This is a genomic window from Bailinhaonella thermotolerans, from assembly GCF_003594875.1.
GTDB classification, from domain to species: Bacteria; Actinomycetota; Actinomycetes; order Streptosporangiales; family Streptosporangiaceae; genus Bailinhaonella; species Bailinhaonella thermotolerans.
In genome coordinates, this window is sequence record NZ_QZEY01000021.1 from 1 (window position 1) to 113175 (window position 113175).

At 73.8% G+C, this 113175-nt stretch carries 109 protein-coding genes, 1 pseudogene and 1 riboswitch (1 of these 111 only partly in view); of the genes and pseudogenes, 48 read left to right on the forward strand and 62 right to left on the reverse strand.

Annotation, left to right across the window (positions count from 1 at the left end; all coding sequences use genetic code 11):
* Positions 1–201: 201 nt before the first annotated feature.
* The gene (locus tag D5H75_RS34490) at positions 202–939 is read right to left on the reverse strand and encodes a GntR family transcriptional regulator (protein WP_119930797.1); all 738 of its coding nucleotides are present in this window, start codon (positions 937–939) and stop codon (positions 202–204) included.
* Positions 940–1403: 464 nt separating this feature from the next.
* Positions 1404–1805, reverse strand: coding sequence for a hypothetical protein (locus D5H75_RS34500; RefSeq protein ID WP_119930799.1), 402 nt, complete (start codon positions 1803–1805; stop codon positions 1404–1406).
* A 304-nt stretch (positions 1806–2109) separates the two neighbouring features.
* On the opposite strand from D5H75_RS34500, the gene D5H75_RS34505 reads away from it, so the two are divergent.
* Complete coding sequence (locus tag D5H75_RS34505; RefSeq protein WP_119930919.1) at positions 2110–3324, forward strand: helix-turn-helix domain-containing protein; 1215 nt, start codon at positions 2110–2112, stop codon at positions 3322–3324.
* A 43-nt stretch (positions 3325–3367) separates the two neighbouring features.
* Positions 3368–3838, forward strand: a complete 471-nt coding sequence (locus D5H75_RS34510) for an NUDIX domain-containing protein (protein ID WP_119930800.1) — start codon at positions 3368–3370, stop codon at positions 3836–3838.
* Positions 3839–5052: 1214 nt separating this feature from the next.
* Here D5H75_RS34510 and D5H75_RS42225 read toward each other — a convergent pair.
* Positions 5053–5220 carry a hypothetical protein gene (locus D5H75_RS42225; protein ID WP_202638789.1) on the reverse strand — a complete coding sequence of 56 codons (168 nt, stop codon included), beginning with the start codon at positions 5218–5220 and terminating at the stop codon, positions 5053–5055.
* Positions 5221–5296: 76 nt separating this feature from the next.
* Between D5H75_RS42225 and D5H75_RS34515 the strand changes: the two genes are divergently transcribed.
* On the forward strand, positions 5297–6133 hold the full coding sequence (locus D5H75_RS34515) for an isocitrate lyase/PEP mutase family protein (RefSeq protein ID WP_119930801.1): 837 nt from the start codon (positions 5297–5299) through the stop codon (positions 6131–6133).
* A gap of 42 nt (positions 6134–6175) precedes the next feature.
* Here the strand turns inward: D5H75_RS34515 and D5H75_RS34520 are convergent, their stop codons facing one another.
* The 5 genes from D5H75_RS34520 to D5H75_RS34540 form a co-directional block, all read right to left on the reverse strand.
* Positions 6176–6613, reverse strand: a complete 438-nt coding sequence (locus tag D5H75_RS34520; RefSeq protein ID WP_119930802.1) for a hypothetical protein — start codon at positions 6611–6613, stop codon at positions 6176–6178.
* A 12-nt stretch (positions 6614–6625) separates the two neighbouring features.
* A complete protein-coding gene (locus tag D5H75_RS34525; protein ID WP_119930803.1) occupies positions 6626–7792 on the reverse strand; it encodes a DUF6745 domain-containing protein in 1167 nt (388 codons plus the stop codon).
* Between the two features lie 123 nt (positions 7793–7915).
* Positions 7916–8347 (reverse strand): STAS domain-containing protein, encoded by a 432-nt coding sequence (locus tag D5H75_RS34530; protein ID WP_202638790.1) that lies wholly within the window; start codon positions 8345–8347, stop codon positions 7916–7918.
* A 381-nt stretch (positions 8348–8728) separates the two neighbouring features.
* The gene (locus D5H75_RS44370; RefSeq protein WP_119930805.1) at positions 8729–10288 is read right to left on the reverse strand and encodes a M28 family metallopeptidase; all 1560 of its coding nucleotides are present in this window, start codon (positions 10286–10288) and stop codon (positions 8729–8731) included.
* A 352-nt stretch (positions 10289–10640) separates the two neighbouring features.
* Entirely contained in the window at positions 10641–10832 is a 192-nt protein-coding gene (locus tag D5H75_RS34540) for a hypothetical protein (RefSeq protein ID WP_119930806.1), read from the reverse strand.
* Positions 10833–11125: 293 nt separating this feature from the next.
* Here D5H75_RS34540 and D5H75_RS34545 point away from each other — a divergent pair, with 293 nt between their 5' ends.
* The 3 genes from D5H75_RS34545 to D5H75_RS34555 are packed head-to-tail and all read left to right on the forward strand — an operon-like array spanning position 11126 to position 13359.
* Positions 11126–11518 carry a GntR family transcriptional regulator gene (locus tag D5H75_RS34545; protein WP_119930807.1) on the forward strand — a complete coding sequence of 131 codons (393 nt, stop codon included), beginning with the start codon at positions 11126–11128 and terminating at the stop codon, positions 11516–11518.
* Positions 11515–12387: an ABC transporter ATP-binding protein gene (locus D5H75_RS34550; protein WP_119930808.1), complete on the forward strand. Its 873-nt coding sequence runs from the start codon at positions 11515–11517 to the stop codon at positions 12385–12387. Before D5H75_RS34545 ends, D5H75_RS34550 begins: the two co-directional genes overlap by 4 nt.
* Before the next feature lie 12 nt (positions 12388–12399).
* Entirely contained in the window at positions 12400–13359 is a 960-nt protein-coding gene (locus tag D5H75_RS34555; protein WP_119930809.1) for an ABC transporter permease, read from the forward strand.
* 148 nt (positions 13360–13507) lie between these two features.
* Here D5H75_RS34555 and D5H75_RS34560 read toward each other — a convergent pair whose 3' ends face one another.
* Complete coding sequence (locus tag D5H75_RS34560) at positions 13508–14383, reverse strand: universal stress protein (protein ID WP_242454681.1); 876 nt, start codon at positions 14381–14383, stop codon at positions 13508–13510.
* 116 nt (positions 14384–14499) lie between these two features.
* Here D5H75_RS34560 and D5H75_RS41015 point away from each other — a divergent pair, with 116 nt between their 5' ends.
* Positions 14500–15102, forward strand: a complete 603-nt coding sequence (locus tag D5H75_RS41015; protein ID WP_147425376.1) for a hypothetical protein — start codon at positions 14500–14502, stop codon at positions 15100–15102.
* A 15-nt stretch (positions 15103–15117) separates the two neighbouring features.
* Here D5H75_RS41015 and D5H75_RS34570 read toward each other — a convergent pair whose 3' ends face one another.
* Both D5H75_RS34570 and D5H75_RS34575 read right to left on the reverse strand, forming a co-directional pair.
* Positions 15118–16407 carry an erythromycin esterase family protein gene (locus D5H75_RS34570; protein ID WP_202638791.1) on the reverse strand — a complete coding sequence of 430 codons (1290 nt, stop codon included), beginning with the start codon at positions 16405–16407 and terminating at the stop codon, positions 15118–15120.
* Positions 16404–16715: a hypothetical protein gene (locus D5H75_RS34575; RefSeq protein ID WP_147425377.1), complete on the reverse strand. Its 312-nt coding sequence runs from the start codon at positions 16713–16715 to the stop codon at positions 16404–16406. The genes D5H75_RS34570 and D5H75_RS34575 overlap by 4 nt, the downstream gene beginning before the upstream one ends.
* 53 nt (positions 16716–16768) lie before the next feature.
* On the opposite strand from D5H75_RS34575, the gene D5H75_RS34580 reads away from it, so the two are divergent.
* The 3 genes from D5H75_RS34580 (at position 16769) to D5H75_RS34590 (ending at position 19979) form a co-directional block, all read left to right on the forward strand.
* Positions 16769–18010, forward strand: a complete 1242-nt coding sequence (locus D5H75_RS34580) for an alpha-amylase family glycosyl hydrolase (RefSeq protein ID WP_119930921.1) — start codon at positions 16769–16771, stop codon at positions 18008–18010.
* 148 nt (positions 18011–18158) lie between these two features.
* Positions 18159–18851: a CBS domain-containing protein gene (locus tag D5H75_RS34585; protein ID WP_119930813.1), complete on the forward strand. Its 693-nt coding sequence runs from the start codon at positions 18159–18161 to the stop codon at positions 18849–18851.
* 93 nt (positions 18852–18944) lie between these two features.
* Entirely contained in the window at positions 18945–19979 is a 1035-nt protein-coding gene (locus D5H75_RS34590) for an alpha/beta hydrolase (protein WP_242454682.1), read from the forward strand.
* Between the two features lie 480 nt (positions 19980–20459).
* On the opposite strand, the gene D5H75_RS34595 is transcribed toward D5H75_RS34590, so the two are convergent.
* Entirely contained in the window at positions 20460–20873 is a 414-nt protein-coding gene (locus D5H75_RS34595; protein ID WP_147425378.1) for a hypothetical protein, read from the reverse strand.
* 112 nt (positions 20874–20985) lie between these two features.
* Here D5H75_RS34595 and D5H75_RS34600 point away from each other — a divergent pair, with 112 nt between their 5' ends.
* Positions 20986–21375, forward strand: a complete 390-nt coding sequence (locus D5H75_RS34600; protein WP_119930816.1) for a YkvA family protein — start codon at positions 20986–20988, stop codon at positions 21373–21375.
* Between the two features lie 50 nt (positions 21376–21425).
* Positions 21426–21680 (forward strand): hypothetical protein, encoded by a 255-nt coding sequence (locus tag D5H75_RS34605; RefSeq protein WP_119930817.1) that lies wholly within the window; start codon positions 21426–21428, stop codon positions 21678–21680.
* A gap of 144 nt (positions 21681–21824) precedes the next feature.
* Here D5H75_RS34605 and D5H75_RS34610 read toward each other — a convergent pair whose 3' ends face one another.
* A complete protein-coding gene (locus D5H75_RS34610; protein ID WP_119930818.1) occupies positions 21825–22475 on the reverse strand; it encodes a phosphoribosyltransferase in 651 nt (216 codons plus the stop codon).
* The gene (locus D5H75_RS34615) at positions 22472–23137 is read right to left on the reverse strand and encodes a dienelactone hydrolase family protein (protein WP_119930819.1); all 666 of its coding nucleotides are present in this window, start codon (positions 23135–23137) and stop codon (positions 22472–22474) included. The genes D5H75_RS34610 and D5H75_RS34615 overlap by 4 nt, the downstream gene beginning before the upstream one ends.
* Positions 23138–23275: 138 nt before the next feature.
* On the opposite strand from D5H75_RS34615, the gene D5H75_RS34620 reads away from it, so the two are divergent.
* Positions 23276–23695, forward strand: coding sequence for a CBS domain-containing protein (locus tag D5H75_RS34620; RefSeq protein ID WP_119930820.1), 420 nt, complete (start codon positions 23276–23278; stop codon positions 23693–23695).
* An 863-nt stretch (positions 23696–24558) separates the two neighbouring features.
* Here D5H75_RS34620 and D5H75_RS34625 read toward each other — a convergent pair.
* Positions 24559–24969 carry a DUF2267 domain-containing protein gene (locus tag D5H75_RS34625; RefSeq protein WP_119930821.1) on the reverse strand — a complete coding sequence of 137 codons (411 nt, stop codon included), beginning with the start codon at positions 24967–24969 and terminating at the stop codon, positions 24559–24561.
* 12 nt (positions 24970–24981) lie between these two features.
* Positions 24982–25167, reverse strand: a complete 186-nt coding sequence (locus tag D5H75_RS34630) for a hypothetical protein (protein WP_119930822.1) — start codon at positions 25165–25167, stop codon at positions 24982–24984.
* 171 nt (positions 25168–25338) lie between these two features.
* Here D5H75_RS34630 and D5H75_RS34635 point away from each other — a divergent pair, with 171 nt between their 5' ends.
* From D5H75_RS34635 to D5H75_RS34645, 3 genes are all read left to right on the forward strand, one after another.
* Positions 25339–25557, forward strand: a complete 219-nt coding sequence (locus D5H75_RS34635) for a hypothetical protein (protein WP_119930823.1) — start codon at positions 25339–25341, stop codon at positions 25555–25557.
* Positions 25558–25803: 246 nt separating this feature from the next.
* Positions 25804–26154, forward strand: coding sequence for a DUF2795 domain-containing protein (locus D5H75_RS34640; RefSeq protein WP_119930824.1), 351 nt, complete (start codon positions 25804–25806; stop codon positions 26152–26154).
* Complete coding sequence (locus tag D5H75_RS34645; RefSeq protein WP_119930825.1) at positions 26155–26832, forward strand: hypothetical protein; 678 nt, start codon at positions 26155–26157, stop codon at positions 26830–26832.
* A gap of 49 nt (positions 26833–26881) precedes the next feature.
* On the opposite strand, the gene D5H75_RS34650 is transcribed toward D5H75_RS34645, so the two are convergent.
* A complete protein-coding gene (locus D5H75_RS34650) occupies positions 26882–27424 on the reverse strand; it encodes a GNAT family N-acetyltransferase (RefSeq protein WP_202638792.1) in 543 nt (180 codons plus the stop codon).
* A gap of 124 nt (positions 27425–27548) precedes the next feature.
* Here D5H75_RS34650 and D5H75_RS34655 point away from each other — a divergent pair, with 124 nt between their 5' ends.
* Positions 27549–28187: a GOLPH3/VPS74 family protein gene (locus D5H75_RS34655; protein WP_119930827.1), complete on the forward strand. Its 639-nt coding sequence runs from the start codon at positions 27549–27551 to the stop codon at positions 28185–28187.
* 22 nt (positions 28188–28209) lie between these two features.
* Here the strand turns inward: D5H75_RS34655 and D5H75_RS34660 are convergent, their stop codons facing one another.
* Positions 28210–28983, reverse strand: coding sequence for an SDR family NAD(P)-dependent oxidoreductase (locus tag D5H75_RS34660; protein WP_119930828.1), 774 nt, complete (start codon positions 28981–28983; stop codon positions 28210–28212).
* A 175-nt stretch (positions 28984–29158) separates the two neighbouring features.
* Between D5H75_RS34660 and D5H75_RS34665 the strand changes: the two genes are divergently transcribed.
* The 5 genes from D5H75_RS34665 to D5H75_RS34685 all read left to right on the forward strand — a co-directional run bounded on the left by D5H75_RS34665 (position 29159) and on the right by D5H75_RS34685 (position 33766).
* Positions 29159–30589: an aldehyde dehydrogenase family protein gene (locus D5H75_RS34665; protein ID WP_242454683.1), complete on the forward strand. Its 1431-nt coding sequence runs from the start codon at positions 29159–29161 to the stop codon at positions 30587–30589.
* Between the two features lie 151 nt (positions 30590–30740).
* Complete coding sequence (locus D5H75_RS34670) at positions 30741–31574, forward strand: undecaprenyl-diphosphate phosphatase (protein ID WP_119930830.1); 834 nt, start codon at positions 30741–30743, stop codon at positions 31572–31574.
* 128 nt (positions 31575–31702) lie between these two features.
* A complete protein-coding gene (locus D5H75_RS34675; protein ID WP_119930831.1) occupies positions 31703–32629 on the forward strand; it encodes an NADP-dependent oxidoreductase in 927 nt (308 codons plus the stop codon).
* Between the two features lie 15 nt (positions 32630–32644).
* Positions 32645–33295, forward strand: a complete 651-nt coding sequence (locus D5H75_RS34680) for an NAD(P)H-binding protein (protein ID WP_119930832.1) — start codon at positions 32645–32647, stop codon at positions 33293–33295.
* A gap of 57 nt (positions 33296–33352) precedes the next feature.
* A complete protein-coding gene (locus D5H75_RS34685) occupies positions 33353–33766 on the forward strand; it encodes a DUF2795 domain-containing protein (protein WP_119930833.1) in 414 nt (137 codons plus the stop codon).
* 105 nt (positions 33767–33871) lie between these two features.
* Here the strand turns inward: D5H75_RS34685 and D5H75_RS34690 are convergent, their stop codons facing one another.
* The 5 genes from D5H75_RS34690 to D5H75_RS34710 form a co-directional block, all read right to left on the reverse strand.
* Positions 33872–34945 (reverse strand): baeRF2 domain-containing protein, encoded by a 1074-nt coding sequence (locus D5H75_RS34690; RefSeq protein WP_119930834.1) that lies wholly within the window; start codon positions 34943–34945, stop codon positions 33872–33874.
* Between the two features lie 89 nt (positions 34946–35034).
* Positions 35035–37662 carry a lysylphosphatidylglycerol synthase transmembrane domain-containing protein gene (locus D5H75_RS34695; protein ID WP_242454684.1) on the reverse strand — a complete coding sequence of 876 codons (2628 nt, stop codon included), beginning with the start codon at positions 37660–37662 and terminating at the stop codon, positions 35035–35037.
* A 53-nt stretch (positions 37663–37715) separates the two neighbouring features.
* Positions 37716–38711 (reverse strand): ribonucleotide-diphosphate reductase subunit beta, encoded by a 996-nt coding sequence (locus D5H75_RS34700; protein ID WP_119930835.1) that lies wholly within the window; start codon positions 38709–38711, stop codon positions 37716–37718.
* Positions 38712–38937: 226 nt separating this feature from the next.
* Positions 38938–41160 carry a ribonucleoside-diphosphate reductase subunit alpha gene (locus D5H75_RS34705; protein ID WP_119930836.1) on the reverse strand — a complete coding sequence of 741 codons (2223 nt, stop codon included), beginning with the start codon at positions 41158–41160 and terminating at the stop codon, positions 38938–38940.
* 82 nt (positions 41161–41242) lie between these two features.
* Positions 41243–41493, reverse strand: a riboswitch (cobalamin riboswitch).
* 65 nt (positions 41494–41558) lie between these two features.
* Complete coding sequence (locus D5H75_RS34710; RefSeq protein ID WP_119930837.1) at positions 41559–42806, reverse strand: cytochrome P450; 1248 nt, start codon at positions 42804–42806, stop codon at positions 41559–41561.
* A 310-nt stretch (positions 42807–43116) separates the two neighbouring features.
* On the opposite strand from D5H75_RS34710, the gene D5H75_RS34715 reads away from it, so the two are divergent.
* The gene (locus tag D5H75_RS34715; protein ID WP_119930838.1) at positions 43117–43620 is read left to right on the forward strand and encodes a DinB family protein; all 504 of its coding nucleotides are present in this window, start codon (positions 43117–43119) and stop codon (positions 43618–43620) included.
* Here D5H75_RS34715 and D5H75_RS34720 read toward each other — a convergent pair.
* Positions 43617–44195 (reverse strand): MarR family winged helix-turn-helix transcriptional regulator, encoded by a 579-nt coding sequence (locus tag D5H75_RS34720; RefSeq protein ID WP_119930839.1) that lies wholly within the window; start codon positions 44193–44195, stop codon positions 43617–43619. The two genes, D5H75_RS34715 and D5H75_RS34720, sit on opposite strands and share 4 nt — an antisense overlap.
* A gap of 84 nt (positions 44196–44279) precedes the next feature.
* Between D5H75_RS34720 and D5H75_RS34725 the strand changes: the two genes are divergently transcribed.
* Complete coding sequence (locus D5H75_RS34725; protein ID WP_119930840.1) at positions 44280–45845, forward strand: MDR family MFS transporter; 1566 nt, start codon at positions 44280–44282, stop codon at positions 45843–45845.
* Positions 45846–45906: 61 nt separating this feature from the next.
* Here the strand turns inward: D5H75_RS34725 and D5H75_RS34730 are convergent, their stop codons facing one another.
* The gene (locus D5H75_RS34730; RefSeq protein WP_242454685.1) at positions 45907–46902 is read right to left on the reverse strand and encodes a hypothetical protein; all 996 of its coding nucleotides are present in this window, start codon (positions 46900–46902) and stop codon (positions 45907–45909) included.
* An 8-nt stretch (positions 46903–46910) separates the two neighbouring features.
* Positions 46911–49460: an aminopeptidase N gene (gene pepN, locus D5H75_RS34735; RefSeq protein ID WP_119930841.1), complete on the reverse strand. Its 2550-nt coding sequence runs from the start codon at positions 49458–49460 to the stop codon at positions 46911–46913.
* A 210-nt stretch (positions 49461–49670) separates the two neighbouring features.
* Here pepN and D5H75_RS34740 point away from each other — a divergent pair, with 210 nt between their 5' ends.
* Positions 49671–50291, forward strand: coding sequence for a mycothiol-dependent nitroreductase Rv2466c family protein (locus D5H75_RS34740; RefSeq protein WP_119930842.1), 621 nt, complete (start codon positions 49671–49673; stop codon positions 50289–50291).
* A 31-nt stretch (positions 50292–50322) separates the two neighbouring features.
* Here D5H75_RS34740 and D5H75_RS34745 read toward each other — a convergent pair whose 3' ends face one another.
* A complete protein-coding gene (locus D5H75_RS34745) occupies positions 50323–51678 on the reverse strand; it encodes an MFS transporter (protein WP_119930843.1) in 1356 nt (451 codons plus the stop codon).
* 210 nt (positions 51679–51888) lie between these two features.
* Positions 51889–52383, reverse strand: coding sequence for a peptide deformylase (def, locus tag D5H75_RS34750; protein WP_242454686.1), 495 nt, complete (start codon positions 52381–52383; stop codon positions 51889–51891).
* Positions 52384–52479: 96 nt separating this feature from the next.
* On the opposite strand from def, the gene D5H75_RS34755 reads away from it, so the two are divergent.
* Positions 52480–52947, forward strand: coding sequence for a ribose-5-phosphate isomerase (locus D5H75_RS34755; RefSeq protein WP_119930845.1), 468 nt, complete (start codon positions 52480–52482; stop codon positions 52945–52947).
* Positions 52948–53028: 81 nt separating this feature from the next.
* Here D5H75_RS34755 and D5H75_RS42230 read toward each other — a convergent pair whose 3' ends face one another.
* Positions 53029–53196 (reverse strand): hypothetical protein, encoded by a 168-nt coding sequence (locus D5H75_RS42230; protein WP_202638793.1) that lies wholly within the window; start codon positions 53194–53196, stop codon positions 53029–53031.
* 253 nt (positions 53197–53449) lie between these two features.
* Positions 53450–54676: a GNAT family N-acetyltransferase gene (locus D5H75_RS34760; protein WP_119930846.1), complete on the reverse strand. Its 1227-nt coding sequence runs from the start codon at positions 54674–54676 to the stop codon at positions 53450–53452.
* 118 nt (positions 54677–54794) lie between these two features.
* Here D5H75_RS34760 and D5H75_RS34765 point away from each other — a divergent pair, with 118 nt between their 5' ends.
* The gene (locus tag D5H75_RS34765) at positions 54795–55916 is read left to right on the forward strand and encodes a PP2C family protein-serine/threonine phosphatase (RefSeq protein ID WP_119930847.1); all 1122 of its coding nucleotides are present in this window, start codon (positions 54795–54797) and stop codon (positions 55914–55916) included.
* A gap of 284 nt (positions 55917–56200) precedes the next feature.
* On the forward strand, positions 56201–57508 hold the full coding sequence (locus D5H75_RS34770; RefSeq protein WP_119930848.1) for a M50 family metallopeptidase: 1308 nt from the start codon (positions 56201–56203) through the stop codon (positions 57506–57508).
* Positions 57509–57568: 60 nt separating this feature from the next.
* Here the strand turns inward: D5H75_RS34770 and D5H75_RS34775 are convergent, their stop codons facing one another.
* The 3 genes from D5H75_RS34775 to D5H75_RS34785 form a co-directional block, all read right to left on the reverse strand.
* Positions 57569–57919 carry a DUF5130 family protein gene (locus D5H75_RS34775; RefSeq protein ID WP_119930849.1) on the reverse strand — a complete coding sequence of 117 codons (351 nt, stop codon included), beginning with the start codon at positions 57917–57919 and terminating at the stop codon, positions 57569–57571.
* A gap of 21 nt (positions 57920–57940) precedes the next feature.
* Positions 57941–58261, reverse strand: a complete 321-nt coding sequence (locus D5H75_RS34780; protein ID WP_147425379.1) for a hypothetical protein — start codon at positions 58259–58261, stop codon at positions 57941–57943.
* A gap of 150 nt (positions 58262–58411) precedes the next feature.
* On the reverse strand, positions 58412–59836 hold the full coding sequence (locus D5H75_RS34785) for an amidase (protein ID WP_202638794.1): 1425 nt from the start codon (positions 59834–59836) through the stop codon (positions 58412–58414).
* 154 nt (positions 59837–59990) lie between these two features.
* On the opposite strand from D5H75_RS34785, the gene D5H75_RS34790 reads away from it, so the two are divergent.
* From D5H75_RS34790 to D5H75_RS34810, 6 genes and pseudogenes are all read left to right on the forward strand, one after another.
* A complete protein-coding gene (locus tag D5H75_RS34790; RefSeq protein WP_242454687.1) occupies positions 59991–60806 on the forward strand; it encodes a nuclease-related domain-containing protein in 816 nt (271 codons plus the stop codon).
* 340 nt (positions 60807–61146) lie between these two features.
* On the forward strand, positions 61147–62985 hold the full coding sequence (gene ilvD, locus D5H75_RS34795; RefSeq protein WP_119930853.1) for a dihydroxy-acid dehydratase: 1839 nt from the start codon (positions 61147–61149) through the stop codon (positions 62983–62985).
* Positions 62986–63355: 370 nt separating this feature from the next.
* Positions 63356–64843, forward strand: a complete 1488-nt coding sequence (locus tag D5H75_RS34800) for a cellulose binding domain-containing protein (protein ID WP_202638795.1) — start codon at positions 63356–63358, stop codon at positions 64841–64843.
* Between the two features lie 85 nt (positions 64844–64928).
* Positions 64929–65387 (forward strand): annotated as a pseudogene (locus D5H75_RS44765) (lytic polysaccharide monooxygenase auxiliary activity family 9 protein); the annotation flags it as partial.
* Positions 65379–65603 carry a carbohydrate-binding protein gene (locus D5H75_RS44770; RefSeq protein WP_479688602.1) on the forward strand — a complete coding sequence of 75 codons (225 nt, stop codon included), beginning with the start codon at positions 65379–65381 and terminating at the stop codon, positions 65601–65603. The pseudogene D5H75_RS44765 and the gene D5H75_RS44770, both read left to right, overlap by 9 nt.
* Before the next feature lie 144 nt (positions 65604–65747).
* Positions 65748–66158, forward strand: a complete 411-nt coding sequence (locus D5H75_RS34810) for a DUF6234 family protein (RefSeq protein ID WP_119930854.1) — start codon at positions 65748–65750, stop codon at positions 66156–66158.
* Positions 66159–66163: 5 nt separating this feature from the next.
* On the opposite strand, the gene D5H75_RS34815 is transcribed toward D5H75_RS34810, so the two are convergent.
* Positions 66164–66370: an FmdB family zinc ribbon protein gene (locus tag D5H75_RS34815; RefSeq protein WP_119930855.1), complete on the reverse strand. Its 207-nt coding sequence runs from the start codon at positions 66368–66370 to the stop codon at positions 66164–66166.
* Positions 66371–66389: 19 nt separating this feature from the next.
* Positions 66390–67343: a GlxA family transcriptional regulator gene (locus tag D5H75_RS34820; RefSeq protein WP_119930856.1), complete on the reverse strand. Its 954-nt coding sequence runs from the start codon at positions 67341–67343 to the stop codon at positions 66390–66392.
* 72 nt (positions 67344–67415) lie between these two features.
* Here D5H75_RS34820 and D5H75_RS34825 point away from each other — a divergent pair, with 72 nt between their 5' ends.
* Positions 67416–68684 (forward strand): APC family permease, encoded by a 1269-nt coding sequence (locus tag D5H75_RS34825; RefSeq protein ID WP_119930857.1) that lies wholly within the window; start codon positions 67416–67418, stop codon positions 68682–68684.
* 35 nt (positions 68685–68719) lie between these two features.
* Here the strand turns inward: D5H75_RS34825 and D5H75_RS34830 are convergent, their stop codons facing one another.
* A complete protein-coding gene (locus D5H75_RS34830; RefSeq protein ID WP_119930858.1) occupies positions 68720–69232 on the reverse strand; it encodes an HNH endonuclease in 513 nt (170 codons plus the stop codon).
* Positions 69233–69578: 346 nt separating this feature from the next.
* Here D5H75_RS34830 and D5H75_RS34835 point away from each other — a divergent pair, with 346 nt between their 5' ends.
* The 4 genes from D5H75_RS34835 (at position 69579) to D5H75_RS34850 (ending at position 75597) form a co-directional block, all read left to right on the forward strand.
* Positions 69579–70331 (forward strand): hypothetical protein, encoded by a 753-nt coding sequence (locus D5H75_RS34835; protein ID WP_119930859.1) that lies wholly within the window; start codon positions 69579–69581, stop codon positions 70329–70331.
* A 102-nt stretch (positions 70332–70433) separates the two neighbouring features.
* Positions 70434–71369 (forward strand): hypothetical protein, encoded by a 936-nt coding sequence (locus tag D5H75_RS34840; protein ID WP_119930860.1) that lies wholly within the window; start codon positions 70434–70436, stop codon positions 71367–71369.
* 37 nt (positions 71370–71406) lie between these two features.
* A complete protein-coding gene (locus tag D5H75_RS34845) occupies positions 71407–73479 on the forward strand; it encodes a prolyl oligopeptidase family serine peptidase (protein ID WP_119930861.1) in 2073 nt (690 codons plus the stop codon).
* Between the two features lie 132 nt (positions 73480–73611).
* A complete protein-coding gene (locus D5H75_RS34850) occupies positions 73612–75597 on the forward strand; it encodes a metallophosphoesterase (RefSeq protein WP_202638796.1) in 1986 nt (661 codons plus the stop codon).
* Positions 75598–75842: 245 nt separating this feature from the next.
* Here the strand turns inward: D5H75_RS34850 and purU are convergent, their stop codons facing one another.
* Both purU and D5H75_RS44705 read right to left on the reverse strand, forming a co-directional pair.
* On the reverse strand, positions 75843–76673 hold the full coding sequence (purU, locus tag D5H75_RS34855; RefSeq protein WP_119930863.1) for a formyltetrahydrofolate deformylase: 831 nt from the start codon (positions 76671–76673) through the stop codon (positions 75843–75845).
* Complete coding sequence (locus D5H75_RS44705; RefSeq protein ID WP_119930926.1) at positions 76670–77188, reverse strand: glycine cleavage T C-terminal barrel domain-containing protein; 519 nt, start codon at positions 77186–77188, stop codon at positions 76670–76672. Before D5H75_RS44705 ends, purU begins: the two co-directional genes overlap by 4 nt.
* Between D5H75_RS44705 and D5H75_RS34865 the strand changes: the two genes are divergently transcribed.
* A complete protein-coding gene (locus D5H75_RS34865; protein ID WP_119930864.1) occupies positions 77097–77543 on the forward strand; it encodes an NUDIX hydrolase in 447 nt (148 codons plus the stop codon). The genes D5H75_RS44705 and D5H75_RS34865 overlap by 92 nt on opposite strands.
* Before the next feature lie 243 nt (positions 77544–77786).
* Here the strand turns inward: D5H75_RS34865 and D5H75_RS34870 are convergent, their stop codons facing one another.
* Together D5H75_RS34870 and D5H75_RS34875 are read right to left on the reverse strand one after the other, a co-directional pair.
* Positions 77787–78284 (reverse strand): GNAT family N-acetyltransferase, encoded by a 498-nt coding sequence (locus D5H75_RS34870; protein ID WP_119930865.1) that lies wholly within the window; start codon positions 78282–78284, stop codon positions 77787–77789.
* The gene (locus D5H75_RS34875; RefSeq protein ID WP_147425380.1) at positions 78281–79351 is read right to left on the reverse strand and encodes an NsdA family TPR-like regulatory protein; all 1071 of its coding nucleotides are present in this window, start codon (positions 79349–79351) and stop codon (positions 78281–78283) included. The genes D5H75_RS34870 and D5H75_RS34875 overlap by 4 nt, the downstream gene beginning before the upstream one ends.
* A gap of 84 nt (positions 79352–79435) precedes the next feature.
* Between D5H75_RS34875 and D5H75_RS34880 the strand changes: the two genes are divergently transcribed.
* The 6 genes from D5H75_RS34880 (at position 79436) to D5H75_RS34905 (ending at position 85117) form a co-directional block, all read left to right on the forward strand.
* Entirely contained in the window at positions 79436–79813 is a 378-nt protein-coding gene (locus D5H75_RS34880) for a hypothetical protein (RefSeq protein WP_147425381.1), read from the forward strand.
* Positions 79814–80171: 358 nt separating this feature from the next.
* On the forward strand, positions 80172–80429 hold the full coding sequence (locus tag D5H75_RS34885) for a hypothetical protein (RefSeq protein WP_119930868.1): 258 nt from the start codon (positions 80172–80174) through the stop codon (positions 80427–80429).
* Positions 80430–80959: 530 nt separating this feature from the next.
* Positions 80960–81943: a mechanosensitive ion channel family protein gene (locus D5H75_RS34890; protein WP_242454689.1), complete on the forward strand. Its 984-nt coding sequence runs from the start codon at positions 80960–80962 to the stop codon at positions 81941–81943.
* Positions 81944–82462: 519 nt separating this feature from the next.
* Complete coding sequence (locus D5H75_RS34895; RefSeq protein WP_119930869.1) at positions 82463–82837, forward strand: globin; 375 nt, start codon at positions 82463–82465, stop codon at positions 82835–82837.
* A 12-nt stretch (positions 82838–82849) separates the two neighbouring features.
* Positions 82850–84400, forward strand: coding sequence for a glycoside hydrolase family 13 protein (locus D5H75_RS34900; protein WP_119930870.1), 1551 nt, complete (start codon positions 82850–82852; stop codon positions 84398–84400).
* Positions 84401–84583: 183 nt separating this feature from the next.
* Complete coding sequence (locus D5H75_RS34905; protein WP_147425382.1) at positions 84584–85117, forward strand: DUF6461 domain-containing protein; 534 nt, start codon at positions 84584–84586, stop codon at positions 85115–85117.
* A gap of 16 nt (positions 85118–85133) precedes the next feature.
* Here the strand turns inward: D5H75_RS34905 and D5H75_RS34910 are convergent, their stop codons facing one another.
* From D5H75_RS34910 to ettA, 3 genes are all read right to left on the reverse strand, one after another.
* On the reverse strand, positions 85134–86063 hold the full coding sequence (locus tag D5H75_RS34910) for a sodium:calcium antiporter (protein WP_119930872.1): 930 nt from the start codon (positions 86061–86063) through the stop codon (positions 85134–85136).
* A gap of 201 nt (positions 86064–86264) precedes the next feature.
* Positions 86265–86687 carry an acyl-CoA thioesterase gene (locus tag D5H75_RS34915; RefSeq protein ID WP_119930873.1) on the reverse strand — a complete coding sequence of 141 codons (423 nt, stop codon included), beginning with the start codon at positions 86685–86687 and terminating at the stop codon, positions 86265–86267.
* The gene (gene ettA / locus D5H75_RS34920) at positions 86680–88344 is read right to left on the reverse strand and encodes an energy-dependent translational throttle protein EttA (protein WP_119930874.1); all 1665 of its coding nucleotides are present in this window, start codon (positions 88342–88344) and stop codon (positions 86680–86682) included. The genes D5H75_RS34915 and ettA overlap by 8 nt, the downstream gene beginning before the upstream one ends.
* 433 nt (positions 88345–88777) lie before the next feature.
* Between ettA and D5H75_RS34925 the strand changes: the two genes are divergently transcribed.
* On the forward strand, positions 88778–89182 hold the full coding sequence (locus D5H75_RS34925) for a hypothetical protein (RefSeq protein ID WP_147425383.1): 405 nt from the start codon (positions 88778–88780) through the stop codon (positions 89180–89182).
* A gap of 149 nt (positions 89183–89331) precedes the next feature.
* Here the strand turns inward: D5H75_RS34925 and D5H75_RS44375 are convergent, their stop codons facing one another.
* The 7 genes from D5H75_RS44375 to cobC form a co-directional block, all read right to left on the reverse strand.
* Positions 89332–90966: a sensor domain-containing diguanylate cyclase gene (locus D5H75_RS44375; RefSeq protein ID WP_277949995.1), complete on the reverse strand. Its 1635-nt coding sequence runs from the start codon at positions 90964–90966 to the stop codon at positions 89332–89334.
* Positions 90967–92242: 1276 nt separating this feature from the next.
* The gene (locus D5H75_RS42235; protein ID WP_202638798.1) at positions 92243–92857 is read right to left on the reverse strand and encodes a single-stranded DNA-binding protein; all 615 of its coding nucleotides are present in this window, start codon (positions 92855–92857) and stop codon (positions 92243–92245) included.
* A gap of 231 nt (positions 92858–93088) precedes the next feature.
* Complete coding sequence (locus tag D5H75_RS34940; RefSeq protein ID WP_119930876.1) at positions 93089–94723, reverse strand: GTPase; 1635 nt, start codon at positions 94721–94723, stop codon at positions 93089–93091.
* Complete coding sequence (locus D5H75_RS42240; RefSeq protein ID WP_242454690.1) at positions 94720–98637, reverse strand: GTPase; 3918 nt, start codon at positions 98635–98637, stop codon at positions 94720–94722. Before D5H75_RS42240 ends, D5H75_RS34940 begins: the two co-directional genes overlap by 4 nt.
* Positions 98634–99866: a uroporphyrinogen-III C-methyltransferase gene (cobA, locus tag D5H75_RS34950; protein ID WP_119930929.1), complete on the reverse strand. Its 1233-nt coding sequence runs from the start codon at positions 99864–99866 to the stop codon at positions 98634–98636. The genes D5H75_RS42240 and cobA overlap by 4 nt, the downstream gene beginning before the upstream one ends.
* A gap of 82 nt (positions 99867–99948) precedes the next feature.
* Positions 99949–101043: a nicotinate-nucleotide--dimethylbenzimidazole phosphoribosyltransferase gene (gene cobT, locus D5H75_RS34955; RefSeq protein WP_119930877.1), complete on the reverse strand. Its 1095-nt coding sequence runs from the start codon at positions 101041–101043 to the stop codon at positions 99949–99951.
* Positions 101040–102104, reverse strand: coding sequence for an Rv2231c family histidinol phosphate aminotransferase CobC (cobC, locus tag D5H75_RS34960; protein WP_202638799.1), 1065 nt, complete (start codon positions 102102–102104; stop codon positions 101040–101042). The genes cobT and cobC overlap by 4 nt, the downstream gene beginning before the upstream one ends.
* A gap of 78 nt (positions 102105–102182) precedes the next feature.
* On the opposite strand from cobC, the gene D5H75_RS34965 reads away from it, so the two are divergent.
* Positions 102183–103196, forward strand: a complete 1014-nt coding sequence (locus tag D5H75_RS34965) for a hypothetical protein (protein ID WP_147425384.1) — start codon at positions 102183–102185, stop codon at positions 103194–103196.
* A 66-nt stretch (positions 103197–103262) separates the two neighbouring features.
* Here D5H75_RS34965 and D5H75_RS34970 read toward each other — a convergent pair whose 3' ends face one another.
* The 12 genes in view from D5H75_RS34970 to cobO are tightly spaced (each overlapping or abutting the next) and all read right to left on the reverse strand, a layout consistent with a single transcriptional unit that may run on beyond the window.
* Positions 103263–104183: a sirohydrochlorin chelatase gene (locus tag D5H75_RS34970; RefSeq protein ID WP_119930880.1), complete on the reverse strand. Its 921-nt coding sequence runs from the start codon at positions 104181–104183 to the stop codon at positions 103263–103265.
* The gene (locus D5H75_RS34975) at positions 104180–104794 is read right to left on the reverse strand and encodes a precorrin-8X methylmutase (RefSeq protein ID WP_242454691.1); all 615 of its coding nucleotides are present in this window, start codon (positions 104792–104794) and stop codon (positions 104180–104182) included. Before D5H75_RS34975 ends, D5H75_RS34970 begins: the two co-directional genes overlap by 4 nt.
* On the reverse strand, positions 104791–104985 hold the full coding sequence (locus tag D5H75_RS34980; RefSeq protein ID WP_119930881.1) for a 4Fe-4S binding protein: 195 nt from the start codon (positions 104983–104985) through the stop codon (positions 104791–104793). Before D5H75_RS34980 ends, D5H75_RS34975 begins: the two co-directional genes overlap by 4 nt.
* Positions 104976–106706, reverse strand: a complete 1731-nt coding sequence (gene cobJ, locus D5H75_RS34985; protein WP_119930882.1) for a precorrin-3B C(17)-methyltransferase — start codon at positions 106704–106706, stop codon at positions 104976–104978. Before cobJ ends, D5H75_RS34980 begins: the two co-directional genes overlap by 10 nt.
* Complete coding sequence (gene cbiE, locus D5H75_RS34990; RefSeq protein WP_119930932.1) at positions 106703–107941, reverse strand: precorrin-6y C5,15-methyltransferase (decarboxylating) subunit CbiE; 1239 nt, start codon at positions 107939–107941, stop codon at positions 106703–106705. Before cbiE ends, cobJ begins: the two co-directional genes overlap by 4 nt.
* Positions 107941–109137, reverse strand: coding sequence for a cobalt-precorrin-5B (C(1))-methyltransferase (locus tag D5H75_RS34995; RefSeq protein WP_242454692.1), 1197 nt, complete (start codon positions 109135–109137; stop codon positions 107941–107943). The genes cbiE and D5H75_RS34995 overlap by 1 nt, the downstream gene beginning before the upstream one ends.
* The gene (gene cobM, locus D5H75_RS35000; protein ID WP_202638800.1) at positions 109134–109964 is read right to left on the reverse strand and encodes a precorrin-4 C(11)-methyltransferase; all 831 of its coding nucleotides are present in this window, start codon (positions 109962–109964) and stop codon (positions 109134–109136) included. Before cobM ends, D5H75_RS34995 begins: the two co-directional genes overlap by 4 nt.
* Complete coding sequence (gene cobI, locus D5H75_RS35005; RefSeq protein WP_119930883.1) at positions 109961–110689, reverse strand: precorrin-2 C(20)-methyltransferase; 729 nt, start codon at positions 110687–110689, stop codon at positions 109961–109963. Before cobI ends, cobM begins: the two co-directional genes overlap by 4 nt.
* Positions 110686–111264 (reverse strand): GNAT family N-acetyltransferase, encoded by a 579-nt coding sequence (locus D5H75_RS35010; RefSeq protein ID WP_119930884.1) that lies wholly within the window; start codon positions 111262–111264, stop codon positions 110686–110688. The genes cobI and D5H75_RS35010 overlap by 4 nt, the downstream gene beginning before the upstream one ends.
* Positions 111261–111407 carry a hypothetical protein gene (locus tag D5H75_RS42245; RefSeq protein WP_202638801.1) on the reverse strand — a complete coding sequence of 49 codons (147 nt, stop codon included), beginning with the start codon at positions 111405–111407 and terminating at the stop codon, positions 111261–111263. The genes D5H75_RS35010 and D5H75_RS42245 overlap by 4 nt, the downstream gene beginning before the upstream one ends.
* The gene (locus D5H75_RS35015; RefSeq protein WP_119930934.1) at positions 111404–112753 is read right to left on the reverse strand and encodes a cobyrinic acid a,c-diamide synthase CobB; all 1350 of its coding nucleotides are present in this window, start codon (positions 112751–112753) and stop codon (positions 111404–111406) included. Before D5H75_RS35015 ends, D5H75_RS42245 begins: the two co-directional genes overlap by 4 nt.
* A protein-coding gene (cobO, locus tag D5H75_RS35020) for a cob(I)yrinic acid a,c-diamide adenosyltransferase (RefSeq protein WP_119930885.1) crosses the window boundary here: on the reverse strand, positions 112750–113175 show its 3' portion. It continues 177 nt past the right edge of the window; only the last 426 of its 603 coding nucleotides appear in the window; its start codon lies off the right edge, out of view; it ends in the stop codon at positions 112750–112752. The genes D5H75_RS35015 and cobO overlap by 4 nt, the downstream gene beginning before the upstream one ends.

The following is a 113175-nucleotide window of genomic DNA, read 5'->3' on the forward strand; positions in this document are numbered from 1 at the left end:
CTCGACCTGCCCTACCGCGTAGCACCCGTGCGGGAACACCTGCCCGAAGTGCACCGGGATCGCTCCTCGCAGCGCCATGACCACCTCCTCTTGACAGGTTTGGTATTCGATCTACCTCAACCTGACCTATCAGGTTGTGACCTGAAGGTAGATCGACTGACCTGACATGTCAAGTAGGCGATAGGGAGAAATCTGTCCTATCTATGCCAGCGGGTAGACGTCCCGGAGTTCATGCCGATCGCCAGGCAGTACGGCGTCCACCAGTTGGCGAGGTCTGCCCTCCGGATCGATCCCGGACACAAGGAGGTTGAGCACAGGCGCGCCCGGGTCAACCTGAAGCACGGAAGCCTCTTCCGCCGTCGCTCCTCGGGCCAAGGTCCGCTCGATCGCATAGTCAAGTCGCAACCGTTTCCGCCCATAGAGATGTCGGCGAATACCTTCATCCAGCGGTTCCGGCGACGCCAGCTTGGTGCCGGCAACGAGGTCGAGTGGAAACCAGGCGGACACCAACTCGATGGGTCCGTCCTCGTCACCGACGACGTACCTTCGGACGAACGCCTTGGTCCCGGTCGGGAGCTCCAAAAGAGCGGCCACGCGGGCCGGTGCCACCACGATGCCGGCCTGAAGCAACTCAGCTCGGGAATCCGCCTCCGCGACGTCCAGTAGACGTCGCCCCGGGTGAGGGTCGGCTTCAATGCCAAGGGAAGGAGTCTTCCCCCGAACAAAGGAGCCCCGCCCGGTCTGTGTCTCGATGAGGCCCTCTTGACGGAGCAAGCGCAGCGCCTCGATCACGGTCGGTCGAGAGACGTCGAACTCCGCGACAAGTTGGTGCTGAGACGGCAGCATCGTGCCCGGAGGATAGACCCCGTCCCGGATCCGTGCCCGGAGCGTCTTGAGCACCTTCTCGTACTTAAGTGCGTCCTCCGGCTTTGCTGGCATTACAACCATCCTGACCGTCTAAAGGTGACCTATCAGGCCGAGCGTAACATCTGGTTAGGCTTTTGACCTCGCCGAATCTCCTGGGCGGGCAGGACCGCAGGAACCTCGACAGCCCAGCCCGAGCTACCGGGCCTCTCCCGTGAGAAGCCGCATCCACCACAGTTCACCGACATCCCGTGTCCAGCCTCCCGTGTAGAGCACCTGGGGAGGGTCCGACTGAACGATCTTCCGTATCCCATAGGAGCCACCCATGGAGATGAACTCGTAGTAGGTCGCGGCACAGCAGCAGGTGTAGCGCACGACGCGCGTACGGTCTCTGGGCACGGGGTCCCAGTGGAGCGGGCGGTATCTCGCCTGCCGGGGCCCGAGATGTGGCGCGAGATCGGTGCAGGCGTAGTCGGTGTCGTAGCCGTCCAACAAGCGCGCCATGATGCGCTCGCCGGAGTCGCCCTCTCGTCTCCGCGTCATGACGTCTCATGTCTGTCGCGCCCGTTGATGAGTCCGGCGATCAACGGTGAGAGCGGGTGGTCGCGACGTAGTTCGGTGTAGCGCAAAGCGACTCGGCGCGCAGCCGTCGCCGGCGCACCAACGTGGTTGTAGGCCCAGACGTAGCGGTTCTGTGCGGTGAGGCGGCCCGTCCACCAGCGGTAGTAGTGGATGCCGTCCGTCCAGACGACCAGCTCAACCCAGACTGACACCGTCGCCATCCCCGGGATCGCATGGGTGTCCGCCGCGATTCCGAGCGATTCGAGTTCCCGGCACAGACGACGCGCCGCGATGAGCGCAGCGTCCCCCGTTTCACGCTCGCCGCGGGAAGTCGCGCCCGGCACGTGGACGAACCCACGCGAGACATCACCATCCATCACGCCGCGCTCAGTCCCGACCCGGCGCAATCGAAGCAGTCAACCCGAGACAAGGCGTGCATCCGCCCGTCGAGTGCCCGCACGCCATACGCCTGGCGCACCCGCGCGTATCGCCAGCCTTTTCCTCTGCACGTAGGGCAGGCAGGCGTCCGGTCCTCTCTGTCTCGCCGTGAGTTCACCGCTGTCCTCCACCGGATGGACGGATCCCTGTCCAGTCGGGACACTAGGTCGCAGTGGCGGCTGCACCCCGGAAAGATTTTCCGGGGTCTACGCGAGATCCAGGCGAGGCTGTGTAGGCATGCGCGGGATGACGGACCACCTGACCATCGGAGAGCGAATCGCCTGGTACCGGCGGCGCCGAGGGATGTCACAAGAAGTGCTCGCCGGACTCGTCGGCCGAACGACGGACTGGTTGAGCAAGGTCGAGAACGACCGCATCGAACTAGACCGGCTGTCCGTGATCAAGTCCTTGGCCGTCGCGCTCGACGTCGCTCTCGGTGACCTGCTCGCGGAGCCGTCCCTGCTCGACTGGACCCCCGACAGCGGAGACCGCACCGTTCCCGCTCTGCGGGCGGCCATCACCGACTACCGGCAACTCGCCCCGATGCTCGCCCTCGCCCAGGCCGATGACCCACCCAGCCTGCCCGAGCTACGCCGGGAGATCGCCGACATCTGGAACGCCTACCAGGCGTCCCGATACGGTCTGGTCGTACGCAGACTCCCCGCCCTCCTGGCCGAGGCTCAGCACGCCGCCATCGCGCACGAAGGAGACCAGCGTGACCAAGCCCACGCCTTGCTCGGGCAGGTCTACCACGCCGCCGCCACGATCCTCGTGAAGATCGGGGAGGCCGACCTCGCCTGGGTCGCCGCCGAACGCGGGCTCAACTTCGCCCAGAACTCCCGCGACCTGATCGTCACCACCTCCCTGTTCCGTTCAGTGGCCCATGCCCTACTGTCCACCGGCCGCTACGAAGCCGCCGTCCAACTCACGGATGACGCCGCCGGCCTCCTGGACAAGGAACTCCCGCACGCGTCACCCGAGTTGCTGTCGGTCCATGGCACCTTGTTCCTGGCCGGTTCCATGGCCGCGGCCCGCGCCGAAGACCGTGCAACGACCCAGGCATTCCTGGCCGAGGCCGAGGAATCCGCTCGCAGGCTCGGGGCCGACGCCAACCACGTCTGGACCGCGTTCGGCCCGACCAACGTCACCATCCATCGCGTCGCCACCGCCATCGAACTGGGCGACCTGCAAATCGCTTTGGACAAAGGACCCGACCTCGACACTCGGACCCTCCCCATCGAGCGCCGGGTACGGCACAGCATCGCCGTCGCGCAGGCGTTCAGCCTCAGAAACCGCACCGATGACGCACTCGACGCCCTGCTCCAGGCCGAGCACCTCGCCCCCGAGCAGGTACGCCACCACTACCTCAGCCGGCAGTTGGTCCTGACCTGGATACGCCGACAGCGAGGCAAGCCAAGCCACCGCCTCATCGACCTCGCCCGCCGAATACGCGTCGTCTGAACGCCGCCGACGCCGGCCCCCGCGTCCGGCTAAGGTCGGGATCATGAGCGACCCCGGTACTCCGCCCATGACGCGTGCCCGTGCCGCAGCGGGCGCGCTCTTCTTCGATGAGCACGGCCATGTCCTGCTGGTCCAGCCCAACTACAAGGACCACCGAGACATCCCCGGCGGGTACATCGAGCCGGGCGAAACCCCGTTCCAAGCATGTGTCCGCGAGGTCCACGAAGAACTGGGCATCCAGCCGCCCATAGGCGAACTCCTGGTCGTGGACTGGGCACCCCACCCCCAGGAAGGCGACAAAGTCCTGTTCGTCTTCGACGGCGGCACCCTCTCCCCCACCCACCGCCGCCAGATCACCCTAGGTGCCGAACTCGACGGCTACGCCTTCCACGCCCCCGAAGAACTGCCGGCCCTACTCATCGAACGCCTCGCCAACCGCGTAGCAGCCGCCCTCACCGCCCGCCGCCAAGGCCGCACAATCTACCTCGAACACGGCAACGAACTGCCGAATTGACCTTTTAGACATCAAGGGCGGCGGCGCAAGCGCCGCCGCGCGGCCCTCGCCCGGCCGCACGCTGCGCGTGCGGCCTGGGGGCCGTTCTCGCGCGCGGCCAGCTCGGGCCGCGGTGATTTTGAACAATTCGCAACCATGCTCGCTCACCATGGCTAGGCTCAAGACTGGCGCTTCCCAACACGTGTGCCCTGTGTTCGGTTCCTCGGGGGATCGAACAAACCGACTCCTGTGGCTGATCCCCAAGGTCGAACGTCACAGGACAAACGAAAGGGGCTCATATGGATAAAGAGCGGAAGCTACCGTTGTGGCGACAGTATTGCCCTGAACGGAAGGAGATGGTGGCACTCGGGATCCGTGCGATCCTGATCATCATCGACTTCTTTAAGGGACGGTGAGGGGCCCGAAGATCCGCTAGAGCACCGGACCCCTCGTATGCGTCGCCGGGACAGCCCAACCTGCCAGGGTTGGGCTGTTCCATTTCTGCGTGATGCACACTGATGCGTCATGATGCATCAGAGTGAATCAGTCCTACCGTAGGACACTGCCAGTAGAACCGCCAGCAAAACCGCCAGCCGCGCCGCAAGCGAACGACGAATCGAAGATGCCTCCGGCGGGGGCACTCCGGCTCCGAGATGATCAACTTTGCTAGCTCTGAGGTCTCTGGGGCCTGATCGTCCCGTCGTCGGCGTCCCAGGCGGGAGCCGAGCGGGCCAGGGGGCAGGGGTCAAGGTCGTTCGTCCAGCCGGGCGCTCCACCTTGACCCCTGCCCCCTGGCCCGCTCCCCTGCGGGTGGGACGACGGCGACGGGAAGATCAGGCGGGGGAGAGAGCGCGCGTGGCGCGCGGAGACGTGCCCGTTGCGTGCCCGATCGGGCGGGGAACAGCGGGGAATCACGGGGAGTCGCGGATAGAGCGATCAAGGGGCTGAACTGCGCGTCCCAAGGTCATCCCCCGGATTGTCGAGATCTTCCAAGCTGGCTATGCGGGTTCGATTCCCGTCACCCGCTCCGCACGAGCGAGGCCCAGGCCGTCCGGTGATCCGGAGCCCGGGCCTCGATCCTTTCCCGGCGTCTGCCGCCCGTCGCCCCTTGCGCGTGCCTTTCAGGTCCTTGGTGTGCCCCTCATGTCCTGGGCGTGCACGCGTGCGCGCTCCCGCCGCCCCTCCGCCTCCGCCGGGACCTCGCCGGACAGAACTCGCCGGTCAGAACTCCCCGGTCAGAAGCGGAGGAAGCGCCAGTGTTCGGCGAGGTGGCCGCGGGAGGTGAGGTAGAGCCACTGGGCGGAGATCATGTGGCGGGGGTGGTCCTGGGCGATGGAGAGCGTGAGGGACGTGGCGGCGAGGAGGGTGAGGACGGGGGCGCTCCCGCGCCAGGCGATCTTCATGGGGAGATCGTAGGGGAGGTCGAGAATGTCTGGAATGCGCTGGTAGGCGGGGCCTGGGGCTGGTGGGATGGGGGGCATGAATTCGCAGATCGAGAAGGCCCGGGCGTTCCGGGCGTTGCATGTCCCGGGGACGCCCTTGGCGCTGGCCAACGCGTGGGACGCCGGGAGCGCCGCGGTGATCGCGGCGTCGGGGGCGGCGGCCGTCGCCACGACCAGCGCGGGAGTGGCCTGGAGCCTCGGCGCCGGGGACGGCGGGCGCCTGACCCGCGAGGCGGCCGTGGGCGCCGTCCAGCGGATCTGCGCCGTCGTGGGCGTGCCGGTCACGGCCGACATCGAGGACGGGTACGGCGAGGACGCGGACGCCGTCGCGGTGACCGTGCGCGAGGTGATCGCGGCCGGGGCGGTCGGGGTCAACATCGAGGACGGCGACCTGCGCGGGCCCGGCCCGCTGCGGCACTCCGCCGAGCAGGCCGCCCGCATCGCCGCGGCCAGGAAGGCGGCCGACGAGACCGGGGTCCCGCTGTTCGTCAACGCGCGGATCGACACGTACCTGCGGGGCACCGGCGAGGCGAGCACGCGGCTCGGCGAGACGGTGGGGCGGGCGCGGGCCTACCTGGACGCCGGGGCCGACGGGATCTTCGTGCCGGGCCTGATCGACCTGGACGCCATCGCGGTGCTCGTCGCCGAGACGGCCGCGCCGGTGAACGTGATGGTCTGGCCCGGCGCCCCGGACGTCGCGGCGCTCGCGGGCGCCGGGGTCGCCAGGATCAGCCTGGGCTCCGGGGTCGCGCAGGCGGCGTACGGCCTGGCCCGCCTGGCCGCCGGGGAACTGGCCGAGGCCGGGACGTACGGCGCGGTCGCGGGCGGGGTGGACTACGGCGAGATGAACGGGCTGGTGAACCCCGCCGGATAGGACCTCGCGGGGGAGGCCCCGGGAGAGGCCTCCCCCGCCCGATCAGTCGGCCACGAGGCGCTGCCGGCGCAGCAGGTGGTCGTGTTCGCGCTGGCGGCGGATCACGTGGGTCCCGGGCGCGATGCCGGTGGCCCCGTGCTCGGGGTGGATCAGGTACGCCGGGGCGGTGCACCTGAGCGCGCCCAGGGCCAGGCCCGTCCGGTCCTCCACCTGGTTGGTCCAGCGGCAGGTCCCGGGGTCGGCGACCAGGGTGTGCGGGTTGCCGCCGGCTCCTCCGCGGAGGAGTTCGAGACCGGCGGCGGGCACCTCGGTCCAGCGGTCGCGGACGGTGACGTGGCGGGCGACGACGTCCAGCCGGACGACCAGGAGGTCGCCCTGGGCCTGGAGCCCGTCGACGACGGGCACGGCCATCTCGCGCTCCAGGTGTTCGAGCACGGCCAGGCCGGTGCGGCGGGAGAGTTCGGCGAGTGTGACGGTCATGGTCTCCTCCTTTCAGGTGCGGCGGGCGAGGCGGGCGTACTGGGGCGCGGTCAGGCCGTAGGTCCAGCCGGCCGCGGCCACGGGGTCGTCGAAGCGGGCGGGCACGCGCAGGCCGTACCGCCGCCGGGTCCCGTCGCGTTCGAGCGACCCGTTGACGGCGAGCAGCAGCCGGGCGGGCGCCTCGCGCGCGAACGACGGCAGGTCGTACAGGCGCAGTTCCGCCCCGGGGTTGCCGGGGTCCGGGGCCCGCCCGACCGGGCGCAGGCCCGCGGCGCGGATGTACTCGTCCCAGCCGATCCGCTCGACCGCGCACCGCCGCACCTCGACGTTGGGCTCGCGGGCGATGCGCTCGGGCGTCGGGTCGGTCAGCACCCACTCCGGCACGCGCGTGCCGTGCCAGGAGTACAGCGACCAGCCGTCGGCGTACCGCACGGCGGGCCCGTCCGCGCGGTGCAGCCGCAGCTCTCCGCGCTCGAACCCGGGGAACTCCTCTGTGTGCGCCTCGACGGGCCGCTCGGAGATCACGCAGACCTCCTCGCGGGGCCACCACCAGCCGCAGGAGCGCGCGAGAGCGGCCCACAGGTCCAGCAGTTCGTCGTCGGCCGGCCCGAACGACCTGCCGGTCACGCGCCGCCAGGCGTCATAGGCGGCGAACCAGCCCGCCTCGTGCTGCCCGTGCCAGGCCAGGGCGGCCGGCGACTCCCCCGCCTCGGCCACGAGCGCCGCGCGGAGCGGGAACAGCAGCGAGTCCCCCAGCGAGACGCCGAGCGGATTCCCCACCTCCCGGTCGACGAGGTCCCACGCCGGCGGCCCGCCGGAGCCGATCCGGTGGCCCCACGGGTCCCAGACGTACGCCGGAGGCGGTCCGAAGATCCGCCGCTGGAGGCGTCTTCGCAGGCCGGAGCGGAGGTTCGCGATGCGGTACGGCACCGGCCAGTCCGCCTGCCGGGCCGGGACGCGGACGCCGCGCACGAGCGGGGCGGGCGGGGCGAGCGCCATCGCGGCGGAGGGGGATTCGGCCCACACGAAGCGCGGAGGGCGGTGGCCGATCAGGTCGTAGATCCGGGTGACGGCGGCTTCGGCGGCCACCCGGTCGGCGGGGAGGGCGCACAGCCCCCAGCCCAGCCATTCGTCGCGGATTCCGGCGATCTCTCGTCGCCGGTCGGTGAGCGCGGTCACCGGATGGCGGACGCGTGGTCCTTTCGAACGATCATGGGCTCGATGGTGACATCCACCCGCCCGATCCGCAATACCCCGCCTCGATCGCCGTCCCCCGCTCCCCGGCGTACGGCTGCGCCGGGGTCAGGCCGTGCCCGACGAGGGCATGTGCGGGTCGCGCCGGGAGCCGGCGTCGCCGCCGAGGGGGAAGGTCAGGTCCACGACGGCGGCCTCGACCGAGGGGTGCCGGGGGAAGCGGGAGTCCAGGGCCGTGATGCGCAGGAGGGCGCTGAGGTTGGTCCGCACCCCGGCGAGGGCGAGGGCGCCGCCGCGCGACTCGATGAGCTTGCGGGCCCGGATGAGCTGCCCGAGGCCGACCGAGTCGCAGAAGGTGAGCTGGGACACGTCGAGGATCACCCGGGGCGTGCCCGGCCGGAGCAGGATCTGGTCCAGGGCGACGCCGAAGATGGACGCGCTCGCGACGTCGAGCTCGCCGATCGTCGCGAGGACGCTGTAGAGGGCTCCGGACTGCGCCACGACGCGCAGGTTCTGGGCCTGGTAATGAGTCTCGTCCATCCGGGGGTCCTTGGGGTGCCGGAAATGCCGCCTCCCAAGTTTTCCCCACCCGCGCCCTTTCCGACGCGTGAACGCGCCCATCGCCCCCCATCGGGACCGAGAAAGGCGAGCTGGGAGCCGCCTGGGATCGCGGAACGCGGTGGAGTACGAGGATTCCGGAAACTGGTGGCGGGAATTCCGCCGTGACCGTTTCACAGCGCTTTCCGATGGTCCTGCGGGCGGCGCTCTTCCCGGGAACGGGAACGCGCCCGGCCGTACGGCCGGGCGCGCCCGCGTGCGTCGGAACCGCGTCACCGAGAGTGGCTCGGCGTGGCTCGGAACCGCGTGTCCGGAACCCGGTGGTTCGGAACCTCGCCACCGGTGACCGCGGTGCGGCGGCCTCTACCGGTCGGCGCGGCCGTGGTCGTGGTCGTCGTGGCCGTCCGCCGCGGCGGCCTTGGCCTTGACCGCGGCCCGGGCGTCCGGTCCGGGCAGGTCGCGGCTGAAGGCGTACAGCGCCGCCGAGTGCAGGATCGCGCCGGTGTTGAGCAGCAGCGCCTTGTCGCTGATGTTCTTGATCGTGTCGCAGGCCTGGTGGTAGCAGGGGTCGAGCGCGACCCCGGCCTGGCCGCCGAACTTCGCCGCCTGCTCGGGCGTCTTGATCTCCTCGGCGCCGGTGAACAGGCCGCCCGCCGGGATGCCGACCGCGATGAACGGGCCGTAGTCGGAGCGGCCGGTGAAGTCCGTGCCGACGCTGTCGGTGCCGGCGGCGTCGAAGTACTTCTCGAAGTTCTTCTCGATCTCGTCGGACCCGGGCGGGCCGGCGGGCGCGCCGACCTGGTCGGAGTCGTCACCGTCGTACACGCCGAGGATGTAGTTCGGCGAGCCGATCATGTCGAAGTTCAGGTAGAGCTTGATCTTGGCGCGCTCGGCCTCGGACAGGGCGCCGACGTAGTGCTCGGAGCCGAGCAGGCCCAGCTCCTCCGCGCCCCAGAAGGCGAAGCGCAGCTTGTTGCGCGGCGGCAGCTTGCCCATGGCGATCGCGGTCTCCAGCAGGCCGGCGCTGCCCGAGCCGTTGTCGTTGATGCCGGGGCCGGCCAGGACCGAGTCGAGGTGGGCGCCGAGCATGACGACCTTGTTCGCGTCGCCGCGCTTGGACTCGGCGATCACGTTGTGCGTCGTGCGCACCTCGCTCGTGGTCTGGACGCGCAGGTGGACGCGGGTGCCGGCCGGGGTGTTCAGGTCCTCGCCGACGGCGAAGCTGGCGCCGACGACCGGGATCCGGACGGTGGGCGCGCCCAGCGTGCCGGTGAGGGTGTCGGTGCGGCCGGGCTGGCCCTCGTTGAAGATGATGACGCCGGCCGCGCCGGCGGCCTGGGCGTTCTCGGCCTTCACCTGGAAGGTGCAGGTGCCGCGCTGGATCAGGGCGATGTTGCCGGGGGTGAAGCCGGCGAAGTCGCTCGCCTCGCAGCCGGAGGTGGAGCCCGGCGCCGGGGGCGGGGGCAGCACCAGGTCGACGCCCTGGACGGTGGCGGTGACATCGCCGGACCCGGAGTAGGTCATCGTGGCGAAGTCGCCGATCGAGCTCCCGTCAGGGGGCGTCGGGCGGTAGGTCTTGGGCTCCGGGGAGACCTGCTCCATGGCGGCGGTGGACAGTTCCTGGAAGAACGGGAACTGGAACGCCTGGAGGGTGACGTCGTACCCCGCCCGCTTGAGCTGCGCGGCGACGTAGTCACGGGACGCGTCGTATCCGGGGGTGCCCGCGGCGCGGTTCCCGCCGTTGGCCTCGGCGATCTTCTGGAAGGCCTCCAGGTGCCGCTTCACCGGCTGGGTGCGGACCTGCTGGGCGAGTGCCGCGGGGTCGGGATCGGCGCTCACCGGCAGAGCCGTCGAGAGGGGGAGGGACAGGGCCGACGCCAGGATGGCGGCGCGGACCGCGCCCTTTCGGAGTTGAGAGCGCATTGCTACTCCATCGCACTGAATGTGTACAAGATCCCCCGAACGCGCGCCTTTGGACACTATTACAGCCAAACCCCGCACGCATAGGGCCGGAGTAATACCCACCGTCCACATTCGTCCCTGCGCACACCCGAAATCCCGGCGCCCACTTCCCCACCGCGTTCGAGTCCGCCAGGCCCCCTCCACACGCCGGAGGCCCCGCCCTCCGCCGAGTGCGGCGGCGGGGGGCGGGGCCTTCCCAGGGCGTACGGCGAGGGCGGGGCCTAGCGTCGTGCGGCTTTCATCCCAGGTGTTCGGTACGGCGGAGCGAGCCGTCGCGCGAGCCGTACCGGAAGGAGCGGGACGGCCGGCGGGCTCAGCGGCCGGTGGGGCCGGCGGGCGCGGTGCCCGCGGTCACGGCGCGGTCGGCGGTGCCGGCCCGGGCCGTGTCGTAGCGCTCGTCCCCGCGCTCCCCCGCGAGGCGCGAGATGAGCTGCGGGTCCGCGAAGGCGCACGCCAGCATGACCAGCATGCCCGCGATGAGCGCGATGACTGCGATGACGTTCATGTCTGAGGGTCCCTCCCTGTCGGCTGCATTCAGCTTCGCCGACGGTCTTCGCCCGGCACCTCGCCTGAACGAACGGTTCCGGCGGTCGCCGGTCGGCCGAATGGCCGAGTTCCTCCCTCCGCCGCAGGTTCTACCCACTCCTCCTCCCTAGGAACTCCTCCTGCTTCCCTCCCCACGGCCCGCTTTCGTCCCGCCCGTCCCCTTCGGCGCACATCGTCTCCCGTCGCCCCTTGACACCCGGCCCCGCATCATCGCACCCTTTCCCTAATGAATTAGTGAAAGGGTGTTGAAGGTTGATCGATTTCCGCCTCGACCCCCGGTCCGGCGTCGCCACCTACCGGCAACTCGTCGACCAGGTCAAACACGCGCTCCGGCTGGGCCTGCTGCGCCCCGGCGACCGCCTGCCCACGGCGAAGGAGGTGGTCGCGAAGCTGACGATCAACCCCAACACCGTGCTGAAGGCGTACCGGGAGCTGGAACGGGAGGGACTGGCCACCGGCCGCCCCGGCCTGGGCACGTTCATCACCGGCGAGCCCGCCCTGGGCGGCACCCTCGCCGACCACGCGCGGCTGCACGCGGAGCTGTCGGAGTGGGTGCGCCGGGCCCGCGCGGCCGGCCTCGGCAGGGAGGACGTGGAGGCGCTGGTCTCGTCGGCGGTGTTCGAGTCGTTCCGGGAGACGGCGTGATCCCGGCGCTGGAGGCGACCGGCCTGGGCCGCCGGTACGGCCGGGCCTGGGCCCTGCGGGACTGCTCGCTCTCGGTCCCCGCCGGGCGGGTCGCGGCGCTGGTGGGGCCGAACGGCGCGGGCAAGACCACGCTGCTGCACCTGGCCGTCGGGCTGCTCTCGCCCACCGCCGGGTCCGTCCGGGTGTTCGGCGAGACCGGGCGGCGGGACCGGGTGGCGTTCCTGGCCCAGGACAAGCCGCTGTACGACGGGTTCACGGTGGCCGAGACGCTGCGGTTCGGGCGCGGCCTGAACCCGTCCTGGGACGACGGCTTCGCCCGCGAGCGGCTGGCGGCGCTGGGCATCCCGCTCCGCGGGAAGACCGGCGCGCTGTCGGGCGGGCAGCGGGCCCAGGTCGCCCTGACCGTGGCGCTGGCCAAGCGGCCCCGGCTGCTCGTGCTGGACGAGCCGCTGGCGAACCTGGACCCGCTGGCCCGGCACGCCGTGATGCGGGGCCTGATGGAGGCGGTCGCCGAGACCGGGCTGAGCGTGCTGCTCTCCTCGCACGTGGTCTCGGACCTGGAGCACACCTGCGACTGGCTGGTCGTGCTCAACGGCGGGCGCGTCCAGGTCAGCGGCGCCGTGGACGACCTGCTGGAGGGGCACCGGCTGCTGACCGGCCCGGCGGAGGAGGCGGACGCCGTCGCCGCGCGGCTGCCCGTCGTCGCCCGGGACCGCGCCGGGCGGCGGGAGACCCTCCTCGCCCGCGCCGGCGACCCGGTGCTCGGACCGGCCTGGGCGAGCGCCCCCGTCTCCCTCGACGACCTGGTCATGGCCTACCTGCGGGAGCCGGAGGCGGCGGCGCTGCCCCGCCCGGCCCTCGCCCGCTGAGAGGAATCCCCCGTGTTCTGGCTCACCTGGCGGCAGCACCGCGCCCAGATGCTGGTGACCGCCTCATTCCTGCTGGCCCTCGGCGCGCTGCTGCTCGGCTCCGCGATCGAGGCCGCCGTGTACGCCGCGGCCCACGCCCCGCCCGGCTGCCCCGGCCCGTCGGTGGCCTGCGCCGAGGTCGGCGCCGGGCTCTCCGCGAGGTACCAGGCGGTGTACTCCCTCTACGGATGGATGCCGCTGCTGGCCCCCGCGCTGATCGGGGCGTTCTGGGGCGCGCCGCTCCTCGGCCGGGAGTACGAACGCGGCACGCACCTGCTGGCCTGGACGCAGTCGGTGTCGCCCGCGCGCTGGCTGGCGGTCAAGCTCGGCGTGCTCGGCGGCGCGGTGGCCCTGGGCGGGCTCGCACTGTCGGCGATGGCCACCGCCTGGCGGGCCTCCTTCCCCGACTCCGTCGCGGGCACCTGGTTCGGCAACCTCGGGGTGTTCAACATGGTCGGGGTGGTCCCGGCGGCCTGGTGGGCGTTCGCGTTCGCGACCGGGGCGGCCGCGGGCGCGTTCCTGCGGCGGACGCTGCCGGCGATGGCGGTCACGGTCGCCGTGGTCGCGGCGGCGGTGTTCGGGCTGTTCTCGCTCAGTGACCACTACGCCGAGCCGGCGCGCACCGTGACCACGGACCGCGCGGCGGTGTTCGCGCGGGACTCCCGGCTGCTGCGGGAGGCGTGGGTCGCCCCCTCGGGCGCGGAGACCGAGGCGGTGCCGATGACCGTCTGCCCGTCGCCGCCCGACGCGGGCCGGTCGGGGCGCAACGCCGAGGCGCGCGAGCGGTGCCTGTTCCAGGCGGGGTACCGGCTGGCGGTCTACCACCACCCGCCGGAGCGCTTCTGGCGGTTCCAGTGGATCGAGGCGGGCATCCTCCTGGCGGCGTCCGCCGTGCTCGGGGCCGCCGCCGTGGCCCGCACCCTGCGCCGCTGACGACCCGCCGGGCGTCCCGCCGTACGGCCCGCCCGTGTGGCCCGGCCGTACGGCGGGCGGGGCCTAGGCCGTACGGCGGGGGCTCGGCCGTACGGCGGGGGCTCGGCCGTACGGCGGGGCTCGGCCGTGCGGCGGGCGGGGTGGCGGGTCAGTCGCCGGGACCGCGGACCACCACGACCGGGCAGCGGGCGTGGTGGAGCACGCCGTGGGTGACCGAGCCGAGGAGCATGCGCTCGAACCCGCCCCGGCCCCGCGAGCCCATGATCACCAGATCGGCCGCGGCGCTCGCCTCGACCAGGGCGTCCACGGGATGGGCCTGCACGACGTGCTCGACCAGCTCGACCTCGGGGTACTCCTCGGCGAATCCCGCGCGGGACTCCGACAGGATCCGCTGCTCCTCGCCCTCGGCGTCGGGCTCGGTGTACATCAGCGGCATGATGTCCGGCGGCGCGCCGGCGACGAAGCGGGTCCAGGCGTGGACCGCGCGCAGCCGGGCGCCCCGGATGGACGCCTCCTCGTAGGCCAGGCGGAGCGCGTTGAGCGAGTGGGGCGAGCCGTCCACGCCGACGACGATCTCGTTGTGGACGCGCGGCTGGGTCTCGCGGACGACGACGACCGGGCAGGCGGCGTGACCGGCCAGGCTCAGGGCCGTGGAGCCGAGGAGCAGCGAGCCGAAGCCGCCCGCGCCGTGGCTGCCCACGACGAGCACGTCGGCCCCCTCGGCCTGGTCCAGCAGCGTGGGGCGGGGGTCGCCGCCGACCAGCTCGGTGGTCACCCCCGGCCCGTCCAGGCCCTGGCGCTCCAGGTGGGCGGCGGCGTCCTTGAGCACCGACCGGCCGCAGTCGCGCATGTAGACGCCCACCTCGCCGCGCGGCGCGTCCTCCGGCATCGAGTACGCCCAGGCCGGCATCACGTGGACCAGCCGGACCGGCAGGTCGCGCAGGGCCCCCTCGCGCGCCGCCCAGTCCGCGGCGGTCAGGCCCGCCTCCGAGCCGTCCACGCCGACGACGATTCCGCCGCTCACCTTGCGATCCCCCCTGCCGAAATCGGAGATATGGTCCATACCCCTGCGATCGCTCAGCAATCGGTCCCACCTCCGGTAGCGTGGGCCGGACGTTTCGCATCCGGAGGCCGCACCCCGTGACCAGCCAGAACCCCCACGACCACCCCGAGCCCCCGCAGGACCCCAAGACCGTCCCGCTGCCCGGCGACGCCGGCGCGTACGGCGCCGCGCCCCAGGACACGCCGAACGCGGGGCCGTACGACCTGCCCGGCCAGGGCCACGCCCAGGCGGGCGGCGGGTACGGCCACGACCAGGCCGCGGGGGGCTACGGATACGGCCCGGGCCACCCGCCGCCGGGACCGGGGTACGGCGCCCCCGGGTACGGCGCCCCCGGATACGGCACTCCCGGATACGGCACTCCCGGGTACGGCGCCCCGGGTTACGGTTATCCGCCGCCGCCCCCGGCGAACCAGGGGGTGCGCACGCACGCCATCGTGGCCGTGGTGATCTCGGCGCTCACGGCGCTGTCGTGCTACGTCTCGCTCGGCGGCATCCCCGCGCTGATCCTGTCGATCATCGCCCTGACCGGCGTGGAGTACCAGCCGGACCGGTCGCGCCGGCTGCTCAAGTGGGCCTGGATCAGCATCGGGATCAACGTCGCGCTGCTGATCGGCCTGGTCGTCTGGCTCATCGTGTACGGCGCCAGCGGCGGGTTCGACACGCCCCCCGACTACAACTAGCGCCGCGGCCCGGCCTCAGGTGGCCGACGGGTAGGTCTCCCACTCGGGGCTGAGGCGCGGCTCGGCGTGCAGCGGCCGCAGCGCCTCGGTCTCGGGGAGCCACAGGAAGGCGTCGTAACGCCTGCCCGGCACCGTCGGCACGTAGTTGCCCAGGTGCTCCAGCTCCGGGTGGTAGACGACGCCGATGGCGCGGTGCGCGAGCGGCGTGTCGTACCACTCGGCGCGGTCGCCCCGGGGCGGCGTGATGAACAGCGACCGCGGCGGCACGTGGTCGCGCAGCATGGCCTCCAGGGACGCGGGCCGGGCGGGCGGCACGCGCATGACCTCGGCCCGCGCTCCCCAGCGGTCCCCGGCGACCACCGTGCCCCGGTCGGTGCCGAAGCCCACCAGGACCACGTCGCGGTCGCCGTGGCGTTCGCGCGCGAGCTGCCCGAGGTTGGTCATCCCCGCGGCGGTCATGTCCGTGGCGCGGGCGTCGCCCACGTGGGTGTTGTGCGCCCAGACCACGGCCTTGGCGCCCGGCCCCCGGAACTCCAGCAGCCGGTCGAGCGTGTCGGCCATGTGGGTGTCGCGGATGTTCCAGGATTCCGGGCCGCCGTGGACCATCGTGCGGTAGTAGTGCTCGGCGTTCGCGGCCACCTCGGCGTTCTGCCAGGCGGCGAACTCCTCCGCCGACGAGGGCGCGGCCAGCGCCTCCTCCCGGACCTCGCGGAGCAGCGCGACCACCTCGGCCTCGCAGGACTCGCCCACCCAGCGGCGGGCCACGCCGTACTCCTGCGGGTCCCGGCCGTACGGCTCGAAGCAGTCGAGCGCCCGCAGCGCGGTGGGCAGTTCCCCGGGCCGGTGGCGCTCCAGGTGGTCGCGCACGGCGGCCAGCGACTCCCACAGGCTGTAGACGTCCAGCCCGTGGAAGCCGCAGCGCGCCGCGGGGTCGCGGTCCAGGTTCCACCGGCGCAGCCAGCGGGTGAACCCGACGACCTCCTCGTTCGCCCACATGAACGTGGGCCAGCGGGCGAAGGCGTTCAGCGCCTCCTTGGGGTCCTCGGGCGCGCCCGGCCGGCCGGTGACCGAGGCGTTCACGGCCTCGCAGTCGGGCCAGTCGCCCTCGACCCCGACGATCGTGAACCCCTTCTCGGAGATGAGACGGCTGGTCAGCGCCGCGCGCCACGAGTAGAACTCGTGGGTGCCGTGGCTCGCCTCGCCGATCAGGACGAGCCGGGCGTCGCCGACGCGCGCCAGCAGCGGGTCGAGGTCGCCGGGTTCGCGCAGGGGGCGGGCGTCGGCGCGGATCTCGCCGTCGTTCACTCCCGTTCCTCCAGCGGGTTCGGGTCGTAGGGCTCGTACGGGTCACGGCTGTTGTAGACGGTGTCGTCGAGCTCGTCGTCGGGGACCCTGCCGTCCGCGGGCTGCCCGGGCGAGCCGGGCTGGCCGCCGCCGGTGGTGCCGGACGAGCCGATGATCCCGGCCGTGTCCTGGTCGGCGCGTTCGCGCGATATCCGCCGCGGCGCCCGGACGCCGGGGGTGCGGTCCCGGAACCTGGGATCGTCCCGGGAGTCGGTCGCCATCTCCTCCGCGAGCTCGCGGGGGCTCTTCCTGCGTCTCTCGCTTGCCATGCGCCACGCCGTACCCACGAATGCCATGACCACTCGCGGGTAAGGTGGCGCGCGTGATCGTGTGGCCGGAGAGCGCCGTGTGGTGGCAGGTCTACCCGCTCGGCTTCACCGGCGCGCCCGCCTCCGCCTCCCCGGGGGAGCCCGTGGCCCACCGGCTGCGCGGGCTGGAGCCGTGGCTGGACTACCTGGCCGGGCTGGGGTGCACGGGGCTGGCGCTGGGGCCCGTCTTCGCGTCGGAGACCCATGGGTACGACACCGTGGACCACTTCCGGATCGACCCGCGGCTGGGCGACGAGGGCGACTTCGACCGCCTCGTGGCGGCGCTGCGCGAGCGGGGCCTGCGGCTGCTGCTGGACGGGGTGTTCAACCACGTCGGGCGCGGCTTCCCGGTCTTCCGGCGGGCGCTCGAAGGGGACCCGGAGGCGGCACGGTGGTTCCGGCGCACCGGGGACGACCCCGCGGGCGGCTACGCGACCTTCGAGGGGCACCACGCGCTGGTCGCGCTGAACCACGCCGAGCCCGCGGTCGCCGCGCACGTCGAGGCCGTCCTCTCGCACTGGCTGGACCGGGGCGCGGACGGGTGGCGGCTCGACGCGGCGTACGCCGTCCCGCCGGGGTTCTGGCGGCGCGTGCTGCCGCCGGTCCGGGCGCGGCACCCGGGGGCGTGGTTCGCCGGGGAGATGATCCACGGGGACTACGCGTCGTACGTCGCCGAGAGCGGGCTGGACTCGGTCACGCAGTACGAGCTGTGGAAGGCGATCTGGAGTTCGCTCAACGACCGGAACCTGTTCGAGCTGGCGTGGGCGCTGGACCGGCACGACGCGTTCGCGGAGAAGTTCCTGCCGCTGACGTTCGTCGGCAACCACGACGTGACCCGGATCGCGACCCGGCTGGACGACCCGCGCCACCTGGGGCACGCGCTGGCGATCCTGTTCACCGTGGCCGGGACCCCGGCGGTGTACTACGGGGACGAGCGGGCGATGGAGGGCGTGAAGGAGGACCGGCCCGGCGGCGACGACGCGATCCGGCCGCCGTTCCCCGCCGTCCCGTTCGCGGGGAGCCCTCCGGAGGCGCACACCCTGCACCGCGAGCTGATCGCGCTGCGGCGCGCGAATCCGTGGCTGGCGCGCGCCCGCACCGAGGTCCTGCACCTGACCAACGAGGCCATGGCGTACGCCTCGGCCGCCGGGGACCGCCGCCTGACGGTGCTGCTGAACACCGCGGACACGCCGTATGCCTTCCCGGGCGGGCTGGGGACCGTCGCCGCGCACTCGTGGTCGGTCGTCCCCGGCTGATCGGGCGGTCTCCGGGGCCCTCGGGCGGCCGGCGCCGATCGGCGGCGCGGGCCGGGCGGGGCGGGGTCCGGCGGGGCGGGGTCCGGCGGCGCGGGCCGGGCGGTCCGACCGGCGGGTTCGCGGCGGGCGGCCGGGGTAGGGCGACCGCATGGTTCAGGTCATCGATCACGAGGGTGTGCGCGAGCTGGCCGGGACGCGGGGGGCCGCGCTCGTCGAGGTGCTGCCGCGCGCGGAGTACGACTGGGCGCACCTGCCCGGGGCCGTGAACATCCCGCTGGGCGAGCTGGACGCCGCCGCGGCCGACCGGCTCGACCGGTCGCGGCCCGTCGTCGTCTACTGCCACGACCTGCTGTGCGACATGAGCCCGCGCGGCGCGGCCCGGCTGCGCGCCCTCGGGTTCGGCGAGGTGTACGACTACCGGCTGAGCAAGATGGACTGGCTCGCCGCCGGCCTGCCGTACGAGGGGCACGCGAGGCTCGTGGCCGGGGTGGCGCGGCGGGACCCGGTGGTGGCCTCGCCCGGCGACCCGCTGGACGAGGTGGCCTCGCGGGCCCTGGAGGACGCGGCCGGGGTCGCGGTCGTGGTGGACGGCGAGGGCGTGGTGCAGGGGCTCGTCGGCGAGGAGGAGGTCGCCGGGGCCCGGCCGGGGGCGACCGCCGGGGACGTCATGCGGCTCGGCGTGCTGACCGTGCGGCCCAGCGAGGAGCTGGACTCCGCGCTGCGGCGGATGGAGCGCAAGGGGCTGAAGGAGCTGGTGGTGTCGGGCGTGGACGGCCGCCTCACCGGGATCCTCGTGGCCGGGGCGGTCAGATCGCCCGGCTGGGAGTCCGACAACCCCTAGCCGCGCTTGTCACGGGTGTGACAAGCGGGACGCGGAAATGTAGCCGTTCGCCCGGAGCCCTCGCGCCGCCCTCTCCGCTAGCGTTCACGGATCGTGACGCGCCTCGGAGGGACGATGACCTCGCGCCGGTTGGTGATCGTGCTCGCGGCGGGCTGCGCCGTGTCCGCCGCGGCCGGGACGGCCCCCGCCCTGGCGGGGACGGGAGCGGGCCCGGCGGCCCGGGTGGTGGCCGAACGCCGGATCGACGCCCGGACCCTGGACCTGACCGTCTCCTCCCCCGCCGTGGGACAGCGCGTCAAGGTGCGGCTGATCACGCCCAGGGGCTGGTCGCGCACGGCGAAGCGGACCTGGCCCGTGCTGTACGCCCTGCACGGCGGGCGCGACGGGTACCAGTCGTGGACCCGCAGCACCGACATCGAGCGGCTGGCGGCGCGGTACGACGTCATGGTCGTCATGCCGGACGCCGGCTACAACGCGTCGTACACGAACTGGTTCAACTACGGCAGGCGCGGCAAGCCCCGCTGGGAGACCTTCCACACGGGCGAGCTGCGCCGCCTGGTCGAGAGCCGGTACCGGGGCGGGACCCGCCGCGCGGTGATGGGCCTGTCCTCCGGCGGCTACGGCGCGCTCTCCTACTCCGCCAGGAACCCCGGCATGTTCCGCTACGCCGCCTCCTTCAGCGGCCCGGCGCGGATCAGCCAGCGCCGCATGCAGACCTCGGCCCTGGCGACGGTGTTCGCCTCCGGCAACGGGGTCGACCCGCTGCGCATCTGGGGCGTCCCCGGCGTGCACGACGCCAACTGGCGCGCGCACGACCCGTACGAGCGCGCGGCCGGCCTGCGCGGGACCCGCGTCCACCTGTCCTCGGGCACGACCGGCAAGCGCGGCCCGCTCGACCGGGACCTCACGCCGGAGCAGGAGCTCGTGAGCCGCTTCGTCGGCGGCGACCAGGAGAGGCTGATCGGCCGGTCGAACATGGACCTGGCCCGCAGGCTGCGCTCGCTGGGCGTCCGGGTCACGACCCACTTCTACGGCGACGGCTGGCACCAGTGGCGCTACTGGCAGCGCGAGATGCACAGCATCTGGCCCGCCATGATGTCCGCGATCGGCGCCCGCCGCACCGGCTGACCCCGCCCCCTCCGGCTCCCTGCCGCTCCCCCGCCGCGTGCCGTACGGCCGGCGCGTGCCGTACGGCACGCGCGTGCCGTACGGCTGTCGCATGCGTACGGCCGGGCCGCCGGGTGCCGCAGGGGCGAGTGCCGTACGGGCGCGTGCGGCACGGGCGAATGCCGTACGGGCACGGACGTAGCAGGGCGCGGCTTTCGCCGGGCGGGGACGATTGCCGCGCGGTTCCGGTTTTAGCCGAGGGCGCGGAAAACCGCACTTTCCGGGGTACTCCCGCTAATCAGGAAAGCAGTCCTGAGGAGTGACCGGAAAGGCATGCCGCGCCCGGGAACGCGAGTAAGCACATGCGTACGCCGGAAACGAGTCCGGACGGCCGCCGAAGGGCCGGGAATCGCATTCGGGGCGCGGCCCGGCGCAGGGGCCCGGAATGGCGTTCGGATCAGGGGCCGCCGCGATCGGGATCGCCTCGCCGCGGCCGGGGCGTCACTCCTCCGTCAGGCAATCCGTCTTGCCGACGATGGAGATGTTGGGAATGCCGTCCTGGGGCGTGATGGTAAAGGTGATCTTGGGCTCCTTCTTGACCACCACCAGGGACTTGCCGTTCTTCGGCGCGTCCTCGTACCCGAGGTTCTTGAGCTCGTCCGCGATGCGGGACGGCGGGATGCGGGACATGTTCTTGCCCAGGGTCCCGACGACCTTGTAGATCTGCCGGCGCTTCACCCCGTCGCATCCCTCGCGCTCGGTTCCGCCGGACACGTCCTTGTCCCCGATGATCGTGAGCCTGCTGATTTTCGCCCCGTCCTCGTTGAGGACTTCGGCGGCCTCACCCAGGGTGGCGCCATTGGCACAGGCGCTGACGAGCAAAAGGAGGCACACGGAGGTGGTGATACGTCGCACGCGAGGCCCTCTACTGATCTTCGGTTTTACTGGAGATCCCGATCACCGGGAATTAGCGACATAGGTTATATAGGCCATGGAGCCCTTCGTAAGGGGGTGCGAGTATCAGTTCATGCGCGATTGGGTGATCGCTCTCGGCGCCGGCGCGGCCGTGCTCCTTCTCGGGTGGGCCGGGCTGTGGATCGCCGCCCGCCGGCTGCCCCCGGGGCTCGCGCGCGACCTCGCCGCGTTCGTCCCCGACTGCGTGACCGCCGTACGGCGGCTGCGCCGCGATCCGCGGGTCCCGCGCCGGGCCCGGATCGCCGTGCTGCTCGCCGCCGCGTGGGTGGTGTCGCCGATCGACCTGATCCCCGAGTTCATCCCGGTGATCGGCCCGCTGGACGACCTCGTCGTGGTCGCCCTGGCCCTGCGGTACGCCGCGCGGCGGGTCCCCCGCGAGGTGCTGGCCGCGGCCTGGCCCGGGGAGACGCGGCTGCTCGACCGGCTGATCGGGCGCGTTTGACCTCCGTACGGCGGGGCAGCGCACCGGTGAACCGGGAGGGGTGGCGAATCGTGGCGACGATTTCGGCGGAGGACGTGCGGCGGCTGCTGGAGTCCGGCGAGCCCGAGCCGACGCTGGTGCTGCTGGAGGGCAGGGCCCAGGTGGTGGCGCGGCGGGACCTGGAGGCGGAGCCGTACCGCGGCGCGCTGGTGGTGGCGAGCCGGGACGACGTGGCGGCGGGCTGGGACCCGGCGGAGGTGTCCGACGACGAGCTGAACCAGCTCGCCCAGCGGCTCGACACCGCGGTCAGCGACCTGGGCGGCTGAGTCCGGCGTCCGCGCCGCGCGGGGCCTCCGGCCAAGGCCGGAGCGGCCCGGCCGAGGGTGGCGGGGCCGGGAGCGGCCGGGCGCGCCCGGCGCGGACGGCCGGCGGGAACCGGCACGACGGCCGGCGGGAACCGGCGCGGGCGGTCAGCGGGAACCGGCGGCGGTGTCCCGCTCGCGGAGGAACGCGAGCACGTCGTCGTCGGTGAGCTGGGCGAAGTCCTCGTACCACCGGCCCACGGCCAGGAAGTCCGCCGGCCGGTCCAGGCAGACGACCTCGTCGGCGTCTCCGGCCAGCGCCGCCGCGCCCTCGATCGAGCAGACCGGGGCGGCGAAGACCAGCCGCGACGGCCCCAGCGGGCGCAGCGCGCCCAACGCGGCGCGGGCGGTCACCCCGGTCGCCAGGCCGTCGTCCGACAGGATCACGTCACGCCCGCGCACCGGCTCCTCGGCACGCCCCGCCCGGTAGACCTCGACGCGGCGGCGGGCCTCGGCGCGCTCGCGCGAGCAGGTCTTGGCGAGGTCGGTCTCGTCGAGGTCGAGCGCGTCGAGCGACCGCCCGTCGTACACCGGCGGGCCCTCGGCGGTCACCGCGCCCACCCCGAACTCCGGCTGGCCCGGAGCTCCGATCTTGCGGGCCACGGCGACGTCGAACGGGGCGCCCAGCACCCGGGCGATCTCCCGGGCGATCGGCACGCCGCCGCGCGCCAGCCCCAGCACCAGCGGGTCGGCCCACTCCATCCGGGCCAGCGCCTCCCCCAGCAGCCGCCCGGCCTCGGCCCGGTCGCGGAACATCATCGCGCCCCTCCCAGGTGACGGGTGAACCAGTCCCCCGCCAGCTCCGCCACGCGGTCCAGCGCGCCCGGCTCCTCGAACAGATGGGTCGCCCCCTCGACGATCTCCAGGTGGTGCGGGGCGCGCAGCTCGCGGGCCGCCTCGGCGTTCATCGCGATCACCGGCTCGTCGCGGCCTCCCACGATGAGCAGCGTGGGGGCCTGGACCAGCGACAGCGCCTCGGAGGCCAGGTCCGGCCGGCCGCCCCGCGACACCACCGCGCGGACCTCCGCGGGCCGCCCGGCCGCCGCCAGCAGCGCGCCCGCCGCCCCCGTGCTCGCGCCGAACAGCCCGATCGGCAGGTCCGCCGTCAGCGGCTGCCGCCCGAGCCAGTCCACGGCGGTCATCAGCCGGTCTCCCAGCATGGCCACGTCGAACCGCATCTCCGCGGTCTGCGCGTCCACCTCCTCCTCGGCCGCCGTGAGCAGGTCGAGGAGGAGCGTCCCGAGGCCCCGGTTCCGCAGCGCGCGGGCCACCGCCTGGTTGCGGGGGCTGAGCCGGGAGCTGCCGCTGCCGTGGGCGAACAGGACGATGCCGGAGGCCCCCTCGGGGACCGCCAGGTCGCCGTCGAGGCCGGCCTCCCCGATCGGGGTCCGCACGGGCAGGAGCACGGATTCGCTGGCCACGTCATCATCTCCCCGCGGACGCACACGGGCCGGTCGGAACGCTGGTCAGGTGCCCTGCGCCGGTCCCGCCAAACCTGTTTGCCGGGGCCAGGGTGGGTAGTGGGGCAAAGTAGGACGAATGCGAAAGGGAGGCATGCCATGGCTCAGAGAGTGGCCGACGTCATGACCGGGAACCCCGCGACCATCGAGGCCGGCGGCCGAATCGCGGACGCCGCCGCGCTCATGCGCAACAACGACACGGGCGCGGTGATCGTCACCGACAACGGGCGCGTCTCGGGCATCGTCACCGACCGGGACATCGCCGTGCGCGCGGTCGCGGACGAGAAGGGCCCCGACACACCGGTACGAGACGTGTGCAGCGGCGGCGACGTCGCGACGGTGGGCCCGGACACGAGCATCGACCAGGCGGCCCGGCTCATGCGCCAGAAGGCGGTACGCCGCCTCCCGGTCGTCGAGAAGGACCGCGCCGTGGGCGTCGTCAGCATCGGCGACCTGGCCATGGAGAAGGACCCGAACTCGGCCCTCGCCGACATCTCCTCCGCCGAGGGCAACCGCTGACCCACCCCCCAGGAAGGCCGGGCGGCATCCCCGCCCGGCCTTCCCCATGCCCCCGGCCGCCGCCCCCTCGCCGTGCCAGGACGCGACAGGCGCCAGGACGCGACAGCCGTACGGCCAGGGGCGACGGCCCCGGCGACGTGGGACGCCCGCCCGGCAAGGCCGCCCCCGCCGACCCTGCCGGCACGGCGAGACCACCCCTCGCCCCCCACCGGCCGACCGCGAGCCCGCCTCCCCCTCGCCGTGATCATGCAGTTTTACGCACACCCTGTGCGTAAAACTGCATGATCACGGCGAAGGGAGGCCCCCGGCGGCAGGGACCCGCGGCACGGGACCCGCGGCACGGGACCCGCGGAGGAGGCCGGCCCGGGACAGGGCGCCACCCGCGAGCGGCCGCCCGCTCCTCTCCCACCGGCGAACGCGAGGCCCCGCCAGGGGGAGCCCGCGACGGGGACCCCATCGAGCAGGTGGGCGCAGGGACAGGCCGCCGCCCCGCAGAGGTGCCCGGCGTAGGCGACCGGCGTAGGCGGCCGGCGGAGGCGACCCGGGAGAAGGCGGCTGGAAGAGGCCGCTCAGGAGGAAGAGGTCACTCTCCGGCGGAACGAGGTCACTCTCGGGAGGAAGAGACCGCTCAGGAGAAGGCGCCCGGCGGAGGAGGCCCCGACGGGGAAGAGTGGGCGCATGGGCGGGCCGCCAACCGGAAGAGGCACGCGGGAGAGGGCGGCCCGGAGAAGGGCGCCTCGGAGAGGGCCGGGGTACTGCATGTGGGAGGGCGTTCGCGCCGGCCGGCGGGGCTGGGGCCGGGCATGGGGGAACGCCGGCGGGGGCCCGGCGTTCGGGTGGCAGGCCGTGGGCCGGCGCGGGCGTCAGTCCAGGCGGCCCTGGCTGCCGGAGTCGACGAAGCCCCGGATGTCCGGCGGGAGGCTGTCGCGGACCTTCTCCATGATGTGGCCCTGGGTCGCCTCGTCGACGACCTCCAGGACGGCGCGGGCGACGTGGGCGGCCTTGGGCTCGTCCACGCCGGCGCGGTCGGCGACCCGGTCCACGAACTCCTGCCGGTCGAAGTGCTCGCCCGTCCCCTGGCCGCCGAGCACCTCGGTCCTGCGCAGGTGCTCGCCGATCTCGTGCGGCAACTGCGAGGCCAGGTTGTCGGCCAGGCCCTCGGGGATGCGCTCCCCCACCGTCTCCAGGGTCGCGCGGGTGGCGCGCTCGGCGTCCCCGCGGCTCGCCAGGTGCGCTCGCGACTGCACCTGCCCGATGAACTCGTCGTGCTGCATGTGATCCTCCTGCTACCGCTCGCCCTTGGGTCCCCGGCCGCGCTCGCTCTGCCGCTCCGGGGCGTACTTCGGGTCGCGCTGGAGGCGGCGGTTCGCCTCGCGATCCGCCTCCTCGTCGGCGGCCGCACCGGTGTTCTCCAGGCGTTTGCGCAGATGCGCGCGCTTGATGTCATAGCCGTGGCTACCGGGACGCGGCATTTCCCCTCCTAGGTATGTCCGTATGTGGGTGCACTGCCCCGTTTCGTCCGGACATGCTGCGAGGTAAGCCTGTCCTTCCCCTGAGGTGACATCTGGTTTCGGCCGGATCGGTCCGGGCAGTGCGACCAGTCCGGAAATAGTCAGACATTCCGCACTGGAGAGGGGACCGGCATGGTCAACCCGCAGCAGCCAGAGATGCGCAGGTCCGGACGCGGCCAGACGACCCAGGAGGGCGTCGAGGCCAACAGCCCCCGCAGCAAGGTCGGCAAGGGGACCGCGAAGAGCCTGGGCAAGGGCCGCGGCCACCCCCACGGCACCGACCGCATGAACAAGGGCGGCGGCAAGGGCGGCGGCGTCCCGCCGGACCAGCGCCCGCCCCACCCCGCCTGAGGCCCCAGCCGTACGGCCGGCGCCCGCCGCGCCCCCACGTGCCGGGGCGGTACGGCGGGCCGCCGGGCCGTACCCGCAGACGCGGCGGCACGCGGGGACAGGACCGCACACGGGGACGGGACCGCACACGGGGACGGGACCGCACACGGGGACGGGACGGCGCGGGGACGGGGCGACACGCGAGGACGGGGACGACAGGCGGGGACGCGTTTATAAGCGCAGGTCATCGAGGGTATGGGGGCTGGCATGAAGTTGAATGATCCCGACGAGATCGGCGAGGTCCTGCACGACTTCGACTTTCCCGCGGACAAGGAACAGCTCGTCGACCACGCGCGGCGGGTCGCGCCGGGGAGCGACGTGGCCCGGGCGCTGGCGGCGCTGCCGCTCGGGTCGTACGACAACCTGGCCGAGGTCGTGCGCAGCGTGCCGCAGGACCCGGCGCCGAACCGGAACGCCGCCCAGCGGACGGCCCAGAAGCGGGAGCACCCGCGCGGCGGGATCGCCGAGTCCGAGCGGCCGGTGCCCCCCTCGCCGATCGAGCAGGCGATGCGGCAGGACGTGCGGCGGTCCACGGGCGGCCGCCCGCGGGAGACGTAGATGGCGCACGATCCCGGGCTGGACGAGCTGCGGCTGGTGGTGGACGCCCTCTTCGACGGCCGCGAGCACGCGCACAGCCGTGAGCTCTACGTGCGGGCGTCGGACGACGACCGGCTGCCCTCCGGCGTGCTGGCGCTGCTCCACGACATCCCGACCGGGGAGTACTCCCGCGCGGACCTGATCCAGGAGATCGACGAGGTGGTGCGCAGGCACGGCCATCCGGAGGGCTTCCACCCCGACCCGCCGGGCCCGGTGCGCCGCCCGGCCGGCGCGGAGCCCCCGGACGAGACCGGCCCGCCGGAGCCGGCCGCCCAGGCGTCCCGCACCGGCCCGCCGGCACAAGACCGGTCAGCGCAAGACCGGCCAGCGCAAGACCGGCCAGCGCAGGGCCCGCCGGCGCGGACCGGCCCGGCGGCGGCCGGGGCGCCGGGCGGGACGACGCCGCTGGAGGAGACGCCCGAGGTCGAGCGCGCGGTCGAGGACGACACGACCGTGGACAACCCGAGGCTGCGCCCGCCCGCCGGGCCCGACGGCGAGCCGGACTTCCGCGAGCCGCCCCCCGCCGGCGAGTCCACCCTGGGCTACCAGCGCCCGGACCGCCTCCACGAGGGCCCGCCCCTGACCGGCGAGGGCGTCCGGGAGCCGTGGCCGGGCCGCGAGCCCTGGCCCGGCGAGTAGAGCAGCGGCGGAGCACCGGAGTGGCGGGGAGCGGCGGCGGGCGGAGACGCTAGGCGGCGCCCGGAGCGGTCCCCCGGACCGCGCCCGCGGCGCCGCGGACGTAGACGATGTGCGGGCCGCCGTAGTGGAGGCCGCGGCCCGCCTCCGCGAACCCCAGCCGCTCGGCCACCCTGCGTGACCGGACGTTCTCCTCGTGCACGAGCGCGACCACCTCGGGGACGCGCAGTGTGCCGAACGCGTGCCCGAGCACGGCGTCCAGGGCCTCGGTGGCCAGGCCCCGCCCCTGGTACGACGGCATCAGGTACCACCCGACCTCGGGCCGCCCGTCCCCCAGCTCCTTGCTCGGCGCCAGGTCCCCGTGCCCGGCGAACTCCCCGGTCTCGCGGTCCTCCCAGGCGTACGATCCCATGCCCTCGGGGTAGTCGGCCGTCAGCAGCTCGTCCACGTGCTGGGCGACGAGCTCGCGCGTGACGGGGAAGGGCAGGAAGCGGGCCGCCTCGGGGTCGGAGAGCAGTTCGTACAGCGGCTCCTCGTCGCCGGCGCGCAGGGGGCGCAGCCGCAACCGGGCCGTGAGCAGTTCGGGAACGTTCACCTTCCGCACGCTAACCGGTGGCGCGTCCCGCGATCGACCCGATTTCCCGCCGCCGGCCCGCCCTGTCCTCCGGCCGAGAAAAGTGATATCACTATGATAGGCACCCACCGAGGAGGACAGCCGAGTGCACGCCCCCGAGACCCTTCCCGAGCGGCTCTACCTGCTCGCGTACGACCCCGAGCGCGGCCGGCTCACCGCCCGCTCCCAGCTCGGCATGGTGGTCCGCGCCGCCGCCCTGGCCGAACTCCGCATCCAGGGCCTCCTCCAGGACCGCGACGACCGCCCGGCCGCCGCCCACGGGGCCCGTTCCGACGACCCGCTGCTCGCCGAGATCCTCCGCCAGATCTCCGAGTCCCGCCCCCGCCGCTGGCACCACTGGGTGGGCAAGAACGCGACCCGGGCCTCCCGCCTGGTCCGCGAGCGCCTGGCCGAGACCGGCTGGATCCAGACCGAGCGGCGCGCGGTGCTGGGGATCTTCCCCTACACCCGCGTCTCGGTCAGCGACCCCCGCCCGGTGCGGGACCTCACCGACGCGGTGCGCCACGCGGTGACGACGGCGCGCCCCACCACCCGGCGGGACGAGCGCGAGGCCGCCACCGTGGCCCTCTGCGTCACCGGGGACCTCAAGCGCGTGCTCGACCGCCGCGCCCGCCGCGCCCACAAGGACCGCATCGCCAAGATCGTCGCGCAGGCCGGCCCGGTCCCGCCCGCCCTGCGCAAGGCCATCCGGGACTCCCAGGCCGCCGCAGCCTCCGCCGGCTGAGCCGGCTGAGCCGGGCGGCCCGTCAGCGCGCCTCCGGGTCGTGGGCGAGGACGGTGCGCCCGCCGTCCACCGGGAGGGTCGCGCCGGTGACGAAGGAGGCGTCGGCGGAGAGGAGGTACGCCACGGCGGCGGCCACCTCCCCGGCCCGCGCCACGCGCCCCAGCGGGTGGAGGCGGGCCATCTGACGCTCCACGGACACCGCCGCCTCCTCGTCCAGCCCGCCGAGGAAGTCCCGGTAGCGCTCGGTCTCCACCGAGCCCGGGGCCACGGCGTTCACCCGGACGCCCCGCGGGCCGTACTCCACGGCGAGCGCTCGCGTCAGCCCCTCGATGGCCGCCTTGGCCGTGACGTACGGCAGGCAGCCGGGCACCGCCTGCCGCGCCTGGTGGGACGAGACGTTGACGATCGCGCCCGCCGTGCCGGCCGCCAGGAACCTGCGCACGGCCGCCGAGCAGCCGGTCAGCACCGGCCCGAGGTTCATCGTGACGAGGTCGAGCACCTGCGACGGCGGGGTGTCGTGCAGCGAGGCGTCCCGGAACCGCGCCGCGTTGTTCACCCACCCGGCCAGTTCCCCCATCCGCTCGGCCGCGTCGGCCGCCCGCTCCGCGACCCCGGCGTCCCCGGCATCCCCGATCTCGGCGCGCACCCTGTCCCGCCCGGGGTGGCCGCCCATCCACTCGACGGCGGCGGGGTCGGCCTCCACGACCACCACCGAACCCCCGTCCCGCAGCAGCCGCTCCACGATCGCGCGCCCGATCCCCCGTCCCCCGCCGGTCACCACGAAAGCCGAACCCATGCGCACCCCTTCGGTCACTCCGGTAGCTCCCTTCCAGTCTGTCCCGCCGGTTCCCCCTCGCGTCGCCCTCGTCGTGATCTCGCGATCGCACGAGGTCCGGCCGGGAGGAGGGACTAGGCGGGAGCGGGGCGGGTACTGCTGGCGGGAACGTTTCGGTGGCGAAGGAGGGGTTTCGTTGCGGGCCAGGGATCGATGGGTGTTCGTGGACGGGGCTTGGCGGGCCTGCAAGGGGGGCGGGACCCGGGTCGTCGAGGATCCCTCGGGGGCGGGGGCCGTCGGGGAGGCGCCGCTCGGGGACGAGAAGGACGTGCACGACGCGGTGGAGGCCGCCCGCGCCGCGTTCCCCGCGTGGGCGCGCACGGCTCCCGCCGAGCGCGGGGCGGCGCTGCGCGCGATGGCGGCGCGGGTGCGGGAGCGGGCCGATGAACTGGCCCGGCTCGTCACGCGGGAGATGGGCAAGCCGTACGGCGACGCGCTGGGCGGGGTCGAGGCGGGGGCCGGGACGCTGGAGCAGTACGCCGAGCTGGGGCCGGTGCACCGGGGGCGGAGCCTGCAGGGGGCCTGGGACGCCGCCGACCTGATGGTGCTGGAGCCGCGCGGCGTCGTCGGGGTGATCACCCCGTGGAACGACCCGGTGGCGATCGCCTGCGGTCTCGCCGGGGCGGCGCTGGTCACCGGGAACACCGTGGTGCACAAGCCGTCCGAGCGGACGCCGCACACCGGGGCGCTGCTGGTGGAGATCGTCGCCGGGGAGCTCCCGCCGGGGGTCCTGAACCTGGTCACCGGGGACGGGCGGGCCGGGGAGGCGCTGGCCGGGCACGAGGACCTGGACGTCATCGCGCACGTGGGCTCCACGGCGGCCGGGCGGCGGATCGCCGCGGCCGCCGCGCGGACCGGGGCCAAGGCCCTGCTGGAGAACGGGGGCAAGGACCCGCTGATCGTGGACGCGGGCGTGGACCCGGAGTGGGCGGCCGAGCAGGCCGCGATCGGGTGCTTCGCCAACGCCGGGCAGATCTGCACGTCGGTGGAGCGGATCTACGTCCACGAGGACGTGGCCGGGCCGTTCACCGAGGCGCTGGTACGGCGGGCCCGCGCGCTGCGGCGGGGACCGGGGCTCGGGGAGGGCGTCGAGCTGGGACCGCTCGTGGACCGGGCGCAGCGCGACGCCGTGCACCGGCACGTGACCGGCGCGGTGAGCGCGGGGGCGCGGCTGCTGACCGGGGGCGAGATCCCCGAGGGGGACGGCGCGTTCTACCCGGCGACCGTGCTGACGGACTGCTCCGACGAGATGGAGCTCATGAGCGAGGAGACGTTCGGCCCGGTCGCGCCGATCCGGGTCGTCCGGTCCTTCGACGAGGCGCTGGCCGCCGCCGCGCGGTCGCCGTACGGGCTGGCGGCGGTGGTGCTCACGCCGTCGATGGCGAACGCGCAGCGGGCCTGGCGGGAGCTGCCGGTCGGCACCGTGAAGGTCAACGCGGTGTTCGGCGGGGCGCCGGGCGGGGCGGCCGAGCCGCTGCGCGGGAGCGGGCGAGGGTTCGGCTACGGGCCGGAACTGCTGGACGAGATGACCCACACGAAGGTGGTGCATCTGTCCCCACCCCGGTGAACCCGGCCATAGCCACCTCCGCGACCCGGTAGCGTTTACCGGGCCCTCGCGGGCCGAGTGCCGACCAGACCGGGCCCGAGGCGTCGGGCCCGGGACAGCCGGGCCCCGGGACGGATCGGGGCCGGCACCAGACCGGGTTCAAGGAGGTGGCGTGAGCGAGATCGGTGTGTGGGAAGCCGTCATTCTCGGGATCGTGGAGGGAGTGACCGAGTTCCTGCCCGTCTCCTCGACAGGCCATCTCAAGATCGCCGAGGGGTTGATGGGCATCCCCGTGGACAGCCGCTCGGTGATCGCGTTCACCGCCGTCATCCAGGTCGGGGCCATCGCCGCCGTGCTGGTGTACTTCTTCTCCGACATCGTGCGGCTCGTGTCGGCCTGGTTCCGCGGGCTCCTCAACCGCGAGGAGCGGGGCCGGGACTACCAGTTCGCCTGGTGGGTGATCTACGCCACGATCCCGCTGGTGGCCGTGGGCTTCCTGCTCAAGAGCCTGATCACCGGACCGCTCAGCTCGCTGTGGGTGGTCGCGGCCTCGCTGATCATCGGCAGTGGCCTGATGTGGTCGGCCGAGCGCGCGGCCACGCTCAAGCGCGGCGAGGGCGACATCGGCCTGCGCGACGCCCTGATCGTCGGCTCCTCCCAGATCCTGGCGCTGCTCTTCCCGGGCTTCTCGCGGTCGGGCGCGACCATGTCGACCGGCCTGTTCCTGGGGCTGGACCGGGTGGCGGCCACCCGCCTGTCGTTCTTCCTGTCGATCCCCGGCCTCACCGGCGCCGGGATCTACGAGCTCAAGGACGCCATCGGCGGCACGATCGGGCTGCTCCCGCTCATCGTGGGCACGGTCGTGTCCTTCGTGGTCGCCTACGCCTCGGTCGCCTGGCTGCTGCGCTTCGTGTCCAAGCACTCCTTCCACGGCTTCGCCGTCTACCGCGTGGTCGTCGGCGTCGCGCTCTACGGCCTCCTCGCCTTCGGCGTGCTCCAGGCCTGACCCGGGCGCCGCGCCGGGCCGGCTCCGCGGGCGGCGGGACGTTTCCGCAGGTCGCGATGCCGTCAAGGGTCCGCGGTGAGGGCTTTGCGGAAGGACTGAATCACCGGTTTCGGGCAATACCGGAGACCATGAGAGCGATCGTCATGGACCGGTACGGCGGGCCCGAGGTGCTGCGGATGGCCGACGAGCCCGAGCCCCGGGTCGGCCCCGACTCGGTGCTGGTGCGGGTACGCGCGGCCGGGGTGAACCCGGTGGACTGGAAGGCCCGTGAGGGATACCTGGACCCCGCGCTGGACGTGCAGTTCCCCGTGATCCCCGGCTGGGACATGGCCGGGGTCGTGGAGCGCGCGGGCGCGGCCGTCACCGAGTACGCGCCCGGCGACGAGGTGATCGGGTACGTCCGCAAGGACTGGCTGAGCCGCGGCACCTACGCCGAGTACGTCGCCGCGCCCATCCGCACCCTGGCCCGCAAGCCGCCCCGCCTGTCCTGGGCCGAGGCCGCGAGCCTGCCGCTGGCCGGGCTCACCGCCTACCAGTCGCTGGTGTCGGCGCTGCGCGTCGGCCGCGACGACGTCCTGCTCGTCCACGCGGCGGCCGGTGGCGTGGGCGCGTTCGCCGTACAGCTCGCGCGGGCCCTGGGGGCGCGCGTGATCGGCACGGCCAGCGTGCAGAACCACGACTTCCTGCGCGGCCTGGGCGCCGATCCGGTGGAGTACGGCGAGGGCCTGGCGGACCGGGTCCGCGCCCTCGCGCCCGAGGGGGTCACCGCGATCCTGGACCTGATCGGCGGGGACGCCCTCGCGGTCACGCCGCACGTGCTCGCCCCGGGCGGGCGCGTCGCCTCGATCGTGGACGCGTCCGTGCGGGAGCTGGGCGGCCGCTACGTCTACGTGCGGCCCGACGCCGACGACCTGGACGCGCTGGCCCGGCTGGTCCAGCAGGGCGAGGTGAACGTGCACGTGGCGCGGACGTTCCCGCTGGAGGACGCCGCCGAGGCGCAGCTCCTGAACGCGGGCGGGCACACGCGCGGCAAGATAGTCCTGGAGATCGGCTGAGGACGGGAGGACGCCGTGCGGGTGGTCATCGCGGGCGGGCACGGGAAGATCGCGCTGCGGCTGGAGCGCCTGCTCGCCGCGCGGGGCGACGAGCCCGTGGGGATCGTCCGGAACCCCGGTCATCTGGCCGACCTGTCCCGGGGCGTCGTGTGCGACCTGGAGTCGGCGACGACGGCCGAGGTGGCGGCGCTGCTGGAGGGCGCCGGCGCGGTGGTGTTCGCGGCCGGGGCGGGCCCGGGCAGCGGCGTCCCGCGCAAGGACACCGTGGACCGGGGCGCGTCCGTGCTGCTGGCCGACGCCTGCGAGCTGGCCGGGGTGCGCCGGTTCGTGCAGGTCTCCGCGATGGGCGTGGACGGGCCCCCGCGCGAGGGGACGGACGAGGTCTTCGCCGCCTACCTGCGCGCCAAGGCCGCCGCCGAGGAGGACCTGCGCTCGCGCGACCTGGACTGGACGATCCTGCGCCCGGGCCGCCTCACCGACGCGCCCGGCACCGGCCGGGTCGCGCTCGCCCCGCCACCGCTCGGCCGGGGCGAGGTGACGCGCGACGACGTGGCCGCGGTCCTCCTCGCGCTGCTCGACGAGCCCGCGACGAGCGGGCTGACGCTCGACCTGCTCAACGGCGACACGCCGGTGTCCCGGGCGGTCAGGGACGTCCTTCCAGGCTGATCCAGGTTTGTCCCGGTCAGGTGGGGTACGCGAGTTCCTGATGAGGAGGGATGCAACATGGATCGTGGGAACGGCAAGCACGGCCCTCGCCTGGACGACAACATGAAGCAGGACACCGAGGGACTCGTCCGCGGCGGTCACAGCACCCACGCCGAGGAGTGGAAGGATCCGGAGCCCATGGACGACTCCGGTGAACGCGGCTTCGGCGCCCCCAACCGCCCGCCGGGCCACGAGCCCGGCTCGCCTCCGGGGATGAGCCGCGACGACGTGGAGCGCCGCAGCAACGTGGCCCGGTACCTCGGCCGCGCGGACTTCCCCGCCGACAAGGAGGGCCTGCTGCGCCATCTGGAGGAGCACAACGCCCCCGACAACATCGCCGCCGCCGTGCGCAAGCTCCCCGACGGCACCTACCACCAGATCAGCGAGGTCGCCGACGCCCTGGGCATCCACCAGGAGAAGCGCCGGACCTGACCCCGCCGACCCGGCGAACACCGAGGAGGCCCGGCGATCCGCCGGGCCTCCTCGCCATGTCGGGCGCGCGTCAGGTCACTGGGCGTCAGGTCACCGGGCGTCAGGTCACTGGGCGGCGTGGATGACGAAGCGGAGGAAGACGCCGACGCCGTCGCGGAAGCGCCGCTCGGACTCCGGGACGAACTCCAGGGAGGCGTCCGAGGCCACCACGGCGCGGACCAGGGCGTCGCCCGCGGGGACCGCCTGCGGGTTCGTGAAGCCCAGCGTGCGGGCCTCCTCCTCGGTCGCGGCGATCATCTGGCCCTCGTCGCCGATCCACAGTTCGCCCTCGGGCTCGCCGTTCACCAGGAGCGTGTCCACCTGGCCGCGCTGGAGGGCGGCGGCGACCGGCTGGAAGCCCTCCACCGGGTGCTTGCCGAACCCGTCCAGGCGTTCGCGCAGGCGCCGCTCGGCCCAGGCGCGGACCGTCTCCTCCACGGCGTTCTCCCACACCGACAGGTCGGCCCCGGCGGCGCGGCTGCCCTCGTAGACCTCGACCGTGCGGTCGAACCACTTGGGCCCCAGGCCCTCCAGCACCATGCGGCGGGCCTGCACGTCGCCGCCGAGCACGATCAGCTCCGCGCCGGCCTTCTCCGCCTCCCGCTCGGCCGTGTGCGCGGCCAGTTCGGCGTTGTTGGCCCAGGTGTTCTCCGTGCTGCGGCCGTAGGCCGACTGCGACCAGCCGCCCTGGCCCGACTGGTGCACCGGCCACTTCTGCCCGTCCACCGTCAGCGGGTTCCGGCCGGTCGCGGCGATGTCGGCCCCCTCGCGGTCCACCAGCACGCGCACGTGGGGCAGCCGCTCGCGGCGCTCCATGAGCAGCGGCATCACCCGGGGCGCGCGGCCGACGTGCTCGATCGGGCGGACGGGGGGCGCGGGCAGGGCCTCGCTGTAGACGACCTTCCCGTCCGCCGCGAACAGCGCGCGGCCGGGGGCCGCCTCCCCGGGATCGGTGACGATCTCCTCCATCGTGCCGAGCAGCGGGCCGTCCACGCCCTGCCGTGCGAGCTCCTCCTTGGCGGCCCGCCACCGCAGCGGAACCTCCTGGATCGCGCGCGCGGTCGCCCGTCCGGTGTCGAGGTAGACCGAGACGTAGGGCGCGGGCCGCTCGTAGATCGGCGCGAGAAAACGAAGATCCATGGTCACTCCCCCCTCAGGAGCGCGCCCTACCCGCATACGGGCAGCTCAACCCCGGCGCCGGGGCGTGGGAGGTGGCGTGGACCGGGCCCTCAGATGGCCTCGCGGCGCTGGAGCCAGGTGAAGCAGGCCCAGCCCGGCAGGACGGGCAGCCAGAACGTCAGGAGGCGGTACAGCAGGACGGCCGAGGTGGCCACGCCCGGACTGACCCCGGCGAGCTGCAGGCCGCCGACCAGCGCGAACTCGACCGCGCCCAGGCCGCCGGGGGTGGGGGCGGCCGAGCCCAGGGCGTTGCCCGTGAGGAAGACGACGGCCACGGCCGCGAAGTCCGGATCGCCGCCGAACGCCCGCACGCAGGCGTCCAGGCAGATCACGAAGGCCACGGTGAGCAGCAGCGTCCCGCCGAACCCCTCGGCGATCTTGGCCGGGGACTGGAGCACGTCCAGCAGCCGGGGCACGACCCCGGAGAACATCGAGGTCAGCCGCTTGGCGACGAACCGGCGCAGCGGCGGCACGACCACCACCACGAGCACCAGCACCGCCGCGATCAGCAGGCCCGCGATCAAGGGCCGGGTCGGCAGGGACGACTCCCTGCTGGCCGTCCCGGTGATGTAGCCGAACCCGAACAGCAGCAGGATGTGGAACGCGAGCCCGGTGAGCTGGGAGGCCCCCACGCTGGTCACGGCGAGCCCGGACGGCACCCCCGCGCGCATCAGGAACCGCGTGTTGATCGCCACCAGGCCCACCGCCGCCGGCGCGACCAGCTTCACGAACGACCCGGCGAGCTGCGCCATCACCGTACGGCCCAGCGGCAGCCGCTCCGGCACGAACCCGCGCAGCATGAACGCGGCGGCCACGTAGCTCACCACGGCGGCGACGAGCGCGATGGCGGTCCACCACCAGTTGGCGGCGGCGAGCGTGCTCCCCAGGTTCACGTGGCTGAGCTGCGACAGCAGGACGTACGCGCCGAAGGCTCCGGCGATGATGCTGATCAGCGTGCGCGGGCGGAACCGCTCCAGGCGCACCGGCTGCTCGGGCGTGCGCTCGGTGGCCGGGCGCAGCGCGAGGATCTGCTCCCGGATGCGGGAGAGCAGGTCCTTGTTCTTGCGCAGCCCCGCGCGGGTCGTGCGGGCGAGGGCGATCGACTGGAGCAGCGGCACGGCGGCCGCGAGGGTGTCCGGGCCGAGCACGTCGGCCGCCGCGCGCACCGCCCGCTCGGGCCCGACCCGCAGCGCCAGCTCGGTGAGGAGCTGCGCGATGTCGATGAGCAGCAGCAGGTCCCCCGCCGCGATCTCCCCCGCCCGCAGGTCCACCAGGCAGACCCGGCTCCCGTCCGGCGGGCCCTCCGCGTCCCCCGCGTCCCCCGCGTCGCGCGCGCTCGCCACGGGGCCGCTCACGGACAGCGCCGAGCCGTCCCCGTTCACGGCGTTCACGGCGCCCGCGCCCTCCGGGGCGCCCGGCCGGAGCCCCTCCGAGACCGCCGGCACGCCGGGCCGGTGCGCGCCGCGGGCGCCGCCGTACCCCTCGACGAGGATGCTCTCGGCGACCAGCCTGCGGTGCGCCAGCCGGGGCGCCTGGAGCCGCTGGACCTCCGTCCAGATGCGGCGCTGCAGGTCGTCGCTGATCTCCTCGTCGGGGATCTCGCTCAGCGGCGTCCCCCCGACGTGCTCGTACGCCAGCACGGCGGCGTCGGTGCCCACCTCGGTGGTGGCGAGCAGGCGCGGCGTGCGCACCCCGGCGGCCACCGCGGCGTACGCCATCAGCGCCTCGCGCTCCAGCTCGCGCCGCAGGGAGCGCACGGTCCGCCGCTGGGTCTCCGCGTTGAGCCGGATGCGCCGCCACAGCCGGTAGAGCAGCCCGGCCACCTGCTGGTCGCGGTCCAGCACCTCGACGTCGGCGAACCGCCCGTCGTCCAGCCGTACGGCGTAGCGCCGGGTCCCGTCGGGCCCGTCCTCGACCCGCCGCGCGCCCACGGCGTGCACGCCGACGCGCTTGAGGGCGGCCATGACCGCGCTGCCCGGGGGCCGGGTGTTGGGGCTGCCCACGGCGTACAGGACGGCGTAGCCGACGGCGCGGGCGAAGACGTAGGTGGCGATGAGGGCGACGAGCGTGGCGCGCCCGGCGGCGAGCTGGGTGAGGGCGACGAAGCCGATGGCCGCCCACATCACGATCTGCCAGCGCGGTCTGCGGTGCATGCGCACCGCGGTCACGTAGGCGATGATCGAGGCCAGGAAGCTGTTGATCGGCTCGGAGAACCCGCCGGGGACCGGCTGGGTCAGCAGCCGCTGCAGGCTGTTCGCGGTGGACGAGGCGAGCCACTCGTCCGCGGCGTACGACAGCAGGAGCCCGGCCATCGCGGCCAGGATGCCGCCGGTGAGGCGTAATCCGTCGCGTTGCAGCATGCGCTCGACCGCGAACGCGATCGGCACCACGAGCAGCGCGATGCCCGAGACGAAGCTGAGCATGTCGATGAGCGCGGGCGGGGCGGCGTTCTGCCCCTCCTTCACACCCGTCACGACGTCACTCTGCAGCCCGGAGAAGGTGTTGCCGGCGATCCAGGCCAGCAGGAGCACCAGGACGAGCCCGAGCACGCTGAGCAGGAAGCGCAGCGCGTCGGAGGGGCGGCGCAGCCGGCGCGGGAGCGAGGGCTCGACGACGAGGACGGCCCGCTCGTCCGGGCCGCCCTCAGCCGTCTCCTCGTTCTCTCGTTTCACCCTCATCGCCAGCGTGATACTGGCATGTCCACCGCCACGATGACCAACGGCGCGCGGCGTCAGAACGTTTCGTCGAAAGCCACGTTTCCCTCGACCGCCACCTGATAGGCCGATACCCGTCGTTCGAAGAAGTTCGCCAGTTCCTGGACATCTTGCAGTTCCATGAACGGGAACGGATTGGCCGAGCCGTACCTGATCGGCAGGCCGAGACGGCGAAGCCGCTGGTCAGCGACGTACTCAAGGTAGAGGCGCATGTCCTGGGCGCTCATTCCCGGCAGCCCGTCGCCACAGAGGTCATGGGCGAACGCCAGCTCGGCCGCGACCGCCTCCTCCATCATGCGGGTCACGCGCGTGGCCATTTCGTCATCGAAAAGAGATGGTTCCTCCGCGCGTGCGACATCCACCACACTGAACGCGAACTCCATGTGCATGGATTCGTCGCGGAAGACCCAGTTGGTCCCCGTGGCGAGGCCGTCGAGCAGCCCGCGCGAGCGCAGCCAGTACACGTAGGCGAACGCGCCGTAGAAGAACAGCCCCTCGATGCAGGCGGCGAAGCAGATCAGGTTGAGCAGGAACGCCTTGCGGTCCTCGCGCGTGCGCAGCTCGTCCAGGTCGCCGAGCGAGTCGATCCAGCGGAAGCAGAACTCGGCCTTGTCCCGGATGGAGGGGATGTGCTCGACCGCCGCGAACGCCTTGGCCCGCTCGTCGTGGTCGGGCAGGTAGGTGTCCAGCAGCGTCAGGTAGAACTGCACGTGGACGGCCTCCTCGAAGAGCTGCCGGCTCAGGTACAGCCGCGCCTCGGGGGCGTTGACGTGCTTGTAGAGGTTGAGCACCAGATTGTTGGCCACGATCGAGTCGCCGGTGGCGAAGAACGCCACGAGCCGGTTGATCAGGTGCCGCTCCTGGTCGGTCATCGCCGTCAGGTCCGCCAGGTCCGAGTGCAGGTCCACCTCCTCCACCGTCCAGGTGTTCCGGATCGCGGCCCGGTACCGCTCGTAGAAGTCGGGGTACCGCATCGGGCGCAGCGTCAGGTTCATTCCGGGGTCGAGCAGCAAGATCGATGTCCTTTCGTGGTCACGGGAACCCCCAGGCCGCTCCGGGCGCGCCCCCTCGCCGTGATCAGGCGGTTTCGGGCACGGGTGTGCGCGACACGCCTGGCGGGGGCGGGGAGAGGGCCCCGGGGCCGGGGCGGAGGGGAAGAGAGGGAGAGGGGCGCCCGCCCGCCCCGCCGTGCGCCCGGGGAATGCGCGCGGAGGGACGGGCGGCGCCAGGTCCGCCGGCCTACTGGCAGGCTTCGCAGATCTCGGGGTTCTCCAGGGAGCACGCCACGGCGTCGGTGACGGTGAACTCCGGGGACTCCGCAGCTCGCGGGGACTGCGCCGCCTGGGCCGCCGGCTCCGGCCGTACGGCGGGGGCGGCTGCGGCCACGGTGGTCTGGGCGATGCGGGTGGCCGGGCGGGACCTCAGGTAGTAGGTGGTCTTGAGGCCGGCCTTCCAGGCGTAGGCGTACATCGAGGAGAGCTTGCCGATGGTCGGCGTGGCCATGAACAGGTTGAGCGACTGCCCCTGGTCGACGTACGGCTGGCGCGCGGCGGCCAGGTCGATCAGCGCCTTCTGCGGCAGCTCCCACGCCGTCCGGTAGAGCGTCTTCAGCTCCGCGGGGATCGCCGCGATGTGCTGGATCGAGCCCTCGCCGCGCTTGATCTCGTCCCGGATCTCCGGGGTCCACAGGCCGCGCTCGCGCAGGTCGCGCACGAGGTAGCGGTTGACCTGGAGGAACTCCCCGGACAGGGTCTCGCGCTTGAACAGGTTGGACACCTGCGGCTCGATGCACTCGTAGCAGCCGGCGATCGAGGCGATGGTCGCGGTGGGGGCGATCGCCACGATCAGCGAGTTCCGCAGCCCCGTCCGCGCGATCCTCGCCCGCAGCGCGTCCCACTCGGGGCCCTGGCCGGCCGAGTCGTAGTGGTCGACGTGCAGCACCCCGTCCGCGGCCCGCGTCTGGTCGTACGACGGGTGGGCGCCGAACCGCTCGGCCAGGTCGGCCGACTCGGTGAACGCGGCGAGCGCGATCTCCTCGGCGATCCGCGTGGACAGCGTCAGGGCCTCGGGCGAGTCGAACGGCAGCCGGAGCGCGAAGAACACGTCCGCCAGGCCCATCACGCCGAGCCCGACCGGCCGCCACCGGGTGTTCGCCGCGGCGGCCTCCGGCGTCGGGTACATCCCCAGGTCGATCGTGCGGTCCAGGAACCGCACCGCCGTGCGGACGGTCGCGCGCAGCCGGGCGAAGTCCACCCCGCCCGGGCCCAGGTGGGCGGCCAGGTTGACCGAGCCGAGGTTGCACACGGCGGTCTCGCCGTCGCTGGTGACCTCCAGGATCTCGGTGCACAGGTTGGACAGGTGGATCACGTTCTCCGGCCGCGCCGTCTGGTTGGAGGTGCGGTTGGCGGCGTCCTTGAAGGTCATCCAGCCGTTGCCGGTCTGCGCGAGCGTGCGCATCATGCGCCCGTAGAGCTGCCGGGCCGGCACGGTGCGGACGGCCAGCCCGTCCTTCTCCGCGCGGCGGTACGCCTCGGTGAACTCCTCGCCCCACAGGTCCGTCAGCTCGGGCGTCACCTTGGGGTCGAACAGGGACCAGTCCTCGTCGGCCTCGACCCGGCGCATGAACTCGTCGGGGATCCAGTTGGCGAGGTTCAGGTTGTGGGTCCGGCGGGCCTCCTCGCCGGTGTTGTCGCGCAGCTCCAGGAACTCCTCGACGTCGGCGTGCCAGGGCTCCAGGTAGACGCAGGCCGCGCCCTTGCGCCGCCCGCCCTGGTTCACCGCGGCCACGCTCGCGTCCAGGGTGCGCAGCCAGGGCACGATGCCGTTGGAGTGGCCGTTGGTGCCCCGGATGAGGCTGCCGCGGCTGCGCACACGGGTCCAGGAGATCCCGATGCCCCCGGCGTACTTGCTGAGGCGGGCCACCTGGCCGTACCGCTCGTAGATGCCCTCCAGCTCGTCGCGGGGCGAGTCGAGCAGGAAGCAGGAGGAGAGCTGGGGCCGGACCGCGCCGGCGTTGAAGAGCGTGGGCGAGCTGGGCAGGTACGCCAGGCCGGACATGAGCGCGTACAGCTCGGCGGCCTCCGCGGGGCTCTCCGACAGGCCGCAGGCGACGCGGAGCAGGAAGTGCTGGGGCCGTTCCAGGACCTTGCGGGTGACCGGGTGGCGCAGCAGGTACCGGTCGTAGACCGTGCGCAGGCCGAAGTACTCGAACCGGTCGTCGGCCGCGTCGTCGATCATCGCGTCGAGCGTCCCGGCGTGCTCGGCCACGAACTCGGCCGTGCGGTCGGCGAGCAGGCCCTGCTCGTGCGCGATCCGCACCGAGTCCGAGAACCGCTCGACGCCCTGCCCCGCGGCCTCCTCGGCGATCTCCTCGGCCAGCAGGCGCGCGGCGACCTTGGAGTTCTCCGGGTCGGCGAACACCCCGGCGGCGGCGTTCTCGATCATCAGGCGGCGGTCGGTCATGTGCTACTCCCCACGTCATCACGGGCCGCGGGGGAATCAGCGCATGCTGACGCCCGCCCGCGAACCCTCCCTCGAAGCCCTGGACACGCATTCGTCGCAGGCAGGTCTTCGGACTCGCGGGCGCGACGGAGTCCGCGCAGGCTCGCGCGCACCCGTCCCCTACTGGCCGTCGCTTCCCAGGCTCGCGCCCGCCCGGAGGCGCGCGTCGTCGCCCAGTGCTCGATGACGGCGGTCGTTCCCGCTCACCGCTGCGGGGCAGTCCCGGATTCGCACCGGGTTCCCTCTTGCCTCGCCCCTCTGGCGGAGGAGCGAACCAACGACGCGGAGAACACTACATCTAGTGCGCCAGAACGCAACCCACCCCCAGACCTAGGGCGTGTCGCCACTCTGCGTTTCCGTCAGCCACGGAACGTGTACGGCTGGCGCCATACGCCGTTGTCGAAATTGGAGATCAACGGCTCGGGTTCGGCGGTCGCCCGGATACCGGGAAGGCGCGTGAACAACTCGCGGAGCATGACGGCCATTTCCCGCCTCGCCAGGTGAGCGCCCAGGCAGTGGTGGGGGCTGGGACCGCCGAAGCCCACGTGCGGATTGGGCCGCCGCGTGATGTCGAAAACGTCCGGATCGGCGAACACCGACTCGTCCCGGTTGGCCGAGACGTAGAGCAGGGAAACCCGGTCCCCGGCGCGCAAAGGGTGGCCGCGCAGTTCCAGATCGCGGGTGACGCGCCGGCGGAACTGCATGACCGGGGACGAGAACCGGACGATCTCCTCGACCGCCGGGCCGATTCTCGCGTCGAAGTCGGACAGCAGCAGCTCGCGCTGCTCCGGGTGGTCGGTGAACAGTTTCAGGGCGTGCGCCAGCGCGTTCCGCGTCGTCTCGTTCCCGGCGACCAGCAGGAGGGTGAAGAACGAGCCGAGTTCCCTCCCGGAGAGCCGTTCGCCGTCCACGTCCGCGTTCACCAGCGCCGAGACGAGATCGTCCCCGGGCCTATCCCGCCGCTCCTCCCCCAGGCGCGCGACCATGCGCTGAAGTGCGAGGAGGGCGCGCGCGTTGCGGGCCGCCAGGCGCACGGCGCGGACCAGGTCGGCGCGGACGCCGGTGTATTCGGTGGACGCGTCGGCGTGCGCGTGAACGCGCGGGCGCTCGCGCTCCGGAATTCCCATGAGATGACAGATCACCTGAATCGGGAAACGCGCGGCGACCTGGGAGACGAAATCGCCAGGCCCGGCCGCGCGGACCTCGTCCACGATCGCGGCGGCGGTTTCGGCGAGGTGCGCGTCGAGCCGGGCGAGCGTTTTCGGGCTGAACGCGCGGGAGACGATTCGGCGCAGCCGGGCGTGCCGCGGATCGTCCAGGTTGACCATCGAGTCGCCGAAGACCCGGCGGGTCCAGGGCGGCGGCTCGGGGCTGGTCACGGCGGGCTCGCTGCTGAACGAGGCGGCGTCGCGGCTCGCCTCCACCACGTCCGCGTGCCGGACGAGCGCGTGGAAGCCCCTCCCCGGCCGCAGGAACGGCACCCGGCGCTCGGGGAAGAAGACGGGCCGGTCCAGGTCGCGCAGCGCCCGGAACGCCTCCAGCCGCTCGTGTGGGGGCCGCCGCCAGAACGCGAGGTCCGCCAGGTCGATCCCGTCGAGGTCCGCCACTCCCCGATTGTGCGGCCCGCCCCGCCGATCGGCCAGGGCCGTCCCGCGCCCGGCCGCGAACCGGCCGCCCTGCGCGTCCGCCCCGGCACCCGATCCGCGGCGTTCCGCCCCCTTGCCGTGCCCGTGCCCGGCCGCGTCCGCCCCGGCACCCGATCCGCGCCGGGCGTCGCGCCGTACGGCCGGGCGTCGCGCCGTACGGCCGGGCGTCGCGCCGTACGGCCGGGCGTCGCGCCGTACGGGCAGGACGGGCTCGCCGCACGGGCGGGCGGCTCACTGGCACGACCGGGGCGGAGCGGGCAGGATGGGGCAGATGACCACCGAGATCAACGATCCACAGTTCGTCGCCGGCGAGCGCACGGCGCTGCGCCAGTGGCTCGACTACCACCGCGCCGTGCTGGCGCGCAAGTGCGAGGGGCTGACCGACGAGCAGCTCCGCCTCCGCGCGGTCGAGCCGTCCTCGCTGTCCCTGCTCGGCCTCGTGCGGCACATGGCGCTCGTGGAGACGAGCTGGTTCCAGAACAGGTTCGCCGGCGGGGACGTGCCGCTGCCCTACATCTCGGACGGCAACCCCGACGGCGAGTTCGACGACGTGGACGGCGCCGACGTGGTGGAGGCGTTCACGCGGTGGCGGGAGGCGTGCGACAGGTCCCGTGAGATCGAGGCCGCCGCCAAGTCCCTGGACGAGACGGGCGTCGTGCGCGGAGAGTCCGTGGACCTGCGCTGGATCATGATCCACATGATCGAGGAGTACGCCCGGCACAACGGGCACGCCGACTTCCTGCGCGAGCGCATCGACGGCAGGACCGGCGACTAGGCCGTGCCCTCCCCGGCGCGGTCCTCCCCCGCGCGCTCCTCCGCGGCGCGGCCCTCCGCCGCGCGGTGCTCCCGCGTCACCTCGTCGACGACCTTCCCGATCTTGGTGTAGTCGGGCGGGTTCTTCGCGCTCGCGTCCGCGAACCGGGCGAACAGGCGCGCGAACTCCGCCCGCTCCCCCTCGTCCCAGTCGGCCATCAGCCGCTGAAGGTGCTCACGGCGCAGCTTGACCAGGCGTTCGATCACCTTGGCGCCCAGCTCGGTCTCCACCAGGCGCACCCGGCGGGCGTCCACCCGCGAGGGCTCGCGCTCGACGAAGCCGGCGGCGATGGCCTCGTGCACGAGCCGGCTGGCGGTCGAGGGGTCCACGTCCAGCCGCTCGGCCACCGCCCCGACCGTGATCTCCTCCGGCGACGTCTCGGCCAGCGCCCGCACGGCGTACGTCACGGTGATGTGCGAGAGGTGGACCGGGCGCTGCGCGTCCCCGGCCCTGGCCCTGGTGGGCTTGGCCCACATCCTGCGCAACCGGAACAGCGCCGCGTCGATCTGGGCGGCGATCCGGTTCTCGTCCTGCATGGGGCCAGCCTACCAGTCGATATGTGTGCAATACATATGTAAGATACAGGTAAAAATCGCGCCGCTCCGCCCTGAGGGGGACCCGTGACCCAGCCGCCGACCGCCGCCGAGGCTCCACCGGCCAGAGAGGAGGAGCTGAGCCACCGCCAGGTGCTCGTCATCCTGTCCGGCCTGCTCCTGGGCATGCTGCTCGCCGCGCTCGACCAGACCATCGTCTCCACGGCCCTGGTCAAGATCGTCGGCGACCTCGGCGGCCTCGACCAGATCTCCTGGGTCGTCACCGCCTACCTGCTGGCCTCGACCGTCGTCACACCGATCTACGGCAAGCTGGGCGACCTGCTCGGACGGCGGCCGGTCTACATCTTCGTGATCGCGCTGTTCCTGCTCGGCTCGGTGCTGTGCGGGTTCGCCGCGAACATGACCCAGCTCATCGCGTTCCGCGCCGTCCAGGGACTGGGCGGCGGCGGGCTCATGGTCGTCGCCATGACGATCGTCGCCGACGTGGTCAGCCCCCGCGACCGGGGCCGCTACCAGGGCTACTTCGGGGCCGTCTTCGCGATCTCGTCCATCGCCGGGCCGCTCATCGGCGGCTTCCTCACCGACCACGCCTCGTGGAAGTGGATCTTCTGGATCAACCTGCCGCTCGGCCTGGCCGCGCTCGCCGTCGTGGTGGTCGCGCTGAGGCTGCCCAAGCGCCCCCGCGCCGCGGTCCGGATCGACTGGCCCGGCGCGGTCCTGCTCAGCGGTTCGATCACCTGCGTCGTGCTCGTCACGAGCTGGGGCGGCACCCCCGACCACCCGTGGGGCTCCCCCACGATCATCTGGCTCTCGGTCGCCGCGGTCGTCCTGGGCGCCGCCTTCGCGGCCGTCGAGCTGCGCGCCGCCGAGCCGCTGCTGCCGCTGCGGCTGTTCCGCGACCGCACGTTCTCGCTGTCGTCCGGGATCAGCTTCGTGACCGGCTTCGCGATGTTCGGCGGGATCTCGTTCATCCCGGTGTTCCTGCAGCTCGTCTCGGGCGCCAGCGCCACCAACTCGGGCCTGCTGCTGCTGCCGTTCATGGCCGGCGTGCTGACCGCCTCGATGGGGTCGGGCCGGCTCATCACCCGCACCGGCCGCTACAAGGTCTTCCCGGTCCTCGGCACCGCGATCGCGAGCGGCGGCATGGCGCTGCTGGGCACCATGGACGTGGGCACGACCAAGCTCGTCTCCGGCCTCTACATGGTGGTGCTCGGCGTCGGCATCGGCCTGGTCATGCAGGTCACCGTGCTCGCCGTGCAGAACACCGCGCCGCTGCGGGACCTGGGCGTGGCGACCTCCACGGTGACCTTCACGCGCTTCCTCGGCGCGTCCGTCGGCGTCGCCGTCTTCGGCGCGATCTTCAACAACCGGCTCGCGGCCGACCTCGCCGAACGGATCCCCGGGTCCGCCGCCGGCGCGGTGCCGTCGGGGGGCCGGCTGACCCGCGAGGCGATCGACGGGCTCCCCGCCCCGCTGCGCGACGGCGTCCTCTCGGCGCTGGCCGACTCCCTCACCACGGTCTACCTGTGGGCCGTCCCGCCCCTGCTGGTCTCCTTCGCCCTGGCCCTCCTCCTGCGCGAGGTCCCCCTCCGCGACCACGGCGGCCTCACCGCCCCCCGCCCCGCCGAATAGCCCGTACGGCACGGCGCCCGCCGCGGCGCCGTACGCCGGGGCGGGCCGGCCGCGCGGTGAGCTAGGCGGGCAGGGCCGCGGCGATGTGGCCGGCGACGTCGGCCAGGAGCGTGGAGGGCACGATCGGGGTCGCCGCCACGGCGGAGACCAGCGCGGGCAGCCCGGGCAGCGGGTAGGAGTCCTCGGTCGCGGCGGCCCGGCCGACGCGGGTGCGGGACAGGACCTCGCGGGTGTGGGCCCAGGCCTCCAGCACCTCCTCCGGGGAGGGCACGCCGAAGCCGTGCCCGACCGGGGCGGCGTGGCGGAGCCGTACCAGCGCGCTGTCGCCGAAGGACAGGGCCACCCGGCACCGCTCGCCCAGCGAGGCGCGGGAGTCGCCGAGCCAGGCCACGGCCGCGCAGGGGCGGCGGCACACCCCCGCGCAGACCGCGAGCGCGTGCGCGACGTGGCTGTGCTGCCGGTCGAGGTAGGCCCGCCAGCCCGGCGGGGGCTCGGCCGCGACCCGCAGGGTGCGCTCGGCCGCCGACTGCTGGCTGCGGTTGTGGGCGCACTCGCGGTCGCCCACGGCGCCGAAACGGCTGCCCGGGCCGGCGAACCCGGCCGGCCAGCGCGCCGGGTCGCCCGCGTGGCCGAGCACGGTCTCCCAGGCCAGCAGGGGGAGGTACTCGGCGGCGATGTGCAGCGCGGAGATCACCGCGCTCATCTCACGCCGCCGCCACCGCGCCTCGATCACCTCCAGCAGCAGCGCGTAGACCGGCCGCAGGGAGGCGAGCGCGCCCCGGGGCCGCTCGCGGGCGGTCTGCGGCACGTGGCAGGCCGCCGCGCGGGCCACCAGGTCGCGCGGGACCGCCGAGGCCCGGGGCACGGCGGCCCCGAAGTCCTCGGCGTCCAGGTCGAGCAGGCGCTGCCCGAACACGCACAGCGCCCGCACCCGGTCGTCGTCCACGAGCTCGGCCAGGTCCCCGAAAGCGTACCTGCGGGCGAGGGCGGCCAGGATGGCCCCGCACCCGGGGCCGTCCGCCCGGCCGCCCGCCGGACCTCCGGCTAAGTCGCTCACCGGGCCGCTCACAGTGCGACGCTGCGGTCCTTCTCCTGCGCCCGCAGAGCCCGGCGGATGCCGTCGGAGCCCTCCAGCAGCAGGCGGCGCAGCGCGGCGGACGGGGCCGCCTGGGCGATGTACGACTCGGTCATCTCGATCGTGTCGGTGGAGATGCGCAGCGCCGGGTAGAGGCCGACCGCGAAGTTCTGCGCGGTGTCGGAGGTCCAGCCGGTCCAGACCTCGCCGACGGTCTCGAAGAACTTGGCGGCGTACGGCTCCAGCAGGTCCCGGTGGGCCGGGTCCATGAAGCCGCCGACCGTGGACCGGAAGGTCGCGCCGGTCAGCTCGCCCTTGGTGGTGAGCTTGCGCCACGTCTCGGCCTTGGCCTCGGCCGTGGGGATCGCCGCGCGGCAGGAGGCGGCGGACCGCTCGCCGCTGGCGGTGCGGTCGCGCTCCAGCTCGGCGTCGATCTCGGCCTCACCCGCCCTGCCGCCGGACACGAGCCCGTGCAGGAGGGTCCAGCGCAGGTCGGCGTCCACGGTCAGGCCCGGAAGCGTCCGGGAGCCGTCGAGCAGGCCCGCCAGGAACGCCAGGTCGTCGTCCGAGGAGGCGACCGCCGCGAAGGCGTTGACGAACGCGAGCTGGTGGTCGGAGCCGGGCTCGGCCTCCTCGACCAGCGAGCGCAGCGCGGTGGCCAGCTCGGCCAGGCCGGTCTCCCGCCAGGCCGGGTCGGCGTACTGCTGGACGGCCAGGCGGGCCTGGCGCAGCACGGTCTGCAGCACCGTGATGTCCTTGACCGAGCCGATGCCCGAGGTGACGAGCCGGACGTAGTCGCGGGTGGCCATCTCGGCGTCGCGGGCCATGTCCCAGGCCGCCGACCAGCACAGCGCGCGCGGCAGCGACTCGGTGAACTCGGCGATGCCGCCGGAGACGAGCGTCTGGAGCGAGCGCTCGTCGAGCCGGACCTTGGCGTAGGTGAGGTCGTCGTCGTTGATCAGCACGAGGTCCGGCTGCCGCTGGCCGGCCAGCTCCTCCACGCTCGTCCGCGCGCCGATGACGTCCAGCTCGACGCGGGAGCGCCGCACGAGGCCGGCGTCGGTGCGGTCGTAGAGGCCGATCGCGACGCGGTGCGAGCGGAGCGTGGGGTACTCGGCCGGGGCCTCCTGCAGGACCGCGAACGAGGTGAAGTTCCCCTCGGCGTCCACCTCGAAGTCCGGGCGCAGCGTGTTGACCCAGGAGGTCTCCAGCCACTCCTTGGACCAGGCCGACAGGTCGCGGCCGGAGGTCTCCTCCAGCGCCGTGAGCAGGTCGCCGAGCGAGGTGTTCTGCCAGGCGTGCCGGTCGAAGTAGTCGCGGACCCCGGCGAGGAAGTTCTCCAGGCCGACGTACGCGACGAGCTGCTTCAGGACGGAGGCGCCCTTGGCGTACGTGATGCCGTCGAAGTTGACCTCGACCGCCTTGATGTCGGGGATGTCGGCGGCGATCGGGTGGGTGGACGGGAGCTGGTCCTGCCGGTAGGCCCAGGCCTTCTCGACGTTGGCGAAGGTGGTCCACGCGCCCTGGCCCCAGCGGGTGGCCTCGGCCTGGCACAGCACGGACATGTACGTCGCGAACGACTCGTTCAGCCACAGGTCGTCCCACCAGCGCATGGTGACCAGGTCGCCGAACCACATGTGGGCCATCTCGTGCAGGATGGTCTCCGCGCGGCGCTCCACCACGGCGTCGGTCACGCGCGAGCGGAAGACGTAGTCCTCCAGGAACGTCACGCACCCGGCGTTCTCCATCGCGCCCGCGTTGAACTCCGGCACGAAGAGCTGGTCGTACTTCCCGAACGGGTAGCGCCGCCCGAAGACCCGGTGGAAGAAGTCGAAGCCCTGGCGGGTGACCTCGAAGATGTTGTCGGCGTCGAGGTGCTCGGCCAGCGACCTGCGGCAGTAGACGCCCAGCGGGATGCCGTCGTGCTCGGAGGTCACCTTGTGGTACGGCCCGGCGCACAGCGCGGTGATGTAGGTGGAGATGCGCGGCGTGGCCGGGAAGTGCCAGCGCGCCACGCCCTCGCGGACCGGCTCGCGCTCGACGTCCGGAGCGGAGTTGGAGACCGCCTCCCAGTGGTCGGGGGCGACCACGGTCAGCTCGAACTCCGCCTTCAGGTCGGGCTGGTCGAAGCAGGGGTACATCCGGTGGGCGTCGGCGGTCTCGAACTGGCTGTGCAGGTAGACCTCGCCGTCGACCGGGTCCACGAACCGGTGCAGGCCCTCGCCCGTGCGCATGTAGGAGGCCGCGCCGGCGACGCGCAGCTCGTTCGTCTCCTCCAGCGGCCCCACCGGGAGCCGGCCGGTCGCGCGGTCGTAGGAGGCCGGGTCGAGCGCGACGCCGTTCAGCGTCACCTCGCGCACCTGGGCGTCGGCGAACTCCACGAACGTGTGGGCGCCCGGCTCGTGGCAGGTGAACCGGATGAGCGTCACGCAGTCGAACGTCTCGTCACCGGTGGTCAGGTCGAGCTCCACCGCGTAGGAGTCGACGTTCAGCAGCCGGGCACGTTCCCGGGCCTCGTCGCGCGTCAGGTTGCCAGCCACATCAAGCTCCTCGTCGAACAGTCGTGGTCCTCCGATCCTCCCACGCGGCGCCGGCGATCGCCGTCAGCCCCCGCGCGCGCCTCGCCACAAGATCGTCCAAAGGCCGCGAGAGGATGGGAAAGGATCTCGGGGGTGAGTCGGGAACAAGTCTGTCCTGCTCCCGGTTTCCGATCGTTCGACATGTCGAGAAATCTTTGACAGGGAGCCGTCGTGGCAGATCGTACGCCAGTTGACTTCTGGTTCGACCCCTTTTGCCCGTGGGCCTGGCTGACCTCGCGCTGGCTGATCGAGGTCGCGGCCGTCCGCGACATCGAGCCCCGGTGGCACGTGATGAGCCTGTACTTCCTCAACAAGGACCGCGACATCCCCGGCTGGTACCGCGAGCTCGTCAACCAGTCGATCGGGCCGGTCCGCGTCGTCGCCGCCGCCGAGGCCGCGCACGGGCCGCAGGTGCTCGGCCGCCTCTACACCGAGATGGGCGAGCGGTTCCACGTCCAGGGCCGCCGCAAGGACGGCGGCCCGATCGAGCCGATCGTGGCCGAGGCCCTGGAGGCGGCGGGGCTGGACGCCGGGCTCGTCGCGGCGATGGGCGACGAGGGGTACGACGAGGCCGTCCGGCGCTCCCACGACGACGCGATGTCCCGGGTCGGCGAGGACGTCGGCACGCCGGTGATCTCCGTGAACGGGGCGTCCTTCTTCGGCCCGGTCGTCACCCCCGCCCCCAAGGGCGAGGCCGCCGGGCGGCTGTGGGACGGGGTGGTCCTGGTCGCGGGCACCGACGGCTTCTTCGAGCTCAAGCGCACCCGGGACCGCGACCCGATCTTCGACTGACATCCCGGTCCGGGGGGGCGGGACCGTGCGGTCACTTCGCCTCGGAGGCCGCCCCGGTCCCGCCCCGCGCCGCCGGCCCGCCCGCCGCCCCCGGCCCGGCGCCGGGGCGGGGGCCGGAGCCGGGCTCGGGCTCGGGCCCGGGCACGTCGCGCAGCAGCCGGATCGGGGAGGTCACCAGGATCGCGAACGGCACCGCGAACAGCACCGCGGCGAGCACGAGGGCCGTCCGCGTGCCGAAGGCCGTCGCGATCCCCCCGAACGCGACGGCCACGAACGGCCGCGGCCCCTGGGCGACCCACCGGGAGATCGAGGTCACCCGGCCCAGCAGGCGCGGCGGGCACAGGAGCTGCCGCAGCGTACGGCTCGCGCCGACGTAGGTGAACTCGCCGAACAGCGCGACCAGGTACCCCGCGGTGACGACGACCTGCCCGCCCACGCCCGGCCCGACGAGCAGGGTCGGCAGCAGGTCCAGCACGTAGAAGGGGGCGGCGGCCAGCAGCACGGCCGGCATCCCGAACCGCCGCCCGAGTCCCCCGAGGTCGAACCCGCCGGCGATCACGCCGAGCGCCGAGAGCCCCTGGCTGAGCCCCACGACGTACGCGGGCCAGCGCAGCTCCTCCACGACGTGCACGACCCAGATCGACCAGGACGCGGCGATGCCGGCGTTCACGAACGCGTCGGCGAGGAACAGCGGCCGCAGCAGCCGGTGGCGGAAGACCACGCGCAGCCCCTCGGCGATCTCGGCGCGGAACCCGGCGGCCCGCTCGCGCGCCCGCCCGGGCGGCCGGCCCGCGGCGGGCGGGGGCTCCCGGTGCCTGATGGCGCCGAGGAAGCCCGCGGCGAGCAGGTAGGAGACCGCGTCCACGCCGACGGTCCAGGCCGCGCCGATCCAGGCGACCAGGGCGCCGGCCGCGCTCTGCCCGGCGACGTAGGCGAACCCGTCCGAGGCGCCGAGCTTGCCGTTGGCGTCCGCGAGCCGTTCGCGGGGCACCAGGGACGGCAGGTAGCTCCCGTACGCGGTGTCGAAGAAGACGCCCAGCAGCGCCACGGTGAAGGCCGCGGCGAGGAGGTGGGAGAACGTGAGCGCCCCGAACGCCCCGGCGATCGGGACGGTGGAGAGCGCGAGCCCCTGCAGCAGCCCGGCCGTCAGCATGATCGGCCTGCGGCGGCAGCGGTCCACGACGGCCCCGGCCGGCAGCGCGGCCAGCAGGTACGGCACATGGCCGGCCGCCGCGACCAGGCTCACCTGGAACGGCGTGGCCCCGACCGACAGCGCGAGCAGCGGCACCGCGATGAGGCTGACATGCGTGCCCAGGAGGTTGACCGACTGGGCCGACCAGAGCAGCAGGAAGTCCCGCCGCCCCCACAACGAACGCGTCGCCCGCACCGCGACCCTTCCCGCCGGGGTTGCGGCCCATGTCCAGAGTCGTCAGGGACTGCGGCAAAGGCCGGACATGAACCGGGTTCGAAGGTACCGACGGCCCCGGGACGGATCAGGAAGGGCCGGACGCGAGGGGTGATGAAAGCAGCACCGAGGGCGACGTACTTCACTCCCGGAGTGAACCCCGTACGCCTCAGGCGTATCGGAGGACGCCGCCTACGGCGTGTTGAGGAGGATGCGGCGGCGCTCCTCCTTGGCGAGGTGGTCGATGAAGAGCTTGCCGTCCAGGTGGTCGGTCTCGTGCTGGAGGCAGCGGGCGAGGTATCCCCGGGCCTTCACCTCGACCGGCCGGCCGAGGCGGTCGAGGCCGCGCACGGTGACGCCGGCGGCGCGGGCCACCGGGGCGTACTGCGGGCGCTCCCCGGCCGCGTCCGGGATCGACAGGCAGCCCTCGTCCTCGACGACCTCCGCCCGGTCGTCCACGGTCAGCTCGGGGTTCACCACGTGCCCGGAACGCCCGTTGATGTCATAGACGAAAACCCGCAGGCCCACGCCGACCTGAGGCGCGGCCAGCCCGACGCCCCGCGCGGCGTACATCACCGGGAACATGTCGTCGATGAGCCTGCGCAGCTCCTTGTCGAAGTCGCGCACCGGCTCGGCGGGGGTGCGCAGCACCGGATCGCCGACCGTGCGGATCTCGTAAACGCCCACGTGGACACCCCGTTCCGGAAAGACCGCCCCATGCGTCTGTAAGGGCCGGTAAGGCTGTGTGCTCATTACGATACCGGTCGGTGTCACACTGGGCGCGTGCGTGTCTACATCGGTGCCGACCATGCCGGCTATGAGCTCAAGAACCACCTCGTCTCCTGGCTGAAGGAGCGGGGCCACGACGTCGAGGACTGCGGCCCGTTCGTCTACGACGCCGAGGACGACTACCCGCCGTTCGTCCTCCGCGCGGCCGAGGGCGCGGCCCGCGAGCCGGGCAGCGTGGCCGTCGTGATCGGCGGGTCCGGCAACGGCGAGGCCATCGCGGCCAACAAGGTGCGCGGCGTGCGCTGCGCCCTGGCCTGGAGCGAGGAGACGGCACGCCTCGGCCGCGAGCACAACGACGCGAACGCGATCAGCCTGGGCGCGCGGATGCACTCCCAGGAGGAGGCCGCCCGCTTCGTGGAGGTCTTCCTCTCCACGCCGTACTCCCGGGCCGACCGGCACACCCGGCGCATCGAGATGCTCACCGCCTACGAGACCACCGGCGAGCTCCCCCCGCTCCCGTAGACCCCCGCCCTTCCGCCGTACGGCGTGAGCCCGCCCTCCCCCGGCCCGGCTCACGCCGTACGGCGTTCGCGGGCGGCGCGGTCACTTGCCGCGGCGGGACGGCTTGCCCCCGGAGGAGCCCTGCTTGGCGGAGGTCTCGTCGCGGAGGGGGCGGCGTTCGGCGAACTCGTGGTGGGCCTGGGTGGGGCGCGACACGTCCCGCGCCCGCATCGCCGTGGTCACGGTGATCCGCATTCCCTGGAGCGCCATGCCCCTCAGCCTACGCGCCGAGGGGCAGAAGTGGTCAAAACCCAGCAAAGCCCCGGTCAAAGGAGCACTCTCCCGGCCGGCGGCCCGCCGGGCGGCCCGCCCGGAACCGGCGTGTCCACGCCCGGCGCCTCCGAAACCCGCGCCTCCGAAACCCGCGCGCCCGAAACCCCCGCACCCCGAAACCCCCGCACCCCGAAACCCCCGCGCCCGGCGGCGGCGCGTCCCGCGAACCCTCGCGTCCCCGGGCCGGCGCCTAGAAGCCGTGCGCGGCCCACGGCTTGGGGTCCCAGGCGAACGCGGCCGACATCGCCCGCAGCGTCCCCGGCCGCGGCTCGCGCGCGAGCCCGGCCGCGCCGAACGGGACGAGGCCCCGGCCCCCGAGGTAGGCCGCGCCGAGCGCCGCCACCGGCAGCTCCACGTCGGCCGGGGCGTCCGAGGGCTCGCACGCGGCCCGCCCCTCCTTCACGGTGAGCCGCCAGCGCCCCGCGTTCCACGGGCACACCTCGTCGGCCACCTCCATCACCACGTCCAGCGGGGCCGAGTAGGCCCGGGACGCCAGCGCCGGGGCGAGGTCCACCAGCCGGATCCACAGGTCGTCGCCGAACCGGGCGCGGAGGTCGCGCGGGTCGGCCAGCAGTGACCGGAGCGGCGAGTCCACCGGCACGGTCGCCTTCACCGTGGTCACCAGGTCGCGGTCCAGCGCGAAGCGCCACAGGAACGCCTCCGCCGCCGGGTCCAGCCCGTGCAGGTCGAGCACCGAGAGCACCCCGTCGGCCCGGTCGTCGTCGTCCCAGCCCGAGCGCACCCGGAACAGCGCGTAACCCCGCGTGCCGGACTCGTCCACGGCCAGCGCCGCGCGCAGCGGCCCGGCCCCGTGCCGCCGGTACTCGTGGTCGGCGACCAGGTACCGCAGGAGCTCCGGCGGCCAGGCGTACATGCCCGGCCGCGCCAGCCGTACGGCGTCGAAGACCGCGGCGATCTCGGCCTCGGCCGCCCCGGGCTCCACGAGCCGGATCCGCAGGGCCGGGTCGGAGGGCGCGTGCGGGGCGAACCGCGCCCCGCCCGGGAGGCTGACGCGCAGGCCGTCGGCGGCCATGCCGTACCCGTACCGGCCGTAGATGGCGCCCTCGGAGGCGTACAGGGCGGCCACGGACTCGCCGTTCGCGCGCAGGTCGGCGAGCTGGCGGCGCATGAGCGAGGACAGCACCCCCCGGCGGCGGTGGGAGGGCAGCACCCCGACGCCGGTGACGCCCGCCACCGCCAGGACGTCCCCGGGCACCGTCATCCGGAAACCGTGCGACATCGCGCACCCGGCCGCGACCTCCCCGTCGAAGGCGACCAGGGTCCGGTCGAACGGGACGACGGGCAGCAGGTGCCCGGCCGCCTCCGGGGGCTCGGAGCCGTTGAAGGCCTCGCGGACGGTGGCGTAGTAGGCCGGCCATTCGCCGGGCTCGATGGCACGAATCGGATAAGGCGTCATGAATGTCAACCTAGGGAGCGAACGAGCGGAACGGCGACTCATTTAGCCATGAAATGATCAAGGGCTTGGCCGAGTCAGGTGCCAGCATGGGGTCCGGGCCGCTACGCTCCTGGACATCATGAGTTCCCGTCCGGCGCCGCTGATCCCTCCCCGGCTCCGCGCGATTCTGGTGCGGGTGCCCTATTTGGTACGGATCTATCGGTACCTTCGCCAGGGCCCCCTCGCCCGGGACCGGGGATTCCTCGCCACCCTCACCGTCGGCTCGCTGCTGCTGGGCGTCCTGGCCGCGAACGTGTCCGTGGAGTGGTTCTCCCCCAGCATCCTCATCCTCGTCGTGCTCGCGGGCGGCCTCCAGCTCCGCCCGCGCAGCCTCGGCGTGCTGCTGGCGGTGGTCTGCGCCTCGGTGGTCTACGTCGCGGCGGAGAAGGGCATCGCCGCCGTGGGGCCCGGCCTGCTCGTGGCCCTCGTGGTGACGTCGGTGCTGGCGATCCTGCTGGCGCGCACCCGGGGCCAGCTCGGGGTGCAGGGGCTGCGCGGCGACGCGATGCTGCTGGACCTGCGGGACCGGCTGAAGGCGCAGAGCCAGCTCCCCAAGCTGCCCAAGGGCTGGGACTCCAAGGTGGTGCTCAAGCAGGCGGGCGGGTCGTCGTTCGGCGGCGACTTCGTGGTGGCCACGCGGGACGGCGACCGGGTGGAGCTGGCGCTGGTGGACGTGTCGGGCAAGGGCGTGGACGCGGGGACGCGCGCGCTGATGCTCTCGGGCACGTTCGGCGGCCTGCTGGGGTCGGTGGCGGGCGAGGACTTCCTGCCGGCCTGCAACGCCTACCTGCACCGGCAGCGCGAGCGCGAGGGGTTCGTGACGGCGGTCCACCTGCGGCTGGACCTGTCCACGGGTGAGTACGTCATCACCTCGGCGGGCCACCCGCCGGTGGTGAAGTTCGAGGCGGGGTCGGGCACGTGGCGGGTCGCGGCGACCAAGGGCGTCGTGCTGGGAGTCGTGCCGGACCTGCACTGCGAGCCGGACAGCGGGGTGCTGCGCAAGGGCGACGCCCTCCTGCTCTACACCGACGGCCTGATCGAGGAGCCCGGCCGCGACATCGACGCGGGCCTGGACCGTCTGCTGGGCGAGGCCGAGCGGCTGCTGCCGTCGGGCTTCAAGGAGGGCGCCAGGACCCTCGTCCAGACCATGTCGGCCGGCCACAACGACGACTGCGCCCTCGTCCTCATCTGGCGCCCCTGAACGACGTGAGCCGTACGGCGGGCCGTACGCGACCGCGAGGGCGGGCTCGCGGGGGGAACGCGGGCGGGGCCGGGACCGGGTCCGGACGAACCGCGCCGCTCGCCCGGACCCGGGGTTCGATCACTCCCACTCCATAGAGTGATCGAACAGTCGCGAACTGTCAACGGTGACACAGGGGCGGGTAAAGGGCGGCGCGCCGGGTTAACAACGTTTCGGATACGATCGTGAGGGTCCCGTTGGGGAGGGACGAGGCTCACCGTCTCCGATTCGGGGGTTTGCGCAGGATGGACTGGCTCGACCTGGGGCTGAACCTGGCCGGGGTCGTCATCTTCTTCGTGGGGATGATGCTCTCGATCGGCCTGCACGAGATCGGCCACATGGTGCCGGCCAAGCTGTTCGGCGTGCGCGTCCCGCAGTACATGGTGGGCTTCGGGCCGACGCTGTGGTCCAGGCGGCGCGGCGAGACCGAGTACGGCATCAAGTGGATCCCGCTCGGCGGCTACGTCCGCATGATCGGCATGCTGCCGCCGCGCAAGGGCGACGAGCCCGGCAAGCTGCGCAGCGGCTCCACCGGCCCGTTCCAGGGGCTCATCGAGAACGCCCGCCAGGTGTCGCTGGAGGAGATCCGCCCCGGCGACGAGGACCGCGTCTTCTACAAGCGCAAGTGGTGGCAGAAGGTCATCATCATGGCCGGTGGCCCCGCGATGAACTTCGTGCTCGCGATCGGTCTGTTCGCGGTCGTGCTGATGGGCTTCGGCATCAAGACCGAGCAGCCGGTGGTCAAGTCGGTCTCGCAGTGCGTGATCCCGGCCACCGAGATCCGCGACTGCCGCCCCGGCGACCCGGCCACCCCGGCCGCCAACGCCGGGCTCCGGGCGGGCGACCGCATCGTGGAGGTGGCCGGCAGGCCGGTGAAGTCGTGGGAGGAGGCGACCCGGCGGATCCGGGCCCACGGCGCGGGCGCCACCACGATCGGCGTCGAGCGCGGCGGGCAGCGGCTGACGCTGAACGCCACGCTGATCGCCCAGGACCGCCCGAAGCTCGACGACCCGGACAAGCTTGAGCGGGTCGGGTTCCTCGGGGTGAGCCCGACGTTCGAGTACGTCCCGCAGGGGCCCGCCGCCGTGGCCCAGCGCATCGGCGAGCTGACGGCCCACACCGCGCAGTCGCTCGTGCGCTTCCCGGAGAAGATGGTCGGCGTGTGGAACGCCGCCTTCGGCGGGGCCGAGCGCGACATCAACGGCCCGGTCGGCGTCGTGGGCGCGGGCCGCATCGGCGGCGAGATCCTCGCCTCGGAGGCCCCCGCCAAGGACAAGATGGTCCTGTTCCTGAACCTGCTCGCGGGCTTCAACCTGGCGATCGGCATGTTCAACCTGATCCCGCTGCTGCCGCTGGACGGCGGGCACATCGCGGGCGCGCTGTGGGAGGGCCTGCGGCGGTTCATCGCCCGCGTGTTCCGGCGGCCCGACCCCGGGCACGTGGACGTGGCGCGGCTGCTGCCGCTGACGTACGCCGTGGCCGCGGTCTTCGTGGTCATGGCCGGGCTGCTGCTCTACGCCGACCTGGTCAACCCGATCCGCCTGACCGGCTGAGCCACCTGACGGCTGAGCCGCCACCCGGGACTCCGGCCAGCCCTCGGGCGCGGCGGGCCGTCACAGGCGGGCGTGGTCGGCCAGCGCGGACAGGCCGCGCATGAGGCCCGTGACCAGCCCGCCGCCGCTGAAGGTGGTGGCCATCGACATGGCCACCAGGCGGCAGTCGCCGTCGGAGAGCCGGGCGCGGGCGCGCGGCCCGGTCACGATCTCCAGGGCGCGCGCGTCCGGGTCCACGAAGATCAGCACGGCGCGGTCGTCGCCCAGCGCCGCGTGCAGCCGTTCGGCGAACTGGCGCGCCCGCCCCCGAGCCGGGCCCAGGTAGACGGCGAACCGCAGCCCGCTGAGCCGGTCGGCGTCACGCACGGCCGTGCGGATGTCGTGGGCCTGGGACGCGGTGATGGCACGCATCGGATCACCTCCGGTCGGCGGTCACCAGCCGGCCGAGGCGCCGCCGACGCCGCGCCCGGGCTCGGAGGTCTCGGCCAGCGCGGTCCAGTCGACGTCGGCTCGGGGGGCGCGCGACGGCCGCAGTTCGTTGAGGACGAGGTCGCTCGTGGCGGTGCCGTGCTCGCCCGAGCCAGGCCCGCCCCACCAGACCGGCCCCGCGCGGCGCGCCGCGTCCGGGCGGTCGGGGCGCTCGCGGTCGGCCCCGCGCGTCGACGGCGCCAGCACGAGCAGCGCGATCACGGCGAACACGGCGCCCGAGATCCCGATCAGGCTCCCGAGGATGACCCAGTCATTGCCGTCCACCCGCACAACGTAACGCCCGGTCCCCCGCGTGACTCCTCCCCCTTCGGTGACGTTTGCGCGCCCCTTCCCGTACGGCCCCAGCGGCCCCCGCGCGCCGGGCGCGAGCCGTACGGCGGGCGGGGGCGGCCCCGGGCGCGGGGGCCGGCGGGGTCAGGAGGCGAACAGGGCGGGCTGCCGGTTCGACCAGAAGCCGCCGACGTGCGCCTCGACCTGCGCGGACAGAGAGATCAGGGTGGCCTCGTCGCCCCAGCGGCCGGCGAGCATGACGCCGATCGGCAGGCCCTCGTCCGTCCAGTGGAGGGGGAGGTTGACGGCCGGCTGGCCGGTCACGTTGCAGACCGCCGCGAAGGGGGCGTACCGCTTCATGCGCTCGAACGTCTCCGCCGGGTCGCCGCCCTCCTCGAACCAGCCCACCGGCATCGGCGGCCCGGTGACGGTCGGGGTCAGCACGGCGTCGTACTCGTTCAGCACGAGCAGGCCGAGCCGGGTGGCGAGCTGGAGGTTGGCCGCCGCGCGCATGAACTCGGGCGCGGAGACGGCCTCGCCGCGCTCGCGCAGCCAGGCGGTGAGCGGGCGCAGCAGGCCGCGCTTGGCGTCGTCCACGGGGTGCATGCAGGCGAAGCAGAACCACATCGTCTCGAAGTCCGGCACGATCTCCGGCGAGAACGGCGGCTCGATGTCCACGATCTCGTGCCCCAGCGAGGCCAGCAGCGCCGAGGCGTGCTCGTAGGCCGCCAGCACGTCCGGATGCACCACCGCGTCCGGCACGGCGGGCCTGGCCGAGCGGGCGATGCGCAGGCGGCCCGGCTCCCGGTCGGCGCAGGACAGGAACGAGGACTCGGGGTCGGGCACGTGGAACAGGTCGCCCGGGTTGTGGTGGGTCATCACGTCCAGCAGCGCCGCCGCGTCGCGCACGGTGCGCGCGATGGGGCCGTTCGTGGACATGCCCACGAGGTCCGGGATGATCGGCGCCCAGGAGATCCGCCCGCGCGAGGGCTTGATGCCGTACAGGCCGCAGAGCGAGGACGGGATGCGGATGGAGCCGGCGCCGTCGCTGCCCTGGGCGGCCGGGGCCAGGCCCGCGGCCACCGCGGCGGCGGCGCCCCCGCTGGAGCCCCCGGCCGAGCGCGTCAGGTCCCACGGGGTGCGGCTGGGCGGGCCGACGGCGGTCTCGGTGTAGCAGGGCAGCCCGAACTCCGGGGTGGCCGTCTTGCCCAGCATGATCGTGCCGGCGTCGCGGAGCCGTTCGACGACCGTGTCGTCCACGGGCGCGACGAAGTCCCGGTAGGTCGCGGACCCGAAGAGGATGGGCAGATCCTTGACCAGGTTGAGGTCCTTGATCGGGATGGGGACGCCCAGCAGCGGGGGCGGGTCGTCGCTCTCCATCGCCTCGCGCTCGGCGCTCTTCGCCCGCTCCAGCGCGAGTTCGGGGACCGTTGTCGTGAAAGCGCCGACATCCTCGTTGAATCGTTCGATACGATCCAGGTAATGGAGCGTGATCTCCACCGGTGAGAGTTCGCGGCGGCGCACCGCCGACGCCAGCTCCAGGGCCGTCATCTGGTGTATGGGGCTCACGCAACCGCACAGTAGGACGACCCGCCCCGAGTTATCTAGGGGTAAAGGGCGTCATACCCGGTTTTGCTCCTTACGAACCGGAAGAACGCCGCCACAAAAGTATGAACTTCGCAACACTAGGCAGCCTCTCGGGTATTCAGCTACCGTGCGTTACGTGGAACCTGCGAACGCGCCACGAGATGGTCACTCTGCGTCGCCCATCTGGGTCAACGACCGGCCTGAGGACGAACGGGATCCAAAGCGCCAGGTCACCACGACGTACGCGCCCATTGAGCGGGCGTCGCTCCTCGGCCTGATACGCCAGCCGCAGTACCGCCACTGGCGAATCAGGCTGGCGATCGCGGCGGGTGTGGGGCTCGTCGTCACCGTGCTCACGGACTGGCGGCTCGGACTCACGGCGGCGGTGCTCACCGTCATCGCCGACACGGTCCAGCGCGCCAGGTCCACCTCCTCCATCGAGGCCTGGCGGCGGGCGTCGGCCGCGGAACGCCGCACCGAGGCGCAGCTCCGCAAACTGGAGCGCGTCGGCTACCGCGCCCTGCACGCCCGCGCGATCCCCGGCAGCGACGCCCAGATCGACCACCTGGTCATCGGGCCCACCGGGGTCTACGCCGTGGACTCGGAGAAGTGGGACCGCCGGCTCCCGGTGCGCGCGATGTCCCACCGCAAGCTCTTCCACGGGCCGCACAGCCAGAAGCCGCGCCTGGACGAGGCCCGCTGGGAGGCCGACCGCGCCGCCGAGCTGATCGGTCAGGCGATCGGCCGCGAGGTCCAGGTCGTGCCCTCCCTGGCGATCTACGGCCCCACGATCCCCTGGAAGATCCTCAACATCCGCGACGTGGACGTCTTCGAGGGCGGCCGCGTCCGGAAGTGGATCACCAAGCGGGAGAAGACACTCACCGCGACCGAGATCGAGCGCATCGCCCGCGCCGCGGAGAACGTCCTGCCCCCGAGATACCCGACCTCCTGACCCCCGATCCCCCGATCCCCCGACCCCCCGTCATCCCGTACGGCGCCGCCCGGCCAGGCAGGCGCCGTACCCGTTTCCGGGCACGGCGCGCGACCGGCCACGGCGGCACGCCCCCGGACGCGTGAACATCGGCGGGGACTCGGTGACGGGGCGGGGCCGCGACGGGGCGGGGCGGTGACGGGGCGGGGCCGCGACGGGCGCCGGGACACGGCCGGGGCGTGGGCGCGTCCGGGGACCGGGAGGGCGCGTCCCATCTGATGGACGGCATGTCTCAGGGAACGGGCGGCGGGGACTACCATCGAGAGACCACTTCCAGGTGTCTTCGACAGGGAGCCGCTCTATGCCCGCCCTCAGGTCTCGTACGGTCACTCACGGCAGGAACATGGCCGGTGCCCGGGCCCTCCTCCGGGCGACCGGCGTAGCGGGCTCCGACTTCGGCAAGCCGATCGTGGCGATCGCCAACAGCTTCACCCAGTTCGTGCCCGGCCACGTGCACCTGCGCGAGGTCGCCGAGGTCGTCGCCGACTCGGTGCGCGAGGCGGGCGCGATCCCGCGCGAGTTCAACACGATCGCCGTGGACGACGGCATCGCGATGGGCCACGGCGGCATGCTCTACTCCCTGCCGTCGCGCGAGCTGATCGCCGACGCCGTGGAGTACATGGTCCAGGCCCACTGCGCCGATGCCCTGGTCTGCGTCTCCAACTGCGACAAGATCACCCCGGGCATGCTGCTCGCGGCGCTGCGCCTGAACATCCCCACGGTCTTCGTCTCCGGCGGGCCGATGGAGGCCGGCAAGACCCCGGGCCGCAAGCTCGACCTGATCGACCCGATGATCGCCTCCGCCGACGACAGCGTGTCCGACGAGGACCTGCTGGCCATGGAGGAGAGCGCCTGCCCGACATGCGGCTCGTGCTCGGGCATGTTCACCGCCAACTCGATGAACTGCCTGGTCGAGGCGATCGGCCTGGGCCTGCCGGGCAACGGCACCACGCTGGCCACCCACGCGTTCCGCAAGCGGCTCTTCGAGCAGGCGGGCCGCGTGATCGTGGACCTGGCCAAGCGCTACTACGACGGCGACGACGAGTCGGTGCTGCCGCTCAGCATCGCCACGCGGGCGGCCTTCGAGAACGCCATGGCGCTCGACGTGGCCATGGGCGGCTCGACCAACACGATCCTGCACCTGCTGGCCGCCGCCCGCGAGGCCCGCGTGGACTTCGGCCTCAAGGACATCAACGAGCTGTCCCAGCGCGTGCCCTGCGTCTGCAAGGTCGCCCCGGCCACCGCGAAGTACCACGTCGAGGACGTCCACCGCGCCGGGGGCATCCCCGCGATCCTCGGCGAGCTCGACCGCGCGGGCCTGCTCAACCGCGACGTGCGCACGATCCACTCGGCCACGCTCGGCGAGTTCCTCGACAAGTGGGACCCGAAGTCGCCGAATGTGCTCCCCGAGGCGATCGAGCTCTGGCACGCCGCCCCCGGCAACAAGCGCACGATCAAGGCCTACTCGCAGGAGGCCCGCTGGGAGAGCCTCGACCTCGACCGCGAGCAGGGCTGCGTCCGCTCCGTCGAGCACGCCTACACCAAGGACGGCGGCCTCGCCGTCCTCTACGGCAACCTCGCCCCCGAGGGCGCGATCGTCAAGACCGCCGGGGTCGAGGAGGAGCTGTGGCGCTTCTCCGGCCCGGCCCGCGTCTTCGAGTCCCAGGAGGACACGGTGGACGCGATCCTGGCGAACCACGTCAAGCCGGGCGACGTGGTGATCGTGCGCTACGAGGGCCCCAAGGGCGGCCCGGGCATGCAGGAGATGCTCTACCCGACGAGCTTCCTCAAGGGCAAGGGCCTGGGCAAGGCGTGCGCGCTGATCACCGACGGCCGCTTCTCCGGCGGGACCTCGGGCCTGTCCATCGGGCACGCCTCCCCCGAGGCGGCCGAGGGCGGCGTCATCGCCCTCGTCGAGGACGGCGACGCGATCGAGATCGACATCCCGAACCGCACCCTCCGCCTCGACGTCCCCGACGACGAGCTCGACGCCCGCAGGGAGCGCCTCCTCAAGGAGCTGAACGGCTACCGCCCCCGCGACCGCCGTCGCCCGGTCAGCGCCGCCCTCCAGGCCTACGCCGCGCTGACCACGTCGGCCTCCACCGGAGCCTCCCGGGACCTGTCCCAGCTCTCCAGGTGAACCGGGGAGCCCCCGGGCTCCCGCCATCTCCATCCCGTACGGCTCGCGCCCGCCCCGGCGCGAGCCGTACGGCGTTCCAGGGAACGGCACGGCAACGCAAGGGTCTTGCGGGGGGTTTCGGGCGGGGTTACGATCCCAATAACTCTTAGGAAACTTTCTTAATAGAAACGTCGGCGCGAGGCACAATGGCGTGCACGAGCCCGCGAGCCGGAATCCGGGGCGAATGTGCAACCCGTCCCGGATTCCGCCGCCACGCGATCCGGTCGTTGCGTGGGTCCCCCAGTCCACCTCCTTTCCGGGAGCGATGATGCGGCGCGGCCTACCCCTGTTCGCCCTCACCGGCCTTGCGGTCCTTCTCCTCTCCCTGCTCGTGCCCACAGGCGCCCACGCGGCGGCCTCGGCGACCGCCGTGTTCGCCAAGACCGCCGAGTGGGGCTCGGGCTTCGAGGGCAGGTACACGATCACCAACGGCACCGGGACGGCCATCAACGGCTGGTCCGTGGCCGTCGACATGCCCGCCGGCGGAACCGTCAGCTCCGCCTGGGACGCCACCGTCTCCCGCAGCGGGCAGCGCTTCACCTTCACCAACGTCGGCTGGAACGGCACCGTGGCCCCGGGGGCGAGCGTGAGCTTCGGCTTCATCGGCTCGCCCGGCTCCGCCGTGCCGTCGAACTGCACGCTCAACGGGCAGTCCTGCACCGGCACCGGCAACCCGGGGGCCCCGGGGCAGCCGGGGCCGGTGACCGCGACCGCCACGGACACCAGCGTCACCCTGAGCTGGGGGGCCTCCAGCGGGACCGTGACCGGGTACCGGGTCTACGAGGGCACCGCGCAGAGGGCGCAGGTCGCCGGCACCACCGCGACGATCGGCGGCCTGGCCGCCTGCGAGACCCACACCTACACCGTCAGGGCCTACAACTCCTCCGGCGAGTCGGCGGGCCGGGACGTGACCGCCACCACCACCGGCTGCACGAACCCGCAGCCCGGCAAGATGCCCGGCGCGCCGTACCTCTACATGGGCTGGGGCAACCCGCCCAACCCCGGGACCGTCATGGACGCCACCGGGATCAAGTCGTTCACCATGGCGTTCATCCTGGCCAGCGGCGGCTGCAACCCCGCCTGGGACGGGCAGCGCCCGCTGACCGGCGGCCCGGACGCGCAGGCGATCTCCACGATCAAGGCCAAGGGCGGGAACGTGCAGATCTCCTTCGGCGGCTGGAGCGGCAACAAGCTCGGCCCCAACTGCTCGACCCCGCAGGCCTTCGCCGACGCCGTGCAGCGGGTGATCGACGCGGTCGGGCCCGCGGTTGTGGACTTCGACATCGAGAACACCGACGAGTTCGAGAACTACACCGTCCAGGACCGGATCCTCAACGCGCTGAAGATCGTCAAGCAGCGCAACCCGGCCGTCAAGATCGTGGTGACCTTCGGCACCACCACCCGCGGGCCCAACGCCCACGGCGTACGGCTGATCAACAGGTCGCGTGAGCTGGCCGTGCCCGTGGACAACTACACGATCATGCCGTTCGACTTCGGCGGCACGGACATGTACCAGGACACGGTGAACGCCTCCGAGGGCCTGAAGAACGCCCTCAAGAGCGCCTTCGGGTGGACCGACGCCCAGGCGTACGCCCGCATGGGCATCTCCGGCATGAACGGGCTGTCCGACCAGCAGGAGCTGACCTCGCCCGCGACCTGGACCCGGATCCGGGACTGGGCCAAGGCCAGAGGGCTCACCCGGCTCGCCTACTGGGCCGTCAACCGCGACCGCCCCTGCCCCGGCGGCGGCGTCACCTCGCACTGCAGCGGCATCGCCCAGGCCGACTGGGAGTTCACCAAGATCACCGCAGGTTTCTGACGCACCGGTTCCCGACGCGAAAGGAGCTACCCCCTTGCGAAGATTCGTCCTCTACGTATCCCTGACCGTGCTCGCCGTCGGCGCCATGATCTTCTCCACCACGCCGGCGTACGCCCACGGCTACGTCTCCTCCCCGCCCAGCCGCCAGGCCAACTGCGCCCAGGGCAAGGTCCCCGACTGCGGCCCGATCATCTGGGAGCCGCAGAGCGTCGAAGGCCCCAAGGGCCAGCGCAACTGCCACGCCGGCGACGCCCGCTGGGCCCCGCTGAGCGACGAGAGCAAGCCCTGGCCCGCCACCCGGGTCGGGAACTCGGTCACCTTCACCTGGCGCCTCACCGCCGTGCACGCCACCACCACCTGGGAGTACTACATCGGCAACACCCGGGTCGCCGTCTTCAACGAGGGCGGCAGGCGTCCCCCGAGCACGGTGACGCACCAGGTGAACCTCTCGGGCTACAGCGGCCGCCAGAAGGTCCTGGCCATCTGGAACATCGCCGACACCCCGATGGCCTTCTACTCCTGCGTCGACCTGCAGATCGGCGCGGGCGACCCCGACCCCACGCCCACCCCGACCCCGACGCCCACCCCGACGCCGACCGACACCACTCCCCCGTCGGGCACCTGGGCCGCCGGCACGTCGTACGCCGTGGGCGCGCAGGTCACCTACGGCGGCGCCGCCTACCGCTGCCTCCAGGCCCACCGTTCCCAGGCGGGCTGGGAGCCGCCCAACGCCCCCGCCCTGTGGCAGAAGACCGGCTGACCGGTTCACACCGGCCCCGATGCCGCCGTACGGCCCGCGCCCGCCTCGCGCGGGCCGTACGGCCGTCCGGGCTTCATCCGGGTGACGCCGAAGCGATGGGCGCGCGTGGCCGTTCCGCGACGCGCGGGAGGAAGAGTCGGGAACGTGAGGCGTGACGGGCGGCGCGGCGGGATCTGGGTGGACCTCGGCCTGGTGGGGCTCACCCTGGTGTGGTTCGTGGGGACGCCCAGGCTCTTCTTCCACGCGGTCGCGGAAGGGCTGCGCGGGGCCCGGCTGCACGGGTTCGACGAGGCGTCGGCCCACGGGTATCTGGTGGCGGCCGCGGTCGTGCTCGTCGCCGCGCCAGCCTCCGCCGCGCTCGTGGCCGGGCTGGGCCGGCGGAAGTTCGCCGCCTGGGCGTACGGCCTGAGCGCGGCGGTCTGCCTGGCGCTGGTGATGGCGGTGCTCGCGCTCGGGCAGCGGGGGCGGGCGGACGACGCCGCACCGCGCTTCACGCCGCCGCCCGGCCACTGCGTGGAGCACAGCGGCGGCGACAACCGCTGCCCCGGCGGGTGACGGCGTCAGCCGCAGCAGCCTCCGCCGCAGCAACCGCCGCCTCCGGAGGGGGCGGGGGCGCCGGCCTTGCCGGTCATGGCGACCGTGGTCAGCAGCTTGACGGTGTCGTCGTGGCCCTCGGGGCAGGTCGCGGGCTCGCCGGACTCGCTCATCGGACGGGTCAGCTCGAAGGTGGAGCCGCAGGCGCGGCACCTGTAGTCGTAGCGGGGCATGGGGAAAGGGTAACGCGGGTCAGCTCGCGCGGGCGAAGGCGCGGCGGTAGGCGTGCGGCGGGACGCCCACCTCGCGCGTGAAGTGCTCGCGGAGGGCGGCGGCCGTCGCGAACCCGCACTCGCGGGCGACGGTCTCCACCGGGGCCGCGGTGGTCTCCAGGAGGGCCTGCGCCCGCCGTACCCGCTCCAGGGTGAGCCACCGCTGCGGCGTCATGGCCAGGGCGGCCCGGAAGCGGCGCAGCAGGGTGCGGCTGCTCGTGCCGGCCCGGCGGGCGAGGTCCTCGACCGACAGCGGCCCGGACAGGCGCTCCCTGGCCCAGTCCAGCAGCGGGGCGAGGCCGTCGCCGGGGGCGGCGGCGACGGGCAGGTCGACGTACTGCGCCTGGCCGCCCTCGCGGTGCGGGGGCACGACCACGCGGCGGGCGATCGCGGCGGCGACGGCCGCGCCGTGGTCCCGGCGGACGATGTGGAGGCACAGGTCGAGGGCGGCGGCGCTGCCGGCGGAGGTCAGGACGTCCCCCTCGTCCACGTAGAGCACGCTCGGGTCCACCCGGACGCGGGGATGGCGCCGGGCCAGCTCGGCGGCGTTCAGCCAGTGGGCGGTGGCGCGCCGCCCGTCCAGCAGCCCCGCCTCGGCCAGCACGAACGCCCCCGTGCAGATCGAGGCCACGCGTGCCCCGCGCTCGTGCGCGCGCCGCACGGCCTCGACGGCGCTCGCCGGGATCGGGGCGGCGGCGCTCTCGCAGGCGGCCACGATCACGGTGTCGGCCGCGACCAGGTCGTCCAGCCCGTACGGCGTGGCCACGCTGAAGCCGAACCCCGCCTCCACGCGAGGGTCCGGGGAGCAGGGGCGGAAGTCGTACCACTCGACGCCCAGGTGGGCCGAGCGGTCGCGGCCGAAGACCTCGAAGGGCACGGCCAGCTCGAACGGCGGCGTGCCGGGCAGGACGAGGAGCGCCACGGTGTGGGCCATGTCGGAAATCTAGCGGTAGTTGGCGAATCCGTCACTGTCGCCGGGTGCGCGGAGATCACACACTCGTGCCTCATGAGTCGTCTCACCGTCGCCCAGGGAACCGCCCTCTACGTCGGAGCCGTGCTCGGCACCGGCGTGCTCGCCCTGCCGGGGCTGGCCGCCGGGATCGCGGGGCCGGCGTCACTGCTGGCCTGGGCCGCGCTGGTGGTGATGTCGGTCCCGCTGGCGGCCGTGTTCGCGGCGCTGGGCGGCAGGTATCCCGACGCGGGCGGGGTCGCGACGTTCGCCGAGCGGGCGTTCGGGCGGCCGGCGGCCACCGTGACCGGGTGGTGGTTCTACCTCGTGGTGCCGATCGGGGTGCCCGCGCTGGGGATGTTCGGCGGGGCGTACGTCGCCTCGGCCGTGGGCGGGGGCCGCGCGGTCACGCTCGTGACCGCCGGGGTGCTGGTCGCGGTGGCGCTGGGCGCGAACTGGGGCGGCCTGCGGGTGTCGGGCCGGCTCCAGCTCGCGCTGATGGGCGTCCTGGCCGCGCTGCTGGTCGTCACGATCGTGGTCTCGGCCCCGCACGCGCGGGTGGAGAACCTGACCCCGTTCGCGCCGTACGGCCTTTCGGCGGTCGCGCCGGCGATGGCGCTCCTGCTCTGGTCGTTCAACGGGTGGGAGGCGATGGCCCAGCTCTCGGGGGAGTTCGCCGACCCGGCGCGGGACATCCGGCGGGCTACGGCCGCCGCGCTCGTGATCGTGGGCGTGCTCTACCTGGGCGTGGCCGCCACCAGCGTGCTCGTGCTGGGGCCCGGGGCCGGGCGCACCGACGCGCCGCTCGCGGTCATGCTGGCGCGGGCGCTGGGCTCCTCCGCCCAGCACGCGGCGGCGATCGTCGCCGTGGTGATCACGCTGGGCCCGCTCAACGCCTACCTGGCCTCGGCGGCCAGGCTCGGGGCCGCCCTCGGCCGCGACCGCGCCCTGCCGTCCTGGCTGGCCCGGGGCGGTCGGGCCGGTGAGGTGCCGCGCCGCAGCCTGGCCGTGCTCGCCGCGGGCACCGTCCTGGTCTTCGCCGGGGCGGCGGGGTTCGGCTGGAGCGCGGACCGGCTCGTGCTGATCGCCACCGCGTTCCTCGTCGCGACGTACGCCATGGGCATGGCGGCCGCGCTGCGCCTGCTCCCCCGCTACCGGGCCGGGTGGTGGGCGGCCCTGGCCGGGCTGCTGTTCGAGCTGGGCCTGCTGGCCATCGGCGGGTGGCACGTCCTCGGGCCGCTCGCGGTGGCCGCCGCCGCGCTCGTGTCGGAGCGGCTCCGCCGTACCGAGGGGGCGGCCGCGCGGGAGCCGTACCGTGTGGGGTGAGACCGGGCCGGGCGCGGGCGCGCCCGGGCCGGGCGTCAGGCGGCGGTCTGTCCGAGGTAGGGCACCCAGAGGGGGTCACCGTCGCCGCCGAGGGCGCCGATGAGCCGCCAGTGGGCGCCGCGTGGCACCACCGGGGCGACGCGCAGCGTCCACCCCAGCTCCTCCAGCAGTCGGTCGGCCTTGCGGTGGTTGCAGGCGCGGCAGGAGGCGACGCAGTTCTCCCAGGTGTGGGGGCCTCCCCGGGACCTCGGGACCACGTGGTCGATCGTCTCGGCGCGGTGGCCGCAGTAGGCGCAGCGGAAGTCGTCGCGCCGCATCAGCGCGGCCCGGGTGAGCGGGATGCGCGAGCGGTAGGGGATCTTGATGTAGCGGCGCAGGCGGATCACCGACGGCACGTCCACGGCCCGGGTCGCCGAGTGCAGCACGGCGCCCCGCCCGTCGCGGTGGACGACGTCGGCCTTCTCCCGCAGCACGAGGACGACGGCCCGGCGCAGCGAGAGCGTGGTGAGAGGTTCGTAGGTGGCGTTGAGGAGCAGGACCTGGCGCATCACGAGACCCCTCGCGAGCGCGCCACCGCGCGGGCGGCCGAGCACACTGGGAGAGGGGTCGCGCCGAGGCGCGACCCGGCTGGTGGCCCGCAGTCACGCGGTCCGGGCGCATCCGTCACGTAGACCTCCGCCGGAAGGCCTGCGGACCGATCGCCGCAGTGGCCGTCCTTACTTCAAGTGTGACCTCTGGATCGCCCCTGCCGCCACCCCAATTCGCGGTGGCCTCAGCGGCGTCATCCCCCTGATACCCACCTGCCCGCCTTCCGACGCCACCTGATCCACTCGCCCCTTTTCCCCGCTCCGCATACCATGACGCGGTTTCCCACGAATCAGCACAGAAGGCGGCATGCCGACACCCACACCCCTCCGAGGCGGCCTCGCCGTTCTCCTCCTGACCGGGCTCGCGGCCTGCGGTTCGCCGACGTCCGGGGCAGGCGCTCCCCCGCCCTCCGCGCTCCCGACCGCCCCCGCGGACGCCTCCCCTCAGCAGCTCTCGGCCCTGCTGGCCGACCGCATGGACCGGTACCGGAGCTTCCGGTTGCACCTCACCACGGACCACAAGGGCGGGAAGCGGGTCGTCTACGACATGGCCGTGGACAGAAGGGGCGCGCACCCGCTGATCGACGCGAAGATCTCCCTGTCGGACGGCCCGCGCCTCCGGGTCGTCCTGACCGCGACGCACAGCTACACCGACCCCGGCGCGTCCGGCGCCCGGTGGATCAAGAACTCACTGACGGGCGACGGCCCGGGCGCCCGCCTTGATCGGGCCCTGGCCGACAAACTGCTCTACGCGATCGAGGCGAGCGGCGATCGCCGCACGCTCGGGAGCGGGCGGGTCACCTCGACGATGCGCGTGGCGCGCGGGAGCGGCCACGAACACCGGTACATCGTCCAGGTCGCTCCCGAGGCGGCCCGGCGGAGCGGCGTCCGCGAGTACGAACTCTGGGTGGACCGGCGCGGTGAGCCCCTGCGGCTGGCCCTGATCCCGGTCGGCCCCGACGGGCCGAAGCGGTGGGACCTCACCTTCTCCGGCTGGGGGCAGGGCGCGGTCGCGGATCCGCCGGCGGGAAAGATCCACGATCTAAGCCGCAAACCATAATGAATCCCCTATGTCCTGGGAATTCACTGACATCGGCACGATCTTTGGGTGATTTCGCTAGCATGGCCCGGCTTACGCAAGCCTTATACGAGGGGATTTTTCATGCTTCGCCCTGCTAAGTACGTCGCCGCGGGGGCGGCGGCGCTGGCCCTGGCCGCGCTGACCGCCTGCGGCTCCCAGAGCCCCACGGCCACCGACGGCGGGGCGAAGCCCCCGGCCGCGGCGAGTGAGGCGGCCTCCTCCGCGCCGGCCGCGCCGCCGAAGGCGACCATCGCCGAGGTCTCGTCCCTGATGCAGAAGCAGATGGAGACGCACAAGAGCGCCAAGATCGAGCTCACCATGGACGCGGCGGGCCAGAGCACCAAGTCGATCATGGCCTTCAGCCTGGCCTCCGGCACGCCGGAGATCGACATGAAGATGAACGACCCGCAGCAGGGCGAGATCCGGATGGTGATCCTCAAGGACGCCCTCTACATGCAGACCGGCAAGGACGCCGCCCCCGGCAAGCCCTGGGTCAAGGTCTCCTTCGACTCCAAGGACCCCGCCTCGGCGATGTTCAAGGCCATCGGCGGCGCCATGTCCTCCAGCGTGAAGATGGCGCAGAACTCCGAGCTGAACGCCGCGGGCGAGCTGGTCTCCTCCACGCAGGAGAAGGTGGGCTCCACCGACACGACGCACCACACCATCAAGATCAAGATGGACGAGGCGTTCGAGAAGATCGACATCAAGAAGTACATCAAGGACACCCTCGGCAGCGTGAAGTCGGCGCTCCCGCCGGGCGAGGCCGCCAAGCTGGAGAACGAGACCGCCGGCATCACCGACCAGCAGATCGCCGAGGTCAAGAAGATGTTCAAGGGCGTCGTCGCGACCTACGAGCTGTGGGTGGACGGCCAGGGCCTGCCGGTCAAGTCCTCGATGGACATGCCGATCCAGGGCAAGTCCACCAAGATGGACATGGTCTACTCCGAGTGGGGCAAGGTCACCGTCCAGGCGCCCCCGGCCGACAAGACCGTGGACATGAAGGACGTCAAGCAGTAAGTCGGGCCACGCGGGCTCCCCTTAGTAGGGTGCCCTCATGACGCGAACGCCGTACCCGCCCGCACGCCGTGACGACATCGTGGAGGAGATCCACGGCATCCGGGTCGCCGATCCCTACCGGTGGCTGGAGGACCCCGAGTCCCCCGAGACCAAGGAGTGGCTGGCGGCCGAGGACGACCTGTTCCGCGACCACCTGGCGAGCCTGCCCGGGCGCGAGAGGTTCCGCGCCCGGGTCGCCGAGCTGCTGCGCTCGGGGGCCGTCGGGGCGCCGGCGTGGCGGGGCGGGCGGCGGTTCTTCATGCGCCGCACGGCGGAGCAGGAGCACGCCGTCCTCTACACGGTGGACCCGGACGGGACCGAGCGGGCCCTGATCGACCCGATGGCGATCGACGCCTCCGGCCTGACCACGCTGGACTCCTGGCAGCCGGACAAGGAGGGCCGCCGCCTGGCGTACCAGCTCTCCGAGGGCGGCGACGAGGAGTCCACGCTGTACGTCATGGACGTGGAGTCCGGCGAGCGCGTGGACGGGCCGATCGACCGCTGCCGCTACTCCCCCGTGGCCTGGATGCCCGGCGGCGAGGCCTTCTACTACGTGCGGCGCCTGCCGGCCGACGCCGTGCCGGAGGGCGAGTCGCAGTACCACCGCCGTGTCTACCTGCACCGCATCGGCACCCCGGCCGACGATGACGTGCTGATCTTCGGCGACGGCATGGAGAAGACCAACTACTACGGCGTCTCGGTGAGCCGGGACGGCCGCTGGCTGACGGTCTCCGCCTCCCGGGGCACCGCGCCGCGCAACGACGTGTGGCTGGCCGACATCGCCGCCTCCTCCCCCGACCGCCCGGCGCTGGTCACGGTGCAGGAGGGCATTGACGCCCAGACCGGGCTGTACGTCGGCCGCGACGGCCGGATGTACGTCTTCACCGACCGTGACGCCCCGCGCGCCCGGCTGTGCGTGACGGACCCCACCACCCCGTCGTACGAGACCTGGCGCGACCTGCTGCCCGAGGACCCCGAGGCGGTGCTGAGCGACTTCGCGATCCTCGACGACCTGGACCGGCCGGTGCTGCTCGCGGGCTGGACCCGCCACGCGATCAGCGAGATCACCGTGCACGACCTGGCCACGGGCGAGAAGTTGGGCGAGGTGCCGACGCCGGGCCTGGGCTCGATCGGCGGCATCAGCGAGCGCCCGGAGGGCGGCCACGAGGCGTGGTTCACCTACACCGACAACACCACGCCGACCACCGTACAGCGCTACGACGCCCGCACCGGCGAGACCACCCTGTGGGCCAAGGCCCCCGGCTCCGTCGAGGTGGGCGAGGTCGAGGCCCGCCAGGTGGCGTACACCTCCAGGGACGGCACCACCGTGCGCATGCTGGTGATCGCCAAGCCCGGCGAGCACGGTCCCCGCCCGACCATCCTGAACGGCTACGGCGGCTTCGGCATCTCCCTCACCCCCGGCTACTCCGCGTCGATCCTGGCCTGGGTCGAGGCCGGCGGCGTCTACGTCGTCGCGAACCTGCGCGGCGGCGGCGAGGAGGGCGAGGAGTGGCACCGGGCCGGCATGCTCGGCTCCAAGCAGAACGTCTTCGACGACTTCCACGCGGCGGCCGAGCACCTGATCGCGACGGGCGTGACCACGCCGGACAGGCTCGCGATCAGCGGCGGCAGCAACGGCGGCCTCCTGGTCGGCGCCGCGCTCACGCAGCGTCCCGACCTCTACGCGGCGGTCGTCTGCTCCGCGCCCCTCCTCGACATGGTCCGGTACGAGAAGTTCGGCCTGGGCGCGACCTGGAACGTGGAGTACGGCAGCGCCGACGTGCCCGAGGAGTTCGCCTGGCTGCACGCCTACTCGCCGTACCACCAGGTGCGGGAGGGCACGGCCTACCCGGCCACGCTGTTCACCGTCTTCGACAGCGACACCCGGGTGGACCCGCTGCACGCCCGCAAGCTCTGCGCCGCGCTCCAGCACGCCACCTCCGGCGACAAGCCGATCCTGCTGCGCCGGGAGACCGAGGTCGGGCACGGCGCGCGGGCCGTCAGCCGCTCGGTGGACCTGTCCGCCGACACCCTCACCTTCATGGCCGCCCACACCGGCCTGTCCGTCTGACCCGCCCTCCCGCCCGGTGGTACGGCTCGCGCGAGCCGTACCACCGCGCGGGGGCCTCTTGTGCGCCTCCGCGTAAGATCGCCGACGCCTCCGGATAACGGGGAGGTCGTTTGGATCCGGTTGGGTTTGGCCGTGATCCGTACCAAGCACATCTGCGCGGCCCTGGCGGCCGCGGCGCTCTCGACGTTCGCCGCGGTCCCGGCCGGCGCCGATCCCAAGCCGGTGACCGTGGACGTCGTCTCCGACGTCCAGGGCGACACCCGGGACTTCGCCGTCACGCTCAACGAGCTCGACGCGCTCGGGAGGGCCGACCACCTGGCCTTCAACGGCGACCTGGTGCCCAACGGCAGCGAGCGCGACTACGAGCAGCTCTTCCGGACCGTGGAGACCAGTCCGCACCCGCCGATCTCGTACTCCATCGGCAACCACGAGTTCTACACCTCCGACCCCGACCCGGTGGAGGTCGCCCGGTACAAGCGCTACACGGGCATGCCCGGGCCGTACCACTCCCGGACGGTCCGCGGGGTGCCGATCATCCACATCGGCACCACCGACGGGACGTACGCCTCGGGGCACGCGGTGGTCCTGGGCGAGGAGCAGCTCACCTGGCTGGCGGCCGAGCTGGCGAAGTACCCCGCCGACAAGCCGGTGCTGCTGTTCAGCCACCACCCGCTGCCGGACACCGTCTCCGGCACCTTCGCCGAGCCGGTCGAGGACCAGGCGCCCAAGGTCTACCGCAAGGACTACAAGGAGGCCGACCGGCTCCTGGGCATCCTCGGCAAGCACCCCAACGTCGTGCTGTTCACCAGCCACACGCACTGGGACCTGCGCCGCAACGACTGGATGAGCCGCCGGACCGTGCCGGGCGGGCACCCGGCCGGGTTCGCCGCCGTCAACACCGGCGCGGTGCAGACCTCGTTCGGCCCGGACGGCAAGGGCGGCGAGAAGGGCCTCAGCGCCGCCGAGAACTCCGCGCTGCGCGTCCAGGTCTTCCCCAAGAAGGTGCGCATCGAGTCGCGTGACTTCTACCGGCGCGAGGTGATCCGGGCCGTGGAGATCCCGATGGGCGGCGACTACAAGCCCGTCGAGGTCGCCAAGCCCGCCTGGCCGGCCAGGCCCGTCCCGCCGCGCAAGCCGCACGCGCTGACCGGCACGATCGGCAACGAGACCTTCGACGGCGTCAAGCTCCAGCCGGCCGTGGACGAGGGCATCCCCGCCGACCTGCTCGGCTGGACGCACCAGGGCCCCGCGGGCTGGAAGGTGGAGACCAGCGAGGCCATGCCGGACGGCATGCGCGAGTGGCGCGGCTGGTCCTTCGTCACGCCCAGGTTCTGGACCGCCGCCGACACCCAGCTCCGCGAGGCCTTCTCCCGCGGCGACGGCGTGATCGCGGTGGCGGACTCCGACGAGCACGACGACAAGGACAACCCGGCCAAGGTCGCCCCGTTCGACTCCACGCTCGTCTCCCCGGCGTACCGCGTCACCGGCGGCTCCACCGTCCACGTCGGCTTCGCCTCGCACTACCGGCAGGAGGACCGGCAGCGGGCCCGAGCCTACGTCCGGTTCAGCGACGGGACGGAGCGGGAGCTGCTGGCGTACGGCCCGGGCACCGCCGACGACGCCGGCACCCGCGACCAGTACGTCACCCGCGAGGTCCAGGTCCCGGCGGGCGCGACCTCGATGGAGGTGCGCTGGCGCATGCACGACGCGCGCAACAACTGGTACTGGGCGATCGACGACGTGCAGGTGAGCGCGGCCAAGGTGGTCGCCCCGGTGACCGGCATGAGCGCCGAGCCCGCCGCCGACGCCCGCGACCTGCCCGGCAAGGGCTGGTGGCTGCCCCAGGCCAAGGTCACGGTGACCGACTCCAACGGCGCCCCGGTCTCCCGCGCCCTGGTCGAGGTCCGCTTCTTCACCAAGGGCGACGCCCACTGGCCGGACGGCTCCTACACCACCCGCCACGGCTGGACCGACGCCCAGGGCGTCACCACCATCATGGGCCAGGGCCCCACCAAGGCCGAGTACGCCTGGGTGACCGTCCAGAAGATCACCCACCAGACCCTCGGCGACTCCCCCGCCACCACCGCCGCCAAGATCCTCCCCCCGCCCAACTCCTGACGTGCCACCCCCGGTGCGGCGCACGGCTCGAAGCCGCGCGCCGCACCGGCGCATCCGCGTGACCCCCAGCCGCCTCAGGCGCCTCGGAGGCGGGCGGTCACGCCGTTGCAGCCGTGACGCCAGGCGTCAGCGGCGGAAGCCGGTGAGGGCGGCGGGGTCGAAGGGGACGGAGAGACCCCGGGGCTCTCCGGGACCGGCCCTGGCGGCCAGGACGCAGCGGCCGCCCTCGTGGGGTGAAGGCGGGGTCAGCGGAAGACTATGGTGCGGTCGTCGTTGCGGAGGACCCGGTGCTCGGTGTGCCAGCGGACGGCGCGGGCGAGGGCCAGGCACTCCAGGTCGCGGCCCACGGCGGCCAGTTCCTCGGGGCCGTGGGTGTGGTCGACCCGGGCGACCTCCTGCTCGATGATGGGGCCCTCGTCCAGGTCGGGGGTGACGTAGTGGGCCGTGGCGCCGATGAGCTTGACGCCCCGCGAGTGGGCCTGGTGGTACGGCTTGGCGCCCTTGAAGGACGGGAGCGCCGAGTGGTGGATGTTGATGACCTTGCCGGCCAGCTTCTCGCACAGGTCCGTGGACAGGACCTGCATGTAGCGGGCGAGGACGACCAGGTCGGCCTGGTAGTGGCCGACCAGGGTGACGATCTCGGCCTCCTGCCGCTGCCTGGTCTCGGGCGTGACCGGCAGGTGGTGGTAGTCGATGCCGTACGACTGGGTGAGCGGGCGCAGGTCCGGGTGGTTGGAGGCGACCGCGACGATGTCGATGTCGAGCAGGCCGCTGCGCGTGCGGTAGAGCAGGTCGTTGAGGCAGTGGCCGAGCTTGCTGACCATGACCAGGACGCGCGGGCGCACGCTCATGTCGTGCAGTTCCCAGTCGCAGGCGAACTCCGCCGCGATCTCGGCGATCTCCCCGCGCAGGTCGACGCCGTCGTACTGGACCCGCAGGAAGAAGCGGCCGCTGTGGCGGTCGCCGTACTGCTGGCTCTCGGTGATGTTGCAGTCGTGCCGGGCGAGCAGCCCCGACACGGCCGCGACCACTCCGGGCCGGTCCGGACAGGACAGCGTCAACACATACGTGCTCATGCCTTCACCTTCGAGGATGCGGGGTCGTACGGGGCCTTCGTCTGGACCTGCGCCGAGAACGTCCCGCCGGCGACGTCCACCGGGAACGCGCCCTCCGCGCCGTCCACGTATCCCGGCCCGGCCGTACGGCCGAGGGGGTGGCCGTGGGCGGCGGAGGTGACGTAGCCCGCCGGAGAACCGTCTCGGAGCAGCAGCTCACCGCCCCGGAGCTGGACGTCCGGGTCGTCGAGCGTGATGGAGACAAGCTTACGGGCGACTGCGGAGAGTCGTGGCCGTTCGTCCGCGTGCGGGCTGATCGCCCGGGCCTGGGTCGTCCGTTCATCCGGCCCGGCGGGGAGCGCGGTGCGGCCACCGGGAGCACGGTGCGGCCACCGGGAGCGGCATGAAACGATGACGTGCCGGACGGCGTGCGTGGAGGTGCGAATGGCCGGCGACCGGCCCGCGGTGCGGATCGTCTGTCTCGACGGGGAGGACCGGGTGCTGCTGATGCGCTGGCGTGACCCGGTGAGCGGGATCGCCTTCTGGGAGCCCCCGGGCGGCGGTGTGGACCCGGGTGAGACCCCGCTCGCGGCCGCCCGCCGCGAGCTGCATGAGGAGACGGGCCTGGACCCGGCGGCCGTGATCGACGTCTCGGTCCCGGTGGACCGCGACTTCACCTGGCTCGGCGTCCACTACCGCAAGATCGAGCCCTTCTTCGCGGCCCGCTTCGACGGCACCCCGGTGGCGAGCGCCGCCGCGTTCACCGACGAGGAGCGCGAGACCTTCCTCGGCTGTGCCTGGTTCACCCCGGAGGAGATCAAGGCCCTGGACGAGGTGCTGGAACCCCCGGACCTGCCCGAGGTCGTCGAGCGCCTCCGGCGCCTCCTGTAGACGGGCCCGCCCGTCCCGGATCTCCGTCTTCGACGACCTGCCGTCGCGAGAGGCGGTCCGCCCCCGGTGACGAGGTGCGGCCGCGCGTGGACGCCGCGCATGTCCAGGTGTTCCCCGCCTGAGGCGGCCGCACCTGGCCGGCTCGCTCCGCCTCCGGCGATGGCGCCGCGGAGAGAGGGCCGGTGAGCGCCGATCTCGCGTTCGCGTCCCCGATCGCGAGATCGGCCCCCGTCGCAACCGTCCTCAGGTGGAGGACTCCCGCTGGGGCTGACGCACGGGCAGACGCTTCTCGCCGTAGATGTTGACGAGGCCCCCCACCGTCTCACGACGGATCTCGCGCCAGCCGAACTTGCGGTAGAGCTCGATCGCGGCCCCCTGGTTGAGCGTGGTGTCACCGCGGAGCACGGAGTAGCCCAGCTCGATCGCCCGGGCCTCCAGCGCCTCCACGATGGCCGCGCCGTATCCCCGTCCCTGGAAGTCGGGGTGCACGCGCAGGCGGCACATCTCCGCGGCTGCGTCATCCAGCCGCCGAAGCCCGCCCATCGCCACGATGCGGCCCTCGACCTCGCCCACCAGGAACTCCCCGTTGTCGTCGAGGTAGTACTCCTGCAGGCGCGGGAAGTCGTCGTCGTAGTAGACGCCGTCTCCGGGCCGCAGCCCGACCTGCGCGAGCCCCACCCGGTGTAAGTCCCAGACCTCGTCGAGGTCCTCGGGGCGGAAACGCCGGATCGAGAACGTCATAGGTCCATGGCTCCCTGCTTCTCGTTGGACTCGTTGTCGCGGATGGAGGCGAGGAATTCCTTGAACTCCCGCACCGCCCGCCCGTTGGCGTCCTTGTGCTCGGCCGTGGTGAGCAGATCCTTGGCCCGCTGCAGCACGATGTCGGCCTTCTGGTGCTCGGCGTCGAGGCGCTGGATGGCCTCCATGCCCAGGCGGAGCGCCTCGTCGGGGTCGCCCTCGAGGAGGCGGCAGCGCGCGCGGTCGAAGCGGATCAGGGTCGGGTCGAGCCACTCGGTCTCGTAGGCGTCGAGCGCCTTGAGCAGGAGGACCTCGGCCTCCTGCGTCTGCCCGATGCCGGTGAGGACGTCGCCCTGGTGGAAGAAGAGCTGTTTCTGGGTGTAGCCGAAGGCGGCGTCCCGCTGGTGGTCGGGCCTCATCTGGGAGAAGGCGCTGCGGGCCCGGGACAGGGCGTTCTTGGCCTTGTCGACGGCGTCCTTGCGCCCGTTGCCCGCCAGGGCCGCCAGGGCCCGCGCCTCCACGATCGGCGCCATCGCCGCCGCGGCGCACGGGGTCTGCCCGGCCAGGCTCTGGCTCTTCTGGGCGAGGTTGATCGCCTCGCGCATGTCGCCGTAGTAGAAGGGCACCAGCGACTCGCGGACCGTCACCCAGGCCCGCAGGGCCCGGTCGCCGGTCTCGTCGGCGGCCGTGCGGCCGGTGCGGAAGAAGGATCGCGCCAGCCGGTGATCGCCCACGTCGATCATCAGGATGCCCGCGAGGCCGGCGAGTTGCGCGGCCAGCTTCAGCAGCCGCTCCTGGGTGTCGTACGGCTGGCGCCGGCTCAGGGCGTGGCGCACGGAGCTGAACTCCAGCAGCACGTCGCAGAGCAGGCGGAGGGTGGGCACGTTCATGTACTGCCGGCCGAAGCTGGCGACGTTGCCCTCCCATTCGTCGAGCATGGCCGGGGACACCGTCGCGGACGCCAGGGTGTCGTCCATCCTGCGACGGGTGTTGTCCACGGCGCCGAGCAGCTTGTCGTCGAGCGCGACGGCGCTGCCGCCCAGCAGAGTTAACAAGGTCCTGCGTAGCACGTTCTCGTCCTCCTCGCCCCCACCCGGCGAGGTGTTCCTGATGACAGGCGTGTCCGCCGTGGGGGAAGTGTCGGGTTTACCTTCTTGGAGGTCGCCACGGGCCTGGCCGGACGGTCTGCGGTGGTCATGACCGCAGATGCACGGGCCGTCGTACCCGAGGGCGACCGGTTCGACGCGGTAGACCTGGCACAGGTAATGGAGGTATTCGGGTCCGGGTTTCTTGAGCCCGCTTTCGTACGCGGACAGAAGCGTCTCACCGATGCCTGGCACCGGCTTGCCGTCCACATCGAACAGGGCGCGCACCTGTTCGATGACGTCGGCCAAAGCGATTCCGTGCGCGAGACGGTGGGCCTTGATCCTCGTCGTGGCGAACTGAGGTCCGCACTCGTCGTGGATCTGCTCGGCGATCTGGGCCATGCCGGCCCCGGTGGCGAGGCCCTTGGCCCGGATCCGCCGCGCTAACTCCGTCTCCCTGTGCTGTCTGCCGGACATGACCGGCCCCTCTCATCCGCGGACCGCTGGGCCCGGCGCTGGCAGGTCCAGATGGTCGCGATCATCCCGACCGGTTCCGCTCCCGCTGACTCAGTGTGACCCCGAGGTCGCACTGTGCCAATCGAATGATTGCATCAGCGACACCCTTGTGAAGCGGAGCCGTGAGGCTCTTGGGCGAGAATCCTCCTCCAGGGACGAGGTTTCGTCCGCCCAACAAGAACATACCCAGTCCTGAGCCGCCTGTCCGTGTCGTTGACCGGTTGCGCTAAGTGAGACATGTTGGCGGTCAGCAGCGAAGCGCGGTTCTCACTCAGGAGGTGGAGGACAGGTGGGCCAGGACGACTTCGGGCACCTGGAGCGGCTGGTGGCCGAGCTTGATTCCCAAGGACTCCTCGCACGCATCGTGCGCACGAGGTCGGGCCGACCCTTCGTCCGTGTGATCAACCCGATCGCGACCACGCTCGCCGAGAACGTCACCTACCGCTCGCAGGACTTCTGGTGGTCCTGGGGCGAGCGGATGCACCGGGGGGACGATCCGGCGGGCGCCGCCACGAAGGTGGCCCACGTGCTCGCCGCGGTGGAATAGACAGGGCAGAGCGATGCGACGAGGACTCGAGAGCCGAACCGGTCCTCGCTCATCGCGCCACCGCGGCCCCAGGGGCCGGCGGCACGTCCGGTGCGGAGCGTCCGATCCAGCCCGGACGCTGGGCGTGCCGCCGGCTCCGCAACCCCACCCCACCGGATGGGGGGTGTGGTGCCCGCCCCGCCGCCGGCAGACCGGCGGGGCGGGCCGGATCCCCCCGCGGAGGCGCTGCGATCACGCCGCCTTCGCGGGGCCGGATCCCGCCATCCGCCCCATAGGCCCCCGCGCGGGCACGCGCCCGCGCGGAGGCGAGGGGGTCCCCCTCGGATACGGCTCAGGATGCGCTTCCGGGTGCGCATCCCGTCCGCGCCCGACGTCACCGGTGTGCTCCGTGCCCGCCCTCCGCGGCCCCGGGCCCTGGCACACCCGCTCCCCGGCGTAAGGTGACGATGGCCGGGTCACTCGGCACTATGGTTACCGTTGCATAACGGGCCATTTTCGCCAACCGACTCGATCTGAGGGGGATCCACCTCGTGCTCCAGCTCTCGCCAGCGCCGACGCCGACCGGCATCCCGTCCGGGGACGAGGTCTACAAAGCCGTCGAGGGCACGTGCCGCGACGGGATCCTCTGTCCCGCCTTCACCGCCCTGTTCCCCGACCAGGCCTGGGTCGTGCTGGTCGCGGGGCTGGCCGACATCATCCTGATCCTGATCATCGCGCTGCTCATCCGCAACCTCGCCCACCGGGTCATCACCCGGCTGACGACGAGCGCGGCCGAGGGCACGATGCCCAAGCGCTTCCGCCGGCGGGTCCCCGAGCTCGGCGAGGGCGGGCCCATCCTGCTGACCGAGCGCCGCCGCCAGCGCACCGAGACGCTCGGATCGGTGCTCCGATCCATCGCCTCCATCCTGATCCTGGGCACGGCCGTGCTGATGATGCTGCAACGGCTGGGCTTCAACCTCGCGCCGCTGCTGGCCAGCGCCAGCGTCGTCGGCGTCGCGGTGGGCTTCGGCGCGCAGAACATCGTCAAGGACTTCCTGGCCGGGGTGTTCATGCTGCTGGAGGACCAGTACGGCGTGGGCGACGTCATCGACGTGGGCCAGGCGAAGGGCACGGTCGAGGCGGTCAGCCTGCGCATCACCCGGCTCCGCGACATCAACGGCGCGGTCTGGTACGTCCGCAACGGCGAGATCACCCGCGTCGGCAACGAGTCCCAGGGGTGGGCGCGGGCCGTCCTCGACATCCCCGTGGCCTACACGGCGGACGTCTCGCGGGTGCGCGAAGTGCTCAGGGAGACCGCCGTCCGGATGTGGGAGGACGAGGCGTACCACGGCGCGGTCATCCTGGAGGAGCCCGAGGTGTGGGGCGTCGAGGCGCTGTCCACGGACTCGGTGGTCATGCGGGTCGTGGTCAAGACCGTGCCGCTCAAGCAGTGGGAGGTCGCCCGCGAGCTGCGCGTCCGCGTGAAGCAGGCCCTCGACGAGGAGGGCTTCGCCGTGGCGGCCGCCGCCACTTGAAGAGCCGAGGAGTCCGCGGCGGCGGAGTCCGCCCCGGCCACGCCCGCCGCGGCCCCCGCGGCGCCCGCCGCTCCGGCGGACCCTGCCCGCGCCGAGGACGGGAGGTCCCCCGGCGACGGGTCCCGGCCCGCCGACCAGGAGAGGCCGGCCACCAGGGACACCCCGCCCCCGCCCATCCCGTGAGGACCGCCCCGCGCGCCTGACCCGCCGGCCCCCGGCGTACGGCTCCCGCGTCCCTCCGCACCGCCCTCCGCACCGCCCCTCCGCACCGCCCTCCGCACCGCCCGCACGGCCGGTGGCCCGCGCCACGGCCGTGCTTTTTCATCCCGGGGGGAGGCCTTCTCTTCCCCGGGAGTACTTCCTCCTGCGGCGATCCTGGCGGCCGGTGCGCGGCGAGGTGGGCCGCTGCCTGGGCGTACGGCCCGCGCGGGCCCGGCGGGGCCGTACGGGGGCGGGAGGGGCGCGGTCGCCGGGGAGGGCGTGCCGGGTGGGACGGCATAGGCTGGGAATGTGGCTGAGATGACCTTCTACGAAGCGGTCGGCGGGGAAGAGACCTTCCGCCGGCTGGTCCACCGGTTCTATGAAGGCGTGGCGGAGGACCCGCTGTTGCGCCCGATGTATCCGGAGGACGATCTGGCGGGCGCCGAGGAGCGGCTGCGCCTGTTCTTGATCCAGTACTGGGGAGGTCCCGGCACGTACAGCCAGGAACGCGGGCACCCGCGATTGCGCATGCGGCACGCGCCGTTCGTGATCGGGGACGCCGAGCGCGACGCCTGGCTCAAGCACATGCGCGACGCGGTGGACGAGTTGAGCCTGCCCGACGAGCTGGAGAACCGGCTCTGGGACTACCTGGTCTACGCGGCGCACAGCATGGTCAACGCACCCGCCCGGTAGGAGGTATCCGCGGTGCCCTGGTGGCGCGACGCCGTCGTCTACGAGATCTACGTCCGCAGCTTCGCCGACGGGAACGGCGACGGCGTGGGCGACCTGCCCGGAATCCGCGCACGATTGCCGTACCTCGCCGACCTCGGCGTGGACGCGGTCTGGCTGACGCCGTTCTACCGGTCGCCGATGGCCGACGGCGGATACGACGTGGCGGACTACCGCGACGTCGATCCGCTGTTCGGGGACCTGCGGGACTTCGACGCCCTGGTCGCCGAGGCGCACCGGCTGGGGCTGCGGGTGATCGTGGACGTCGTGCCCAACCACAGCTCCAGTGAGCACCCCTGGTTCAAGCAGGCGCTGGCAGCGGGGCCGGGGAGCCCGGAACGCGAGAGGTACATCTTCCGGCCGGGCTCGCCCGAGCCGCCCAACGACTGGCGGTCGGTCTTCGGCGGCCCGGCCTGGTCCCGCTCGCCCGACGGGGAGTGGTACCTCCACCTGTTCGCGCCCGAGCAGCCCGACTTCAACTGGCGCAACCCCGAGGTGCACGAGGAGTTCGCCCAGGTGCTGCGGTTCTGGCTGGACCGGGGCGTGGACGGGTTCCGCATCGACGTGGCGATGGGGCTGTACAAACGGCAGGGCCTGCCCTCGGTCGGCGACCCGGCGCTGATGTCGCGGCACTCCGGCCTGCCGTTCTGGGGGCAGCCGGAGACCCACGGCGTCTACCGCGACTGGCGGCGCGTCCTGGACTCCTACGAGGGGGACCGGGTGGCCGTCGGCGAGGTGTGGACGGACAGCGCCGAGGACCTCGCCCGCTACGTCCGGCCCGACGAGCTGCACCAGACGTTCAACTTCCGCTGGCTGGAGGCGCCCTGGTCGGCCGAGGCGTCCCGCCGGATCATCACCGAGACCCTGGACGAGGTGCCCTCGCCGACCTGGGTGCTGTCCAACCACGACGTCGTGCGGCACCTGAGCCGGTACGGCAACGCCGCCCGCGCCCGCGCGGCGCTCCTGGCGATGTTGTCCCTCCCCGGTTCGGCATACCTCTACCAAGGGGAGGAACTCGGCCTCCCCGAGGTGAAGGATCTTCCCCCTGAGGCCCGGCAGGACCCCATCTTCGAGCGGTCGAAGGGCGAGCTGGCCGGGCGCGACGGGTGCCGGGTGCCCCTCCCCTGGTCCGGCGCCGAGCCCCCGTTCGGCTTCTCACCCGCGGGCGTGGCCCCCTGGCTGCCGCAGCCCGCGGCCTGGTCCGCGCTCACCGCCGAGGCGCAGGCCACCGATCCCGGTTCGACGCTCTCGTTCTACCGTCGCGCCCTGGCCCTGCGCCGCGCCTTCCGCGACCGTCTCCCGGACGGGATCCGGTGGCTCGACACGGGCGACGAGGACCTCCTCGCCTTCACCCGCGGCGACCTGACCTGCGCCGTCAACTACGGCTCGCATCCGGCCCCCCTCCCGCCCGGCGCCCCCGTCCTGACCAGCGCCCCCGTTCCCGCCGCCACCCTGCCCCCGGACACCGCCGCCTGGCTCGCCACCGGCGACCTCGCCACCGCCCTCTCCCGCCCTGGCAGCCCCTGACCGGATGGCCTCGCCCCGGAGCGGGCCGGCCCGGCGGCCCCGGCCGTCCCCCTCCTCCCGTGCGGCTTCGGCGATCCGGGGGGCGGGCTCCCGCTGATCCCGCCCCGCGGATTGTCGGGGACGCCTGACAGGATGCGCAGGGACTCGCCCCCCGGGCCGGGGGCCTTTGACGATGGAGATCCCATGAGCGCTTCCTGGTTGGATGACCCGTGCTGTGTCGTCTTCGTGCGGGGGCTCACGCCCGAGGAGGCATTGCGGCGGCTCGGGGCCGAGCCGGTCGACGACGACATGGAGGCGGGTGATGTCGCCTACGGCCTGATCAGGGCCGAGCGGGCCGAGGGCGGCACGGTCCTGATCGAGTGGAACGGCTTCTCGGTCATCATCGAGAGGTTGCAGAGGCCGCTGTCGGCCGGGACGGTGAGCGCGGGGGTGTTCCGCAACGTCAACCACGACCAGGAGTTCGTCCACTGGGCGGATGGTCACGAGGTGTTCCGCCTCGATCCGGCCCTCCCGAGTGATTCGCTGGAGGACGAGGAGGGCGCCGAGCCGTTCCTCGCGGACCTCCGGGCCGTGGGGCTGCTCACCGGCGACGGCGAGGACGGGCCCGACGCCGACGCCGAGCTCGCCGTCGCCCTGGCGATGCGGGTCACCGGCGTCACCGCCGACCCCGCCCTCGTCTCCGAAGGAGAGGGACCGCGGGGGCTCGTCAGGTACTGACGGGCCCGGGGGCGAATCAGCCGAGGAGGGGGAGGGCCACCAGGTAGGCGCAGGCCAGGAGGACGCTTTCGGGGCGGCTCAGGCGGAGGTCGCGGGCCAGGACCAGCCAGGCGAGGAGGCTGGTGCCGGCCATGAGGGCGACGACGACGGGGCTGAAGCCGGTGCGTTCGAGAGCGTCGATCATGCTGAGCCGTACGGCGACCTCGCGGGCGTCGGAGCCGAGGGCGAGCAGGGCGCCGCCGAGCAGGCTGCCGAACAGGTTGGCGCCCAGGAGGGAGCCGACGACCAGGTCGGGTTCGCGGCGGCGCTGGGCGCGCACGACGGCCAGCAGGTCGGGCAGCGAGGTGCCCAGCGCCACGAGCGTGAAGCCGAGCACGGTCGGGGAGACGTCCAGGTGGGTGGCCAGGTCCATGCCCCCGGACACGAGCAGGTGCACCCCGGCGACGGTGCCGGCCAGGCCGAGCGCCAGCCGTACGGCCTCGGTGCGCGGGGAGCCCGGGTCACGCAGGCGGGCGGCGCCGACGAAGCGGGCGAGCAGGAGGGCCGCCACGGCGGCGGCCCCGGCCAGGACCAGGCCGTCCACCACGGTGAGGCCGCCGAACAGCAGCAGCCCGAACAGGATCACCGCGGCGGCGGAGAGCGGGGCCTGGCGGCGGGGCTGGGGGGTACGCAGGATGACGGGGCGGACCAGGCCGGCGACGCCGAGGACGAGCGTGAGGTTGAGCACGTTCGCGCCGACCAGGGTGCCCGCGGCGATCTGCGGGGCGTCCGCGGCCACCGCGTCGCCGGTCACGATGAGCTCGGGCAGCGCCGCCGCGAGCCCGACGGCGACGGCGGTCAGGTGGCGCAGCCGGGCCGACAGCCGCCCGGCGGCCAGCAGCAACTGGTCGGCCGCCACGACGGTGAGCACGAATCCCGCGGCCGCCCAGCCAAGCGAAACGAGCACCTGGCCTCCCGTGGTCGGGGCGCGGTCCCATCATGCGTCACACACGACGCCCACGCCCCCGGTTTCCGGCAGTTTAACGGCAGATGCGAATAGCGCCCGACGTGTCCGCCTTCCCGTCGCCACCGCGCGCCACGTCCCGGCTCGCGTACGGCTCGCGCGGCGCCGCCGTACGGGAGCCGCGCGAGCCGTACGCGAAGGAGGTCAGGCGGGGATGTGGAAGCGGGAGAGGTACTCGCGCTCGTCGTCGGTGAGGCGGCGGGGGCGGGTGTTCTCCAGGTCGTAGGCGACCATCACCGAGCGGGCCGACAGGTAGACGTGCTCGTCGTCCCGGACCTCGTGGGCGAGGGTGAAGCGGACCGGGCGCACCTCGGTCACCCACGACTCCACGCGCACGGGGTCGTGGCGGAATTCCAGCGGCCGGCGGTACTCGATCTCGTGCCGGGCGACGACGAGCCCGTGCACGCCGCGTTCGCCGTCATGGTGCGGCTCCACGTGGAACATCGCCAGCCGGGCGTCCTCCAGGTAGTCCAGGAAGCGCACGTTGTTGACGTGGTGGAACGCGTCGATGTCGGCGAACCGGACCGGCCGCTGGAATACGTGGCGTATGCCGGAGGGGTCAGTCACGGGTGAGCTTGCGGTAGGTGACCCGGTGCGGCCGCGCCGCCTCGACCCCCAGCCGCTCGACCTTGTTCTTCTCGTAGTCGGCGAAGTTGCCCTCGAACCAGAACCAGTTCGAGCCCTCTTCCCACGCGAGGATGTGCGTGGCGACGCGGTCGAGGAACCACCGGTCGTGCGAGGTGATCACGGCGCAGCCCGGGAAGTCGAGCAGCGCGTTCTCCAGGCTGGACAGGGTCTCGGTGTCGAGGTCGTTCGTGGGCTCGTCCAGCAGCAGGACGTTGCCGCCCTGCTTGAGCGTCATCGCCAGGTTGAGGCGGTTGCGCTCGCCGCCGGACAGCACGCCCGCGGGCTTCTGCTGGTCGGGGCCCTTGAAGCCGAACGCGGCGATGTAGGCGCGGCTGGGCATCTCGACGTGGCCGACCTTGATGTGGTCGAGCCCGTCGGAGACGACCTCCCAGACGTTCTTCGCCGGGTCGATGCCGGAGCGGTTCTGGTCGACGTACGAGATCTGGACGGTGTCACCGATGACGATCTCGCCGGAGTCCGGGGTGTCGTTGCCGGTGATCATGCGGAACATGGTCGTCTTGCCGACGCCGTTGGGGCCGATGATGCCGACGATGCCGTTGCGGGGCAGGTCGAAGGAGAGGTTCTCCATCAGCAGCCGGTCGCCGAAGCCCTTGGTCAGGCCGTTGGCGCGGATCACCGTGGTGCCCAGGCGCGGGCCCGGCGGGATCTGGATCTCCTCGAAGTCCAGCTTGCGATACTTGTCCGCCTCGGCGGCCATCTCCTCGTAGCGCTGGAGACGGGCGCGGCTCTTGGTCTGGCGGGCCTTGGGGTTGGACCGGACCCACTCCAGCTCGGACTCCAGGCGCTTCTTGCGCTTGGCGTCCTTCTGGCCCTCGACCTTGAGGCGCGCGGCCTTGGCCTCCAGGTAGGTGGAGTAGTTGCCCTCGTAGGGGTAGGCGCGGCCGCGGTCGAGCTCCAGGATCCAGTTGGCGACGTTGTCCAGGAAGTACCGGTCGTGGGTGACGGCCAGGACGGTGCCCTCGTACTTCTCCAGGTGCTGCTCCAGCCACAGCACGCTCTCGGCGTCGAGGTGGTTGGTGGGCTCGTCGAGGAGGAGCAGGTCGGGCTTCTCCAGCAGGAGCTTGCACAGCGCCACGCGGCGCCGCTCGCCACCGGAGAGCTTGGTCACGTCGGCGTCCGGCGGCGGGCAGCGGAGCGCGTCCATGGCCTGCTCGAGCTGGCTGTCGAGGTCCCAGGCGTTGCGGTGGTCGAGCTGCTCCTGGAGCTTGCCCATCTCCTCCAGCAGCTCGTCGCTGTAGTCGGTGGCCATCTGCTCGGCGATCTCGTTGAACCGGTCGAGCATGGCCTTGGTCTCGGCCACGCCCTCCTCGACGTTCCCGAGCACGGTCTTGGACTCGTTGAGCGGAGGCTCCTGCTGCAGCATGCCCACGGTGAACCCGGGCATCAGCTTGGCCTCGCCGTTGGAGACCTGCTCAAGGCCCGCCATCATCCGCAGCAGCGTGGACTTCCCGGTGCCGTTGGGCCCGAGCACGCCGATCTTGGCTCCGGGCAGGAACGACAAGGTGACGTCGTCGAGGATGACCTTGTCGCCGTGAGCCTTGCGCACGTTGCGCAGGGTGTAGATGTACTCCGCCATACCTCTAAGCCTAGTGCCGCCCCGCCCGAGCCCGATCCCATCGGCGCCCGCGCGCCGGATCCCTCCCCCGATGGTCTCCCCCGGCGGCTCCTTTCGTACGGCTGCCGCCCGCTCCTCCCCCCGGGGAGGGCCGCGGCGCGGTGCGGGCCCGCCCCGGGAACGGCGGCCGGACGGGCGCCCGCCCGGGGAACGGGATCCGCGCGAGCCCCGGGCCGCCGGCGGCTCCCCTGCGGCTCCGGCGGCTCCCCGGCGGCAGCCGCCGATCCGGCCGTACGGCGTCCGCGCCCGGCTCCCCGGCTTCGGCTCCCCGGCTTCGGCTCCCCGGTATCCCGGCGCCCCGGCGGTGGGGCCAACGGGGAGCCAACACGGGGCCAACGCGGGGTCCCTAGCGTCGCCCTCACTTGATCAACGGCGAATCCTCAGGAGGAGCATCGTGAGATTGAAGATGGCGGCGGGGGCCATCGTCGCGGCGGCGTTCGCGCTGCCGTTCGGGGTCGCGACGGCGGGCGCGGCCTCCGCCGCCCCCGACCCCGGGCCCGGCGGCGGCTGCTGGAGCGAGAAGGTCTACCCCGAGAACAACAAGAAGATCGCTCTCTACATCAAGTCGAAGAGCTGCGCCAAGCCGCGGCTGCGGGCGATCGCGCTGTGCGGCCCCATCGTCTTCGGCGCTCCGGGGATCCCCAACTTCCTGGCGTACGGGAAGTCGGTGTCCAAGAAGGGTGAGTACAGCGTCGCCTCCTGCTCGAACGGCACCTGGCTGAAGACCCACATGCCCTACTCCGGGGGATACCAGTTCCACAACGGCGACGGCAGGTGGAAGACCATCTGGAGGTTCTGACGAAGGCGTCCGCCCGGCAGGGCTCCGGCCGCGTACGGCCTCAGGCGCCCGGACATGGCGGAGGCGCCGCCGTACGGGCTCCTCGCCGGCGCGCCCTGGCCTCGCACCGGCGAGGGGCGGCCGGAGGAGGCGTCCCGTGACGTGAGGGTCTAGGGGTCTCCCTGGTCCACGGGGCGCGGCGAGTCGGGCGGCGGGGGGCCGTCCCCGTGTGAAGGGTGGGCGGGGGCGGCCCCATGGGGGTGGACGGCCGCGGGTCCGGCGGGACGCACGGGGGCGGTCCCGTTGGGATGGGCGGGGGTGATCCCGGCGGGATGGGCGGGGCCCGTCCCGTTGGGGTGCGCCGGGCCCGTGCCGTTGGAGTGGGGGGACGGCGGGGCCGCGCCGGAGTGGGCCGACGGGGGCCCGCCGGAGTGGGCGGGCGCGGCGCCGGCCGAGTGGGCGGGGGCCTGGGCGGGGGCGGCCCCGCCGGAGTGGGCCGGGGCGGCTCCGGCGGGGTGTCCGGGCAGGCGGTTGCCCGCCGGGAGGCAGACGCGGTCGCGGCCGAGGGCCTTGGCGCGGTAGAGGGCGAGGTCGGCGGCGGCGAGGAGCTCGATGAGATCGTCGCCGTGGATCCGCATGATGGCGACCCCGATGGAGATCGTGACCGAGACCATGGCGTTCTCGGCGGGCAGGGCCATGCGGGCGACGCGGACGCGCAGGCGTTCGGCGACGCGCTTGGCCTCGGCCAGGTCGGAGTGCGGCAGCAGGACGACGAACTCCTCGCCGCCGAACCGGCCGATGACGTCGTACTCGCGGAGCTGGCTGCGGAGCGTCGAGGCGACCGCCACGAGGACCTGGTCGCCGACGAGGTGTCCGTGCTTGTCGTTGACGCGCTTGAAGTGGTCGATGTCCACGATGAGCAGCGCGAGCGACTCGTGGGTGCGCTGGGCCCGGCCGATCTCGGTGCCGGCCTCGCGCTGCCAGGCGGCGGCGTTGAGCAGGCCCGTCTTGTCGTCGGTGCGGGCCGCGGCCTGGAGCTGGGCGTGCAGCAGGCTGCGCTGGAGCAGCACCACCGGCGGCAGCGCGAGCAGGAGCAGCGCGGGGGTGAGCGCGCAGGCGATCGCCACGAGCACGCCGAGGCAGAGCTCGACGACGTCCAGGATCAGGCTCTCGCGGTCCCACAGCACGTCGCGCCAGCGGGCCTCGGGGTCGCAGCCGCGCGCGGCCACCGCGACGAGCGCGGTGTTGACGACGGCGAACATCGCCGCGCACCCGACGGCGAGCAGCAGCATGAGGCCGTGGTCGCCGACCAGCCACGCCGCGGGACGGCCCAGGGGGTCCGGCACCGCCTCGTGGAACACGATCGAGGCCGTGCAGCCGGCCAGGCCGACCGCGGCCGTCGTGAAGACACGCCGGTAGAGCAGCGTGGCCCGGACGCGCAGTTGCAGCATGATGTGCAACGGGATCGGCGCGAGCAGGGCGTAGACCGGCGGCAGCAGCAGCGCGACCGGCAGCCACCAGGCGGAGAGCAGGTCGCGGGAGATGCCCGCGGGCATGCCGAGCCGGCGCGTCGCCTCGATGCACACCGAGCCGCAGGCCAGCAGGGCGGCGAAGACGAGCAGGTCGCGCCCGTTCACCTGGGTCGTCCGCGCTAACACCGGAATCAGGAGGAGCTCCAGGAGCACCACCGCCACCATGTATCCGACGAGCCCGGGCGGCTGGGCGAGCAACGGCCAGCGCCCCGAGTGCGCTCCGCGTTTGCTCGGCCTGCCCGGTTCCTGGGCGTTTGCCGGAGCCTGCCGCACCGCCGACATCCATCCCCCAACGATGGCCCGGCCGCGGCCAGGCTGCCCGGAGCCGCCGTGTTCGCGGCATCATCTCCTTACGATGTGTAACACAATAGTTGCAGCGCGTGCCTTGCGCGAGGAAACCCGCCACCTTCCCTTCCCGGCCCCCGCCGGACCCCCCGCTCCCCCGGCTTCTCCCAGCCTCTCCCCACTCTCGCCCCTCCCTCCCCAACACTCCCACGCCCCCCTCGCACACCCCCCGCGCCCCGCGCCACACGTCCGGCAACGGCGAGCGTGATTACTGTCCGTCACATTCGGCCCGCACCTTTCCTCCTTTCCGGCTCCACACCCGCCCCGGCGGCATCACCCCCTCCCCCGCACCTCCCCTCCCACCGCACACGCCGGGATGCCCCGCCGCACACCGCCCCGCCCCCGGCCTCCGTCCCGGTCCCCCCACCCGCGATCCCGGGCGTGTCGCCCACGACCCCCGTCCCGTCCCAACACGGCCCCCGTACGCGCGGCCCCGATCCGGTCCGGCCCGGGTACGGCGCGGCCCCGGCCTGGCGCGCCCCGTCTCGACGCGGCCCCGGTCCCGGTCCGGCTGGAGGTCCGGCGCCGCCCGGGGGGTACGGCGCGGCTCCGTACCCGGCGCGGCCCGGAAGGTACGGCACGCGCCCCGGCTGATGGCCCCCGTCTCGGCGCGGCCCGTCTCGGCGTGGCCTGGCCGAGGGTATGGCGCGGCCCCCTCCCGGTACGCCCCTCCCGGCACGCCCCCGATCCGGCGCGGCACCAATCCGGGGCGGACCGATCCGGGCGGACCGATCCGGTCCCGCCCAGGTACGGCGCGATCCGGTCCCGGCGCGGCCCGGGACGTACGGCAAGAGCCCCCGCCTGGCGCGGCCCCGTCCCGGCCCTTCCCGGCCCGGGGATACGGCGCGGCCTCGGTCGGGGCGCAACCCGGGGGGGTACGGCAGGGCCCGGGGACGGCGGCGGGGCGGCCCGTCCGCCGGGCGCCGGGATCGGCCGGCATGGTGGATCCCGGGCGGCCATGGGGGCCGAGGAGCGCGAAAAGCGGCGGAGGGCGCGCGTTCGCGAGGGGAATCGGGGCAGGGGCAATATCGTGGTCAATGCGGATGACATGGGCATTCGCCCGTGCTGACGGAGGGAGCCGCCGCCATGCGAGGCGTTGTCTGGATCTGAGCGGGCACGGCGCGACGGCGCGCCCCGGCGATCGCCGCCGCCCGTGGAGGGGCCGGTGCGCGAGCACCACGCCGCACCGGCCCCCGCCCGCCGGTCAGGCGGCCCGGGGCCGTTCGTCCTCCTCGCCGGGGGCCCAGAGAGTGGCGGCCTCCGGGTCCGCGGGCGCGATCCCGCCCGCCACTGTCCCGGCCGCCACTGTCCCGCCCGGCGCGGTCTCGCCGGGCGCCGGGCCCGGCCCGGAACCCGCCGGCACGGCTCCGGGCGACGCGTGGCCCGGGCCGACGCCCGTGGCCCAGTCCTCGGTGGAGTCCTTCAGACGGCGGTCCGTCTCGGGGTCGGGGGCGGCGCGGCGGATGGACTTGGTGAAGCGGGTGACGCCGCGGTTGAGGTCGTGGCCCACGGAGTTGGCCTCCACCTCGACCGAGGTCTTGCGGACGCCGTTGCTGTCCCACTCGCGGACGGCGAGCCTGCCGTGCACCAGCAGCGGATCACCGATCTTGATGGACTGGGCGACGTTGGCGGCCAGGGCGCGCCAGCAGCGCACGGTCAGGAACAGGGTCTGGCCGTCGCGCCAGGTCTGCGCGGAGCGGTCGTAGACGCGCGGGGTCGAGGCCAGGCGCACGGACAGGACGCAGTTGCCGTCCCCCAGGTCGAACACGCGCGGCTCGGCCACGACGTTGCCCACCACGGTCGTATACGTTTCCCTCATGGTTGCCTCCGCTGGATCCGGTGCGGGCGGCCCGTCCGCCGCCCCGACCACCCCAGCGTGACCGGCCCGGCCCCCGCCCCCCGCTCCCGAACCACGTTCTGTGGACAACCTTCCAGACGACTCCCCCGAATCACCCCGCCTGTGGAAAACCCCGGTCGCCGCGGCGCCGCGGCCGGCGTGAGCCGTACCGTAGCGCCGGGACGCCCGCCGCGCGGATCGGGACCCTGACGGTCAGCGGGCGCGCGCCTGGGCCAGGGCGGCGTGGAAGTCGTGGTAGCGGGTGAGCTCGCGCTCGACGGGGGCGAGGATGTACTCCTCGGCCACGGCCTCGATGCGGGAGCGCATGTCGCGCTCGCGGCGCTCGCGTTCGCGGCCCGCCCCGAGCACGATGAGGTTGCGGCACGCGATCGCCGACAGCAGGCCCAGGCCCAGTGACGACACCACCGCCAGCCCCAGCCAGGGGAGCAGCGACACCGCGCCCATCGGGCCGAGGGGCGGGATGCCCGCCCGCGCCACGCCGTACACCACGATGGAGCCGATCCAGAGCACGCCGACGACCACGAGCAGGACCAGGAGGTACTGCCAGACCATGAACAGCCGCCACCAGAACGGCACCCGGTCCAGCCCGGTCGGCGAGGACGCGACGGCCTCGGAGATCGCCTCGGGCAGTTCGGCGGCGCGGGAGCGGGACGCCTCGCGGACGGCGCGGCGCCACTCGCCCGGCATCCCCGCGGTCACGCCGTCGGCCAGGGCGTCGAGGGCGTTGCCCACCTCGGCCGGCTGGACCGTCGCCGCGCCGACCTCGTCGAGCATCCCGCGGATCTCCTCGCGCACGTCGCCGAGCCGCATGCGGCGCAGCGGGTCGCGCCGCAGGCGGGCGGCCCAGCGGGAGTACGGCCAGCCGACCCAGTGCGCGGCGCGCAGGGAGTAGCCGTTCTCCAGCGCCTCCCCCACGGCGGGCACGCCCACCGCGTCGGTCAGCGCGTCCATGAGCCCGGCGCGGCGGCCCTCGTCCACGGTGGTCGGCGGCGGCTCGTCCTGTGGCGCGAACGGGACCAGGCGCGGCGTCAGCCGGTCGAGGTCGGCCTCGATGCGCAGGTTGGCGGCCTGCCGGGACGCCACCGCCTGCGCGAGCACGGCGCGCAGCCCGTCGATCCCGGCCCGCTCGGTCGCCGAGGTGACCAGGACGCGCGGATCGGCGACGCCCTCGCGGCGCAGCAGCCCGGTCAGGTCCTCGACGCACTCGGCGACCTCCTCGGGCATGAGGCGGTCGGCCTGGTTCAGCACGAACACGGTGATCGCGTCGCGCCCGGCCAGCTCGGTGACGTACCTGCGGTGCACGGACGCGTCGGCGTACTTCTGCGGGTCGAGCACCCAGACGATCATGTCGGCGGCCATGATCATGCGGTCGGCCTCGCCGTCCGCCATGGCCCGCACCGAGTCGTGGTCGGGCAGGTCGAGCAGGATGAGCCCGCCGAGCCCGCTGTCGTGCCGGTCGAGCGCGCTCGCGCGGGAGAAGCGGTAGCGCCAGGGGATCCGCAGCCAGTCCAGCAGCGGCGCGGCCTCGTCGGCGCCCCACACGCACGCGTGCGTGTGCCCGGTCGTGGGACGGCGCACGCCCACCGGGGACAGGTCGAGCCCGGACAGCGCGTTGAACAGCGAGGACTTGCCGCTGCCGGTGCCGCCCGCGAGCGCCACGACGGTGTGGTCGGCCGACCGGGTCAGCCGCTCACCGGCCCGCCCGAGCAGCGCGGACGCCTCGCGGAGCACGGCCGGGTCGACCTGGCCCGCGCCGTGCTCGACGGCCCGTTGGAGACCGCCGAGCCGGGCCGCGAGCCCCGCCCGCGCCTGGGTGGTCGTGGTCATCGGGCCGCCTCGTTCTTGGCGGACTCCACGCCGTACATCGCCTGGAACAGCCGCATCGCCGCCCGCTCGTCGGGCAGCCCGGCGCGGTCCAGGGCCTGGCCGTACCTCACCATCTCCTCATCGAAGATCATGCTGATCCGCGCCCGGAGGTCGCTCCGGGCCTTCCCGCCGATGCTCCGCAGGGACTCGGCGCCGAACAGCCCGCGCAGCAGCCGCTGCGGCAGGGAGTTCGCGCCCGGCCCGCCGGGAACCTCCGCGTCACCGTACCCGAGCAGGCCGACCGTGAAGACCAGCGCGATCACCTCCTCGTCGAAGGTGACCAGCTTGGCGACGCTCCGCTTGGTCACCGCCTCGGTGCGGATCAGCTCCAGCAGGTGCTCCTGCCAGGCGCTGATCGCCCGGTCGGTACGGCGGGCGAACTCCTCGGACGGCGCGCCCAGGCCGGACGTCTCCGCGAGCGAGGGGACGCGCGCCCGCCAGCGCTCCACGGCGTCCTGCGCGGCCCGCTGCCCGGCCACCAGGATTACGGCCTCGATGGCGCTGCGCAGGGCCGCCTTGAGCGCCCTGGTCTTGGCGGGGGTACGGCGTTTGCGCGCCTTGTTCCGGGACTGCCGGATCTGCAGGGAGCGCACGAGGTCGCCGCCCGCGGCGTAGTCGCGCCAGCGGGCCAGGACCTCGCCGCGCAGCAGCGACCCGTCCCGCATCGACGCGTCGATCCAGCCCAGCGCCGCGCCGTACGCCGCCTCGATGTCGCGGCGCAGCTCGGCGCGGTGGGCCACCTGGCCGTCCAGGTGGCGCGCCAGTTCCGGGACGCGGCGGCGGAAGCTGTTGAGCGCGCCGGTGAAGGTGCCGTCCACGACCTCGGCGCGCCGCGCGGCGTCGGCGGCGAACTCGCGCAGCCAGTCCCGCAGGTCGGCGACCTCCTCGGCGGGCAGCCGCCCGTCCACGGGGCGCACCTCGTGGACGACGAACCGGTCCAGCTCGCCCAGGCCGTTCTCGTCGAGCATGCGGCCGAAGTGCGAGCGGATCACGTGCTCGGCCTGCTTGTTGTCGCCGGGCAGCCGGGAGAGCACGATCGCCGTGCGGGCGCCGCGCTCGCGGGCCAGGCCGAGCAGCCGCCAGGCGGGCGCGTCGGCGTAACGCATCGGGGTGGTGACGAAGAGCCACAGGTCCGAGGCGCTCAGCAGCTTGCGCGCGAGGGCGTGGTTCTCCTCGACGACCGAGTCGATGTCGGGCGTGTCGAGGAGGGCGACGCCGGGCGGCAGGTCGGGGCTCTCGGCGAGCACGATCGAGTCGCGCCCGTCCTGCTCCTCGACCCGCGCCAGGTCCGGCAGCAGGCCGCCGTCGGCGAACCATTCCCGGTCGTCCGGATGGCACACCAGCACCGGCGTCGAGGTCGTGGGCCGGCGCACGCCGACCGCGCTCACCTTGCGCCCGGCCAGCGAGTTCACCAGCGTGGACTTCCCGGCCCCGGTGGAGCCGGTCAGCACCACGAGCGCGGGCGCGGTCGCCTGCCGCACCCGCGGCAGCACGTAGTCGTCGAGCTGCGCGACGAGTTCCGCCTGGGCCGCCCGCGCCTGCGCCACCCCGGGCACGTCAAGCGGGAACCGCAGCGCCCGCACCCGGTCCCGCAGCACCCACAGGGCCGACTCCAGCCCGGTCGGCGGGGCGTCCTCCGGCTCCCCCTCGTCATCCTCGTGCAGCCACGCGTCGGAATCGTCGTCGTCCCCGGCGTCCTCGAAGGCCGAGGCGGAGCCGTCATCCTCGTCCTCCGGTACGGCGACCGCCGCGTCCTCGTCCCCGGGTACGGCGTCCGCCCGATCCTCGCCGTCCGCGCCGTCCGCGTCCGCGCCGTCGGCGTCTTCGTGGCCGGCGTCTTCGTGGCCGGCGTCTTCGTGGCCGGCGTCCTCGCGGGGTACGGCGACGCCCCCGGCCTCGTGTCCGCCCGCCACCACGTCGGCGGCGTCCTCCGCCTCGCCGGGCCCATCGCCCGTCCCGGCCCCGGCGACGCCGGAGTCCCCGCTCCATGTGGAGAGCTCGGTCACGTCGAACGGGGCGTCGTCACGGGCGTGCCCGGCGGCCTCGTCCCCGGCCTGGTCCGCGCCGGGACCCCCGGAGTCCCCGGACCACTCCTCCACCGGAACCGCGGCGGTGCCGACACCGGCCGCCTCGGAGACATCCTCCGGAGACGCCTCCGCACCCTGCCCATCCGCCGACGCGGGCTCGGCCGCGTCGCGGAAGGACGCGTCGGGCCCGCGGTCCTCGGGGGTCTCCCCCGGTACGCCGTCGGCGGCGTCCTCCGCCGCGGCGGGCGCGCCCCTCACCGCGCGGGGCTTCGCCGCGGCAGGACCTTCGCTCCCCGTGGGTGCGTCGGTCGCGTCGAGCGGTGCGTGCCCGGCGGCCTCGTCCCCGGCCTGGTCCGCGCCGGGACCCCCGGAGTCCCCGGACCACTCCTCCGCCGGAACCGCAGCGGTGCCGACACCGGCCGCCTCGGAGACGTCCTCAGAGGACGTCTCCACACCATGCTCATCCCGCGATGCGGGCTCGGCCGCGTCGCGGGAGGGGTCGCCGGGCAGAGCGCCGGCCGCTTCGTCGTCCTGGTCGGCCATCGCGGCGGGCTCGCCGGCGGCGGCGCCTTCCACCGCGACGCCCGGCTCCATCTCCGCCTCCGCCGCACGGGAAGCCGGGGATCCGGCGGCGGACGGCGACGTGTCCCCGCCCTCCGCCACCGCGCCGGTCTCCGCCGCGCCGGAGTCCTCGTCACCCGTGAGGACATCGGCGGGGTCGTGCGGGGCGTCCTCGCTCCCCACCGGGATGCCGGTCGCGCCGGACGAGACGCCCTCGTCCTCCGCGGGAACGACGGCCGCGTCGTGCGGGGCGTCCTCGCTCTCCGTGGGCACGTCGGCCGCGTCGGACGAAACGCCCTCGCGCACAGCGGAGACGCCGGCCGCGTCGAGCGGGACGTCCTCGCCGCCCACGGGGATGCCGGTCGCGCCGGACGAGGCGTCCTCGTTGACAGCGGAGACGCCGGCCGCGTCGAGCGGAGCGTCCTCGCTCCCCACGAGGATGCCGGCCGCGTCACGCGGGGCGTCCTCGCTCCCCTTGAGGACGTCGCTCGCGCCGAGCGGAGCGTTCTCGTTCCCCGCGGGGGTGCCGGTCGTGGCGAGCGGGGCGTCCTCGTTCTCCGGCTGGGCGCCGGACGGGCCGTGCGGGGCTTCCTGCGGGGCGTGGCCGGCGGCCTCGTCCCCGGTCTGGTCCGCGCGGTCGCCCTCCTGGCCGCCGGGCCGTTCCCGGACCGGGGCGGCGAGGACGCCGGTGGCGGCCACGGCGGGGACGTCCTCCGAGGACGCCTCCGCGTCGTGCTCGTGCCCGGCGACGGGCACGGCGGCGCCGCCGGCGGCCGTCCCCTCGGGTTCGCGGGGCGCCGGGCCGGCGAGGGGTGCCCGTACGGCGTCCTCGTCACGCTCCGCCGGCGCGCCCGCGGGCGTCGCCGCCCGGGCCGGCCCGGGGGCCGGGGGCTCGGGACGGTGAACGGCGAGGTCCGGGACGGGGCGCGGGGGCGCGGGCGGCTCGGGGAGGTATTCGGGGATGTAGGGGCGCGGGGTGGCGACGGGGCGGGCGGCGGCCCAGACGTCGAACTTGACCGAGGCCTCGGAGACCTCGGGGCGGTCGCCCGCGGCGTTGACGATCAGCACGTCCCCGGGCCCGGGGGCCTGGGGCGGGTCGTCGTCGAGGCGGACCGCGGGCATGACGACGGTCGAGTCGGCGTCGTCGTCATCGTCGCCGGCCCGGTACGCCGGTATGATCATGGTGTCCTCGGCCGGGGACTCCTCGTCCTGCGCGGGGGATCCGGGAGTGGTGTCGTCCTCAGCCCCCGCGGTCCTCCTGACCGATCGCCCGGTCGTCCACTTCACGGAACCCGCTCCGCTCGAACCATCTCGATCTCCTGGCCGACCCTGACCACGTCTCCGACGATGACGATCGCCGGCGGCCGTACCCCCGCCTCGGCCACGCGCTCTGCGACGGTGGCCAGCGTGGCACGGAGAGCACGCTGAGTGGGAAGAGTACCGTCCTGAACCACCATTACGGGAGTTTCCGGCGAACGTCCGTGTCGTAACAATGTGCTCGCGATCGCCGCAATCCGCTCAACCGCCATCAGAAGCACCAGCGTCCCCTGAGACCGCGCCAGCCCCTCCCAGTCAACCGTGGACCCGGGCCGGCCGGGGGCGATATGCGCCGAGACGACGTGGAACTCCTGCGTCACCCCCCGGTGGGTGACGGGCACGCCCGCCAGGCCCGGAACGGCGATCGCGCTGGTGATGCCGGGCACGATGGTGACGGGGATGCCGTGCTCGGCGCAGACCTGGAGCTCCTCGCCGCCGCGCCCGAACACGAACGGGTCGCCGCCCTTGAGCCGCACGACGAACTTGCCGGCCTTGGCGTGCCGTACGAGCTCCTCGTTGATGCGCTCCTGGGTGAGCGAGCGCCCGTAGGGGATCTTGGCGGCGTCCACCAGCTCCACGTCCGGCGGCAGCTCGTCGAGCAGCGAGCGCGGCGCGAGCCGGTCCACCACGACCACGTCGGCCTGGGCGAGGAGCTGCCGCCCGCGCACGGTGATCAGCCCGGGGTCGCCCGGCCCCCCGCCGACCAGGGCCACGCCCCGCGGCTTGGCGCGGCCGCGCCGGGCGTCGACCGTGCCGTCGCGCAGCGCCTCGACCACGGCGTCGCGCACTCCGGCGGCCCGGCGCGGGTCGCCGCCCGCCAGCACGCCGACGCCGACCTCGCCCACGCGGCCGCTCGCCGGGGTCCAGGCGGCGGAGGCGGCCGCGTCGTCGGCGCGCACGCACCACACGCGCGCGGCCTCGGCCTCGGCGGCGACGGCGGCGTTCACCCCGGAGTCGTCGGAGCAGGCCTGCACGAGCCAGGCGCCCTCGCAGTCCCCCGCGGCGTAGGCGCGGCACTCCCAGGTCACCCGCCCGGCGTCGATCAGGTCCTCCAGGGCCGGGGTCACCTCGGGCGACACGAGCACGACGCGCGCGCCGGCGTCGAGCAGGGCGGGCACGCGGCGCTGGGCCACGCGCCCGCCGCCGACGACGAGCACGCGGCGCCCCTCGAGTCGCAGTCCAAGGAGGTACGGCGGCAGCACGGCGTTCTCCCGTCAGGGGTGGTCAGGTGGTTTGCTCGGGGTAAACCTATCGCCCACGTGGGCAATAGGCATTTCGGCGTCAGTTCTTGTCCGCGACGCCCGCGGAGTCGAAGGTGGCGACCTCGTGCAGGACGCGTACGGCGGCGCAGACGAGCGGGTGCGCGAGCAGGCCGCCGGTGCCCTCGCCGAGGCGCAGTTCCAGGTCCACCAGGGGCCGCAGGCCGAGGTGCGCCAGCGCGGCGCCGTGCCCGGGCTCGGGGGACCGGTGGCCGGCGACGCACGCGCCGAGGGCGTCCGGGGACAGCCCCGCCGCGACCAGCGCCGCCGCCCCGGCGATCACGCCGTCGAGGATGACCGGGACCCGGCGGGCGGCCGCCCCGAGGACGAACCCGGCGATGGCGGCGTGCTCCAGCCCGCCCACGGCGGCCAGCGTCGCGAGCGCGCGCTCCACCCCCGCCGGGGAGCCGGGCACGGCGCGGGGCGCGGTCGTGAGGCCGTGGAGGGCGAGCGCGCGCGAGACCACCTCGATCTTGCGGGCGTGGGTCTCGTCGTCCACGCCGGTCCCCCTGCCGGTGACCTCCTCGGCGGGGCGCCCGGTGAAGGCGCAGATCAGGGCGGCCGAGGCCGTGGTGTTGGCGATGCCCATGTCGCCGGTGACGAGGCAGCGCGCCCCCCGGCGGACGAGCTCCGCGGCGACCCTGATCCCCGCCTCCAGGGCGGCGCGGGCCTGCTCGGGCGTCATCGCGGGGCCCCGCGTCATGTCGGCGGTGCCGGGGGCGACCTTCTCGGAGACCAGGGCGGGGTCCTCGGGCAGGGGCGTCTTCACGCCCACGTCCACGACGGTGACGGAGGCGCCCACCTGCGCGGCGAAGCAGTTGGCGACCGCGCCGCCCGCGAGGAAGTTGGCCACCATCTGGGCGGTCACCTCCTGGGGCCAGGGGGTGACGCCCTGCGCGTGGACGCCGTGGTCGGCCGCGAAGATCGCCAGGGCGGCCGGGGCGGGCAGCGGGGGCGGGCAGTCCCCGGCCAGGCCCGCGAGCCGTACCGAGACGTCCTCCAGCGCCCCGAGCGCGCCCCTGGGCTTGGTCAGCCGGTCCTGGTGGTCCCTCGCCCGCGCCATCGCCCCCGGCGAGAGGGGGGCGATGGCGGCGAGCGTGTCGTCGAGCAGGGTCATAGCGTCTCCTTGAGAGCGGTCAGGAACCCGTCGGTGGTCTGGAAGTCCCGTACGGCGACGCGCAGCCAGTCCGGCCCGAGCCCGGGGAAGGTGTCGCCCCTGCGGACGGCGTATCCGCGCTCGCGCAGCGCCAGCCGTACCGAATCCGCCCCCGGCATTCGGGCACAAACGAAGGAGGCCCGGGAGTTGGGGACTACGTGGAGTCCGAGCGAGGTGAGCCCGTGCACGAGGTGGTCCCGGTCCGCGGCCAGGCCGCGCGCCCACGCCTCGGTCTCGGCCAGGGCGCGCTCGGAGACGCACGCCTCGGCCGCGACCAGCGCGGGCGTGGAGACCGCCCACAGCGGCTGGGCCTCCTCAAGCCGCGCGATGAGCCCGGGCTCGGCCAGCACGTAGCCGACGCGCAGCCCGGCCAGGCCCCACGTCTTGGTCAGGCTGCGCACCACGACCAGCCCTGGCACGTCCCGCCGCGACGCCAGCGACTCCGGCTCCCCCGGCACGCAGTCCGCGAACGCCTCGTCCACGACCAGCACCCGCCCCGGCCGCGCCAGCCCGGCGACGTCCCCGGCCGGGTGCAGGACGGAGGTGGGGTTCGTGGGGTTGCCGATCATCACCAGGTCCGCGTCCCCGGGGACCGGGCCGCTCCCGCCGCGCCCGCCGCGCGCCGGGGCGTCCTCCCCGCGATCCGGGGAGTGGAGGGTGAAGTCGCCGGGAAGGATTACGCGGTGGACGGCGTGGCCGGCGGCGCGGAGGGCGGCCTCCGGTTCGGTGAACTGGGGGTGCACGACGACCGCGCGCCGCGGGGCCAGCACGCGGGCGAGCAGCACGAACGCCTCGGCGGCCCCGGCGGTGAGCAGCACCTCCGCGGGGTCGCGCCCGTGCCGCGCGGCGACGGCGGCGCGGGCGGCGGACGGGTCCGGATACGCGGCGAGCCGGGACACCGACTCCCGGAGCAGGTCCGCGAGCCACGCGGGCGGCGTGTTCGCTCGCACGTTGACGGCCAGGTCCACCAGGCCGGGACCCACGTCGGAGTCGCCATGATGCCGTAGATCGAACAAAATCATGTTTGGTGTCCACTAAGAGGGCAAAAGACGCTAGTTGCACCATTTTGCCCCCCAATCGAGAAGGGAGCTGTTGATCCCATGCCGGCGGGATCCTCGCTCGAAGCAGTAGTCCCCGTCCTGTTCGCAACCTTCCCCATGCTGGGAGCGCCGCTGTTCGCCGTGATGTTCACCGGCGAACGCCCCGCCGGAGTCCTTCGCGAGGTGTGGTCGTGGTGGTCGGCCCTGCGCCCGCTCGACGGCCGTGAGAGACGGACGGTGCTGCGCGCCGTACGGCACGGCATCAGCGTGCCGCCGTCGCTGCGGCCGTACGCCATCTGGCACGCCCGGCACGTCCTGCGCTGGCGGGAGTCCCGCGCGCGCTGGCTGCTGCTGTGCATCTTCTGGCTGACCCTGCCGGTGACCGTCGTGCTCGCGATCGTCGCGGTCACGTCCGGCTCGGCCGCGGCCGTCGCGGTCGTGGCCGCCGCCGTCGCGGTCCCCGGCGCGATCCTGTGGGCGACCCGGGCCCGGATGGCCCGCAACGCCGCCCGCACGCTCGCGGCGTCCCGCCGCCTGCCCGGCCCCGGCCCCACGGCCGCCGAGGTGGCGGCCCGGCCCGTGCCGGCGCCGCGTCCCCGGCCCGCGGAGCCGCTGATCCCGTTCCCCGTCCTGGCCGACGTCGAGGCCTCCGCGGCCAACGCCGACGCCGGGACCTTCCCCGCCCTGGCCGACCCCGCCGCCGGGACCCCGGCCGGCGCGGCCGCCGGGGCAGCGTCCTCCGACGGCGAGACCGCGCGGGAGGACGCGGACCGGGACGTCCCCGAGCCCGTGGGCGCGGCGGTCACGGCCGCCGCCCCGAACACGGGATCCGGCGACGCCGCGCCCGCGGCGTCCCCCGAGGCCGCGCCTCCGAAGACCGCGTCCTCGAAGACCACGTCCTCGAAGACCACGTCCTCGAAGACCACCTCTCCGAAGACCGCGTCCCCGCAGGCGGGGGCCGAGACCCGGGAGGGCGGAGGCAAGGCCGCGACGGCGAAGCCCGGGGCCAAGAACGGCGGCCACAAGCGGTCCCGCCCCGCGCGACCGGCCAAGCGGACCCGCTCGGCGGCCTGACCGCCCGGCGGTTCGTCAGGGGCGTACGGCGGGCCGGCCGCGGCGGGCCCGCCGTACACGCGGTCCTCAGCGGGCATGGGCGGCCTCGTGGCCGTGCCCATGCCCATGCCCATGACCGTGCCCGTGACCGTGGGACGGGTCGTCGGGGTGGTGGTGGGGCGTCTGGGGCAGGCCGACGCGGGACTCGAAGCCGGGGAGCGCGATCCGGTAGACGCAGGTGTCGCAGTTCATCCGGATGTCCCCGGCCCGGGCCTCCTCGTAACGTTCGAGGACGACCCCGGCCAGGCCGTCGCAGTCCCCGATCACCCCGGCGGTCCGCACGTCCAGCGCCGGGTTCTCCGCGGCGTACGCCCGGGCCTGGGCGGCGACCCGGTCCGGGAGCACCCCGGGGAACAGGAAGAACGGCAGCACGACCACCCGTGAGGCGCCCAGGCGGCGGCAGCGCTCGACGCCCTCGGCCACCCCGGGCGGGGCCAGGGAGACGAACGCCGTCTCCACGCCCAGGTAGTCCCGGGCGTGGGTCTCCCACAGCAGCCGCGACACCTTGCAGACCTCGGCGTTCGCGTCGGGGTCGGTCGAGCCGCGCCCCACCAGCAGGACGGCCGTCTCCCCCCGCTCCGCCTCCGGCACGCCCGCCTCCGACAGCCGCTCGGCGAGCAGCGCGAGCACGCCCGGGTGCGGGCCGAGCGGCCGTCCGTAGGCGTACGACAGGGTGGGGTGCCGCTCCCTCTCCCGCGCGAGCGCGCCGGGGATGTCGCCCTTGGCGTGGCCGGCCGCGACCAGCACCAGCGGCACCGCGACGAGGTGGCGGCGCCCCCGGGAGACGAGCCCGGCGACGGCGTCGCGCAGCGGGGGCGGCGACAACTCGATGAACCCGCCCTCCACCTCCGGGAGCCTCGTCCGGAGCCGGCGCACGAAGCGCCCGAACTCGGCGACCCCGGCGTCGTCCTGCGTCCCGTGCCCGATGAGCAGCAGCGGGGGGTTCATGCGTCCTCCTCGGCGTAGAGCAGGGCGTTCAGGGCCGCCGCGGCGACCGCCGACCCGCCCTTCTCGCTGATGTTGCTGACGGCGGGCAGCCCCGACGCGCGCAGCGCCGCCTTCGACTCGGCGGCCCCCACGAATCCCACGGGGAGGCCGATGACCAGGGCGGGCGCGACGCCGTACTCGATGACCTCGAACAACGCGGTCGGCGCGCACCCCACGACCCACACCGCGCCAGGTCCCGCGTCGCCGTACGCCACCCGGACGGCGGCGGCCGAGCGCGTCAGCCCGGTCTCCTTCGCCAGCGCGGCGGCGCGCGGATCGGCGATCGCGCAGGTCACCGCGCGCGAGGTGATCCCGGCGGCGACCATGGCCACGTCCGCGACCATCGGCGCGCCCTCCCGCAGCGCGCGCACGGCCCGCGCGAGCGCCTCCTCGTCGCACACCAGGTCGGCCGCGTAGTCCAGGTCCGCGCTGGCGTGGACGACCCGCTCGGTCACGGCCCGGGTGTACGGCGGCAGCGCGGTCAGGTCGATCCGGGAACGCAGGATCTCGTACGACTCCCGCTCGATGGGGTGCACGGCGCGTCTCGCGGGGCGGTTCACGGGCGCGCTCACGGGGCGGCCTCCACTTCGGTGATCGCGTCCACCGGACAGACCTCGATGCACTCGCCGCAGCCGGTGCACCGGGCGGCGAGCACGGTCAGCGGGTCGCCGTGCGGGCGGATCGCGTGCTCGGGGCAGGTCAGCAGGCAGGCGCCGCAGCCGGCGCAGCGGCGGGTGACGCGGACGGGGGCGGTCAGGCCCATCGGTACCCCCTCGGCGTCACGAACCGGTCCCCGGCCCGGCGGCTCCGGCTCGACCCCACGAGGACCACGGTGAACATGTCGGCCACGGCCGGGTCGAACTCCTCGATCGTGCTCACGCCGGACGTCTCGCCGGGCCTGGAGGCGTCGCGCACCCAGCCCACGGGGGTCGCGGGCGGCCGGTGCGCGGCGAGGATCTCCAGCGCGCGGGCGAGCTGCCAGTCGCGGGCGCGGCTGCGCGGGTTGTAGAAGCACACGGTGAAGTCCCCCTCGGCCGCCGCGCGGACCCGCCGCTCGATGACCTCCCACGGGGTGTGCAGGTCGGAGAGGGAGATGTAGGCGTGGTCGTGGCCCAGCGGCGCGCCGAGGACGCTCGCGGCGGCCGTCGCGGCGGTGATCCCGGGGACGCCCGCCACGTCGATCCCGGCCGCCTCCGGCAGGTCGAGCGCCGGGCTGGCCATGGCGTACACGCCCGCGTCCCCCGAGCCGATCAGCGCGACGGCGTTCCCCGCGCGGGCCCGGTCCACGGCGGTCCTGGCGCGCTCCTCCTCGTGGCCGAGGCCGCTCTCCAGCACCGTCGTCCCCGGCCGGAGCAGGTCGCGCACCTGGTCCACGTACTGGTCCAGGCCCACGACCACCGAGGCCCGGCGCAGCTCCGCGACGGCGCGGGGGGTCAGCAGGTCGCGCGCGCCCGGTCCGAGCCCGATGATGGACAGCCGGCCGCGCGGGCGCAGGCGGGCGACGGCGGCCGTGGCGTTGACGGACTTGCGCTTCTCGGCGACGAGCTCGGCCGCCGCGCCGTACACCCGTCCCGCCTGGAGGGCCGCCGCCTCGGCGACGCTCGGGGTGCCCACCTCGGCGCGCACCACCTCGGAGGGGTTCGGCACGTCGTGCCCGGCCAGCACCTCCACGGGGTAGGTGACCACCTCCCAGCCCCGCTCGCGGGCGGCGGCCAGGATCCCCTCCTCGTCGGCCTTGAGGTCGGCCGTGGCCACGCACCGCACCGCCAGCGGCGACAGCCCGGCCGCGCGCAGGGTCTCGTCGATCAGCGCCCCGACCTCCCCGGCGGCCACGCCCCGCGCCGACCCGACGCCCACGACGAGCGACGGCGGGCGGTACCGGAGCACGGCCCCGGCGGAGGCCGCCTCCGGGCCGGCGAGGTCGCTGACGACGATCGCGGGCCCGGGGCCGCCGGGCGCGAGCCGCGCGGCCCGGACGACGTTCGGGGGGAGCGGCGGCAGCGGCCAGGAGTCCGCGCCGATCAGGGCGACGGGCTCGCCGGACAGCACGGCCGCGCCGACGCGGGCGAGGGCATCGGGGTTCTCGAGGCGGAAGCCGAGGTCGGCGCCGTAGGAGCCGAGGGGGGTCTGCCCCGCGGCGTCGGTCGCCGTGGTGACCACGGGCTCGCAGCCGAGGACGGACGCCACGCGCTCCGCCAGCTCGTTCGCGCCGTGGTGGCCCCCGAGGACGGCGACCGCGTAGCGGCGGGCCTCGTCCACGCAGACCACCGGCGGGTCCTCGCGCTTGCCCGCCAGCAGCGGGGCGAGCACGCGCACGGTCGCGCCGACCGCGAGGAGGCTCACCACCGCGTCGCACTCGCGGAACGCCGTGGCCAGCGCGTCGCGCGCGCCGCCGGCCACGATCCGGGCCTCGCCCGGCCAGGCCGCCGCCAGCGCCTCGGCCGCCCGCCTGCCCGCGGCCGTCGCGGCCACCAGGCCGATCATCCGTTCTCCTCCGCGCTCGGCGCGCCGCCCTCCGGCGCGCGCTCTCCCCACACCACGAACACCGGGTTGGCCGCCACGAGCCGCACCGACCCGTTCGGCAGCCCGGCCAGGCGCGACGCCTGGAGCTGCGTCCCCTCCACCGCGTATCCGGCCCCGGCCAGCAGCGCCCGCAGCGGGGCGACCCGGTCCAGCGAGGCCAGCGCCGCCACGACCCGCCGCGGCCCGTGCCGTACGGCGGCCGCGGCCACCTCCTCTCCGCCGCCGCCCAGGAACACCGCGTCCGGGGCCGGGGCGCCGTCCAGGGCCGCCGGGGCGGGCCCGGGAACCACCTCGACGTGGACGCCGTGCCGTACGGCGTTCGCGCGGATCCGGGCGCACTGGCCCGCGTCCCGCTCGAAGGCGATCACGCGCGCGCCGAAGCGGGCGCACTCGACCGCGACCGAGCCGCTGCCCGCCCCCACGTCCCACACGACCGTCCCCGGGCGGGGGCCGAGCCGCGCGAGCACCACCGCGCGCACCTCCGCCTTGGTGATCATGGAGTCGCGGTGCTCGAACGCGTCCTCGCCCAGCGCCCACCCGTCCGGCGCGCCCTGGTGCCCGGCCAGCCACCCGGCCCGCTCTCCTGCGGCGCGCGCCGGGTCGTACGCGATCAGCACGTTGGGCTGCGCGAACTCCCCCGCTGACAGGGCCGGGGACCGGCCGGCGCGCGGGGAGAGGCGGACGACGCGCTCGTCCGGGGCGCCGAGGCGTTCGGCCACCACCACCTCGCGGCCCGCGGCCAGGAGGTCGGGGGCGAAGCGCTCGGGGCCGGAGCCGGGGGCCGTCAGGACGGCGACCTTGGGGTGCGCCAGGGCGGCGGCGAGGACGGGCCCGGCCGCGCGGCCGTGGGCCGACAGGACGAGGGCGTCGTCCCAGGGCAGGCCGGCCGCGGCGAACGCCAGCGCGACCGAGGAGACGGCGGGGATCACCCGGGGGCGCAGGCCGCGCTCGCGCAGGGCCCGCACGACGCCGAAGAGGCCGGGGTCGCCGGACGCGAGCACGACGACGTCCCCGGTCGCGGCCGCGACCTCGTCCAGGGCGCGGCCGAGGTTCCGCAGCTCGACGCGGCGTGCGCCCCCCGGCACCGGCACGGAGTCCAGGTGGCGCGGCGCGCCGACGACGCACGACGCGGCGGCCAGGGCGGCCAGGGCGCGCGGGGGCAGGGGGCCGCCGTCACGGCCCACGACGGTGATCATCACCACGCCCCGGCGGCGGCGACGCGGCGCCCGCCGGTGAAGTCGACCATGGCCACGCGCACGGCCAGGCGGTGCCCGGAGAAGCGCGCCAGGACGCCGGCCACACGGCGGCACAGCTCGTCCCCCGCGGGCTCCAGCAGGCCGGCGGCCTCCCACAGCTCGTAGGCGTGCCGGGCGGTGTTGGCGGCGTCCACCTCGGCGGCCAGCTCCTCCGTCCCGCCGACCGCGCGGGTGATCTCGCCGAGGAGCGCGGTGGAGACCTTCGAGCGCGTGTAGTGGGTCATGAGGACGCCGGCGGCGAGCTTGGTGAGCTTGCCCGCCATGCCGACGAAGACGACCTCGCGCAGCCCGTGCTCGACGGCCCGCCGCACGGCCGCGCCGGTGAAGTCGCCGACCTCGACGAAGCACACCTCCGGCAGGTGCGGGAGCAGGCCCATCGCGCCCTTCTCGGTGCGCCCGCCCGTGCACAGGACCAGCGTGTCCTCGCCCTGGGCGGCCATGACCGAGACCGCCTGCTCGACGCTCGCGCGCCAGCTCGCCGTGGAGAACGGCCGCACGATCCCGGTCGTGCCGAGGATGGAGATCCCGCCGAGGATGCCCAGGCGGGCGTTGGTGGTCTTGCGCGCCATCCGCTCCCCGCCGGGAACGCTGATGACCACGCGGACGCCGCGGCCCCGGCCGTCCAGGGCCTCCTCGACCGCCTGCGTGATCATCCTGCGGGGGACCGGGTTGATCGCCGGGCCGCCCAGCTCCAGGCCGAGGCCGGGCTTGGTCACCACGCCCACGCCGACGCCGCCGTCCAGCTCCACGCCGGGCTCGTCGCGCCAGCTCACGGTGGCCGTCAGGTGCGCCCCGTGGGTCACGTCGGGGTCGTCGCCCGCGTCCTTGACCACCACGGCCTCGGCCCGCGGCCCGTCCCGCAGCGCGCACCGCTCCACGGCGAACGTCACCCGGCGGCCCGACGGCAGCGCCACCTCCACCCAGTCGCGCGCCCGGCGCTCCACCAGGGCCAGGGTGGCCGCCTTGGCCGCCGCGCTCGCGCACGTCCCGGTCGTCCACCCGGTGCGCAGGGCCTTCGGGCGCGTCTTCATCGTGCGCGGCATGTCGGGTTCCCGCAGCTCCGGCCCGGCCGCCGCCTCCGGGGGCACGGCCGGCGCGGGCCGGTCGCCGCCCGCCCCGCCGTACGGCTCGGTCACCGGGAGGCCCGCAGCTCGCGGCGGGCCGTCCGGTCGGCCCTGCGATAGCCGTGGAAGTGGCCCGGGTGGTACAGGTGGGAGCGCGTGCCGTGGGCGCCGAGCGCCGGGCCGACCAGGACCAGCGTGTGCTTCCACAGCTTGTTCGCCCTGACGGTCTCCGCCAGCTCGTCCAGCCGGCAGCGCAGCACGAGCTCGTCCGGCCAGGTGGCCCGGTAGGCGACCACGCACGGCGTCTCCGGGGCGTACCCTCCCTCCAGCAGTTCCTCCTGGAGCCGCCCCGACCGCGCCGCCGACAGGAACAGCGCCATCGTGGTGCCGTGGGCCGCGAAGGCGCGCACGGACTCGCGCTCGGGCATCGGGGTCTTGCCCCCGCCGAGCCGGGTGAGGATGACGGACTGCGCCACCTCGGGGATCGTCAGCTCCCGCCCGGCGATCGCCGCGACGGCGCTGAAACTGGACACGCCGGGGACGATCTCCGTCTCCAGCCCCAGCTCCTCGGCGCGGTCGAGCTGCTCCTGCACCGCGCCCCACAGCGAGGGGTCGCCGGAGTGGATCCGCACGACGCGCAGGCCCTCGCGGGCCGCGCGCTCGTAGTACGGCAGCACGCCCTCCATCGGCACGAGCGCGCTGTCCACGATCTCCGCGTCCGCGCGGGCGTGCTCCAGCACGTCCGGGTGCACCAGGCTCGCCGCCCAGATGATCACGTCGGCCGCGCCGATCGCGGCGGCGGCGCGCAGGGTCAGCAGGTCGGCGGCCCCCGGCCCCGCGCCGACGAAGGTGACCTTGCCGTTCGGAGTGGCGTCCGGGCCGCTCACAGTGGCGTTCACAGTCTGGCTCCTCTGCTCCCGCGCCGTCCCGGCACGATCAGGGTGGACAGGTAGGGGGCGGGCTCGCCGCCCAGCTCGCGCGCCGGGCGCACGTCCTCGTCCGGCAGGCCCAGGCGCGAGCCGTACACCGCCTCGTCGATCCGCCCGGAGGCCTTCAGCGCGGCGGTGACCTCGGCGGCCACCGAGCCGAACTTGTAGGCCACGACGGTGTGGTCCGAGGCCAGCGCCTCGGCGAAGCGCTCCACCCCGCCGGTCACCGGCATGAGCGTCAGCGGCTCCGAACCCTCGGCGAGCACGGTCCCCGAGCGGGCGGCCAGGTCCTGCATCGCGGTGATCCCGGGCACGGTCGCGATCTCCACGCCCGGCACGAGCCCGGTCACCGTCTGGGCCAGGTAGCTGAAGGTGGAGTACAGGTTCGGGTCGCCGATCGTGGCGAACGCCACCGTCGCCGCGCCCCCGGCGAAGCACGCGGCGACCTCGCGCCCCGCGGCGTCCCAGGAGGCCGTACGGCGGGCCGTCAGCCCGCCCCGGTCGTTGAGCGCGAACACCACGCGCCGCACCCGGTCGTGGGTGACGTGCGCGCGGACGGTCGCCTCGGCCCGGCCGGGCTCGTCCAGGGCCATCACCGGGACGAGCACGACGTCGGCCGTCTCCAGCACCCGCACCGCGCGGACCGTCACCAGCTCGGGGTCCCCGGGGCCCATGCCCACGCCGACCAGCCTCACGTCAGCTCCCCGGGCAGCAGGCCGAAGAGCACCATGTCCGCGACGCCGCCCGGCACCAGCCCGGCCCGCCGCAGCAGGCCCTCCCGGGTGAACCCGCAGCGCCGGGCCACCGCCTGCGAGGCGGCGTTGCCGGCGGCGGCCTGGAGCACCACCCGCTCCATCCCGCCGCTGAAGGCGTACGAGCACACCGCGCGCACGGCCTCGGTGACGTACCCCCGCCCCCGGCAGCGCGCGGCCAGCCAGTAGCCGACCTCCACGGTCGGCACGTTCCCCGGCCCTCCGGTCGCGGTCAGCCCGATCGCCCCGGCCAGCCGCCCGTCCTCGTCCGGCACGATCGCGAAGGTGATCTGCTCCCCCGGCCTGTCGTGCGCCAGGCGCTCGCAGAACTCCCTCGCGCTCTCGGGGGTGTAGCCCTCGGCCCAGGCCATCCAGCGCGCGATCTCGGCGTCGCCGCGCACCGCGTCGTACACGTCGCCCGCGTCGGACGCCTCGAACGGCCGCAGTGAGAGCCGCCCCGTGGTCAGCACCGTGCCGGGGGTGAACACCCGCACCGTCCCCTGGTCCCGCACGCTCACGCCGCGTCACCCGCCGGCCGCACGAAGACGACCACGTCGGCACGGCGGGGGCCGTCCTCCCCGGCCTCCCCGGTGTGCCCGGTGGGCCCGGGGCCCGGTCCGGGGGCCCGCTGGACCATCTGCTCGCTCACCTGCGCGGTCATCCGCACGCCTCCACGAATCGCTCGGCCATATGGGGGCTCCCACCCCAGTGCAGATGCAGGTAGGACGCAACCACATTGCCCCGGACGAACCCCTCCTTGCCGTCGCGGCTCCACTGCCACGCGGCGGTCTCCCCGTGGCCGGGCCGTACGGCGGTGCGGTGGAACTCGTGGCCCCGGTACCGCTCCCCCGCGCGCGCCAGCACCGAGTCCGACACGGCGACGGCCTCCCGGTAGCCCAGCGTGAGCCGCGGGGTCATCTGCGCCCCGGCGTCCACGACCCCGCACATCGGCGCCCCGTCCAGCTCGCGCGACAGGTACAGCAGCCCCGCGCACTCGGCGGCGATCGGGGCGCCGCCCGCCGCCAGCCTCGCCACGGCCCCGCGCAGGGGCGCGTTCGCCGACAGCTCCGGGGCGTACACCTCGGGGAACCCACCGCCCACGATCAGCCCGCGCGTGCCCTCGGGCAGCGCCTCGTCGCGCAGCGGGTCGAACGCCGCCACCTCCGCCCCGGCCGCCGCCAGCAGTTCGGCCTGCTCGGCGTACCCGAACGTGAACGCGGGCCCGCCGGCCACGGCCACCACGGGCCGCCCCTTCCGCGGGCCCTGGTCCGCGCCGCCGGCCAGGGCCGCCGGCGCGGACCACGGGCCGGCGGCGAGCGGCGCGGCCGTGCGCGCCAGCCGTACCAGCTCGTCCAGGTCGCAGGACGCGGCGACGAGCGCGGCCAGGCCCTCGACGGCGCGGACGGCCTCGGCGTGGCGCTCGGCGGCCGGGACCAGGCCCAGGTGGCGCGAGGGGGTGGCGAGGGCGTCGGCGCGGCGGATCGCGCCCAGGACGGGGACGCCCGTGTCCTCCAGGGCCTGGCGGCAGACCTCCTCGTGGCGGTCCGAGCCGAGCCGGTTGAGGACGACGCCGCCGAGGCGCACCGACGGGTCGAAGGAGCGGAAGCCGTTCACCAGCGCCGCCACCGACCGGCCCTGCCCGCGCGCGTCCACCACGAGGACCACGGGCGCGCCGAGCAGCGCCGCGACGTGCGCGGTCGAGGCGAACCCGGTCTCGTCCCGCCCGTCGAACAGGCCCATCACGCCCTCGACGACGGCGATGTCGGCGCCGCGCGCCCCGTGCAGGAACAGCGGCGCGACCAGGTCCTCGCCGGCGAGCCAGGGGTCGAGGTTGCGGCCGGGGCGGCCGGTCACGAGCGCGTGGTAGCCGGGGTCGATGTAGTCGGGCCCGACCTTGTGCGGCGAGACGCGCATGCCCCGCCGGGAGAGCGCCGCCATCAGGCCCGTCGCCACCGTGGTCTTGCCGGACCCGGACGACGGGGCGGCGACCACGAGACGGGGAGTCACCACTCGATGCCCTTCTGGCCCTTCTGCCCCGCGTCCATGGGGTGCTTGACCTTGCCCATCTCGGTCACCAGGTCGGCGATCTCCACCAGCCTGGGGTCCGCGTCCCGCCCGGTGATCACCACGTGCTGGTTGCCCGGGCGGTTCGCGAGCGTCTCGGCCACGTCGTCCACGTCCACCCAGCCCCACTTGATCGGATAGGTGAACTCGTCCAGGACGTACAGCCGGTACGTCTCGGCGGCGAGGTCCCGTTTGATCTGCGCCCAGCCCTCGCGGGCGTCCTCGGCGTGGTCCTCCTCCGTGCCCGGCCGCTGGATCCAGGACCAGCCCTCGCCCATCTTGTGCCAGGCGACCGGCCCGCCCTCGCCCGACTCGCCGAGCACCCGCAGGGCCCGTTCCTCGCCGATGCGCCACTTGGCCGACTT

Bases quoted from the DNA above. Each gene is read 5' to 3' on its own strand.
- cobC (WP_202638799.1), bottom strand. From the start codon at position 102,104: ATGATTTTGTTCGATCTACGGCATCATGGCGACTCCGACGTGGGTCCC.
- purU (WP_119930863.1), bottom strand. From the start codon at position 76,673: ATGAGCACGTATGTGTTGACGCTGTCCTGTCCGGACCGGCCCGGAGTG.
- D5H75_RS44370 (WP_119930805.1), bottom strand. From the start codon at position 10,288: ATGCGCTCTCAACTCCGAAAGGGCGCGGTCCGCGCCGCCATCCTGGCG.
- cbiE (WP_119930932.1), bottom strand. From the start codon at position 107,941: ATGATCACCGTCGTGGGCCGTGACGGCGGCCCCCTGCCCCCGCGCGCC.
- D5H75_RS34895 (WP_119930869.1), top strand. From the start codon at position 82,463: ATGACCTTCTACGAAGCGGTCGGCGGGGAAGAGACCTTCCGCCGGCTG.
- D5H75_RS34840 (WP_119930860.1), top strand. From the start codon at position 70,434: ATGCTTCGCCCTGCTAAGTACGTCGCCGCGGGGGCGGCGGCGCTGGCC.
- D5H75_RS34585 (WP_119930813.1), top strand. From the start codon at position 18,159: ATGGTTCAGGTCATCGATCACGAGGGTGTGCGCGAGCTGGCCGGGACG.
- D5H75_RS34640 (WP_119930824.1), top strand. From the start codon at position 25,804: ATGAAGTTGAATGATCCCGACGAGATCGGCGAGGTCCTGCACGACTTC.
- D5H75_RS42230 (WP_202638793.1), bottom strand. From the start codon at position 53,196: ATGGCGCTCCAGGGAATGCGGATCACCGTGACCACGGCGATGCGGGCG.
- D5H75_RS34625 (WP_119930821.1), bottom strand. From the start codon at position 24,969: ATGCAGCACGACGAGTTCATCGGGCAGGTGCAGTCGCGAGCGCACCTG.
- D5H75_RS34510 (WP_119930800.1), top strand. From the start codon at position 3,368: ATGAGCGACCCCGGTACTCCGCCCATGACGCGTGCCCGTGCCGCAGCG.
- D5H75_RS34770 (WP_119930848.1), top strand. From the start codon at position 56,201: ATGGACTGGCTCGACCTGGGGCTGAACCTGGCCGGGGTCGTCATCTTC.
- D5H75_RS34490 (WP_119930797.1), bottom strand. From the start codon at position 939: ATGCCAGCAAAGCCGGAGGACGCACTTAAGTACGAGAAGGTGCTCAAG.
- D5H75_RS42225 (WP_202638789.1), bottom strand. From the start codon at position 5,220: ATGAAGATCGCCTGGCGCGGGAGCGCCCCCGTCCTCACCCTCCTCGCC.
- D5H75_RS34820 (WP_119930856.1), bottom strand. From the start codon at position 67,343: ATGGCCCACACCGTGGCGCTCCTCGTCCTGCCCGGCACGCCGCCGTTC.
- D5H75_RS34610 (WP_119930818.1), bottom strand. From the start codon at position 22,475: ATGATGTTCCGCGACCGGGCCGAGGCCGGGCGGCTGCTGGGGGAGGCG.
- D5H75_RS34775 (WP_119930849.1), bottom strand. From the start codon at position 57,919: ATGCGTGCCATCACCGCGTCCCAGGCCCACGACATCCGCACGGCCGTG.
- D5H75_RS34980 (WP_119930881.1), bottom strand. From the start codon at position 104,985: ATGGGCCTGACCGCCCCCGTCCGCGTCACCCGCCGCTGCGCCGGCTGC.
- D5H75_RS34575 (WP_147425377.1), bottom strand. From the start codon at position 16,715: ATGGCAAGCGAGAGACGCAGGAAGAGCCCCCGCGAGCTCGCGGAGGAG.
- ettA (WP_119930874.1), bottom strand. From the start codon at position 88,344: ATGGCGGAGTACATCTACACCCTGCGCAACGTGCGCAAGGCTCACGGC.
- D5H75_RS34630 (WP_119930822.1), bottom strand. From the start codon at position 25,167: ATGCCGCGTCCCGGTAGCCACGGCTATGACATCAAGCGCGCGCATCTG.
- D5H75_RS34720 (WP_119930839.1), bottom strand. From the start codon at position 44,195: ATGCAGGACGAGAACCGGATCGCCGCCCAGATCGACGCGGCGCTGTTC.
- D5H75_RS34635 (WP_119930823.1), top strand. From the start codon at position 25,339: ATGGTCAACCCGCAGCAGCCAGAGATGCGCAGGTCCGGACGCGGCCAG.
- D5H75_RS34825 (WP_119930857.1), top strand. From the start codon at position 67,416: ATGAGTCGTCTCACCGTCGCCCAGGGAACCGCCCTCTACGTCGGAGCC.
- D5H75_RS34690 (WP_119930834.1), bottom strand. From the start codon at position 34,945: ATGGATCTTCGTTTTCTCGCGCCGATCTACGAGCGGCCCGCGCCCTAC.
- D5H75_RS42235 (WP_202638798.1), bottom strand. From the start codon at position 92,857: ATGAGGGAAACGTATACGACCGTGGTGGGCAACGTCGTGGCCGAGCCG.
- cobJ (WP_119930882.1), bottom strand. From the start codon at position 106,706: ATGATCGGCCTGGTGGCCGCGACGGCCGCGGGCAGGCGGGCGGCCGAG.
- D5H75_RS34645 (WP_119930825.1), top strand. From the start codon at position 26,155: ATGGCGCACGATCCCGGGCTGGACGAGCTGCGGCTGGTGGTGGACGCC.
- D5H75_RS34970 (WP_119930880.1), bottom strand. From the start codon at position 104,183: ATGAACCCCCCGCTGCTGCTCATCGGGCACGGGACGCAGGACGACGCC.
- D5H75_RS34530 (WP_202638790.1), bottom strand. From the start codon at position 8,347: ATGGACGAGACTCATTACCAGGCCCAGAACCTGCGCGTCGTGGCGCAG.
- D5H75_RS34835 (WP_119930859.1), top strand. From the start codon at position 69,579: ATGCCGACACCCACACCCCTCCGAGGCGGCCTCGCCGTTCTCCTCCTG.
- D5H75_RS34505 (WP_119930919.1), top strand. From the start codon at position 2,110: ATGACGGACCACCTGACCATCGGAGAGCGAATCGCCTGGTACCGGCGG.
- D5H75_RS34685 (WP_119930833.1), top strand. From the start codon at position 33,353: ATGGATCGTGGGAACGGCAAGCACGGCCCTCGCCTGGACGACAACATG.
- D5H75_RS34815 (WP_119930855.1), bottom strand. From the start codon at position 66,370: ATGCCCCGCTACGACTACAGGTGCCGCGCCTGCGGCTCCACCTTCGAG.
- D5H75_RS42245 (WP_202638801.1), bottom strand. From the start codon at position 111,407: ATGACCGCGCAGGTGAGCGAGCAGATGGTCCAGCGGGCCCCCGGACCG.
- D5H75_RS34940 (WP_119930876.1), bottom strand. From the start codon at position 94,723: ATGACCACGACCACCCAGGCGCGGGCGGGGCTCGCGGCCCGGCTCGGC.
- D5H75_RS34520 (WP_119930802.1), bottom strand. From the start codon at position 6,613: ATGACCGTCACACTCGCCGAACTCTCCCGCCGCACCGGCCTGGCCGTG.
- cobT (WP_119930877.1), bottom strand. From the start codon at position 101,043: ATGACCCTGCTCGACGACACGCTCGCCGCCATCGCCCCCCTCTCGCCG.
- D5H75_RS34515 (WP_119930801.1), top strand. From the start codon at position 5,297: ATGAATTCGCAGATCGAGAAGGCCCGGGCGTTCCGGGCGTTGCATGTC.
- D5H75_RS34830 (WP_119930858.1), bottom strand. From the start codon at position 69,232: ATGCGCCAGGTCCTGCTCCTCAACGCCACCTACGAACCTCTCACCACG.
- D5H75_RS34760 (WP_119930846.1), bottom strand. From the start codon at position 54,676: ATGACGCCTTATCCGATTCGTGCCATCGAGCCCGGCGAATGGCCGGCC.
- D5H75_RS34695 (WP_242454684.1), bottom strand. From the start codon at position 37,662: ATGAGGGTGAAACGAGAGAACGAGGAGACGGCTGAGGGCGGCCCGGAC.
- D5H75_RS34765 (WP_119930847.1), top strand. From the start codon at position 54,795: ATGAGTTCCCGTCCGGCGCCGCTGATCCCTCCCCGGCTCCGCGCGATT.
- D5H75_RS34600 (WP_119930816.1), top strand. From the start codon at position 20,986: ATGCGCGATTGGGTGATCGCTCTCGGCGCCGGCGCGGCCGTGCTCCTT.
- D5H75_RS34540 (WP_119930806.1), bottom strand. From the start codon at position 10,832: ATGAACGTCATCGCAGTCATCGCGCTCATCGCGGGCATGCTGGTCATG.
- ilvD (WP_119930853.1), top strand. From the start codon at position 61,147: ATGCCCGCCCTCAGGTCTCGTACGGTCACTCACGGCAGGAACATGGCC.
- D5H75_RS34660 (WP_119930828.1), bottom strand. From the start codon at position 28,983: ATGGGTTCGGCTTTCGTGGTGACCGGCGGGGGACGGGGGATCGGGCGC.
- D5H75_RS34715 (WP_119930838.1), top strand. From the start codon at position 43,117: ATGACCACCGAGATCAACGATCCACAGTTCGTCGCCGGCGAGCGCACG.
- D5H75_RS34845 (WP_119930861.1), top strand. From the start codon at position 71,407: ATGACGCGAACGCCGTACCCGCCCGCACGCCGTGACGACATCGTGGAG.
- D5H75_RS34620 (WP_119930820.1), top strand. From the start codon at position 23,276: ATGGCTCAGAGAGTGGCCGACGTCATGACCGGGAACCCCGCGACCATC.
- D5H75_RS34865 (WP_119930864.1), top strand. From the start codon at position 77,097: ATGGCCGGCGACCGGCCCGCGGTGCGGATCGTCTGTCTCGACGGGGAG.
- D5H75_RS34870 (WP_119930865.1), bottom strand. From the start codon at position 78,284: ATGACGTTCTCGATCCGGCGTTTCCGCCCCGAGGACCTCGACGAGGTC.
- D5H75_RS34705 (WP_119930836.1), bottom strand. From the start codon at position 41,160: ATGACCGACCGCCGCCTGATGATCGAGAACGCCGCCGCCGGGGTGTTC.
- D5H75_RS34905 (WP_147425382.1), top strand. From the start codon at position 84,584: ATGAGCGCTTCCTGGTTGGATGACCCGTGCTGTGTCGTCTTCGTGCGG.
- D5H75_RS34675 (WP_119930831.1), top strand. From the start codon at position 31,703: ATGAGAGCGATCGTCATGGACCGGTACGGCGGGCCCGAGGTGCTGCGG.
- D5H75_RS34965 (WP_147425384.1), top strand. From the start codon at position 102,183: ATGCCGGCGGGATCCTCGCTCGAAGCAGTAGTCCCCGTCCTGTTCGCA.